Genomic DNA, 115343 nt, shown 5'->3' with positions numbered 1-115343 from the left:
AAAAGTCTTCTGTTCTTACAAATTGGGGGCCTGCCTGACCAAGAATTTTTCCGGGTCCATCTATTGGTGCTAATGCCACTTCAATTACTAAATCATCAATGCTATCTATATCAGGGAAACCGGTAAAAGCCGAAGGAATTGGTCCAGATACATCTGGTACGTCTTTAATAATAATCCGTTCCCATCTTGCAGCTGCTGCTTCAAACACTTCAGCTTGCCTTTCTGTTGGTGGTATTATATATTTCAATGTAATATTATAACGTCCCTTTTCAGCATTGCCAGATTTTGCTGTCTGCAAATCTGTAACTCCTAAATCATCAATGGTTATTAGATTATTGGTGGGGGCTTTTAAGGCAACTTCCAGAGTTTTTGCATCTTGATTTAATTCTAAATCAGATTCTATTTTGTCTTCCGTACAGGAAGTAAAAAGCATTCCTCCCATAGCGCATCCTATCGCTAAAAATTTACCTGTTTTGTTTAAAGTGTTTCTCATAAAAAAAATAATGTTTAGTTAATAATTATAATTGTTAAAGTTGTTTTTTGACGATAATATACGATTTATGTTAAATTTAACACTTAAAGTATATGGCTGCAAAACATTCAAATAAAAAAAATTTGCATTTTAATTTGTATCCCAATTTTGCCAACGTTTCATGCCATCTACATACCACCTATCTCCTTGCAAAAACAAAAGGTCGTTATTGCGCTCTACTTTAAACTCTATAGGTTGATTATATAGTTTACCATCTTTCCATGCATTAAAACATGCAATAAGAGTATCTATTTCTTCATCAGTTGTTAAATCCATATCTAATTGATATAATTGTTGAACTAAGGGCACAATAGCTTTTGAAGTGTTATCATCATAGTGAATAAGTGGCGATAACCGTATAATTTGGTCGTTAAGTTTTTTGCTAGTAGCTACTTTTAAGAACATCATAGCAATATAATTTGCAGTGTCTGGCGGTTGATAAAGAATAGTTTTAGCTTGGTGTAAAACGGTTTCTTTAAAGAAGTTTAATTGGGGTTTCCATTTAGAAAAACTCAATTTCTTTCTTCGAAATTTTAAGGCGATTTGTTTCCAATTCCAAAAGTTTTCTTTGGCATCAGATGACATCAATGAGTTACTTGTTCCTAATGAGATGACTTGAATTGTTTTTAGGTCAATTCCAAGCTTATAAGCTTCAATGATTCCCGCTAAAATTGGATTGTTGAATCCGCCTAATGCGCCATCCCATAGCTCATAATAAATATCACTTTGCTTAGCCTTAAACCGCGCTGGAAAATCAAAATACTGGACCGGAGCATTAGAAGAGCCGTTTATTGCCTGTGTTAATCTTACCGAATCATAACTTTCAGGATTTGACGAGAAAGATTTAAAAAATTTAGCACGATTATTTAAGGCATCATACGTGGCAACAACTATTTTTAGAGACTCATTACCAATGAATTTAGGTAGTTCGTTCATTTGAACTTTATCTATCTCTGGAAATAAACTTTCAAAAGCCTCTTTCTTCTTTTTTTGACTATACTTTGGTCCAAAGCCAGCATTAAATAATCCTAAGTAATCAACTGGAAAATAACGGTCTTTAAAAGTGTTTTTATGAAATATCTTCTCCCTATTTTTCTTTTCCTTAAAAAGGGAAATTGCTTCGTCTAGGGTATAGTTTTCTGCTAGAGCGGCTAATACAATACTACCGCCAGAATTAGCTATTACCAAGTTGAATTTTTGTAATATTTGATTGCCTCTTATATTACCAAATCTGTCTTTTAAGGTGAGTAATTGAATAATAGCCCAGCTTCCGCCGCCATCAAGGGATAGAATTTTATACATTTTCAAAAATATATGTTTACCTAAAAAGAGAGATTAAATTAGATAATCAAAAGGACGTGGGAACTACCTTTATAGGAATACTTAAATATAGAAAATTAAAAAATATGATGTTTGTAGGATGTTCTTAGAAAATATGAGGTTATTATATTTTTTTTGACTTTGAATAAAACTCCAGTAATTATGGGTTGTTGTAATTGTCAATAATCAATTAGGACAACCCCTATAATCTTTCTTTAAATTAAAGTTCTGTTAATAAAAAAGAATGAACGTTCATTTTTTATATCTTTGTCTCAGATATTACAATTATGGCAGCACTTCAAAAAAGTATAGATAAGCGTAACGCATTAATAAATGCTACTATCGACTTGGTAAACAATGATGGTTTTCATGCAACACCAATGAGCAAAATAGCGAAAATGGCATGTGTATCACCTGCAACTATATATCTCTATTTTGAGAATAAGCAAGATTTGGTAAACAAAACATATATAGAAGTAAAATCTAACTATACTGCGTATGCTTTTGCTACATATGACGAAAGCATGTCTGTTGAAAAAGGATTTGAAGTTATATGGAAACGTATTGCAGATTTTAAGCTAAAAGAAAGTGCACATGCCATGTTTTTGGCACAGTGTGATAATACTCCTATGATCGATGAAGAAAGCAGGCAGGAAGGTATAAAGCACCTTCAGCCGTTATTAGATCTTTGGGCACGAGGTAAAAAAGAGGGAATTATAAAACCGCTGTCAGATTATATGCTGTATGCCTACTCTATAAATCCGCTTTCGTTTTTAATGATCACTCAAAATAGAGGATCCGTAAAATTAGATGCCAAAGAATTGGATCAAGCATTTGAAGCAGCTTGGAGTAGTATAAAAGCTTGTAAATAATATGAAAAAGACAGCTATAATTTTAGGGGCAACAGGGTTGACCGGTGGTTTACTAATAAAAAAATTGATGGTTGACAATAGGTATGAAACTATAAAATTATTTTCTAGAACGCGAATTGAAGGTTTACCAAATACCGTACAGCAATTCATAGGAAACTTATTGGAGTTAGATCAATTTAAAACCGATTTTACCGCAGATGAAGTCTACTGTTGTATAGGTACTACAGCAAAGAAAACGCCAGATAAAAAAATGTATAGAAACATTGATTATGGTATACCGGTTTCTGCAGCTAAACTTGCCAAAGAAAATAATATAACTACTTTTTTAGTGGTCTCAGCAATGGGGGCAAATAAGAAAAGTAAGGTGTTCTATAATAGAACTAAAGGTGAAATGGAGCAAGATGTATTACATCAAGGAATACAACATACTTCTATACTTAGGCCTTCTTTAATAGGTGGTGAACGGGAAGAGAGAAGGATATTAGAGAAAATAGGATTAAAAGTTTTCAGACTTATGCAGCCACTTTTTATTGGTCCATTAAAAAAATATAGAATTATTAATGCAGAAAGCATTGCACAAGCAATGGTGAATTTAGCAAATACAACAAGTAATACCGACGTAATTATAACGTCATTAGATATTGAACAATTAGCAAAAAGCAACATAAAGAAAGATTGATTACTATGGAGTTATTAGATAAATTAAATTGGAGATATGCCGCTAAGGCAATGAATGGTGAAAAAGTAGCCGAGGATAAAGTAGAACGCATATTAGAAGCGGCACGTCTTGCCCCTACCTCAAGTGGTTTACAACCTTTTGAAATTTTTGTAATTAAAAACCAAGAAGTAAAAGAACAAATTAGACCTGTAGCGTGGAATCAGTCTGTGATTACAGATTGTTCTCACCTATTAGTTTTCGCTGCATGGGATACGTATACGGCAGATAGAATTAATTATATGTTCGATTTAACCAATGAAATTCGTGGTTTCAAGAACGAAGGATGGGAGAATTATCGTCAAATGTTATTGGATTCGTATCCGCAGAAAGATGCTGAAGAAAATTTTAACCACGCAGCAAAACAAGCCTATATCGCTTTTTCACAAGCAATAGCTGCTGCCGCTTTTGAAGAGGTAGATTCTACTCCTATAGAAGGTTTTGATCCAGAAGCAGTAGATGAAATTTTAGGCTTACGCGAAAAAGGGTTGCGTAGTGCTGTTCTATTGCCATTAGGCTATAGAAAAGAAAGTGAAGATTGGTTAGTGAATTTGGTAAAAGTAAGAAAGCCAATGAAAGATTTGGTAACAGTTATTGATTAATCTTTAAAAAAGAATTGCAGAATAAAAATTAAAAGAAGAGAGAAAATGAACAATTTTGAATTTAAGAATCCTACTAAAATCATATTTGGTAAGGATACAATTGAAAAATTAGAAAGTGAAATTCCGTCAGATGCAAAAGTATTATTGCTTTATGGTGGTGGAAGTATCAAAAAGAACGGTATTTACGAGCAAGTGACTAAAGCACTGTCAAAAGTAGATGTTACTGAGTTTGGTGGTATTCCTGCAAATCCTGAGTATGCTGTTTTAATGGAAGCATTACAGGTAATTAAGGATAAAGGTATTAATTATTTATTAGCAGTTGGCGGCGGTTCTGTAATAGATGGTACTAAGTTTTTGTCTGCAGCGGCGGTTTATGATGGTGATACCCCATGGGACATTTTAACTAAAAATGTAAAAACACAAAAAGGAATGCCTTTTGGTACGGTGTTAACCTTACCGGCTACAGGTTCAGAAATGAATTCTGGTGCTGTAATTACAAGAGCGGAGACAAAAGAGAAGTTGGCAATGGGCGGTCCAGGCTTGTTTCCAGAGTTTTCAATTTTAGACCCACAAGTAATAAGTTCAATTCCTGAGCGACAATTAGTAAATGGAATTACAGATGCATTCACCCATGTATTGGAACAATATATGACTTATCCTATAGGAGCTTCATTACAAGATAGATTTGCAGAAAGCATTCTTCAGACTTTAATTGAAGTGGCACCTAAAGTAATTAAAGACCCTACGGACTATAAACCAGCTGCAGATTTTATGTGGAGCTGTACAATGGCACTTAATGGTCTAATTCAAAAAGGTGTTCCTGGTGATTGGGCCGTACACATGATGGGTCATGAGTTAACAGCATTATTTGGAATAGACCATGCACGTACTTTAGCGGTAATTGCACCAAGTCATTACAAGTACAATATTGAGGCTAAGAAAGAGAAATTGGCACAGTATGGAGAGCGTGTTTGGAATATTACCGAGGGTAGTATAGATGATAAGGCATATGCAGCTATAGAGAAAACTGAAGCATTTTTTCAAGGTTTGGGAATAGATACTAAGTTGTCTGATTATACTGAAGATTATGAAGGTACGGCTGAAGAAATTTCTAAACGATTTACAGCCCGTGGATGGAAAGGATTGGGTGAGAACCAAGATCTATCACCGGACAAGGTTGAGAAAATTGTAAAAATGGCTTACTAAGCTATAATATCAAGCAATATATTTTTAAAGAGCCGTCTTATTTTAAGGCGGCTCTTTTTATATGTCATCATTTTATTAAGATTGATGTATTTCATCGTAAAACTCTAGAGAGTAATATTATAACATTACCAGTATCGTATTTCTTCAATAACAGGAACCAATAGTTTTAAATATTGTCAATTATTTAAAATTTAAGTAACTGCTTAAATGATATTTAAAACATAACGATGAAAGGTATTTCTGTTACTTATTCGTTTTTCTTTTAATAATCGTTACATCATATGGCAAAGATGATTTAAACAAAATCATGTCAAATGAAACATATGTTGCTGATCAGGAAAATTTAGATTCAGCAGGTTTACCTATTAGAGAATTTAGTGCACAGGTTGAGAGTATTGATTTTAAGGATTATTGATGCAAATGATTAATCTTAAAATTTCTACCGTTAATCATAAGAATTACGAAGTTATTATTGTGTAAAAACCAATATCTTCGCGCGCATTATGTGGATGTACCTTGGACTTTTAGCGGCTCTTTTCTTAGGTTTACACAACTTATGTAAGAAACATGCAGTACAGGGCAATGAAGTTTTTCCTGTTTTGTTAGGTACTATCTCCTCTGGATTTTTATTACTCCTACCCTTTTATTTCGGTTCTGTGTTTTTCAAAGAATTCATGATTGATATCGAATTCTACATTACGGATATTCCTCTGAAAACTCACGGTTTTATAGCTATAAAGTCAGCAATAATGGCAGCTTCATGGGTATTGGCATATCAGGCATTAAAACATTTGCCGATTACTATAGTAACACCTATACGATCTGCAGGTCCGTTTTTTACATTTATAGGTGCTATAACCATATATCAAGAAAAGCCGAATTCTTGGCAGTGGGTCGGATTTTTTCTTATCATATTTTCGGTGATTTTATATTCAAGGATTGGTAAAAAAGAAGGAATACATTTTAAACGAAATAAATGGATATTCGCTATAATAGGTGCTACTTTTTTAGGAGCATCAAGTGGTTTGTACGATAAGTTTTTAGTACAAAGTTTAATACTGAACCCACAAACATTACAATTTTGGTTTTGTTTTTATACAGTACTATTACTGCTCATCATTCTAACCATTACTTGGTTTCCCTATAAAGAAAAACGACAAGCTTTTAAGTGGCGATGGACGATACCTTTAGTTGGTATACTTTTACAAATTGCAGATTATTTTTATTTTAAAGCTTTACAAGATCCAGAAGCACTGATTATGTTGCTTTCAGCAATAAAGCGGAGTCAGATATTAATTGCCGTTGTAGTAGGTGGTTATATTTTTAAGGAACAAAATAAGCGTAAAAAACTTGTGCCCTTAGCAGGTATTATGATTGGCGTGTTTTTAATTTTGTATTCTTAAGAAACTACTTTGTTTTTATATCGTTGGAAAATACATTTCTAGAATGGGTTAGCCCAATTGTTGGCTGTATCTTTGTTTAAATACGTATTCTCAATAAGCGAAAAATTTTATGTCTTTTAAAAAATTAAACCCTTACATACTTGAAACATTAGAAGGTTTTTCAATAGAAGAGCCTACTACATTTCAAAAGAAAAGCATTCCGGTAATAAAGAGTGGAGCAAATGTGTATTGTATAGCACCAAAGGAAAGCGGTAAAACCACCACTTTGATACTAACTACTTTACAGAAACTAAAATGTAAAGCAGAGGGTAATGCACCTAGAGCCGTTGTCGTTGTTGAGAATAAAGAAAAAGTATTAGAGCTTTATGACGAATTTTTAAAATACACCAATTACTCCTCACTAAGAGTATATGCAAGTTATAAGGAATTACATATAGACATTCAGAAATCAGAGATATTTGAGGGTATAGATATACTTATCACTACCCCAACTACACTTCATAAATTATTTTTAACCAATGGCGTAAGTACTTCTCAGTTAAAAATTTGCAGTATTGATGATGGCGATTTTTTAATTCAAAAATCAGATTATACGGCAATGATTACGGTTGCTCAAAGTATCATGAAATGTCAGTACGTTATATATTCAGAAAAAATGCATCCTAAATTAGAACGTTTTGAAGATTTCTTTATGGAGCGCGCACATCATGTTAAGGTGTAGTGAATTACTAATTATTTAGAGCCTTGGTTATTTTATCTCTTTCTGCTAAAACTTGGACTGTACTATTATAACCTATTTCAAAAATGGCATCAATATACCTCATGTCAAAGGTGGCAAATTCACAAAGCGCTTCTGGGGAGATAACAAAATCGCAATCTTGAAATTTGGCAAGCGAATCTGAGGCTGATTTAATTTTATAGGCTCTATCCAAGACATTATACGAATGCTTTAAATCTTTTATTTTAATATCCTTTAGTGCGTTTACATAACTGCCGATTATTTTGTCGCATGATGGTATTAAAGGTTCAATAGGGAAATTATTCAATACACCTCCATCAACATAGAAAGATCCATCAATATCTATTGGAGAAAAAACACCAGGAAAAGTTGCAGATGCAAGCACCGGTTTTATCAATTCACCTTCATCAAAAATCTTTAATTCCCCTTTAATAATATCTGTTGCTGTAATGAATAGTTTTTTAGGAAGGGACTCAAATGAATCATGAGGGAAGAATTTTTTGAACTCATCGTAAAACTTCTCGGTGTCTAAAAATCCGGGTTTTCTACGAGCAAATTTATTGGTATGAAATATTGGAATTACTTTAAAAAAATCTAAAATTTCTTTCCATTTAACACCGCCTGCATATAACGCTCCAACAATAGCACCAGCGCTTGTGCCAGATATATGTGTAGGGTAAATACCATTTTCTTCTAGTGCTTTAATAACACCAATATGTGCCACTCCCCTAATGCCGCCACCTGATAATACTAGTCCTACGCTCATGGAATTGATTTTACTTTTTAACTAATCATTTTTGAGCAATAATCTCAAATTTCACTAATCCGCCGTTTATTTCACCTTTTTGCAAGAAACCATTTTTATAATAATATATATTTTCATGATTCTTAGCATTTATCTTTTTGTATGTGTGATTTCCTAATGGCACAATGGTATTAAAACTTCCATCTTGCTCAGAATAACAACGCTCAATATCAAAAGGTTCATTAAAATATAATAAAATAGTCGCGTAATTAATTTCATCTTCAACTACCTTTTCCTTTTTATCATTTTTGGTGATTTGATAATGTTTTACTTCCCAATTGGTTAAAATATCTGCATATGGTTTATTATTTACATCTATATAAACATTGGCTTTTTTTAATTTATTCCGTTCATAGGTAACATCGTATTTGTAGTTTACTTTGATTTCTTTTAGAATCTTGGTAGAAATAGTTGTTACACTTTGATAATGAGTTTTTGTGTCGGTAGAAGTCTTTGTAGCCTTTAAGTTTCCAATAACTTCATTTTTATTAATGATATCAAAAGTCAAGGTGTTTTTAGAAGCATTTATGGTGTTAAATTGATTGTAATCGGAATTAAAAAAAAGAAGAGAACAAACAATGATGTATTGGTAAAATGAAGACATGTTTAAATAATTGAGTACAACCTATTGGTTGTTTGGGTAAAATTAAAAAAATAGCTAGTTACCAAACCTGAGCAATGTCATGTTTTTAAGAATATGAAATACAAAAAAAAGCACTTACGTATTATTGCGTAAGCGCTTTCTGAATTTAAACCTAAAAAATACTATTCCATATCAATGATACCTACAACTTCATAAGCTCTAGAACCATCTACTTGAACTTTCTCGTAAAGTATGTTAGCATACTCATAGTATGTTAAACCATCAATAGTCACTTTCTCATACCCATCTGGTAATTCATAAACCAAAGTTCCAATTTCTGGCTCAACAACCTCATATTGAGCATTAGTTTGTTGATAAAATGTTCCTGCCACATTAAAATACACATGATTATTATAATTTATTCTAACAGAATTAGATGGTAAGGTTCTTATTCTAAAACCAACTTTTGGAGCTATAGCGATATACCTACCTCTAGAAGCGGTATAGTATCTATTGTTAGAATAATAGTAATCTTGACCATTATGCCTAACCACCGTTCTATTAGGAACTGTTCTTACCGATATAACTTTTTTTGTAGGTGTTCGGTAAACTACTTTTTTACTTGAAACTCTACCTGGTGTTTTTGTTACCGTTCTCGAAACTGTAGTTTTTGTAGTTGTTCTTTTACGTGTTTGTGCTGTACTTGGCAGTGCAAATGCAACTATAAATAAACCTAGTACTACGTATGTTTTAGTATTTGTTTTCATCGTTTTAAATTTAAAAGGTTAAACTTTTATTTTACGTTCAATACTAAGACATATAATTATAGTTGTGGTTTAATTTGAAACCTCGCAAATGCAGAAGAAATAGACCAGAAGGTGGATTCTATCTACGAATCTTTCAATTTTATAGAAGTAAAAAAGTTCACCTTTTTAAGTAAATGATAAACTGTGAGTTGTATTTATGAATGATTGTCTTTTTGTTGGTCCTCTAGTACTTTTCGTATAGACTCGCTATCCCAATGGTTATGATATTCTACGATGCCTCTTTTAAAATCTTCGTTAAGCAATCTTTCTTGCTCTTCTAATTCTTTTCTGGCTTTAAAAATATAATTATCATCTTGCACAGGTTCTGCAGCCAATCTTCTTAAACTACTCTCATCATATTTTATGAAATTTTGAACCTGTTGATTTAACGTGTATTTTCTAAAACCTAACTTACTAAGTACATCTTTAGCTAAAGATAGCGATGTATCTAAAGATTCACGGTAAATGTTTTCCATACCCATGTTCAACAATTCATAAGCATCATACCTATTTTGTGCCCGTATCATGAGTTCTACATGTGGATATTTCTCTTTAACCAATTTTGTAATTTCTTTGGTAACACTGGGGTTGTCTATAGCGCAGATTAATATTTTAGCTTGAGCAATACCTGCGGATTCCAATAAGTCTATTCGAGTGGCATCACCATAATATACCTCAAATCCCATTTTACGAAGAAAGTCTACCCTGTTAGAATCTTGATCCAAGATTGTAGCCTCTATACCGTGAGACCTTAGAAAACGCCCAACGGTGCTTCCAAAATGTCCGAACCCTACTAAAATAACATTTTGCGATTTTGCAATATGGTCCATAGGTCTTTTTATAGATTCTTTGGTACCTATTTTCGGTAGAATTAGTCGTTCGTTGATAATGCTAATAATTGGTGTTATTGACATTGAAAGCGCCGTTATTACCAATAAGATATCCATTTGTTCCTGTTCAAGAATATTCAACTGAAATGCAAAGGATAATAATACAAAGGCGAACTCCCCTATTTGTGCCAAGCTAAAGGTTAATAATAGTTTCTGGTCAAGCTTCATTTTAAATACACGACCAGTAATAAATAGAACCAATGCTTTTATTAAAATTACGGCTACCAAAATTCCACCAATGGTCAATGGCATTTTTGCGATTACAACGAAATTTATGGAAGCGCCTACGGCAATAAAAAACAAACCTAGTAATAGATTTTTAAAAGGTTCTAAGGTGCTTTCAAGCTCATGTTTATATTCGCTGCTCGATAATACTACACCGCCTAAAAAAGCACCTAATGCAGGAGAAAGACCTACATATTCCATTAAAAAGGAAATGCTAAAAACAATTAATAATGCCGAGGCTATTAAAAGTTCACGAACACCTGTTTGCGCAACCTTGCGAAGTATTGGAACAATTAAATATTGCCCAGCACCAATAATCAATACTACCGATAAAATAATTGCCAGGGTTTGGTACCCCATGGGTAGTGTATCTAATAAATTACCAGCGTTTTCATGAGTAGTGGTGGTTGATACTGCATCTGTATTGGCTAGCAAAGGAATTGCACCCAACATAAATATAACTATGATATCTTGAAATAGTAAAATTGAAAAAGCTGAATTACCAAACGTGGTTTCCATTAATCCTTTTTCTTTTATAGTCTGCATGGCAATCGCCGTTGAAGATAATGCTACCGCCATAGAAGTAACCAACGCCACTTTCCATTCTAAATCTAAAAGGGAGAAAAATATAAAAGAAAGAAGCATGGTACCGGCAACTTGCAGGCCTCCCATACCGGCAATTGTTTTTCGCATGTTCCAGAAATTTTTTGGTTCAATTTCAAGTCCAATTAAAAACAGCATAACGACAACTCCAAATTCAGCAAAATGGAGAATGTCTTCACCTTCTTCGCCAATAAAGCCTAGTACATAAGGACCAATAAGAACACCTGCCATTAAATAGCCTATAACAGAGCTTAGTCCAAATCGTTTTGCTATAGAAACGCATATTATTGCTCCCAGTAAGAAAACAATTGCGTCGAAAAGTATACTGCCGGTCATTTTGGTTGGTTTAGTGTAAGCCTAATTAATGCAAAATCTTCAATAAGATTAAATAAGAAAATTTAATGTTGCAAGCTATCAATGAGAGAACTGTATTGAGTTCCATAAACTTCAAGTTCTTCATCGGTTAATTTATAGGTTCCCATAACTAAAAATGGCTTTTTGTAAGTCATGAGACATAAATTTGCAGTTTGCTCAAAAGGTCTTAAAAATTCTGTAATTGTATAGCTATTGATACCTTGGGTACAATATAATTCTTTACTTCCGCCAGTGGTTATAGCGTTTAAGCATATTTTAGAGCTTAGCGCTTTGCCATTAGGTCCGTAAGCCCAATTAAATTCCAAAACCATATCTATCCATTGTTTTAGCAATGGCGGACAGCTATACCAGTACATAGGATGATGCCAAATGATAACATCGTGCTGTTCTAATAATTTCTTTTCAAAAGGAACATCGATAAGAAAATCTGGATATTCTTCGTACAAATCGCGAAAAGTTACTCCTTCTTTATTTTTAATATGATTTACTAAAACCATATTTGCCCTTGACTTTTCAAACTTTGGATGAGCAAATAAGACAAGAACTTTTTTCATATTTCAGTAAGTTAAAGAAAGATTGCTAAAGCTGCTTATTGTTTGGTAACCAAATTAAAAGAGATTTTTATTCCTTCTATGATCATACCTGTACCAATAATGGCAATGATTAAACCCATTATTTTACCAATCACAGAAATAACATTGTAGCCTACAAGCCTAACAATTAAGTTACTTAATCTAAAAGTAAAATATGTTAGTAAACTCATGAAAGCAAAAATCGCGATTACTATGGTTATATGAACAGGTTGAGCACTTGATACAAAGTTCATTGCTGTAACAATCGTACCTGGACCAGCTAAAATTGGAATTGCCAATGGAGAAACCGCAATATTTTCATCAATATTTACATGCTTAATGTTCTTAACATTAGACTGTTTTGATTGCAGCATGTCAAAACCAATATAAAATATTAATATTCCACCTGTAATTTTAAATGCAGGAATGCTAATATTAAAAAGCTCGAATATATATTTTCCTAAAAGGACAAATACCAGAACGATTATAAAGGCAATGATATTCGCTCTTTTGTTAATGTCGGCTTTTGTTTTTTCATCGGCACCCTGGGTAAGCGATAAGAAAACCGTCATGTTTGAAATAGGGTTTGTAATCGCAAAAAAGCCGGTAAAAACAGCAATAGAAAATGTAATTAAATCATCCATAATGTTGCAAAGTAATCTGACGGGGACAGGCTTTGAAAATAACCATTTCCTTCATTTAAAAAAAATGCAAAACTAAATGAATTTTGCGACGTGCAATACATAAGTATACTAAAGCATTGCCAAAATTATAACTAGTTCAATATAGTCATAGTTTTTTTAATAACCCTTCAATATTTAAAGCATCATAAGTATTCTGAATACCTTCGCCAATAGTTTCCGATTCCATTTCATCAAAATTGAAATGCTGCACTTTTGAAGTAGCCACGGAATCAATCGTATTTACCTGTGCATTTGCCGTAGTACCAGCAAAAATTGTTGCTATAAGAAATATTTTAAGTGTAGTTTTCATTTTCTATTTAAATTATTTGACCCATTGGGTCTAAAATCCTTCTAAAACAATTTTACCTTTTGCTTTTCCTGTCTCTAAGAAAGCATGGGCTTTACGCATATTTTCTGCGTTAATAGTTCCAAAGTTTTCTCCTAAAGTGGTTTTAATTGTTCCGTTGTCTATCAACTTAGAAACCTCGTTTAATATGTTGTGCTGTTCAATCATATCTTCCGTCTGGAACATAGAACGAGTGAACATCAACTCAATATGAGTAGACACAGCTTTACCTTTAAATGGCATGACATTAAATGATTTTGGGTCATCAATGAAACCGAATTTACCTTGTGGTTTAATGACTTTTACAATCTCGTCTGCATGTTGCTCGGTAGCATTTAAACTCACGATATAATCAGGAGTAGGTAGTTTATATTTTTCAAATTCCTCACTTAGTTTATTTCGGTGATTAATAACCGAGTCTGCCCCCAATTCTTTTAACCAATCTGTAGTTTCTTCACGGGAAGCCGTTCCTATAATGTTCAGTTTTGTAAGCTTCTTGGCTAATTGTACCAAAATAGAACCAACACCACCTGCAGCACCAATGACTAGAATAGATTTACTGGCATCATCGGTTGCAACTTCTAATCTATCAAACAACATTTCCCAAGCCGTAAGAGAAGTTAATGGTAATGCGGCTGCTTCTGCATAAGATAAGCTAGATGGTTTCTTGCCCACAATACGCTCATCTACCACTTGATACTGCGCATAACTTCCTTGTCTCGTGAAATCGCCCGCATACCAAACTTCGTCACCAACATTAAATAACGTAACATTATCTCCAACTTCTTTTACAATTCCGGTAGCATCCCAACCAATTATTTTCCAATCATCGCCTTCAACAGGCATTCCTGCTCTTACTTTATAATCTGCTGGGTTTACAGAAATTGCTTTTATCTCAACTAGAATGTCTTTTCCAATTGCTTTTGGAGTATCTATTTCGATGTCTTGTAGAGATTTTACATCCTGTATTGGAAGATTCTCTTTGTACCCTATTGCTTTCATTTTATGTTGTTTTTTAGAATGATAAGATTACTTCCAAGTAACGATATCATCAAAGTTTCTTCTAGATTTACCAAATTCTGGATCTGCTTTTCTGTAACCGAAAGCAGTCATAAACGATAGACCATATTTATCGGTATCTACACCAAATTTCTCCTTCAATAAAGCTTCTGCGTTTTCTTGATGAAAACCTTCAATTGGGCAAGAATCGATTCCTGTTAAAGCGGCAGCGGTCATCATATTTCCTAAAGCGATATACGTTTGCTTTGATGACCAGTCAAACAATTTTTTGTCCGTGTCCAAATCAAAATCACGTTCTTGAAATTCTCTATAAAATTTAGAATACATTTCAATTACATCAGCAGGTAGTTGCTTTACATCCTTCATCATATGCATGATATATTCCGAATCGTGCTTTACCATTGGCGCTTTCATACTCAAACCTAATACAAAATGGCTAGCAGTATCTAATTTTAGAGGTGCCCCCCATGCTACAGGTTTTAATAACTCTCGTAATTCTTTATCCTGAACTACTATAAAATGCCATGGTTCAAAACCAAATGAACTTGGTGATAAATGTGCTGCTTCTAAGATGAATTTCATGTCATCATCAGAGATAGTTTTAGTAGCATCAAATTCCTTTGTTGCATGTCTAAAGTTAAAAGCGTTGATGATCTCTTCTTTTGCGATGTTTGGTGTGCTCATTATTATATTTTAAAATGTTGTTTTTTTAATTTGATACAAATGTATTGGTATTACTCATATCTAATCATGTACATAAAAAGGTGATGTTTGTATAAATCAAGGTTTATTTGACTAGCTGAATGAAATATTCACGTAAATACTATAGTTTTACACTATAATTAGATAAATATGGAAGTTTTAGAAGCTTATAAACCTTTTGAAATACAAGAAATTGAATTATCTGAGTGGAAGCAACGCCCGGTTAAGAACAATTTTTTTGAGTTGGTCTTGGTAAAATCTGGCTCAGGAACCCAGTGTATAAACTATAATGAATCACCTTATAAAGAGGGAAGCGTTTTTTTGTTACCCCCTTTAAAATGTCATTCTTTCACCATTAACGATACTAGTAAATTTGTATTCTTAAAATTTACAGATTCATTTTTTAGAGGTGTAAATAAAATACAGATTGATAGAAATGAGTGGTTTAAAGAAGCTTCGTACATATTATCTAACTACAATCAATTACCAGGCGATATTTTAAAATCTGAAACCGATAGATTACATATTGGTAATTTATTTGAGATGATTTTATTGGAAACAAGAAATTATGGAGAAGAGTCCGTTACGCTTATTACCAGCTTAATGACCAGTATTTTAGAAATACTAATTAGGAATATTAGAAAGAGTAATTATTTTGATACTGATGCAAAAGTATCTGAAGAAAGAATCACAAAAATGCTAACCTATATTAATGAGAATATAGATAAAACCGACTTGTTAAAAGTTGAAAATTTAGCAGATGTTTTTATGATGTCTCCTACGTATGTGAGTGAGTATTTTAAAAAACAAGTACAAATGCCGTTGCGGGAATATATAATAAAAGCAAAATTGAAATTAGTTGAAATTAGACTGCTTAATTCTGATTTTACCTTAACCCAAATAGCAGACGATTTAGGGTTTACAGACGTCAGTCATTTATCAAAGACCTTTAAGCGTTATGTTGGCATATCTATTAAAGAATTTAAAACTAATGGAAACTACATGTTATTAACCAGAAATGCATGTACAGGATAAATTTATCAATAACATGCAATCATTTCCATTTGTGTAGACTCTTTAATAAATGTTCTATTCAATATTGTGGTGGCATCTATAATTCAGCGGTTTAGTACGTGCCGTATTACAAGAATTACCAATAACTCTAGAACTACTTGCAATTATAAATGCAATAATTTCAGCTATCGCAATCTCGCCATCAGTATTTATTTCACCAAACAAACACTTAGTTCTATATATATTTTTATGAGGAACCGAAAGCACGTTCACTAGTAAATGTTCCCAGTCAATCGTAGCCTTAGTAAAATCATATACTTTTTAATAAAGTCAATTCCAGCTCAACTAACTACTCCACCAACAATACGAATCATCTTATTTGTCATCACAGCTTTTACCTGATTTTAAAAATATGGGTCAAATGAAAATCATATAAATGCATATATTTTTTAACATATTAATAATTTCTGTAACCAGAATAATTATGTCGTAAAACCTTTTAACTATTAACTCACAACCCGTAAAAATTAATTCAATACCAATGACGTCAATTCTTATTTTAATCTAGTTAAAAGGCTGTTTTCATTACCTGTACCTTGTATTCAAATCAAAAATAAACACACTATGAAATTAGAAGATAAGGTTATTATAATAACGGGAGCATCAAGCGGAATTGGTAAAGCAACAGCAATAAAATTGGCAGAAAACGGAGCCAAAGTTGTATTAATGGCAAGAAGTGAAGATGAACTGAACGATATAAAATCACAGATCAAAAAAAATGGTGGAGAAGCTTTAGTTGCAACTGGAGATGTCACTAAAAAGGAAGATTTTCAAAAAGTAGTATCAAGAACAAAATTAGAATACGGTAAAATAACAGGCTTGGTTAACAATGCCGGTTTAATGCCACTTTCATTTGTAGAGAAATTAAAGACAGATGAATGGGAAAAAATGGTAGATGTCAACATTAAAGGAGTGTTGAATGGTGTTGCAGCGGTTTTACCTGAACTAAAAGCCAACAAAGGTGGTAATATCATTAATATCTCATCAATGGCTGCAAATAGATATTTTCCAGGTGGTGCAGTGTACTGTGCAACCAAATCTGCAGTGAAAATGTTTTCAGAAGGACTGCGTCAAGAATTGGCACCGAAATACGGAATTAATATTACCTCTATAGAACCTGGGGCAGTAGCTACTAATTTGACAAGCACCATTAGTGATGAGGATATTAAGGAAATGATGAAAGAAATGCAAAAGATGGAAACATTAGAAGCAGAAGATATTGCAAACAGCATCTACTATGTTTTAACACAACCAAATAGAGTAAACATCAATGATGTGTATTTGGTACCAAGTGAACAACAATAAATAAAATTTAAAAACAAGTTATGTCTACGACAACAAAACAAGATACATTCAAAACAATTAACCCCACTACAGGAAAAACACTGTCAACATATACGTATATGACAGATAATCAAGTAGAGGAAAGTATACAGCAATCTCACGAAGCTTTTTTAAAATGGAAAAATAAAACAGTAGAAGAACGTGGCGAGGTTATTAAGGTTATAGGTAAAGAATTACAGAATTATAAAACTGAGCTTGCCGAATTGATGACCGATGAAATGGGAAAACTATTGAAGCAAAGTGAACAAGAGGTTGACTTATGTACATCAATTTGCGACTATTCAGCAGAGCATGCACCGGAGTTTTTAAAGAGTGAAGAACGACAATTAACTAATGGGGGAAAAGGAATTATCAACTACTCTCCTATGGGAATTATTTACGGAATTCAACCTTGGAACTATCCAAGCTATCAAGTATTACGATATACTATCGTAAATCTTATGGCAGGTAATAGTATTCTTTTAAAACATGCTTCGAACGTAACAGGAACAGCGAAATTATTAAAAACCATTTTTGATACCGCTGGTTTGCCAGCAGGTCTTTTTAATGTACTGGTAATTGAGCATGAACAATCTAATGCTATTGTTGAGCATAAATTAGTAAGAGGTGTAACCTTGACTGGTAGCCCTGTAGCTGGTGAAAAAATAGGAGAAAAAGCAGGTGCAGCACTTAAAAAGACTGTTCTAGAATTGGGTAGTAATGATGCTTATTTAGTTTTGGATGATGCAGATATTGACCTCGCTGTTGAAAAAAGTGTAATGGGTCGTATTTATAATAATGGAGAAACCTGTATAGCGGCAAAACGATTTATAGCTACCGAAAAGGTTTATGATGAGTTCAAAGAAAAATTTGTGAACGCTATGAACGCTTTAAAAGTTGGTGACCCAAAATTGGAAGAGACCGAATTAGGACCAATGGCGCGTGAAGATTTAAGAAAGAAAATTCACGAACAAGTGGAAGAAAGTATTGAAAAAGGAGCTGAAATTTTATGTGGTGGAAAAATTCCAGAAGGTGAAGGTTACTTCTACCCTGCTACCATATTAGGAAATGTTTCACCAGGACAACCTGCGTATGATGATGAGCTGTTCGGTCCTGTGGCATCGTTAATTAAGGCAAAAGATAATGAAGATGCAATGCGGATAGCCAATGATAGTAGATTTGGACTTGGTGGTGGTATTTTCTCTAAGGATGTTAAAAAAGCTACTGAACTAGCGGCAAAACATTTTGATACAGGGATGGTATTCATAAATTCTTTCGGATTAGCAGAGCCTTCTATGCCCTTTGGCGGTGTTAAAGATTCAGGATACGGAAGGGAGCATGGCGGATTTGGAATGAAAGAATTCGTTAATGTAAAGTCTATTATTATAATGGATGAGAAGTAAAAAAGCAACAAAACAAAAGGCAGTCATTTGACTGTCTTTTGTCTATTATATGATTTCTATTTTTATAAACTTTAGTTAAAAAATGAATGTTCATTCTTTTTTGTAATACCTTTGAATTGTATAAAAATAGCATACTGAATTTTCTGATGTATCCCGTGTATTAACTCATAGATAACTTCAGACATATTTAAAAATTAAATAAATAACTTATGAATAAGTCAATTAATTTAAAACAACGTCCGGTAGGTACTCCTACCCTAGCAGATTTCGATTTTATAGAATTAGAGAATAACTTAAATGTATGTGAAGATGAAATACTTTTAGAATCAAAATATATATCTGTTGACCCTTATTTGCGTGGTCGAATGAGCGATGCAAAATCTTATGTACCTCCGTTCAATGTTGGTGAGCCAATTAGCTCAGGTATTGTAGCTGAAGTTATTGAAACCAAGAACGACAAATTCAAAAAAGGTGATTTCGTATCAGGTTTACTGCAATGGAAAGAGAAGCAAATTTCTACTGGCGAAGGCTTACAAAAAATAGATAAAAGTAAAGCACCATTAAGTGCCTACTTAGGTATTGTTGGTATGACTGGCTTAACTGCCTTTTTAGGACTTCACGAAATAGGTAAACCTAAAAAAGGAGAAACTTTAGTGGTATCTGGTGCTGCTGGTGCAGTTGGTAGTGTTGTGGGGCAGATCGGTAAAATACTTGGACTTAATGTTATTGGTATTGCTGGTACAGATGAAAAGATTGATATGTTGAAATCTGAATTTGGGTTTGATCATGGTATCAATTATAAAACTACTAAGGATATGAAAGCTGACATTAAAGAAGCGGCACCAAACGGAGTCGATATCTATTTTGATAATGTTGGGGGACCAATTTCTGATGCTGTTTTATTTAACATAAATCAGTTCGCACGAATTATCATCTGTGGCGCTATTTCGGTCTATAACAAAACCGAACTACCTATGGCTGTTGCCGTACAACCTTTCTTGGTTAAGAATAGTGCTTTAATGCAAGGGTTCATTGTTTCTAATTACGCAGAAAAATTCCCTGTAGCTATGAAGCAATTATCTACATGGTTGGGTGAAGGTAAATTGACATATAAAGAAACGATTGTAGAAGGATTTGATAACACTCCGCAAGCATTTTTAGATATGATGAATGGTAAGAATAAAGGAAAAATGATAGTTAAAGTCTAAACATAAGACTTGCTATAAATCAATAACTTAAAAACAAAAAACAATGAAAATATTATTTGTATTAACGTCTCACGATCAATTAGGGGACACAGGAAAGAAAACAGGATTTTGGATTGAAGAGTTTGCAGCTCCGTATTACGCATTATTAGATAAAGGGGTAGAAATTACAGTAGCTACTCCAAAAGGCGGGCAAGCACCAATTGACCCAAGTAGTGATACCGAAGATGCTCAGACAAAAGATACGAAGCGTTTTAAAGATGATAAAGTTGCTCAAGACGCTATTAACCATACAAAGGTTTTAGCCGAAGTAGACGCGTCTGATTTTGATGCAGTTTTCTACCCAGGTGGTCACGGACCGCTATGGGATTTAGCAAACGATGCTACCTCAATCAAATTGATTGAAACGTTCAATGAACAAGAAAAACCAATTGCTTTTGTATGTCACGCTCCTGCAGCTTTAAAAGGTGTAAAGGGAAAAGATGGTAAAGCTTTAGTAAATGGGAAAAAAGTAACCGGGTTCACAAATAGTGAGGAAGCGGCTGTTCAGTTAACTGAGGTTGTTCCTTTCTTAGTAGAAGACATGCTACAAGAAAATGGCGGAATCTATTCTAAGAAAGAAGATTGGGCTTCTTACGCTGTACAAGATGGAAATCTTATAACAGGTCAGAACCCAGCTTCATCAGAAGTAGTAGCAGAGAAATTATTAGCTGCTTTGAAGTAAAAGTTAAGTTTGGTTTTTAATTAAAAGGCCAGAGAATCAATTGATTTTCTGGCCTTATTTATTTTTAGAATTATCCTTTAATAATATTTCACTTTATAAGTGTTAAATATCAATCCGCCATCATGAGATTCGGTTTCTGTGAGTTCTAGTTGGTGTCCTTGTTTAGAATCACTAAATAGCCGTACACCTTCCCCCAATACTAACGGATTTATTTTCACTTTAATAATATCTATTAATTGATTGTCAAAAAGCCATCCGGCAAAAACGCCACCTCCGCATAAGTAGATATCTGTAGTTGAGTTTTTTTTGAGTTCTTGAATTTTATCTAAATCGTAATCAGCGATAATATGAACCTGATCACTAATAGTATCAAACTGTAAAGTCTTAGAGAAAATATAGTGTTGCATGTGTTCATACGCTGGCTGACCAGGTTTTAATCCGTAGGCATATCCAAATTCATAGGTGTCTTTACCCATGATAGTGGTTTCGAATTTTTTTAGGTCAGATAAGTATTTTGTAACACCGCTACCCTCACCTACAAAGCCGCTAATATCTCCGTTAAGTCCGCAGATAAATCCGTCAATAGAAATTGCAACGTAATAGACTATCTTATTCATTATCATTCTTTTAAATAGCTATAAGTTACGCTTTTAGAATGATTTAACGAATAGTTGAACTATTACTTAAGTAGATAATACTTATAAAATGTAGTTTGCTAAATTTCTTTTAATAATGCTTCAGCATCAGTAATCAATTGTGCTATTGACGCTCTATTTAATCCGTTATAAATTCCTCTTATATGTTTGTTTTTATCAATCAACAGAAAATTTTCTGTGTGTAAAAAATCATTGATATCCTTAGGAATACCTAAATCATTTTCCACAAAATATTCGTTTCTACCTAAGTTGTAAATTTCAGTTTTATCACCTGTAACCAAGTGCCATTTAGAATCTATAACTCCGTTATTTTCAGCATATGTTTTAAGAACTGAAACCGAATCTATGGATGGAGTAACGGAATGTGAAAGAATAGCTACTTCAGGATTATTTAAAAATGCTTCTTGTACCTTGGTCATATTATTGGTCATCTTCAAGCAAATACCTGGGCAACTCGTAAAAAAGAAGTCCGTAATGTAAATTTGATTTTCAAATGATTTTTGAGTCAATGTATCTCCTAATTGATCCACCAATTTAAAATCAGGAATTTTGTGAAATTGTTTCTCGTCTTCGCTATTTGGAGTTATCCAATGTGGCGTAAATGACTCATCGTTATAAAATGGCAAGTGCTCTACCCTACTGGTTTCAGTTACCTGAATATTCTCTTTTTTTACCGTTTGTTTACAAGCAGCAAAAAGTAATATAGCAACTATAGATAGTAATGTCTTGTTCATAATAATTCGTTTTCTGATTTAATTACAACTTCATCTTCTAATTGATAGCAAGAATTTGCTCTACGTAATCCAAAAATACGTCCGTTTTTAGCTTCATAGTTTACATACAAAGTTCCATTTTGTAACCATGCTTTTTGTAAACCCTCTTCCTTACCATTTAACAATTGTCTTTCTTTTGCCAATTGCCCGTCTGGATACCATTTCTTTTCAACCCCGTTCATATTACCATTAACGTAATTAGCATCTTGAGCTAATTGACCATTTTCCCACCAGCTTTTATAAGAACCTTCAAGTCGATTATTTTTATAGTGATATGCTACTCGTAAAACTCCGGCTTCAGACCATTTTTGGGCTTCACCTTCTCTTTTACCTTTTATAAAACCCACCTTTTCTGCCAAAGTACCATTTTCATGTAAGGCTATTGAATAACCATCATAAGGTGAGTTTTTATAATACCAAGTTCCTTCCAATTGATTTAATGTCAACTCTTCTTTAAATTTAGTTTCTTGCTTAATTTCTATTGGTTTCTCCACCAAAGTTTTGGGCTCTGTTGTATTATTACAACCAACTTGAAAAATCAGTATAAAACATATGATATGGAAGTGAACTATTCTCATTTTTAATAGCCTTGGTAAGGACCTGCAAATGCTAAGTATGATCCTGTTGTTGAATAAACTTCATTTATAATATGGTAATGATATTCTTCTTCACCATCAGTGTATTGAGTAGTAGTGGTATGTCCGCCAGAAGCATCTAGATCTGAAGGATAATCTCCCGTTGAATTACATTTACGACCATAAAGAAAAACACCGTCTAACAAAACACCTACTAAATTTTCATCATCATCCGAGAACGCTTTTGGTTCTAAGTGATAGTGATATACACCTGGACCAATATGAGCCCCTGTCCAATCTAAACTAGCCGCAGCTTGGTCTAAAGCGCCACCACCTTCTTGGTCGTTGAATATTGAAGAACCACTAACAGCAATGCCTATTGTATTCAATTCTGTTTCAACAGTACTACCAGTTAAATTTGGAGTAGCATCTACACGAATGGTAGTCGCATTATTATTACTAGACATAATGCTAGGTGTCGTAGCGACGTCAGATTCTTCTCTGTATAAGGCGTTACCTTCTCCCCAATAAACGGTTTCATGATTTGGTAAACCTGTTGTTTCAATTACAACTTCAGAACCATCTAAATATACAGTTACCGCATCTGAATTAAAGGCAGCATATGCAGCATGTAATTCTGTTACAACTTCTTCAGATTCATCTTCAGAGTCATCAGTACTTGCAATCTCTTCTGTAATGTCATCATCAATACTATCGCTACTACATGCAATTAATGTGATGAATGATAATGCCAAAACAAATGACACTTGGGGAATTCTTTTTAGACTATTTTTTTTCATAATATTTAATTTGAGCTTGATTTCAGCGATTTAACACTACAATACTAATAACTAAGTATATACCAGATTTCAAAAATCAGTGAACTCAGTGTTCTATTAAGTGAATCTGGTTTTAGATTAAGATTATATATTTTCGCTCACCGATTTTTCTCGCAACAGCATTATATTTTTTATCAATAGACCTAAACAAATACTTGCTATTAAACCTAAGATGATTAAAGATGGAGATACGCCTGCATTTTGTTCTGTTTTTTCAATGAACTTATTATCCTTCACCACCAAAGTAATAGTATGGTCATTGGTTTTATCTAGGGTGAAATGATCTTTAGCAAAGCCTTCTTTAAATATCATTAGGGTACTTTGATTTCTATTGATATCGCTAAAGACTTTGTTAGAAATATTTACGGAAGTTATCTCTGTCGGTATATTTAAAACCTCAAATACGACTTTAGTTTCGTGTCCTAATTTAACCACTCCTTTACCTAAAATAATTTGTTCACCATTGTTAAAAGTAAACCGTAGTTTATTTTTAATATGTGCGATTACCATTTCTTGAAACTCCTCTGGGGTTTTATAAGGGGTTTCAGCAAAGTGAGTTCTAACCTCTTGCTGAAAAGCAGTCAACGATGCGTTGATCTGTAAAACCCAAACGTTGTTCTTTTGCTCTGCTAAAACAATTGTTGACGCATCTGGACTATGGGCAAAACTGCCCATAGTTGTCCATAAAAAAACCAATAATAAAATATACTTTTTCATAACTATTTAGTTTACGTATGCACCTTTTAAGCCATCAATAAAGTTGTTATTACCAGCTGCATCTACATGGTAATGGTAACCTCTAGTATCATCAGAATGTCCTCTTAATTCATCTAAGTCTGTAGCCTCTACACCACTACTATCTGCTAACTCATATATTCCATATCCATCTAAAGCATAACCAATTAAGGCTGCATGTCCGTCATCTTGTGCTACTTTAGTACTAAATCCTGTTGCTGCGTGGTAATGATACCCTTGGTGAACATTAATATGTCCGCCAGCATCATCAAATGGAGCTAAAGTATAGGCACCCAGAATGTTGTCTACGGGAGCAGGCGCAGAAAATTCAATACCGTTTAATGCTACGCCACGTGTTGAAGGAGCTGTAGTTATTCCTGGTCCTCCAGGTCCACCACCTGCGGTAGTAAATAGCACAGGAGAATCTTGAGCAACCGGAGTAATAGGAATTGTCCAAGTTTGTGTTAAATCTGTAATGTAGGAAGGAAGACATTCAACACAGAAATTTTCGTATTCTTCGCCAACATCAGGGTTGGCGGCATTTTCACAAGCCTCTTGGGTATCGGTAATATAAATATCTCCGTTTGCATCGTACATCATCCAATTTGGATCATTATAGAATGTTGCCATATTTTCAACGAAAGCACCATCTACATCATATACTTCTCCATCTTCAAGCCAAATACCACCTGCTGTAGCATCATCTTCAATATTACCAGGGCACCATGGTCCCATTTCGTGATCTCCAGGTAGACTGGTCGTAACTATCTGATAACAATCTGTAGATGTGCCATCTGATAAAGTACATGGCACCTTTGTGATAGTAACCGAACCATCAGTCGTATAAAAATAAGAAGCTTCAACACTTACTGTATTTGTATCTTCATCGGTAGCGTCATCGTCAGTTTCTGTGTCATCCTCTTCAATTACAGCCTCATCTGAAGTTGAAGAATCATCGTTACTACAGCTAATAAAACCAATAGTTGTAAAAGCCAATAGGAAGCAGGTTAAAACAAAGTATTTATTTTTTTCTATCATGATATTGAGTTTTAGATTATTATTTAATTTGATTAAGGTCTATGTAATTCTTGATCTAATTTTGTTGCAATAGTCTCAGTTTTGAACCTTAAATTTTTGGCAATCGATAATTGATCTTTGGTTCTTAAAAGTCTATCTATAACACCGTTTTGATATTCTCTACTAACCAATAATTCTGGATAATTAGATTGATTACCATAGTTTTTAACTCGCTGGTAGTTGTAACTATTTTCAGGTAAAATTTCTAATAACGAAATATATTTTTCTATTACCGGTTTTAACCGATTGGTAATAATATTTTCAATTTTAATTTGTTGATTATTAAAGCTATCTAACTCGTTAGGGTAAGCAGCAATCAAATATTTAAGAGAGTCACTTTCAATAAATTCAAATTTGTTAGTAGCGTTTATTGAATTAATAGCCTCGTTTCTTACAATGGTCTTCTCATAGTTGAGATTAACAATTAACTTTTTGGCGTCTTGCGTTAATTCTTTTGGCTGTACACCTAGATAGTTAATAGTGTTTTGAAGCATTTGTATGCTCTTTGTATAATCTACAATAGCACTATCCAATACAATTAAATTTGTATCCAGCTCTTGACTTAAGCTTTTATAAATTTTAAGTTCTACTACCCTATTTTTTTTTATTTCATTTATGTTGTTGATTTTCCAGGCAATCAATAGACCTACTACTATTAATGCTATTTCGCCAAGCGCGTAAATAAAGTATGTTTTAAACTTTTCTAGCCGCAATAATTTATTTCTAACCTTTCTGAACAATACCATTGAAAGCTATTTTATTATCCGTCGTATGACTTCATTTGTTAAAATAAAGCTCCATGATTTCTCACGAAGCTTTGAGCTAACATTAACAACAATTATTATCTATTTAGGTAACTATTTACTGCCGCAGTTCTACTTGTGGCATGGGCATTTAGTTCATTCACCGCATTCCGAAAATCTGCACTAGAGTTTAAAAAGGTATACCCTTCAGTTTCAGAAGTTGCATAAGGTTCAATTAGCGCAGAATAGCTTGCATATAATGCTTGTACCGTTGCCTCGTTAAAAGGACCTTCAATAACTTCTTGAACGTAGGCATCATACTTAGCTTGGTAAACATCATCAGTATACAAGTATGATATTAATGGCCATTGCGATGCTGTAATATTTGAGAAATCTAACGCTGCAGAGCCTTGTTGTTTACCTGTTTGCAAAGCTTCATTATTATCCCATGGTATCCACGTTAACTTACTGTTATCGGGATTATTATATAGATAGTAGTTGTGAGACATTCTACCATAAGTATCCCAATTTTGTATAACGGTATTGGTAGCTAAGTATTTTAAGAACACATCTGTATCAAGTGTTGCATCTAAATTTGTTCTCCATGCTGCAGCATCTGTTGTTCTTGACGCATCATGTAGAATATTTAAAAGACTTTCTACATCAGAAAAATCGGCATCATCTTCATTTGTCTTTTTAACATATTCATCTTTATCATAAGTACCTGCGGCAAAAGTTGCGGCATCACCATCTGGCTTATACAAATTTCCATCATCGTCAGAAAACTGCTCATCTATTACGGTATCATCAACTTCTTCTACAAGTGTATATAGTCCAAAATAAATAGGACCATCTCCATGATCAACATAAACCGTATAAAATGCAGTGTTAGAAACTGCTAAACCGGCATTACGAAATACATCTGCAGCTACTTTTTCACGTAGCATTGATTTATCGTCAAAGTTGTTTTTAAGGCTTAATTTTTTAAATCCATAAAAACGTTGATTATCAATTTGGGGGTAATCATCTTCAAACTCATCAAAATCTAGTTTAAAGGAAAGTTTTAAGTTTCCTGCTTGCCAAGTAGATTGTAAGCTAGAATTACCTTTAAACCTTACTCCAACTCTATACCATTCAATACCTTCATAGAATACCTCTGCAGGTACAAATATTGGGTCTTCATCGGTTGACGTGGAACTAACTGGTCCGCCTCCGCCACCTTGGCTAGAACCGCCAAAGGAACCATAAAGAGATGTCATATTATCTAACATACTTTCCCAACGATCCTCGGTTATAACGATATCAAGGCGTTTTACAGCATTATCTTCAAATACCTCTTCAAAATCTGGGTCGGCATCTTTACTGTGTGTTGCCGTGGTCCAATCTGTAGCTTCAAAATCAGTATCGTCAACAGTAGTACTAACTTCTTCCTCTTCAACTATTTCTTCATCATCCTCGTCAGTACTTATTATTGTGTCATCATCATTACAGGCAATAAAAACAGAAATGAATATGAAAAAAAAGATCTTTTCAATCGGAAAAACAGACTTGATATCTTTATAACTCATGTGTAAAATTTTAAGGGTCAATTTGAATTAATTTCTAGGTCTTCCTTTTGGTTTAGGAGCATTCTCTATTTCCTCTTTAGAAAGAAAACCATCTTCATCCGCATCAATTTTATCGAAATCATCTTTTAAAGGTCCTTTTACTTCTTCTTTAGAAAGTTGACCATCTTCGTCCTTATCCATTTGCTTTAAAAGCTCGGTAGCCGTTGGTGGTTCTTTTCTTTCTCCTTTAGATTGCGCATTTGCGGTAACGGTTCCAAAAGCAACCAACATGGCAAATAATAATCCTGTTTTTAGTGTAATACGTTTCATATGTTTTAATTTTAATAATTAATATTCGAGAACAAAGATGTGAGAAACTTCAATGTAATATGAGCGCATTAAGTGTTTGCCGTTTACTTTTAAGTGAAAGCCATATTTTAGACAGCGAACACTTTAGTATCATCGGTTTATAGCCTTGTTTACGGGGTTTGTTTGAATTATTATTCCTTTTATTTGCAACATGAACAGACATAAGAATTTTATATTTCACGTAGCGCTATGGTTACTGATTTGGTCAACTGCTTGGATTTTTAGTGGCAGTGATATTCAATTTGCAGTGGAAAACGGAATGGCACTCGTATTTCAAATTTTAGTTATTGCCATATTAATCTACTATACGGTTCCTCAATTATTATTAAAGAAAAAGTATATAGCATTTACTATTGTCTCTTTAATCACGGTTTTTGTAGTCACCTTAGTGTTGACCAACGTTGTACCAAACCAGATACTTGGGTTAGAAAACGTTGACCAGGTGCCAGGACCTAGATTTGGACCGGGACCAGGAGCTGGCGGACCAGCGGCCGGACCTAGATTTGAAGACGGACCGCCATTAGATGTTAATCGTAGGCCACCATCACGTTTTTTCATTAATCTGTTATTAATAGCAATTGCTTATGTGATTGCCACGCTTGTTGAAATATTTCTATTTGCTCAACGAAAAGAAGAGGAAATAGTCATCAATAAAAATGAAGCTTTACAAACAGAATTGAAGCTGTTGAAATCACAGATCAATCCACATTTTTTATTCAATGCATTAAATAACATATATGCATTGTCTGCAATAGATTCTGGAAGAACACAACAGAGTATTAGTTATTTGTCTGATATGCTTAGGTATGTATTATATGAGTGTGAGCAAGAGATTGTACCGCTTTATAAAGAGATAGACTATATTGAAAATTATATAAAATTATTTTGTCTTAAGAGCAGTAAAACATATCCTATAACGACTTCTTTTTCTATAGAAAACCAGAATATTCAAATTGTACCCATGTTATTGATTCCTTTTTTGGAAAATGCCTTAAAGCATAGTAATATTGAAAAAGTGACCGGCACATTTATTAATCTAAAAATTAATGCAACCGAAAATAGTATTGATTTTGAACTAGAGAATAGCAAGCCAGAATTTAAGATTGTAAAAGATGATGTTGGTGGTATTGGAATTGAAAATGTAAAGAAACGTTTGGCAATTCTATATCCAGATCGACATGAATTAGTAATAAACGAGACCTCGCAAGCTTTTAAAGTGAATTTAAAACTACAATTGAATGAATAGAATAAATTGTATAGTCGTAGATGACGAAGAATTGGCACGTGCCCTACTCATAACTTATATAGAAAAGTTAGATTATTTAAATTTGGTAGGCGAGGCTGAGAATCCGTTAGAGGCTTTACAATTAATGAAAGAACATGAGGTAGACGTGTTGTTCCTGGATATACAAATGCCCGAAATTAAAGGAACAGATTTCGCCAAAATGGTTGATTCTAACACTAAAATAATTTTTACCACAGCATACTCACAATACGCCTTAGAAGGCTATGAATTAAATGCAGTTGATTACCTATTAAAACCAATAACATTTGAGCGTTTTGTTACTGCCGTAAATAAAGTGAAACCGAGTAAAATCATTGAAAAGACCGATACCATTACTATAAAATCTGGCTATGACCTACATAAAGTAAAATATGAAGATATTCTTTATGTAGTTAGTGATAGTGAGTATGTTACCTTCCATTTAGGTGATAAGAAAATAATTAGCAATCAGCGATTAAAAGCTTTAGAACAAGAGCTGCCGAGTTCTATGTTCATGAGAGTTCATAGGTCTTATATTATTAATAAGAATAGCGTAACGGGATTAAAAGGCAGAGATTTGCTACTGTCAGATGTTATTATACCTGTAAGCGATTCGTATTATGACCAGGTAAAAGAAGAATTGTTTTAATCGAGATTCCTTTCCATTCTTACACTTTGCAATAGTTCAAAATTTATGAATTGTTCAACATGTCTCTAAGTGTCTAATCTTTAGCGGACTATCATCACGACCGTTAAATTGTGAATATCTATTACATTTTTAGACCTTGCAAACTATGGCTAACGAGTATATTTAGCACCCCAAAAAAAATAGAAAATATGAGCGCAACTTGGTACGAGTGTAAAATAAAATATAGAAAGCTTGATGAAGCTTCAGGTATGTTGAAAGTGAAAACAGAACCTTTTCTGGTTGATGCTATTTCGTATACCGAAGCAGAAAGCAGAATTACAGAAGAAATGTCAGCTTACTTAAGCGATACTGAAGAAATTAAAATCACCAATATTAAAGTTGCTAATTTTGCTGAAATTCATCCGTTCGAGAATTCAGACAGATGGTTTAAATCAAAAGTATCGTTAATTGCTTTTGATGAAGAAAGTGGCAAAGAACGCAAAACCAATATGTATTTATTGATACAGGCAAACGACGTAAAAGAAGCTTATGATAATACCATAAGTGTTATGAAAGATACAATGGGTGAATACTCTGTACCTTCTATAGCGGAATCTCCAATTATGGATGTTTTTCCTTATTTCTCTGGTGAAGAGGATGATATGGAGCGTGTAGAAAAATTCAATATTATAAAAGATTCTGTACCTGCAGTAGCAGAAGTTATTGAGGAAGATCCTATTGAAGCTGAAACTGAGGCGGAAGTAGAAGCTTAAGACCTAAATTCTCTAGGACTTTTACCTTTTATTTTTTTAAAGGTTCGGTTAAAATGAGATAGGTTTTCAAAGCCACAATCAAAAGCAATAGTCTGTATGTATTTGTCCGTAGTAGACAAATACATACAGGCTTGTTCTATTCTTGCCAAATTTAAAAAGGTAACAAATGAATGACCAACAGCACTTTTAAACCAGCGACAAAAGGATTGTTCTACCATATTTGTGCGCTGAGCCATTTGTGGTACCGTTAGTTTTTTATCTAAATTTTCAAGAATATAGCTGGTAGTAGATTTTATCTTACTCTGCCCTTTTAAGTTTATAATAGAATTATGATAGGTCTTTGAAGAGAGATGTTTTCTATTGGTATCTTTAAATAGGAGATGTAATATTTGAAGTAAAACGGCTAACTGATCTACCTTGTGCAAAGCTTCAAAACCATGTAATAACCGTAGTGTTTCTTCATCAGGAGTAATAAACTGAATACCTCTTTCCGCTTCTTTATATAAAGGAAATAACATTTCACATTCTTTTAAAGAACTAAATATAGCAGCAGGAAACTGTAGTACTATAGCCTCATACTTTTGTTTTGTATTTTGAATTAGCGAAGTATAATTATGTGGTAGGTTAGCGCCCAAAAGCACTAAATCATTTTCAAAAAAAGGCATGATACTATTGCCTATAAATCGGGTACCTTGACCCTTTATTATAAATGTAAGTTCTAACTCAGGATGATAATGCCAAAAAGGTTTAAAAGCGTCTACTTCTAGTTTAAAAAAGTGAAATGAACTCTTGGTTTCTTGTAATCCAATTTTTTCTATAACAAGTTTCATATATCTTATATAAACATATAATAAGAATGAATTTAGTTAATAATGTTTAAATATGCATAGTATTGGTTAAAATAGAAAAACTAAAAGGCAAATGACATTTCTAAATTTACAGAACTAAAATTAGGACTATGCAAGAACACGATTTGCTTGACAGACATTATAAGCTTTCAAAAGAACAGATAGATTTTTATCAAAAAAATAGATATATTAAATTGAAAGATGTTTTTGATTCAGAAACCTTATCCTATTTTAACAATGTAATTTCAAAGAAGGTTATAGAGTTAAATAGAGCTCCTAGGCCCTTAGAAAAAAGGGATACTTATGGTAAAGCTTTTGTGCAGTTATTCAACTTATGGCAAGAGGATGATGAAATTAAATCATTTGTATTTTCTAAACGCATGGCAAAGATTGCATCAGATCTATTACAAGTTGATGGTGTACGATTATATCATGATCAAGCATTGTTTAAAGAAGCTGGCGGTGGTATTACACCTTGGCATGCAGATCAATACTATTGGCCATTAGAAACAGATAAAACCATAACCGCTTGGATTCCACTTCAGGAAACTCCGTTGTCTATGGGACCATTAGAGTTTAGTGCTGGCAGTCATGAAATAATGGATGGTAGAGACTTATCTATAAGCGATGAAAGTGAAAAAGCAATTCAGAACCGATTAAAGGTAACTGATTTTGAACATGTTATAGAGCCTTTTGATATTGGAGAAATTAGTTTTCACTCCGGTTGGATTTTTCATCGTGCAGGAGCTAATACAACCAATAATATACGAAAGGTTATGACCGTAATATATATGGATAAGGATATGAAGCTAAAAGCACCTAGTAATGAGGGTCAACAGAACGATTGGGATACTTGGTGTCCCGGAGTTAAAATTGGTGAAATAATAAATTCACCATTGAACCCTATTTTATATTAAATGAATACCATCAACTATTTATATCCTCATTGGGGAAGTGAACATTTAACAGCAGCGGGATTTATTAAATTGATAACTGATCATGGTTTTCAAGGTATAGAAATGAATCTGCCAAATGATAACGTCTTTGAAATTGAACTATTAGATGAATTACAAAAAGCAAGAAACCTATATCCAAATTTCACAGTTGTTTTGCAGCAAGTTTTACCAGTAGAAGCAGAAACAGTTGATGAATATATTTCAAATGTTTTAAAACAATTAAAACGAACATTGCCATATCAGCCAGATTTTATAAATTCTCATACAGGAAAAGACCATTATTCTTTTGATGAAAATTGTAAAATCATAGAAGCAGTAGAATCATTTTCAGATATAAATAATATTCCAATTTATCATGAAATACATAGGGGTAGATTTACTTTTCATTCCACTACTACCCTTGCCTATTTAGAAAAATATCCTGATTTGAAATTAGTGGGAGATTTGTCTCATTGGTGTGTCACCTCTGAAAGCATGTTGCAAGATCAAGAACACATTCTCCAAAAGATTTTTCCACGTATTAAGCACATTCATGCTCGAGTAGGTTTCGAGCAGAGTCCACAAGTAAACAATCCGTTTGCGCTTGAATGGGAAGATAATTTAAATCAATTTACGGTTTGGTGGCAACAAATAATAAATGAGCATCAAAATATGGAAGAATTTACCATTACTCCAGAATTTGGACCTTATCCATATATGCCACAAACTCCGTTTAACCAAATGCCACTGGCAAATCAGCAAGAATTAAATATTGAAATGCGAGACTACTTAAAACGAAAAATAACCATTTATTAAAATGAGTTTGAACATAAAAAAAGAGGACCAATTAGGTCCTCTTTTTGTTTAAAATAATAAATCTCTTACTTCATTATAAGTACGTCGTTTATAACGTGTACTACACCATTAGAAGCTTTTACATTTCCAAGAACAACTTCAGTCTTGTTCCCTTTTTCATCTTTTAAAACAATTTTTTCTCCTTTAAGACTTGCCGTTAAATCTTTTCCGCCAACCGTTGTAAATGTATATTTCCCATTTGCTCCCTTTATAGCTTCTACCAGTTTATCGCTAGTAATTACTCCAGAAACTACATGATACTGAAGTACCTGGGTCAATAATTCTTTGTTTTCTGGTTTTCCTAATTCTGCAATAGACATTTTTTTAGGTAGCTTCTCAAAAGCATTATTAGAAGGAGCAAAAACAGTATAACTTCCAGGTTCCGATAACATTTTATCTAAATCTGCAGCTTTCAAAGCAGAAACCAATGTAGATAGTTCTTCGTTATTGCTAGCTACTGCTGCAATACTGGTTGCCATCATTTCTTTTTTCTTCGTCTCTTCTTTTACTTTAGCCTCTTCAGCTTTCATATTACTTTCTTCCATGGAAATTTTCTCTTCCAAAGCTTTTTTATCAGCGTCTATTTTTGCTTGGTCTTTACATGAGCTCAAAGCAAAAACTGCTACAGCAATACAAACTAAATTTTTAATATTTCGTGTTTTCATAATTAACTGTGTTTATTTATTTACGTACTATTTTAACTTAGATTTCCATTATTGTCTTGCATTGGAATATTCTGTTAAAGTATGTTATGTTCAACGGATTTTAAAATGTGAGGAATATTGAATTTATACCGGAACGTTATTGGTATGTTGTCTTCTTTCCCAATTTCTATGTTTAGCGATACTGCCTACAAAATTAGATGCAGTGTCATTAACATGAATAGCTTTGTCCTCTTTAAAATTAACTACGAAGGAAGCATTTAATAGCTCCTCACCTTCATCATTAACAGCGATAGCTTTGCAATACTTGAAAGTCTCATTTATAAACTTTAAATATTTTCCATTATTAAGCAATGTATTTATGGATTTCTCACCACCAGGAATGTAAATAGCATCAAATAGTACACTTTCGGTAGTTGCAATTGCAGCATCAACTTTATGTGACATACCTTCGTCACACTTTATGGAACCACCGTGTGGAGCTACAATTTTAACTACAGCACCTTCTTCTTCTAATGTTTGTTTAAAAGGTTTGAAATTCTTCATGCTAAATCCATCGGCTGCTAATACAGCTATTTGTCTAGTTGCAATACTGTCAAATTTGGTGTTGGCCATGCTCAGTGCTTCAGACTTCTCTAAATAAATTTTCTTCTTACCAGGTTGGTGTTTTTCTATATCCGCATCTGCTCCTATGGCTTGATTAATAGGTTTATCTATAGTAGATGGTATTTCCATACCAAGTCCTTCCGCTACTTCTTTAGAGAGGTCGGTATCAATTTGTGAAATCAGCCAAAGCATACGTTGTTTAATATGATCATGGTTGCATTTTCCTAATTCAAAAGTATATGCGGCAACTACATGCTCCTTTTCCCAATCTGCTAAACTTCTGTAAAACAATGCAGGCTGTGAGAAGTGATCATTAAAACTTTCACTCCTTGTTCTTATTTTCTTAGCATCAATACGCTCTTCGTAAGAATGAAAAGCTCCTTCAGCCATTTTTGAAAGATGTGGACACCCACCACTTAAACTATTTGGAAAATATGCTGTTTGTCCTTTAGGTATATCCATCTGCATATGGGCATCACGCTGATTATTATGCGTTTCCACAATAGGACGATTAATAGGAATTTGATGAAAATTAGGACTGCCCAATCTAGATAACTGAGTATCGCGATAAGAAAATAAACGCCCTTGTAATAAAGGATCATTTGTAAAATCTATACCAGGAACTATATGCCCAGGTAAAAATGCAACCTGTTCCGTCTCTGCAAAAAAGTTTTCTGGATTTCTGTTCAAAGTCATTTTACCTATTATTTTAACAGGCACCATTTCTTCAGGTATTAATTTTGTTGGATCCAATAAATCAAAATCATATTTATGCTCATCTTCTTCAGGTACAATTTGTACACCTAATTCCCATTCTGGGTAGTGTCCTGATTCAATAGCATCCCATAAATCTCTACGATGAAAATCTGGATCTGCACCATTTATTTTTACAGCTTCTTCCCAAGTAACGGAATGTACACCCAATTTTGGTTTCCAATGAAATTTAACGAAATGAGCTTCCCCTTTATCATTGATCAATCTGAACGTATGAATTCCAAAACCTTCCATCATTCGTAAACTTCTTGGAATTGCACGGTCACTCATCACCCAAATATGATTATGAAGAGTTTCTGTAGTTAAAGAAACGAAATCATAAAAAGTATCATGCGCTGAAGCAGCTTGTGGAATTTCTTTATTAGGTTCTGGTTTAACCGAATGAATTAAATCAGGAAATTTCATGGCATCTTGAATAAAAAATATGGGCATGTTGTTCCCAACCAAATCCCATGTGCCTTCTTGTGTATAGAATTTTACAGCAAAACCTCTTACATCTCTTGCCAAATCTGGAGAGCCTTTAGAGCCTGCAACCGTTGAAAAACGAGCAAAAACAGGAGTCTTTCTTGCAGTGTCTGTGAAAATACCAGCTTTACTATATTCTTCTAAACTATCATAAAGTTCAAAATATCCATGAGCCGCGCTACCACGAGCATGCACAATGCGTTCTGGTATTCTTTCATGGTCAAAATTGGTAATTTTTTCACGTAGTAAAAAGTCTTCTAATAACGTTGATCCACGCTCGCCAGATTTTAAGCTGTTATTCGTGTCATTGACTTTTAAACCTTGGTTGGTTGTCAATGCTTTACCGGACATATCCTTTTTGGACTTCTCTAAATCCTTAATTTTTTTAGTGTCAGTTTTATCGTTCTTCATAGTGTTAGGATGTTTTATTCTGAACAATAAAATTATAAGTAACCAGTAGTTATGATTAGCTGTGAAAAAAATAAAAAGAGCTCAAATAAGAATAAATGATGTAGTTATATCTTTGTAGGATTGAATCTTAAGAGTTTATAGTTCAAAAAAATAATAGGTGAATTGAATTCAATTGGAATAAGATATATTAGTGATTTTAAACAACCGTTCTACCTTACCTAAATTTAAAATTGCAGTATCACCTACTTTTTTAGAAATCAATATTCTGGCAATAGGAGAAAGAAACGATATTTTATTTTCAGCAATATTTGCTTCATCAACCCCTACAATTTGAAACTCTTGATCAGTTTTAGCAGAATCAATCAATAAAGAGATTGTTGCTCCAAACCTAACTTCATTTTTGGGTTGTTCTTCTAGGTTTACCATTTTTGCACTAGAAATGCGTTCATTCAATAATTGTAATTTGGCGTTTATTAAATTACTGGTTATACGACGTTCCTTTTCATTGTCATTTGGTAAAGATTCCTTTTCATTTTGTAATTTTTGTCGTTCTTCTAACAGCTTATTAAATCCGTTTTTAGTCACGTAATTAACTGCTCCTACAGGTAAATCTGCCCTTGGCGGTACCATTGGTATTTCTTCTTGATCTTCTTCTTTTACGAACCCTCTACTCATTACTCTGTAATTTAGAATAAAGTTAGCCACTGGGCATGGGTAGCATTAATGAGATTCAATATTTAATTACCTCAATTGGTAATTTTTAATGAATGGAAGGTAGCATATCCTATTCCTAACAATAAATTCAAATTCAATGTGATTATTACACTTCCAGTTTCATTATATTTAGGTACTTAATTAACAACAACAAAATATGAGCTCAAGAAGAAATTTTATAGAAAAATTATCTGTTACCGCAATAGGTTTACCACTTTTATATAGTCCGGCGCAACTATTTGCCAATGATACGGAACCGTATGATGGACCAATTTTAAAGGTTGCTATTATGGGATTAGGTAGTTATGGTACACGAGTAGCAGAAGCTATGACATCTTGTAAAAGAGCTAAGTTGGTTGGTGTTATTAGCGGAACTCCTTCTAAGGTCAAGCAATGGCAATCTAAATATAGTATTCCGGCAAAGAACTGCTATAATTATGAAAATTTCGATGCCATAAAAGATAATCCAGATATTGATGCAGTCTACATTATAACTCCAAATGGATTGCATAAAGATCAGACGTTACGAGTAGCTAAAGCAGGTAAGCATGTAATTTCTGAAAAGCCAATGGGTATTAATGCTGAGGAAGGTCAGCAAATGGTTGATGCTTGTAAAGCGGCTAATGTAAAATTACTTATTGGATATAGAATGCATTTTGAACCTAAAACAGTAGCAGTTATTCAAATGCGAATAGACGGTGTTTTTGGTGATACTAAATTTTTTCAAGGTCAATCTGGTTTTACTATTGGTAATCCTACGCAATGGCGTTTAAATAAGGAATTGTCTGGTGGTGGTGCCATGATGGATATTGGTATTTACTCTATAAATGGAGCTAGATATATGCTAGGCGAAGAACCTATTTGGGTTACCGCACAGGAAACAAAAACAGATCCGGTAAAATTCAAAGAAGGTATTGATGAGACCATTCAGTTTCAAATGGGTTTCCCTAGTGGTGCAGTGGCAAATTGCCTTTCAACTTATAACATGAGCAATTTAGACAGGTTTTATATGACTGGATCTAAAGGTTTTGTTGAGATGCAACCTTCCACAGGATATGGACCTATAGAGGGGCGCACCCATGAAGGAAAATTGACCCAACCACACATTACGCACCAAACATTACAAATGGACGGTATGGCAGCATTAATTTTTGATGGTGTACAACCCATTGTACCAGTTGACGGAGAAGAAGGCGTTAAGGATATGAAAATTATAGATGCAATTTTCTTAGCGGCAAAAACAGGAGAGAAAGTTACCTTGTAATTAATACTCCATAAGTTCAATAGAACGAAAATCAATAGGGTGGCTGTTTGACTGTAAGGAGATAAAGCCACCTTTCACTTTTTTGTCCCCATTGGTCATCAACAATTTTGCTGTAGCGTTTTCACTATTATAAATTGGGTTGGAGTATCTTAAAATTTCTTCACCATTGACATAGTGGATAATTAAACCATCTTTAATATCAATTTCAGCAGTAACCCACTGATCGCCGTGAAATGTTTTTGAAACATCAGCAGGTATGCAAGTTGTTTTATTCTGTACTCCATTATGCTCTATGAACATTCCGTTAGTGCATGCAGCACCTAAAGGGCGTTCGTCTGTTCCATTTCCTCCATGAAAATTATATTCTAAACAAACAGGAAAGGCTTGATCTAACTTTTGAGTTGCTGGCGGTTGGCCATGAAATTGAATTCCACTATCACGATAGCCCCAAGTTGGAGCACCTGATGCCGTTTCTCCCACAAATCTATACACAACCTTTAATCTATAATTGGTAAGATATTTATCATAATATACTGTACCGAACCTATCGCCAAATTCCGGTCCGTATTCATCATACCTAACTTTTAAAATACCATCTTCTACCCTTAAGGTATTGCCGAAATTTTCACCTAATTCATGTCCAGGAATTTTAATGGTCCATCCACTTAAGTCATTTCCATTAAAAATAGAAACCCATCTTGTTTCAGTTTTGGCAGCATCTAGCTTAATTGCAGAATTTGTGGTATTAGTTACCTTTTTGTTTCCACAAGAAATTGACAGCACTAATGAAATGACAAAAAATACTTTGGTAAATGTAGAATGGATATTCATTTTCAGACAGAATTAAAAATCAATTTTAAATGTACTGAAAAATAAGTATGATTATTTAAATCTACTTGTTGTAATCTACTTCTAATATGAAATACTAAGAATTCAATGAATTATCGTTTATATAATCTAAAAACCGGGGCTTGTATTGTTCAGAAACGGTGATGCGTTGTTTGTTGATAATGATTTGACTACGCTCAATTACTTCAACATACTTTAGAGATACAATAAAAGAGCGGTGTACACGCATAAAATTAGAGTTGGGTAATTCTTCTTCTAAACTCTTTAAACTCATTAAAGTTAGAATTGGCTTAGGGTTATCTTTTATCCATATTTTTATGTAGTCCTTCAGACCTTCAAAATATTGGACGTCAGCCAATTTAATGCGCAATTGTTTGTATCCTGATTTTACAAAAAGGAATTCCTTTTCATCAGATACTATAGAAGGTTGTGTATTGCCTTTTACCAAAGAGAACCATTCTAAGGCTTTGTTGGCAGCGGTTAAGAACTCGGCATAATCAAACGGTTTTAGCAAATAATCTAAAGCCTCTACTTTAAAACCCTCTAAAGCATATTGGTCAAAAGCAGTTGTAAAAATTACTCTAGAATGTTTTGGAAGCATTTTAGAAAATTCTATTCCAGTTAAATCCGGCATTTGAATGTCCAGAAATAATAGGTCTACTTTTTCAGTATTTAAAAACTGCATGGCTTCGATGGCGCTATTGCATTTCTTTTTCAACGTTAAATACGGAGTTTTCTCTACATAACTTTCTACTAGGTTAACAGCCATAGGCTCATCGTCAACAATCATGCAAGTAATTTGTATGCTTTCCATATCAGGTTTCTAATTTTAATAGTCTAAAAGTTTTTTTCTGTATTTATTTTACGGTATATCTAACTAATACTTCGTTATCTAAAATTACATTTGTAGACCATATAAATTGAGCATCTTCTTCATTATTATCAAACACATCAATAAAGTTTGTATACGCAGGTTTATTATCCACACCTATGGTGTTATTTGAAAACTCGGTTGCATTTGGCCAATCGCTATCATCAAAATCTGCCGATTCCCAATTTGATGGTGTTTTCCAATGCAAAGCATAATAAGCAGTACCATCATTAGAATCTTCAGTACTGCAAGCATCACTTAATCTTAAAGATCCTTCTTCAGAAGCACAAGACAAATCCTTCAAAGGTGCTGTGTAAAATGTTTGGGCTTTCCATGCAGAGTTTGTAGTAGCAATTATATCATCTTTAGAATTTTTAAAAACAGCGACCATACCACCATCTCCTGGGTGAAACGCTTGCCCCCTATTGGCTTCTGATCCCAAACCACTATTTTCTTCCCAATCTACCAATTTCATGGCTATTGTAAAAGGCGTTTTCACCTTAAAACGAACGATATTAGAATTGAATTGCGTAAAAGGAACATTGTCTTTGCCTACTTCAACACCATTGATGTACATTTCAAAATAGTTATCGGCAAATATGTATGCTGTAATTATTTCACCATCAGTATCAACTTCTATAATATCTGTTCCGTCTAAAGCGGCTAAAGCTTCATCTGCAGATGTATATTCTACCTTTGTACACGGATTAAATAAATCTGATGCAAAAGGAAAACTATCATCAGTAAAATTTACTTTTGCTGGAACAGTCCATTCACGACCATCTGTTGCTGTAGACGTACCAATTGGTGCTTCTCTACCCCTGTCACACTCAAAAATGTTTTCAGTAAGAACGGTTGCTGGCCCTTGAGATACAGATGCTGTTCCTGTATAAGTTTCTGAATTATCAGGTGTTGTATTTTTACTGTTTTGACCGTTTTTACAAGCTGTCATCGTTAAAGAAGCGAAAACAAAGAGTAGTAAAGTGTTCTTTAAGTATATCATCTTATTTTTATTTTTAATTTGAGTCTATAAAGGTTAATGTTGTTCTATCAATAATTTTCACCGTAGCCAATGCATTCTTAAATACATTGTAATCTACGTTTAAACTATGTTTTTTTGGTAAACTACTTGGCGTTTCTGAAAGGGCGTAAAGAGCTATAGTATACTCATGCTTGCCTTTTCCACGAGAGCAGGGAGATGTATATGATATTGCAGTACCATCTTTATTGGCTCCCATAAACCAATTTCCATTAGAAGCCATTTTATATGGTATTCCTTTGATTTCAGGATCAATATCCCATAATAGCAGATAAGAATTAATCTCTGTTTTATCATCTTTCTTTGGATAATGATACATGACAATTGCTAACGATTTAGTGCCTTCTGGAACATTTTCCCATGAAAGTGGAATGGAATTTTCAACATCATTGACCTTTTCTTCACATTTATAATCATCCAATAAAACACCATTCTTTATGGCGATACTAGTTAGTTTAAAATCTGAATGAATTGTTTTAAAGTCATCATGATTTAGTTCTGTTATTTCTCTGTTACTATTTTTACAAGACAATAAGCAAATAAAAAGAAAGGGAACTATAAACTTTGAATATTTCATTTTTCTCTTGGTTTATAGTTTTCAACAGTTGAAGTACCATCAGGATTTATAAATTGATAGCTATAATTATCTTCGCTATCCCAATTATAATTGATAATATATTCTTTGGAATCTAAACTGTAGGTTAAGGAATATGAGTTCTCTCCTAAGGATTTAAAATCAATAATCTCCGCACCTCGTAACGGTCTTAACGCAGGTCTTAATTCTTGTGTTCTAGGTTGCGGATACACTTGGTTTTCAGGTGCTTTTGTTTTTGGGTCTAATTGTACTTCGCCCCGCATACCTGCAATAAAATAGGGATATTCTTTAATTGTGTGATATTGATACGAACCATCTGGATTTGTTTTTCCTAAATATTCATCTAATGTATCTGTGGTTTCTCCATAAACCGGAAAACCATCTACTGCATAAGCAACTGGATTCCCCGCACCAACTTGGTCCTGCAAATGTAGAGGTGGTAAATGGTAGTGATAATCATCTGCACGACCACAATGTCCGCCCCAATTATCTAATTCTCCAATAGCGTTGGCATCTTCGCCTCTGTTATTTAAAGGGTTGAAAATGGGTATTCCATTCACCGCAACAGCAATTGCTCCTTTTAACAAATTGGTTTTTGTAGATAACGGATGTTCAGCCATTTTTGGATGAGTAGGTATTGCCCAACTATTGTCACCGGTATAATTTTGCTTAATAGGCACTTGTTGTTGCCAGTTTGTAATACCAACCATCATATCATGATCTGGTAAGCCATTGGATGAAACATAAAGATAGTTTTCGTCCGAATGTGTACTGACATCTTCAAATCTCTCAAAAAAAGCTCGCATCTCTGCAACGTTGTTTTCTGGTACTTCTAAATTATTGGTTTTAGTAGAATTCACATTTTTACAGGATACAATCAAAATAACCCCTAAACCAAGTACTCCATGTGTTAGGTACACTACTGTTTTTTGTTTTATCAGCTTAAAAACAGAAAAAGACAAAAGAAGAATACCGAAACTAATAAGCACCCAATCAAAAATTGATAATGATTGTGAACCAAGTTGAATAGCTGTTCTGCTATTTAATGAATTAATGAACTCATTTTTTGTTTTAATAAACTTTTGATCAGCTTCTGCAAAGTCTGTAATTTGAAAAGTTTGAATACTATGGTTGCCGTCCATAAGCCAAACTTCACCATTTTCATATGAAATAAAATCAGCCTTGAATAGTTCATTTGTAGTTAACTCCCATTGTTTGGATGGAATTCCATGTCCGCCCTCATGAGCAATAATAGAATTACTTATTAGAAGAAAAATGCAAATTAGAAATGTATATTTTTTGTGATTCATTGATTGGGGTTCTATATTCTTTTTCAGTGTTTTAAATTTCAATTTTTAAATACACAGAATAAATTCCGTTCTTGATTTCTTGCTGAAAAAGATGTTTGCCAGGGTATAATAACTCTAATCTTTTCTTAAGGTTGGGTAGACCAATACCAGAACCACTTTTATCATTTATTTGTTTAGGGAAATTATAATTTTCGATTTTAAAAATCACTACATTTTCATTAGTAATCATATCTATTGAAATTACACTCTCTTTACTGGCAGAAACCCCATGTTTAAAAGCATTTTCAATTAGAGAGATGAACAGTAATGGAGCAATTTTAGTCTGTGGCTCACTAATTGGAAAACTAGATTCTACGGTTGTTTTATCTGTTAAACGAAGATTCATTAAGTCGATATACTTTCTCATGAATTCAATTTCCTTTGAAAGAGGAACTAATTCAGTACTTGTTTCATATAGCAAATAGCGCATTAGCTTGCCTAAACTATGAATAGTAGATTTTGCTTTATCTGGAGATATATCTACAAGTGAATAAATATTATTCAAAGAATTGAAAAAGAAATGGGGTTGTAGCTGATATCTAAGATGTTGCAGTTCCGTTTGTAATTTAAAGTTATCCGCTTCCTTTTTCTCTGCTTCAGTTCTAACCCATCTTTTAGTGGTCTTAATGGCTATTGAAAAAAGTAAAGGAGCAGCATAGGATAACATTTGTACATATAAGAACAGTTTAAATGGAGGTCCTTCCCTATTATCCTCTGGCGGACGTTTCTTTATGAGTTCGGCAAAATAATTATCCTCAATAAATTCTTTCATCAAAATAAAAAAACCGATAATCACTAAATTGAGAAGAATAAATACTACCGTTTTATTCGAAAAAAGGAATTTGTCTATTAGTATGAAATAATTCAGATAAAATATGATTGCATAGAACAACATCGGTATTAAGAAATGGGCAATTAATCTGTTATTGTCCAATTCTTGACCGTATGATAAAACAAAAGGTATGCTGAACAGCACCAGCCATATTAGTAGATGCTGAACTATGATTATTTTTTTATTCTTGTACATAATTATTTATTCATAACGTAATGCTGTGATAGGATCTAGTGACGATGCTTTTCTTGCAGGATACCATCCAAAGAAAATACCTGTTACTGCACAAACGGCAAACGATATTATTATTGAATACAGTGCCACACTTGTAGGCCAATGTAAGAACTTTTCTATAAAAAAAGTAGCACCTAAACCTAAGATTACACCAAGTAGTCCACCAGTAATACTTATTAAAATTGCTTCAATAAGAAATTGCATCAAAATATCAGAACCTTTACCGCCAACAGCCATACGAAGTCCTATTTCTTTTGTTCGCTCTTTTACCGATACATACATTATATTCATAATACCTATACCACCAATTAATAATGAAATACTGGCAACTGCAACTAAAAGAATAGTAAGCATTTCACTGGTAGAGCTAAATGTTGAAATTAGCTCCTCCATGGAACGAACCGTAAAATCATCATCTTCGGTATCCATTAATTTATGTTCTGCGCGTAAAATGTCGGTTACCTCTATTACAGCATCGGGTGCATCATCTTCACTAATGGCAGAAGCCATTATCTGATTCAAATAATCAATAGCCAGAATTCGTTTTTGTACCGTGGTGTAAGGAGCGATAACCACATCATCTTGATCTTGCCCAAATGTATTCTCCCCTTTTTCTTCTAAAACTCCAATAACTTTAAACGGAATATTATCAAAACGAATCATTTGACCTACAGGGTCTTGACCATCAGGAAATACATTGTCTACAACGGTTTGTCCAAGAACAACAACTTTAGAGGCAGATTTTACTTCGGCATCGGTGAACATACTCCCGCTTTGAAGCCCCACAACTTTAATCTCCAAATATTCTGGGTTAACACCATAGATGGTACTTGGCCAGTTATTGGCACCGTTTATTACTTGTCCGCCGCCATTAACAATAGGTGTTATATAACTTAGAAGTGTAGATTGATTTTTTATCGTTTCATAATTAGCAAGCGTTAGAGTTTGTACATCACCACCACTACCCCTTGCAGGACCTCTATCATCTGCCCCAGGACGTATAGTTATCATATTAGATCCCATACTTGAAATGGTACTTCTAATACTCTCTTTAGAACCTTCACCTATAGCTAACATGGCAATTACCGAAGCTACGCCAATGATAATCCCTAACATGGTCAACAAAGTTCTTGTTTTGTTTAGAATTATAGCTTTGAAAGCGATTTTGAATAGATTTAATAGTCTCATAATTAATCGTCTTGTTTAGGCAATTTTGCCAATTCTGCTGCTGCGGATTGTATTTTATGATTTTGATAATCTTGCATGATATCTCCGTCTTTTAATACAATTGTTCTACTACTAAACGTAGCTATATCAGGCTCGTGAGTAACAAAGGTGATGGTGATACCTTTCTTGTTCAATTCTTGAAATAAAGACATAATTTCATAAGAAGTACGTGTATCTAAATTACCCGTTGCCTCATCTGCTAAAATCATTACTGGGTTGTTTACTAGTGATCTAGCAATGGCAACACGTTGTTGTTGACCACCAGAAAGTTGAGAAGGTGTATGATGTAATCTATCTCCCAAACCAACCATTTCTAAAGCTATAATAGCCCGTTCTCTTCGCTCCTCTGTAGATACCTTGCTGTTATATAACAATGGTAGCTCTACATTTTCTATTGCGGATGTTCTAGCTAAAAGGTTATAAGATTGAAAAATGAATCCTATTTTCTCATTTCTAATTGTAGCCAGTTCATTTCTACTTAAATCTTTCATACTTTCGCCATCGATCTCGTAAGTACCAGATGTGGGTTGATCTAAGCAGCCCAATATGTTAAGCATAGTACTTTTGCCAGAACCACTAGAGCCCATAATAGTTACAAACTCCCCTTCCTTTATAGAGAATGATATTCCACGTAGCGCATGAACAGTTTCTGTGCCCATGACGAACTCACGTTTTAAGTCTTCTATTTTTATGATTTCTTTACTCATGCTTATTTCTTTTTACCTCCTGGGCGTTGTGGCATAAATGGACTCTCTTCTGTGCCACCTGCTGGGGCACCAGATTGAGTAGTTTCAGATTTTAAACTATATACCAATTTGTCACCTTCATTAATTCCGCTTAAAATTTGAACGTTTACTCCATCACTCGCACCTAATTTTACTTCTTTCGGAGTTATAGCTCCATTAGATTCTAAAACCCAAACTTTGGTAACATCTTCTTCATCGGTTGTTCTTGGTCCATTATTGGGGCGCTCTACCGTTAACTTCTCCTGCTCGTTGTATGCCATCATTTCTGGTGGTGTAGGCTTAAAATTGATCGCTTTTGCTTCTACCGATAACACATCTTTTAATTCGAGGGTGTAAATAGAAATAGTTGCTGTTAAACCCGGTTTAAGTTTCAAATCAGGATTATCAGCTTTGATAACCACTGTGTAGGTAACTACATTTGAAGTAATGGTTGGATCTAATCTTACCTGCGTTACTTCACCTTGAAATTCTTGACCTTGATAAGCATCAACTGTGAAACTTACTCGTTGTCCTTCTTTTACAACCCCTATATCTGCCTCATCAACATCGGCCTCTACCTGCATTTCCTGTAAATCTTGTGCAATGGTAAAAAGTGTAGGTGTACTGTAGCTTGCGGCTACTGTTTGCCCCTCATCAATATCTCTTGAAAGTACCACACCATCTATAGGAGAATAGATATTTGCATAGCCTAAGTTTGTTTTTGCCTGTTGCAAGTCAGACAAACGTTGTGTAACGGTACCCTTTGCAGTTTCGTAATTGTAAACAGCTTCGTCAAAATCAGATTTACTAATTACTTGATTGTCGTATAACGATTTCTGTCTTTCATAAATGGTTTGCAAATAGTTTCTTTGACTAATAGCATTGTCATAAGAAGCTTGTGCTTGTGTAGTGGAAGCTTTAAGATTTGTTTTATCTAATTCCGCAATTAATTGCCCCTCTTTAACTTCACTATTGTAATCAACATATACTTTCTCCACAACTCCTGAGACTTGCGTACCAACATCAACTTGGTTTATAGGCTCAATAGTTCCTGTTGCAGTTACCATAGTGGTAACGTCCCCTTTTTTAGCTGCTATGGTTTTCGCTTCAATAGAAACACTGTCATCACCTTTTATAAAGCTATATGCTACAAAAGCTAAGACTAACAGCGCTAATCCTCCTATTATGATTTTTGTTTTATTTTTCATTTTGATTAAAGTTTAATATCTTTTCCTTGATAGAATTGTAATAATTGATGGTATAAAATATTTAGGTATTTGGATTGTAAATAGTTCTGTTGTGCATTGGTAAAAGTGTTTTGACTAATTACCAGATCTGTAGTACTTAAGTCGCCCAGCTCATATTTTTTCTGTGCTAGATTATAAGACTGTTCTGCTGCATCTTGGGAGACTTCTGCCGCCACTAATTGTTCTTGTGATGAAAGCGCATTTTGGTAGGCAGTTTCCACCTTTTTAATTACTTCCTTTTCAATAGTTTGTTTCTGAATCTCAGCTTTTTCTATATTAAAAGCAGCTGTTTGTACAGCAGTTTTTGTCTGGTTTCTATTGAAAATAGGTATGTTTAAACTTAGCCCTAACCTTTGATTAAAATTGACATCTAATTGATCGATGAAAGTATTGTCACTTATACTAGTGTAACCAGAACCAAGACTTCCTGTTAAAGCAAGGGTTGGTAAATATCCACCTTTCGCTATTTCTAATTCTTTTTCGTTAACTAGAATATTTGTTTTGCTAGCCTCTACCTCTGGTAAATACGATAAGGCATTGGTGTAAATAGCTTCTTTGTTTAGTTCTAGATTTATTAAGTCTTGATTCTCATCAACCGTTTCAATAGTTAAATCCTCTAAGGGCGATAATTCTAGTAATTGTTTTAAGTTGATAATGTTTAGTTCGTAATCGTTTTTTGCTGCAATTACGTTGTATTTATTAGTTGCTGCCTGGCTTTGAGCTTCTGTATAATCACTTAATGCAATAGTCCCTGCATCTAATCTTGATTTGGCACGTAGTACTTCCTTTTCTGAAGCAATTAGATTGTTTTCTGCAATGCTAATCCCTTCTTTACTATAAAGAGTTTGCAGGTAAGATTCTAGAATGCTTATTACAATATTGTTTTTAGCTTCTTGTGCCAATAAACTATTCTGTTCTATTAATAGTTGATTTTGCTTTACCTGATTACTTAATTGATTTCCTTGAAATAGGGTTACGGAGCTATTAATACCAAGATTGGTACTATGTATTTGATCAGAAACATAATCGCTCGTAATTGGGTCTATAGATGTACCACTAGAGAAGTTTTGGGAAGCACTACCAAATAAGTTTGGAAGCTTAGCAGATTTTGCTTTGTTATAATTTACTTCAGAAATACTGGTATTTAAATCAGCATCTTTTACGGTGATATTATTTTCTATTGCGTAAGAAATACAATCTTCTAAAGACCAAATTTTAGAAGCGGTATTGGTTTCTACATCCTGTGCAAAAGCAAAGTGAGCAAATAAAATGCTTGCTATGATTATATATTGTTTCATTTAAAGCGTGTTTTTAATTAACACTTCAAAAATGAAACTTTACACTTCTTTGGTAGAATGTAATAGAAGTCTAGCTTCTTTGTTTATACGGAAACCTTTATTCTATCGACGAGATTTTTGGGCAATTGTTGTTATTCGTAACAATTGCCCAGTAAATATTTAGTTAAGTTTTACTTTATTTTTCACAGAATTAAACTGTTGTTGTAACTCTTTAAGACGTTCTACTTCTTCATTGCCAGGCACTTTATCTGCACCACCAACGATATAGGATAAATAGGATATTTGGGCAACCAGCATTTGTTGAGGATATGCACCTTCATCATTTTTTATTTCTTTTAAAACAGTCTCTAAGGAAGCTTTTTCATCTCCTTTAGTTTTCTTGATTTGTGCTTCTAATTCTGACTGAAACTTTCTGGCTTCCGTTAATAAATCAAGCACTTTATTTTCAAAAGTTAAGTGATTAAGAATGATAGTATTATCTATACCTTCTTCTGCTAAACGTGGATCTACCAAAATTTCAAAAGGCTGCTCCAACGTCTTCTCTCCTACTGTTAATTTAGCAATATAGTTACCTGGTGGTGCTACAGGTCCATTTTTATATCGTCTAGATTCTTTATCGCTCCATGCACCTTTTTGACGCATATCCCATTGAAATCTGTTAATACCTTTTTTGGTTTCAAGCTTTGCATCAAAGTAACTAAAAGTCATACTAAGCCCCATATTTTCAACTTCTTCCTTGCTAGATTTAATCTTTGTAGAATCACTTAAAATAGAAGCGACAGACTGTTTGTTAGCGTTTAAAATTTCTAATTTCACCTCACTTTTAAGTTCCTTTGGTAAGTAATAATCAATTATAACTCCGGTTGTTGGGTAGTCAGGAAAACCTTTTGCTCTTCTTGGTGTACGATATCTAATCGTGTTATCTGGTTTGAACAAAACAGGGGAATCCGCTAGTGTCGTAATATCTACATTTCTTAAGGAGGTAATATTATCTAATACCCAAAAACCACGACCCATGGTACTCAAAACCAAATCTCCTCTTTTAATAATGATATCGGTAATAGGTGTAACTGGTAAGTTTTGTTGAAACGATTTCCATTGTTTACCGTCATCCAGAGAAACAAACATTCCGTATTCTGTACCTGCATATAAAAGTCCCTCAGTTTCTGGGTCTTCACGTAATACTTTAGCTGTATAGTCAGCTGGAATTCCATTTGTAGTGGTACTTATCAATTCCCAAGTTTTACCATAATCCGCTGTTTTATAGAAATACGGAGTGGCATCACCTAGCAAATGTCTGTCTACCGAAATATATGCTTTTGCAGGGTCAAATTGAGAAGGTTCAATTGATTCAACTCTTCCGCCTTTTGGCATTTTCTTAGGTGTAACATTTGACCATGTTTGTCCGCCATCTTGAGTTATTGAAACAACCCCGTCATTAGATCCTGTCCAAATAAGATCTTTCTTTATTTTAGATTCTCTTATCGAATAAATTGTACTGTAATATTCTTCACCGGTAATGTCTCTAGTTATTGGACTTCCTGAAATCACTTGCTTATCTGCTTCAAAGGCAGTTAAATCTGGAGAAATGGTTTCCCAAATAACTCCGTCATTTCTTGTTTTATGCACAAATTGAGAACCCATGTAAACGACATCAGGATCATGTGGAGATACGTGAACAGGAGCTACACGTTGAAACCTGTATTTTAAATCTTTAGGGTTGTGACCGTAAATATTGGAAGCACCTATAGAGTATTCTCTACCTGTACCTGTTATTTTATTATAAACACTAAAGCGTCCTTTACAATTGTTGTAAACAATATTGTGATTGCCCGGTTTAGGAATTGACGGACCTGTTTCACAGCCACCAACTTCAATCATTACCTGTGTACCTTGAACAGAAGTTCCACTAGGTGCAGAACTCGGAATTGCAATGGTAGTATTATCTTGTTGTGCACCATAGATCCAATAAGGATATTGATCATCTACCGCTACCTGATAAATTTCAGCTGTTGGTTGGTTAAATTGTGAGGACCATGTTTTGCCTCCGTTATGCGATACATTGGCGCCACCATCATTACACTGAATTAATAAATCAGGATTATTGGGGTTTATCCAGATATCATGGTTATCGCCATGTGGTACAGCCATCATTGTCCAATTCTTACCACCATCCGTAGACTTTAATAACGGATTGGCATTAGAATACACAATATCAGGATTGGTTGGGTCTAACTCTATGTTTGTATAATAAAATGGTCTGTTGACCAAACCTTTATTACTTGACGTTTGAACAAATGTTTTTCCTTGATCAACAGATTTGTAAACTCCGCCTTCATCACCTGGTGCTTCAATCACAGCATAAAGAATACTTGAATCTACGGCCGATACTGCTAAATCTATTTTACCTATCAATCCTTTTGGCAATCCTGTTTCCAGCTTTATCCAATCTTCACCTCCATTAACTGATTTATAAATACCGCCTTCTTTGTTCTCTCCACCAGATATAATTGTCCAAGGAGTACGTTGTGCTTTCCAAGCAGCTGCATAAACAACATTAGGGTTGCCGGGTAAAAGTTCTAAATCTGCAAAACCTGTAGTATTTGAAATGTGCAGCATTTTTTCCCAAGTAGCACCACCATCAATTGTTTTGTAAATGCCTCGCTCTTCATTAGCTTTAAAAGCATCACCAATTGCAGCGACCCAAACGATGTTACTATTGGTAGGGTCAATTTCCACGGCGCCAATTTGTCCGGCTTTTGCCAAACCGATATGGTCCCAAGTTTTACCTGCATCTATAGATTTATATACTCCTTTTCCGCTGATGATGTTACTACGCAGTCCGTCAGAACCAGTTCCCACATAAACGATATTAGGGTCATTAAGAGCAACTTCAATAGCACCAATAGAAGGAGTATCAAAAAATCCGTCAGAAATATTATTCCAAGATGTGCCATAATCATCTGTTTTCCAAACACCGGCACCAGATGCACCTAGGTAAAAAGTACCTGGCAAAACAGGAGTACCAGTAACCGTAGTAACACGACCACCTCTAGAGGGACCAATAGTACGGTATTCAAATGCGGAAAAATCTTGGGCAAGAACTAAGGTTGTACTTAGTAAAAATGTAGAAATGGAAAGGAAACGAACAAAGGTTTTCATTTAGCTTAAATAATAGGTTGGTTAAAACCTAAAGTTACTTAAACTGATACGTATAACATATACTGAAAATCATTTTTACGATTTTCTTAATTTGACAATTACATATTGTGATTTGACGTAATCTCGTTGCTGAAAATTATATAATATGCTGCTATTATAGCGTATATCTACTTGTCAGTGTCTTTAAGCTTGTCATTTTCCCAAATACCACTTATAACAGAACCTTCTTTCTTATGAAAAATGCCTTTGCCATTTCGCATGTCATTTTTCCACTGTCCTTTGTATTTTTCACCGTTAGGCCAAAAATAAGTGCCTTCGCCATTTCGCATATCATCTTTGTAACTACCAATATAATATTCACCGTCAGGCCAGTAAAATGTGCCATTACCTTCGCGTAGATTGTCTTTCCATTCGCCTTCATACCTGCTACCCGTTTCAAGTACGGCAATGCCGATACCATTGGCCTTGTTGTTTTTTACTTGACCAACATAATGCAATCCAGTTCCTTTCTTACTAGTAAAACTAAGGTATTCTCCAAATGATTTATTGTTCAATTGCTTGCGCATATTACTTAGTTGAACGCGAGCTTTTTCTAATGCAAAACTTAAAGAATCTATACTTCTAATTTCACTTTGCGCAACTGGGGCAATAGCAATTGAATCGATGGATGTTTTTTTGGTTTCCTCATCAGAAGCATTTACAATATTATTTTGCATTAACTTTTTAGCAAGAGCAATACGTAATGGAATAACGCTGTTCAGCTCTTCATGATTTTGAAGTGTAGTATTATAAGATTCAATAGCTTTATTATAATCGCCTTTCATTAAAACAGAATCGATTGCGATTAGTTCTTTATTACCAGTTACAAGAACATCTAACTCCTTTTTTGCCTTGCTACTCTCCCCTATTTCATTCTGCAGCGTGCTTGATTTGATGCCAAAATAAATTGCCAATACAGATGTGATGGCTAACAGACCGTACAATGTTACATCTCTTTTTTTCATAGTGTTTGTTTGCTCTATGGTATTAATCTGTTAAGTGAATTTCTGGAAGCTTGTTTTTAACCTTTCTAAAATCTGGTGAATAGTATACGTGAAAACGCATCGCCCAACTTTGCTTGTAATACCCGCCGTTCTTTAGATCTTGACCCTGAGAATACATGGCACCTGCCGCAACAGTTAATCTTGGTGTAAGAATATAGCCCAAAGTAGTCGTTAATCGTAAATCTTCCATAGGACTAGCAACAACTGCTTTTCCACTTTGCATGATTAATTCAGCCTCAGGAGCTACATAAAAAGTCTTAGGTTTTAGCTTATGATTGTTCAAAGGGATTTTCATTCTGAACATATACCTCCATCGGTTTCTAAATATGTATTCACTATTCTCCACAAAACTTTGTGTCCAACGATGTTCAATACGAATACGGTGATAAATCATCATACTTGCCAATGACTGCGCAAATTGATACTGATGCCAAATACGCCATTCAGGTACTAAATTACGATCCGTAGAGGCTTCATCTGTATTGAAGTTTAATCGTAACACTCCGCCTAAACGAACATTGAAATATTTAGAGTGTATATACCCAATAGCGTGTCTATTATAAACCTGAGCTACTTGCCCAAAAAATGGTGTAGCTTCCGTTTCTTCTAATCTTAAATGCGTTTGTGCATCCCAAAATAAGCGTTTGCTTATTCTAATATTCCCATAAGTATTGATCCAGGTTTTGGTACCTAAATCTTTATACTTCGAATATTCTGGCAATTCTACGGCTTCTTTTTCTTGTGCTAATCCTTTAAAAACAAAGGCAAAAAGCATTAAAAAAGAAAGCTTTACGATATGTGTACGAAACGTTTTCATAGGCTATTGCTTTGTAGTGTTTTGTACATTCAACATCTCTAATACAGTAACAGGGTCTTTTTCTTTTTTGAGCTTTCTTTCCAGCTTTTTGGTGTCTTGATCTTTTAGTTCTAGAACCTTTTTGTACGTAGCCGTAATCGTATTGTTTAAATTTTTAATAGTCTCACAAGATATATGCTGTTCTATTTCAGTTAAGAAGTAAGGTTCTAAAATTTTGGAATAAGCTGATGTAATTTTCTTTTTAATATCCTCATCCATCAATGTTGCCATAAACGGATTCCAAATACGATCGGTATAACTTTCTTTAATAGCCGTATGGTATACTGGCATTTGCGAAACTGTTCTTGATAAATCGTTTAAATTGTCAAGACATTCAACCGTATTTCTAGCAGCATATAATCTGTTTTGAGCAGATTTTACTTTAGAGTAATCGTTCAATGTTGTACTAGCAAAAGATTTAATTTGATGTAAAGATTTGGCATATTTTAGTGGAATACTATCGTTTATCGCTTCAATAAAAGTTACTAATGAATCGTTCTGTAATATGATTTCCTCTTCTAAACTAGCCAACTCATTTTGTCTTTTTTCTTGCGCTAATGTTTCTTTAACCTCGTTGGCGATAGACAGAATACCGTCATATCCCATTTTAGCAACAGCTTCAATATTCGCTATGCTAGAATTATCGGTATTGGTTACAGCATTTGAAGTAATTGTATACGGCTTAGAAGATATTACACTATCTATTTGCATCTCAATATCCACTTTAGATTTTGGCATTCCTGCCGGAAATACATGGTTTATTAACTGTTGGCGCGATGTATATTCTAAAATACCCAAAGAATCATAACTTACAATTTCTTGAATAGGGGTAAGAAAATTTTCTTTTAGGTGAAGTACGGTGTTGTACTGATACGCTGTATTGGTATCAGATAATTTTAGAATATTTAATTGTGAATTGTGTAGTATAGATTCACTTAATTCATTTGCTTTTTTGTAATAGGATACGATGCTATCAACTTTAGAGACTTCTAAAGAATCTAACGCATAATAAGGAACCTTAACTTTAAATTCAGGAAGAAATTCTGACTTACCTAATTCAGATAATATATCATCAACCTCTTGGTAACGTGCTGCATTTTGCTTTAAAAGTTCAGGTAAACTATTATGATGTAGAATGTCAACATCTACTTGCGAAAGTTGAATTTCTAAGGCATTAATATAACCAGCATTTAGATTAATGATTTTAGTTTGCCCGTTATAGCCTTTGTATCCCTTTATGGTTTTATGATCACTTTCGTCATCCACCCTAATCGATTGCAATAAGCCATCTTTAAAATACCAGCTTTCAGATTGGTCCATTCCGTTTGAAGGAAATAAAGACCACTCATCATGAGCCAAACCATCTCGTAGAAATCTACCTACTAATGTATAGTTTTCATTATTTATGCTAAAATTCTTCTGCGGAACGCCATTTTCAAAAAAAATAACGCTTTTAAATATGGTATTTGATATTTCAGAATTTTCAATTTGTTCTTCTAAAATGGTCCATTTACCATTGGGTTTACCCATTTGAATTTTTCCGCTAGCGGATTTTTGAATTCCACTTACCAAAACGCGGTATTGGTAATCTATGATTTCAGATTGACTCTGGGAGTTGAATTTCCCGAATTGAAACTTCCATGGTCCGTTTGCGGTGCCATCAACGAAAGCTCCCTTAAATTGAAATGAATAATCTTGTTTCTGTAATAGCTCTTGAAGGTTGGAACGTAGTACCGTAAAATCGCCATCGAGAACAGTATCGTTCTCGACAAGTTTATAAGAATACGTTGCTTTACCGTTATACTTACCTATTTGTAAAGGTCCGTTATACGTTTGGGTTTCTTGACCGCTCATCGGAATAGAAATTCCGACAACTAAAAATACAAGAAATTGTAGTAATGGTTTGATAATTAGCCTAATCATGCCGCAAAAAAACGAAAATAGATTCAGACTAATAAATTAGAAGAGTAAGAATTTTAACTTTTTATTAAATGTTATTAAACAATTTAGAATACAGTAATAATATTAACTTATTCTAAGAATAATATAACTACCAATCTATTGGAAAATAGTCTTTTAGAAATTTTCCACACCAATGTTTTCCTGTATTTATACCATCGAATAATGGGTCCATTACTCTAGCGGCACCATCGACGATATCTAAAGGCGGTTGAAAATCGTGTACTTCTTGTTTCTTTTTAGCTAATTCTGCAGGGTCTTCATCGGTTACCCAACCGGTATCAACAGCATTCATAAAAATTCCGTCTTTTGCTAGTTCACCAGCAGCAGTATGTGTTAACATATTCAATGCAGCCTTCGCCATGTTGGTATGTGGATGACGCGATTCTTTGAAGAAACGGTGGAATTTACCCTCCATGGCCGTGACATTAATTATATGTTTCTGACCCGTATTTTCTTTTTTCATCAATTCTGCCAAACGGTTGCATAACACAAATGGTGCTACTGAATTAACCAACTGTACCTCAATCATTTCGGTGGTTTCAATTTCACCTAACTTTAACCTCCAGCTATTGGTTTTACGTAAATCTACCTGTTGCAAATCTGCATCCAATTCTCCTGTTGGGAAAACCTCTTGGGCAACCAAGGCATTATCAAAACTATATGGAATCTGAGACAGCTTTGCAGAGGCTCGTAAACCAATGCCAGGTTCTGGTCCGTGCCAAGTAACCGGCATGTTTTGATTAGGAGAAGCTTTAGAACTGAATGATTTTAATTCGTCTAAACAACTTTCATGGTCACTCAATACCATTTGGGCAAACTTTGGCAATGAAGAAAATTCACGTTCTTCATTTTCCATTAAGTGATGGTAAAATCCTGCTGGTCTACGTACCGTTTGTGCTGCGTTGTTTATTAATATATCAAGCTTGTCATATTGCTGCTCAATAAAATTGCAGAATATCTCAACACTAGGTATATGACGTAAATCTAAACCGTGAATTTTTAGTCGATGCCCCCAGTCCATAAAATCTTCCTCTTTAGAAAAACGAAGGGCAGAGTCTACAGGGAAACGTGTGGTAGCTATAACGGTAGCTCCACCACGTAAAAGCATTAAGGTAATATGGTAGCCAATTTTTAAGCGAGATCCGGTAATAACCGCAACCTGACCTTTTACATTGGCATTCTGAAATCTCTTTGCATAATTGAAATCACCACAATCTGTACACATAGTATCATAAAAATGGTGAAGTTTCGTGAACTCTGTCTTACATACGTAGCAGTTACGAGGAGTGGTAAGTTCAGGTAAATCTTTGCTAGCTAATTCTGCAGCAGGTAATAATTTAGGAGCTACAAAAACATGTGCTTCACGAGCGCTACGAATACCTGTTTCTTTACGTGCATGTTTATCACGAACTGCTTGCTTTCTTTTTTCGTTACGTTTGGCATCTTTAACCCGTTTAGCAAACTCTTGCTTATTAGGACGAGATAATTGACCGGCAACTTTAATTAAGGCAATTCTTCTATCTTCAGGAATCTCAAAAATTTGATTGGTATCTGTTACCAAACGATTTAAAATCTCAATACAACTTTCAATCTCGGTTAAATCGATTTCAGTTTCGTTCTCGTGTTGTTTATCCTTCATGATACTACCTTAAAAAGGGCAAAAATACTAACTATGATTAAAGTACGGTAATACGTACTTTCTTCTTTTTTAATCTAGAATTATTTAAACTGTCTACAAGTTCTTTTGACTTGTTCTTGGGAACGGCTACAAAAGCACAATCTTGTTTTAATTCAATATCTCCTAATTGTTCTCGCTTCAAACCACCTTGTTTAAAAAAAAGTCCGGCTATATCTCCTTTTGATATTTTATCTTTTCGTCCACCAGATATAAATAAGGTTTCCCAAAATGGGTCCCCTAACCTATTGGTTTTACCGATGTTTATTGGTTTTGAATTTGAAACAAACCCAGGTAATTTTTCTTTATCCCATTTTACAACATATGCGGTACCTGCTTCATTTACACGAGCGGTTCTACCATTACGATGGGTAAATTCTTCAACACGTTGTGGTAATTCGTAATGAATGATAAATTTTAATTCAGGAATATCAATACCTCTACCAGCTAGATCAGTTGCAACTAAAATACGACTACTACCATTTCTAAATTTAATTAAAGCACGTTCGCGGTCTTTCTGTTCCATACCACCAGAAAAGCACTCATGTAGTATATGTTTCTGACTTAGAAAAGAACTAACAGTATCAATACTATCCTTTAAATTACAAAAAATGATACCTGGTTCTTCTCCAATATATTTTAAAAGTTGAACTAATGTTTTCAACTTATCTTCTTCTTCAGAGATAACTGTACTTATAGTAAGTTTTGATGGTGTATTTTTCTTAAGATAATTGATTCTTCTTGGGTTTTCCATTCCCACAAACTTGGGAATTTTAACAGCTTCCGTTGCCGAAGTAAGAATACGTTTTTTAAGATTTGGTAATTCCGCAAGAATTTCAGTCATCTCCTCTTCAAATCCGACTTCTAAAGACTTATCGAATTCATCAAGAATTAAAGTATTAATATGCTCTTTTGTAAAACGATCAGCCATAAAATGGTCAAGAATTCTACCAGGCGTTCCAACTAAAATTGCAGGAGTATGTTTTAGCTCTATCTTATCTTTAGACATAGCTCTACCACCATAAATGGCATTCACTTTAAAACCAGTACCCATATTACGAATAACTTGTTCTATCTGAATAGCCAATTCGCGAGAAGGAACTAGAATCAATACCTGAACTTCTGGGTTGTTATGGTCCAATAAATCTAAAACCGGTAAAAGAAAAGCCAACGTTTTTCCTGTACCGGTCGGAGAAAGTAATATGGTATTATTCGATGATGAGATAGCATCTAATGCGCTCTCTTGCATCGGATTCAACGCATCAATATTCAATTTTGATAAAATCTCTTGTTGATTTTTCATGCGTTTTTGATAACCATTAATTATATACGATTATGCCTCTTGAAGGTCACGTTTCGATTTTCTGTACAAATAATTTGGGAAAATACTTCTTTTCGCAAATCTGTTCAATTTGTTAGAATTGATCATTTTCTGGAAAATAGGCTTCGTTACACCGAAGTACTCATACGTAGAACCATCAACGAAAGTAACTTCTAAAACTAACCCATTATGCTGAAAATCAGCAACACCCGAGTTTATAGACTCGTTGTATACTTCTTTATTAGCTTCTTTGGTTTCAGGAGCGATACTCACTAAAAAGTGGTATCCGTCAATAATACGACGACTCTGAACTTCAGCTTCTTCTCTTTTTTCGTCACCTTCTTGAAACTTGTCTGGGTGCCATTCTTTAACTAAACCTCTATACGTGGACTTAAGTGCTTTAAGTTCAATCTCTTTTTCAACCCCGAAGAGTTTCTTGTATTCATTAATGCGCTTCATAATACAGCTTTTTTGCGGGTGCAAAACTACATCTTTATTTTGACGTGAAAGCTTGAATTTCAGGAATAAAAGAAAAAATAACCACCTTATTAAATGTTAGTCATTATTAAGCCCATTTTCTAAAACGGACTTAATGCCTGCTAAGTTTTCAGAAAATTCCATCATTTGTGAAAGTACTTGCGCCATCTCGTTGGCGTTGCCAAAACTTTTAATTTTATTATTCTTTACAAACTGTTCTTTTATAGAGGACCATCTTGCATCTTCTTCAATAGAAAGATTACCAATAAGTTCGTTGTACTTTAATAAATTGGCTTCGGCAGAACCAGTTAAGGTTTGTGCTTCATTTTCATAATGTGAACGTAATAGCGTGTTCAACTCATTGTCGTTCATAATAGGAACAATTTGAGAGACCAGTTTATTCATGTCTCTATATGAGCCTTGAAGTTTAAAAGTTGGCTCTACCCGATATTCATCTTGCATAGCCGCACTCTTAATATATGTAGCATTTACCTTAAGTAACACATCTCTAACCCTTAAAACCTTTTCTAAAACCTTCTTATATTCTTCAATTTCTTGGCTAGAATGATTTCCAATAAGTTGACCTTCATCAGATTTAGATTCAATTTGATCAACTAAAGTATAAACATCATCAAACTCTTTGCTTGCTAATTGCTGTAAAACAGGATTTGCCGTTAGAGAATTTTCAACAAGACTTAATCTGAATAAATGTTCAGTTTCGCCAATGATATCACCCAAATTATAAATATCTGCCCTATTAGCTAACATATCTGGGATCTTAAATTTTTCTCCACTCTCTGTATATGGGTTACCAGCCATAATTACGCAGAATTTCTTACCACGTAAATCATAAGTTTTAGGTTGGTTTTCATATACACCTTCTATTTTACGTGTACCATCTGATAGGGAAATAAACTTTTGTAAGAATTCTGGATTACAGTGTTGAATATCATCAATATAAAGCATGACGTTGTTCCCCATTTCAAAAGCCAAATTCAATTTTTTAAGCTCTTCCCTAGCGGCACTGTTTTTTGCTGAAGCAGGATCAACGTTTGTTACTTCATGACCAATTGCAGGACCATTAATCTTAACGAATATTAAGCCTAATCTATTAGCTATATATTCCATTAAAGTGGTCTTACCATAACCAGGTGGAGAAATTAAGAGTAGCATACCCATTCTGTCCGTACGTTTATTTGCGCCAACGGTACCTAATTGTTTTGCTAAATTGTTTCCAAAAATTGGAAGATATACTTCGTCAATTAACTTATTACGAACAAAAGAAGTAAGTACTCTAGGTTTAAACTCTTCTAGCTTCAAATCATTCTTTAATTGTTCTGTAATCTCAAGTTTAGTCTTTTTAAACTTTTGAAAAGCAGGAACTTCATCCAATACAAACAAATTCAATCGCGATACAAAATCATGATAATTGAAAGAATAAACACCTTCAACAATAGTAGCATGAGAACCTCTAAGGTCCTTTATTACTTCGTTTGGAGAAACAGCCTTAATTTTTGAAGCAGACTCATCTCTAAAAAGAAGTGCACTCACTATTTCATTCTCGTATCTATATGTTGCGTTATCAACTTCCTTTTTAGATTTTAAAAATGCCCCAACCCATTGCTTAACCAATCTAACTTTGGTTTCTAGATTTGTGGACTCTTCTACACTTTTTTTGAATTTTAAATCCGCCTGTTGAGACTTTAGAAACTTCAAAAATTCCTCTTTAAGCTGTATGGCAAGACTACTAAACATAAATTCAGAGTCAGACTTAAGCTCTTCAAACAAATATTCGGCAATATCTGTACTTAACAATGAATCAAATAGCTTAGTTCTTTCTGCAAATAACTCTATATTCTTTTTAAGTTTATCTATAATAGATGAGTACTCGTTAGAGTTAGGGAAATACTGTAATACCTCGCCTGCAGCCTTTAAACTCTTGTCAAGTTCGCTTCTTATGTCATCAGATAAATCATTCCAAAAGAACTGTGCATATCCACGTATTTCTGGTCTGTAAGTGAGTAAGTCTAATTCATGATGTTTATGTACCAGTAGTTTCAGTATTTTTGAAGCATCTACATCATGTACTCCCTTTATATATCCCTCAGAATAATCATTTCTGCTTTGCTCTTGAACTACTTTTAATAATTGTTCTTCACTTAAAGGAATATATTCATCTTCAGAGGCATTTTTAAATAGCTTATAGGCTAAGTATGCCGAGCGATAAATACCATCAGTTTCAGAAACATATTCTTGGTTCCATAAATGACGATTTTTTACAAACTCATCATTATTCAACTTCTTATAAAAATCGGTACCTGTAAGGTGGTAGTTAAGCTCGTTATCATGAAAAACAATGGTTAGGTCTAGTTGTTGTTTGTTTACACCAAATTTGTGCTTGCCCAACCTAATAATACTATCACCATCTTCATAAAGGTCTAATTTATCTTTCAGCTTTCTAAGCGCATCTTCTCTTGCTGTTTTTAGCTGAGTTTCAATTTCTTCTGCTTTACCGCTATCATCAAGCTCTTGCAATTGAGAAATGATATCACGAAGCTTATTGATCATTAAGTCCGAAGCAAAGTATCCATTGATTTCTACTGCAGAATTAAAACTTTGTGCCTTTTTTTGAACACCCTTTAAAATTCTATTGGATGCACTGGTTAACGCACTAGACTTTTTATTTCGTTTCTCGATTAAGGTGTTCTTTCTTGCATCAAAAGCAGCATATACCTCTTCTCTCTTTTCAATGATAGTCTCAATAAACTCTTCAAAATCTGTGAACTTACCCTCCAATTCTTCTAATTGAATAGATGTTCTGGTTTGATATTCATCACACTTTTCTGGAGTTGATGCCATATCCAAATAATTGATGATACTCTGATCTATCAATTTCAATTGGGCTGCAAATTCTGCTTTAGCCTCAGATATACCTAAAGAGTTTCTTTTGTTCTTTAAAGCTGCTTTAAGTTCATTTATGGTAGAAAAAATCAATGATATATCATCAATTATTTTTGTTGAATGCGCGGTATCCTCAATGTCTAAATTAGAAACGATGTCAATTAACATTTCTAGATCAGTACTGATCTCGTTAATTTCCTCTTCCTTTTTTTTAGCCTCAATTACTTTTTCAACAGTACCAATGAATTCTTTCTTTTCTTTTAAAGCATCATGATATGGCTGTAATGCATTAGGGTTTAAAAGAAATTGAACACAACGTTCAGAAATTTTCTTTGTTTGTTCTTCAATTTGTTCCTCAAGAGTTTCTAGATACTCTAAGTCAATATACCTAACTTCCTTTAAAGAGATAGCTTCACCTCTAGTAGATCTTAATCTAGTAAGTAGCGCTACAAACTCATCAATACTTTTAAAAGAGGTACTCTTTATTTTACTAAATAACTCCTCTGCATTCTGTTGTATTAATTTTGATTGGTTGTGTGCATTTTTACGAAGCTGAACTACTTTCTCAAACTCATCAATTGCGGCATTAGATGCCTTGTTGATTTCTTGAAGGGGTTCGTTTAATTGATGGGTTTCAGGTTCAGGCAACCAGTAATATGCATCTAATATATCTTTAGAGAATTTTGCAATATCACTGTATAGACCAGCATAATTATCATTCTTATTAAGAAGTGTAATTAAACCATTAACTTCTGCCATTGCCCTTACAATATCCTTGTTCCCAATTTTATAAAGTAAAGTGTCTTCATGTTGCGATGGCACATAATCACCTTTTAAATATGGTGTTTGCCAAATTTGCACAACATGGTGTTTTGTTTGCTCTTGTTCTGTTTTAAAATAACATAACTCTCCGTTTTCTAGAATGGTAAATCCATTACAGATAATAGGAGTTTTTATCACCTGACTAATGATATTATAAGACATTAGATTATATAGACCTTCTGCAGCAGAATAGAACACATACAAGAAATCTTCACCATTAGGAGAAATAATACGTTCTTGAAACTTTACATTATCAATGGCGTTATCAAAAATATGGTACTCCCCTGTTTGTAAATAGTAACCAGTTGGGAAAATGATACCTTGGTCATCTGGCAATACAATACAAGCATTTTTAACTGTATCTATTTTTTGAACCTCTTTCATTTTGTCATTGTAAACAAAATAACGAGGAGACTCTTGGAACGGTTTAATCTCTAATACTAGTAGGTTTCCTAAATCACCAAAACGATATTGACCATCATCTAAAGTTTGGTCAACATATTCAACAGGTTCATCTAAGATACCTTTTCCTTCAGCAGTATTGTCTTCTATCTTAATGGTAAGATCACCACCGATAGTTTCTACAAACACACGGTCTTTAATAGATACGTGAGAGTGTTCACCATAACGGTGCATATCTCTAGTAGCCTCTTGCCATTTGAATTCTTGCTGTAAAGGAAACTTATATTCATGTTCACTACGGTTATCAACATATTTTAAGGTATCGTTTACCAATAACCACTTAAATGTTTTAATATCAGTAGGACTATCACTTAACTGAAAAACCATATGTAGATAATTTCCAATTATGGCAAAATTGGAAAATATCGTATTTCGGTAATACTTATATAAATTAGTGAAGTCGGTTTTAAAAGTGTCATCATCTAAAAGGTCTAAACTAGAAGTTTTAAAACTGTTATCTATAAACTGGTAACAGCTAAAAACATCTTTAATCGTTATTTCGGTTCTAAGACCAAAATGAACATTATACCCGAACAGACAGGTGTTACCAAAAGAAACAATATCTCTTGCAATACAGTTGTTTTCTGTATTGATCCTATCATTGGCAATAAGCTTTGTTTCTAATGATCCAAAAACGGTTTTTCTATCATCGTTTAGATTTGTAAGCTTACTCTGTAGTAATTCCTTCTGCTTTTGCAGTCGGTTTTTAATTACATCATAAGTACCACCATCTAAAATATGCTCTTCCGTATTTCCTGTTCGGGATTCCTCTGCCATAAAAATAACTAAGCTTTTAAATTACATTAATAATTTACTATCTGATACTTAGGTGTTGTGTGATTATTTTAATTTTTTATCACTCATACCTAAACCTTTTGCCAGGTTGAACAAGTTGCTAAATAGCGTTTGTTCATCGTTATCATTAGACTTCGCTTTTAAGTCCATCAGTAAATTTGCAATAGTTAAGTTTTTAAGGTCTTCAGATGAAACACCGTATTTATCAGCAAATTCCTTTACTTTACCTAGTAGGTTTCCCTTAACATCGTCACTACCTAAAATAGCATCTTTTACATCTTGTATATTGGTAGAATTGGCTACTAATCTATCATAACCTTTAGCTCTTGTAATTTGCCCAATAATTTGGTCAAAGAACATTGTTTCACCACCTACGATATCAATCTTAGCTGCTTTAAGTGCATCACCAATAACCATTGCTTGTGCATCGGCAATATCTTTTTGGATATTAATGTGAGCAAGATCTACTTGTAATTCTTTGTCTAAACGCAATTTGAATTCCTCATGCTCTTTACCAACACCATCTAACTTTTTCATTGCATTAGCTTTCTCTTCAATACCAGCGGCATCTGCCAAAGCTTTTTCTTTGATTACGTCTGCTTCAGCTAAACCATCTTTACGCTTGGCTTCTGCCTTAGCTTCAATACCTACTGCTTCCGCTTTAGCTTTTTTCTCAATAATGATAGCCTGTACAATACCTTCACGCTCGTAAGCGTCAGCTTTAGCATGCATAACCTGTGCTTCAGACATACCTACGGTAGCCTCTTCTTTCGCTTGAGCTTCTGCTAAAATTTTTCGTGCTTCCGCTTCTTTTTCACTAGCCTCTTTATGTGCTAAAGCTTCAATATTGATTTCTTCAGCTTTTTGCTTAGCAGCTTCTTTTTGAGCCTCTGCAGCCTTAATTGTTTTAATTAAGTCTTCTTGAGCATTTGCTTCGGCAATAGTGATTTTTACTTGCTTATCTCTATCAGCTGTTTTAAAAGCTTGAATATCTTTCATATTTTCTTGCTCCTCGACTACTCCTTTTTCTAGCGTAACACGATCACGAATAACATCTTGTATATTCTTCTTTTCTACTTCAACAACTTTCTCTTTTTCAATTTGGGCAAGAGTAACCACTCTTTCTCTTTCCGTAGCCTCTAATAATCTATCTTTTTCTACTCTTTCTGTTTCTACGGCATCTGTACGTTGTTTGTTCTTTAACGCAACAATTATTTGACGCTCCATATTCTCTTCTGCAATCTTAACTTTTTCACGTGTTGCAATACGAGCAGTTTCTGATTTCAAAAGTTCTTCTTCAGAAACCTTTAAGATTTCGGCTTCTTCGCGAGACTTAATGTTTGCAATCTCTCTTTTTTGTTGTTCTTCTTTTTCAGCTAGCTGTTTGTCAAGTTCTAAAATAGCTTCCCTTGCTTCAACATCTTGTTTACGGATGGTTTTCTCTTCATCTCGCTTAATAAGATTCGATTTTACATTTTGAGCAGCAGTAAGATCATTTATCTTCTTAATACCTTCTGCATCAAGAATGTTATCTGCCTTTAAATGCACTACGGCAGTTTGTTCTAAATAGTCAATAGCACAATCTTCTAAAGTGTAGCCGTTAAGGTCTGTACCAATGATATCTACGATTTCATCCCTAAACTCTCTACGCGCCTCATATAATTGAATGAAGTCGAATTTTTTACCTACGGTTTTCAATGCTTCAGAAAACTTCGCCTCAAATAATTCTTCAAGTGTTTCTTGACGAGATGCTCTTTGAACACCAATGGTCTGGGCTACTTTCTTAATAAAATCTACTTCGTTATTTACCCTAACAAAGAATGCAACTTTAATATCTGCACGCATATTATCCTTACAGATAAGTCCTTCAGTAGCCAGTCTTTCTATTTGAATTTTCTTTACAGAAATATCCATGACTTCTACACGGTGAAAAACAGGTACTACATATAGACCTTTGTCTGTTGCAACTTTAGTTCCTCCAAATCCAGTTCTTACCAGGGCTTGACCTTGATGAACTTTTTTGTAAAACATTGCAATGATTGCAAAATAAACGATGATAAGGAAGAGGATAACACCAAGACCTATACCGATAATTGAAAAGATGGATTCCATAAATTAATTTAAGATTTATTGGTTATAAGATTGTACTAGAAAATAAGTATGGTCAGCAGATCTTTTAATGATAAGAACCGTACTACCATAGCTTATTGGTTTTTTGTCTAAAGATTTCACATAAATAGAATGGCTGTTGCCTTCCGCTTTTACTTCTGCATTACCCATTTTATCCTCAGTTATGTTAGATAGCAAAATTGCTTCTCTACCTAGAAAATCAACTGGGGCATCACCATCCTTATTCAGACGCTTAAAAAAGCTCTTGAAAGGAGTGGTAAATAGCTTATTTACAAACAGTGCCGGAAAAAAGGCAGCAATCATTATTATGAAGCCTATAAAGTTGTCATAGGTAAACGTCAAAGTTGTGAGAATAGTTGTAATTAACCACCAAATAAATATCCAACAGGTAAAAGTGAACATAAATGGTAGACCCACAAAATTGAAATAGATAAGGAAAATTTGCCACCATTTTAATGGTCTACGTCTTTTTCCAATAACATCATCTTGGTTTACTTCGGTATTTGAAATATCTTCAAAATCTAAGTTGCCACCTTCAATGCTTGGGTCAAAGTCCATATCAACATCGGCATCAATATCTACGTCAATATCTACGTCAATATCTAAATCGAAGTCTATACCACCGATCATTGTAATGATCCAATACACAAGAAGAAGTATCAACAATAACGTTAGCGTAATATTTACCTCAGAAAATAATATGTCTATTAGTTGATTCAAATTTTTATTTTTTGGTTTTATTAAACCCTAATTGTTCTTTTAATTTTTGAAGTTCATCATCAGCCGCTGCTTCAGTTGTATCTGCCGCTTTATCTAATTCTTCATCAATGGATTTGTTTGAATTTGCTATGTCGCCATAAGCTTCCGCTAATGCTTCTTCTTGGGCAATTTTCTCTTTCATTCTTTCAAGCATAGAAACCGTACCGGTACTATCCAGTTCGGCCATTTGCTTATTTAAGTTTTTGGTGGCATTACTAACTTTAACACGGGCTTTTAGTGTTTTAAGTTCATTTTCCCAATTACCTATATTAGATTTCAATGCTTCTACATTACCCTGCATTTGACTAACATTAGCCTCAAATTTCTCAGTTTCGGTTTTGGTTACTTCCAACTGCTTTTCATTAACTTCTTTTTGCACTAAAGCTTCTTTGGCAAGCCTATCTGCCTCGGCAGCATCTAATTCTTTGCTGTTAGCCTTCTTTAGTATTATGATAGCTTTGTCTTGGTATTCTTTTGCTTTGTTTTTATAAACGTCTTGATCATTCTTAGAACGAATGGCAAGAGCCTTTACTTGTGCAAGAGCCTCTAAACTTTTTTCCAAGTCTAGTTTCATATCCCTAATGCCCTGTTCGGTCATTTTTATAGGATCTTCCATTTTATCAATTGCCGAATTAGTTTCAGCCTCTCCTATTTTAAACAGTCTTTTGAATATATTCATGATTTTTATTTTTTAGTATTTAGAAAATTCAATTATTTGATCCGAGTATTCACTCATTAATAAGCTTAGAGAATTAAGACTGGCTTCAAATTCGTTTAAATCCATATTCTCAATTTGTAAGGTGTCTCTGAATATGACACGGTTAGCTGTTTCATCAAGAACAAAAGCTCCATGTATAATATCTCTATTCTTTTGAAGTAAGTTTCTGAAAATTTTTTCAGATTGATTATGTACAGAGAAAATAAACTGTTCCATAATTAAGATTGGAGGAGACACCCCTAGAATTAGATTTTTTATTCCAAAATCTTCCTTCTCAACAACCATAATACCATCAGCTCTATTTTCTTTAACAATATTAAAGTTCAATTCAAGTAGATAATCTCTGGTTATATTAAAATGGTTTTTCATTTGTGTTGGTTTTTGTAGGTGGTTTCTTAGGTTCAATAATACAAAATAATATCGGTGCGCTTTCTTAATTTATAATAGTAACGCCAAAATGTAAACAACTAGGATGAACATAATATTGTGTTTTAGAATTCAGTTAATTAAAAAAAACTCGCTCAAAATACTAGCAATTCAAATAATATTTGCTAATATTGTTAGACAAATATAATAATATTTTTATTATTTGCAAATAAAATTAGCAATAAATGTCATATTTTGGAAAGAACATAAGAAAAATAAGAAGTTTAAAAAGTCTTAGTCAACAGGCGTTTGCAGAGTTATTTAACCTTAAAAGAGGTACTTTAGGAGCATATGAAGAAGGAAGAAGTGAGCCGAAAATAGAGACATTAATAAAAATTGCTAATTATTTTAGCATACCTATTGATGAACTCTTAACTACAGAATTAACAGTTAATAATTTACTGAAGTTTAAAGGTAATTTAACCGTTGAACAAGATTTAGGTGAGCAAGAATTTTTCGTAAAAGTACCTTGTATTACTACCAAAAATCAAAACGACTATATTAAATATTTTGATAAGGAATCTTACATACAAGATTTGCCATTTTTAACACTACCTATAAATCCTGATAAAAAATTTAGGGCGTATACGGTACAGAATTTAGAAATGAGCAAAAATGAACTAGGAATGTTTCCTAAAGATATTGCTGTTGGGGAATGGATACCGCCATCAGTATATGCAAAACTGAATAATGGTACTTTAGTTTTTGCTGTAACAGAAAAAGATATCATCTTAAGAAGGCTATTTATAACGAACGATATATTTGTTTTACGTGCCGAACATAAGAATGTAGATGATGTAGAACTTCAATTAAAAGATGTTAAAGAAATGTGGCGTGTTAGATATGTATTTTATCACAGACTACCAGAAACTAATTATACCCTAGAAGATAAGTTGTTTCAATTAGAAAAAGATTTTGATAGACTTAAAAATGAACGGTAATAAAAAAGCCTTTCACTATGTGAAAGGCTTTTTCTTAAACTTGAAAGTATATATGTTTAGATAACTTTTACGTTCACTGCGTTTAATCCTTTGTTTCCTTCTTTTAATTCGAATTCAACTTCATCGCCTTCACGAATTTCATCGATCAAACCTGAAATGTGTACAAAGTGGTCTTTTTCAACTCCTTCTTCAGTGATAAAACCGAATCCTTTTGTGTCGTTGAAAAATTTTACTGTTCCTTTACTCATTGTAATGTAATTTAATTTATAATACTTATTAAGTAGCAAAGATGACGCCAATAGTTGACAAACAATGTTTTAAGTTTGTTTAATTACATAAATTGGCAAACATTTAAGAGTTTATCGGCAATTTATAGCCTTTTACCGGTTTTTTCTAAGTTCCTAATGTTGTAAACCGTACCCTAAAAGTTGAGATTTATCAATTTCCCAAGTCAAATCAGCCATTTTTATTACCAACATTGTTATTAAATAGCCGCGAAATTCAGGAATATGAGATTATGTTTTATTTAAAAATTTCCTTGAACTGCTACTAATGTACTAACTTCAAAACAAAAACTATGTTCGGACTATTTAAAAAGAAATCTCAAAAGGAAAAATTACAAGAGCAGTATGAGAAATTACTAAAGGAGTCTTATGACTTATCTACTCAAAATCGTTCTAAAAGTGACAGTAAAGCTGCTGAGGCAGATGCCATATTAAAACAGATTGAAGCTTTGGATAATTGAATTTATCATCATAAACCTCTTATGTATGTTATGGTTTAATTATCTATTTTAGAAGGCTAAACAAAGGAGTTCTACTTTAAAAATAAGAAGACTCTAGCAGCATTATTAACAACAAATTATTAATCAACTTATTTTACTCAACAAAATGAAAAACAGATTACAATTAAAAAGCGTCTTTAGCTGTATGTTACTCACTTTGCTTTTTAGCATTAGTTTAAAATCTCAAGAACCTAATTTCAATATTGAAACAGATTTACTTTTGGTGCAATTAGATTCTAAAACTGATATTGATGATTTACACACTGCCGCTGGTTTGGCAACTTTGTTACATCACCCGGATTATAAAGATTTAAACTATGTAGCTATTGCAGGTACTTATGGCATACAAGAAGGTTTATATGTGCCACCAAATGAATTAATGAAACTGGCATTTAATAAAAATTGGGTAGATGCTGATAAAGAATGGAAGGCATCTGTGAAAATGATTGCCAAAAAATCTCAAAAAGTGATCGATAATGGTGGGTCTGTTTGGGTTGCAGAGGCTGGTCAGTCAGACTTTACTGCTGACTGGGTTATGAAACTGGTAGAAAAGAATCCTTCTTTAAATGTAAAAGAGAAAATTCATGTGGTTCAGCATAGCGATTGGAATGAATCTGTTACCGAACCTACCAAATTAAAATATGCCCAAACTATAACCGATTATCACAAAATTGCTGATGGTAACGCCGTAGGAAATGGTACACCAGGTTTTAAGTCCGACGGAAAAGTTGATTGGGAATCTAAATTAAATGATAAACATTTAACCCATGTTTGGAATACAGCTATTCGTTTAGGAAACCAATACAATGGAATAGATGGTAGATACCTTAATGAAAGTGTAGCTGAAGGTGGATTGGACTTTTCCGATTTATCTGAAGTATGTTATATTTTAAATTTAATGGATATTAAGAACTCAGACGAATTCTTTACTTATTTCAGTGTAGAATAAATAAATCACTTAAGATTTAATAAGGCCTCTTGCAATTTTCTTGTAATGGGGCCTTTTTTATTTCCTGTATATAATATATGCTCGTCAATTTGCTGAATTGATGCGATTTGTGTGCTGGTGCCAGTTAAGAATGCTTCATCTATAGTAGTTAAGTCATCAATAGAAATAGGTGATTCATTTATTTCAATATTTAGCGATTTGCATAAATCTAAAACAATAATTCTGGTAATTCCGTTTAGAATGTACTCATCCGCAGGATGCGTGTAAACAACATTATCTTTCACAAAAAAGACATTACTATGAGATGCTTCTGTATATAAGCCATTACGATGCATAATAGTTTCGTAGCAATCATACTGCATGGCTTCTTCATTCAACATTACGTTACCTAAAAGCGATGTCATTTTAATATCGCAACGAGACCATCTAAAATCATCTCGAGTAATGACTTTAGCATCTATTTCATTAATATCAGGTAATACTTTAGGTATGGCGTACATCATTACCGTTGGTAGTATATCTGCTGGATAGGAATGCTGTCGTGGGGCTACACCTCTGGTAATCTGAATATAAAGCATGCAATCTTTATTGGTAAGTTCAGATGCCTCAAGTAATTTTGATATCTCCTTTGGAAGGATATCAACATCAAATTTAATATTGACTTTTAGAAGTCCATCTTTTAAACGATTTAAGTGCGCTTCTTTATAAAAGAATGAACCATTAATTTGAACCATTACCTCATAAAGACCATCGCCAAAAATAAATCCGCGATCAAACACTGAAATTTTAGCATCTTGATGGGGTACTATGCTTCCGTTCAAATAAACTTTTTCTGGGTATTTCATGAATTAAAGAAATCTTTGCAAATGTTTTTTAAAATAAACAGCACTATCTGTAATGCTTTGCATGGAGTTATCGGCAAAATTACCGCCTTGTTCAATATAGTAGTATTGTAAATCCTCCATATCTACAGAAGATAATAGGGTTTTATAATCAATAGAGCCATTGCCCATTTCTGAATAGTCGCGGGTAACTTTATCCATATCCTTAATATGCCACATAACATAACGCCCAGGATTTTCTGTAATTAACTCATGAATATTTTTATTGGAAGAATGTTCTACCCAATACATATCCATTTGTAGTTTAACCAAACTGGGTTCAGTGTTTTTAAGAATAATATCATAGCCCTGTTCGCCATTATGGTCGGTAAATTCAAAATCATGATTGTGATAGGCAAACTGTAATCCTGCTTTATTAACCTGCTCCCCTATTGTATTTAATTTATCTGCTAAAATTTTAAAATTTTCAATAGTTCTAAATTCTCGAGCTAACCAAGGCCATGTTATATATTTACTATCTAGGGTTTTAGAACCTTTAATACATTGGTCTACATAGCGCTTAAGATGATCCATAGGCTCATTAAAAAGACTTGAAAAATCATAATGACCACTAGATATGGTGAAATCTAAATCGACCAGTTGCTTTTTAAACTCTTGAGATTTTATTCCGTAGTATGTATCGTTTTTGCCATCATAACCATATATCTCCCCGTCTTCATACCCTAGCTCTTTGGCATATTTTAAACTCCCAATTGGGTCTTTAGCCATGGCATCACGAATAGTAAACAATTGCAGTCCCATTTTATATTTATAATCCATTGGAAGTACGGATAATGGGAGCATTGAACTTACTGATAATATACCCGTTTGTTTTAGAAATGTTCTACGTGAGTTATAATCGTTCATGATGATATAATGTTGATGACAAAATAAGGAGTATAAATATAAGAATTGGAAACGGGAATAAGATGAATAAGAAATGAAAAAGCAGCCAAATTTGGCTGCTTTGCTTCTATAAATGTATATCTAAATTTAGTTATTGGCAAGTGCTGTTTCACTATAAGAAACACGATAAATGGCATCGCCATAATCATCTGAAATCAACATAGAACCATCTTTTAATAATAATATGTCTACAGGTCTTCCGGTAGCTTTCTGCTCAACTTCATTTAACCAACCATCAATAAATGGTTCTGTACTTACAGCTTCACCATCCTCTATGTTTACCATCATAATTCTGTAACCTACTTTTTTACTTCTATTCCAAGAACCGTGTTCAGCAATAAATGCCTTTCCTTTATATTCTGATGGAAACATGTTTCCTGTGTAAAATTTAATGCCTAATGGAGCAACGTGTGCATCTAATTGTAATGCAGGAGATACAAAATCTGAACAAGGGTGTAAATCACCAAACTCAGGATCTTTAACAATACCGCCATGACAGAAAGGGTAACCAAAATGTTGTCCAACTTCTGTAACCTTATTTAATTCGCAAGGCGGAATATCATCTCCTAACATATCGCGGCCATTATCTGTAAACCACATTTCTTTAGTATCTGGGTGCCAAGTGAACCCTACAGAGTTTCTAACTCCTCGCGCATATATTTCACGATTGCTACCATCTGGGTCCATTCTTGAAATAGTTGCATATCGCTCATCCTCATCTGTACGATTACAAATATTACAAGGTGCCCCAACAGGCACATATAGTTTGTCATCAGGACCGAAAGCAATGTATTTCCATCCGTGATGAAATTCTGTCGGAAAGTCATCGTAAATCAGTTCCTTTTCTAAATCGCCTCCTAATTGTTTTTCAATATTTGGATATTTCCAAAGACTACCAACTTGCGCTACGTACAGATCACCATTTAGCATAGCAATACCATTTGGTACTTCCATGGTATCTAAAACCATGATATTGTCAGCCTTAAAATCACCATCGGTATCTTGTATGGCATATACATTATTTTCTGTTCTAGTACCCACGAACAATGTTCCGTTATCACCCATTGCCATAGAACGTGCACCATCTACTCCCCTTGCATAAACTTCGATTTGAAATCCTTCTGGTAGATTTAAATCCAACAGAGCTAAATCAGTACTGTCCAGTTCAACTTTCTCAGCTGTATTTTTTAAATCTTCTTTTTTGTTCTCTTTGCAAGAATGTAACGCAATAACCAAGGCTAGCGCTAAAGTCATTTTTAGAAAAGGTATTTTCATTTTTTAGGTTGTTTAGTTCCCCACGAAGATACACAACATGGTTTTGTAATTAAATTATTAAAATTAGTTATTGAAAATTTATGAATAAAAAAGCCAATTGTAATAGTATTAGAATTGGCTCAGTTAAATTATAGAATTCGATTGAATTTAGGCATTTGATTCCATTGCTTTTCCAATAAGAGTATCACCTTGTATAATTTCAAACGTACTATTAATGGCATCATTATCATGTAAAGAACGCACTAAGGTTTGCGCTACATCGTCTCTTGTAATAGAACCTTGTTTGTTCAATTTTGTCTGCAATTCAATTTTACCTGTACCTGCATCATTTGTTAATGACCCAGGTCTAACAATTGCATGTACTAAATTTGTTGATTTTAAATACTCATCAGCATTATGTTTTGCCTTTAAATATTCTTTTAAATCATCTGCTTCTTCAGGATTGTCTGCTCCCATAGAACTAAGCATAACGAACTTTTTAATATTTGCTTTTTTTGAAACGTCAATTAAGTTTTTTGCACCTTCTTGATCTACTTCCACAACTTTTTTACCACCAGAACCTGCGGCAAAAATTACCTTATCAATATTATCAACCGTATGCGATAGGTCTTTTTCTAAATCTCCTAATACTGTTCTTATATTTTCCTTTTCAAATTGCTCTTTTTGTTCTTCTTTACGAACCATGGCTACTGGTTGAAAGTATTGAGAGTTTTTTAAAAGGTTTATTATTTTTTTTCCTGTGGTACCGTTAGCACCAGCTACTAATACATTTTCCATCTTCTAATAGTTTTTTAGCAAGTTCCGTAATAACTATAGTAAGCATTAATGCGTTAACTAATTATATTAACACGAATACACACTGTAGAGTTAATACACTGTAAAAAGAATTGTTGACTTGATATGAGCTTAAATATCTATGGAAAGCGACAATGTAAACATCATAGAAATGGTAATTTGAGAATCTAATTATATAAAATTACAGCTATGAAAAAAGACAAAACAAACGATAAATATAATTCTGATATAACAGAAGCAGATTTGCAAGCTTTAGGAGAAAGAACTAAAAATATAAGAACAGATAATGGAGACGATGGCCAACTCAACAGTCGTGAAAAAGAGGTTGATTTTGCAGGAAAAGAATTGGATGTTCCAGGACGTGATTTACCCCAAAACAAAACGCATAAGATTTTAAAGGACGAAGAGAACCAACTGTATAGTCAAGGAGCTGATGGAAATGAAGATTTAGAAAGAAATACTGACCATATTAAATAGTCAGTACATGATTGTATAAAAAAAGCAGCCAGATGGCTGCTTTTTTTTTGAACAATAACTACTATTTTAAGTTATGCGAGTTCTTTTTCTTCATTGTATTTGGGATAATCTAAATAGCCTTCTTTGCCTGGTGTGTAAAAAGTTTTTTCATTCCAATCTGCTAAATCATATCCATTAGCAAATCGCTCGACCAAGTCTGGATTTGAAATAAATGGTTTACCATAAGCTACTAAATCTGCGTTTCCTTCTTCAATGACCTTATTTCCGGACTCTTGATCAAATCCTGCATTAATCATTAAAGTACCATTATATAAAGGTCTAAAGTGTTTAGAAATGTTTTTTACTGCGTATGAAATATCAGAAACATCTGTAAAAGGTTCAGACAAATGAATATAAGCTAAATCATAATCATTCAGTTTTTTAATAATATATTCAAATGTTGGTATGGTATCCTCATCCATTGTAATACCAAACATTCCGTTTAACGAAGGGTTAAATCTTGCTCCTATTTTTTGTTGTGGAATTACTTTGATCATGGCATCTAAAACTTCAAAAAAGAAACGAGCTCTATTCTCAATTGTTCCCCCATATTCATCTGTTCTAGTATTTGAAGTTCCATTAAAAAATTGGTGAAATAAATATCCGTTAGATGAATGTATTTCTACTCCGTCAAAACCAGCTTCAACAGCATTTTTAGCTGCATTTTTAAAATCTTCTACGGTTTGTTTAATTTCTTCAATAGACATGGCTTTTGGTGTTACGGTATCTTTAAAACCCTCTGGCGTATAAGATTTCGCATTAGGGTTTATTGCAGACGGAGCTAATGGTAATTCCCCATTATGAAAATCTGGGTGAGACATACGCCCAACGTGCCATAATTGAATAAAGATTTTTCCACCTTTGTCATGAACTTCTTTTGTAACTTTTTTCCATCCTTCCACTTGTTCTTTGGAATAAATTCCTGCAGTGTTTACATAACCTACTGCTTGTTTAGAGACTTGTGAACCTTCTGTAATAATTAAACCTGCAGATGCTCTTTGAACATAATATGGTACGTGTAAATCTTCTGTTGGTACATTGCCATCGTTTGCAGCTCTGCTTCTTGTCATAGGTGCCATGACAACCCTATTCTTTAAATCTAAATTTTTATGATAAGGTGTTAATAATATCTGTGTACTCATTGTTTTATTTTTTAAAATTCTGTTATAAATGCAAAGTTCTGAATAACTACGAATGTCTATTGACTCTTATAGTTTAATCATTGTCATTAAGCGTAAATAATTTCCCTATCTCTTTAATATTTTTATTTTGGCGTTTTTTTTAAAACCATAAAACCATCCGTGGTTTTTGTCGTAAGTACTATTGAAAACAAACTTTATTTAAATATAATTTTATGAATTATAGCAGTAATTGGGCACTTAGGCTGTTAACAATATTTCTCATTATTGGGGCATTCAATATTACCAACGCGCAAAATCTTAAAGGTGTTGTTACTGATACTAGTGGTGCCTTATTGGAAAATGTTGGTATTTTTAACCAAACCTCTGGTCAACATAGTCATACCAACCTATCTGGGTTATTTTCGCTTCCTTCAAGTCAAATCAACGATTCTATTTACTTCTCTAATTTAGGTTATAAAACTTTTGTTTTGGTAGTGAATCAAAATCATTTGAGCGAAGGTGTTGAAGTGATATTAGAGGAATCTAGCATTAACTTAGACCAAGTGGTCGTGGTATCTAAAGTAGATGCAATGAGCAGAATTGTAAATGTAGATATACAGAACGACCCAGTTAAATCATCACAAGAAATTTTACGAAAAGTACCCGGACTTCTAATAGGGCAACATGCCGGTGGTGGTAAAGCAGAACAAATATTTTTAAGAGGATTTGATATTGACCACGGTACCGATGTTGCTATTAGTGTAGATGGCATGCCGGTAAATATGGTGTCGCACGCCCATGGTCAAGGGTATGCAGATTTGCATTTTGTTATTCCAGAAACTATAGATAATATCAATTTTGGAAAAGGTCCGTATTATGCGGATAAAGGAGATTTTAATACCGCAGGTTTTGTTGATTTAAACCTTAAAAAAAGTATAGATAAGAGCATGTTGTCTTATGAAGCAGGGCAATTCAATACCAATAGATTTGTAGGCCTTTTTAACATTTTAGAAAGTAGTAAAAGTGATGCGTATATAGCCTCTGAGCTTTACCTCACCGATGGTCCTTTTCATTCGCCACAAAATTTTAATCGTATAAATATTCTAGGTCGTTATCATTATAAAGATATAGGTAAAGAAGAATTAACGTTAACTGCTTCACATTTTCAAAGTAAATGGGATGCATCTGGTCAAATTCCACAACGCGCTATCGATCAAGAAATAATAGGTAGGTTTGGAGCCATAGATGATACTGAGGGAGGCCAAACAAGTAGAACTAATTTAATGTTGAATCATACCAAATTCTTAGGCGAAGATCAATTTCTTAAGACAAGGGCTTTTGTGAGCAAATATGATTTTGAGCTGTTCTCTAATTTTACCTTCTTTTTGGAAGACCCTGTAAATGGTGATCAAATTCGCCAGTATGAAGATAGAACCATTATGGGTGCTGAAACTATTTTTGAACAAATTGATATTCCAGTAGGTATAGATGATCGATTTAAATACTCTGCAGGTTTAGGGTTTAGGCATGATAATGTTGATGATGTTTCTTTGGCACATACTTTAAACAGAAAAACTATTCTAGAGCAATACGCTTTTGGTGATATTGATGAAACAAATATCTACAGCTTTATTAATGGCGAGTATACAACTGGAAACTGGACATTTAATCCGTCGATACGATTAGACTATTTCAAATTTGATTATGAAAATAAATTGAGCGAGACTTATGACAATAAAAGCGAAAGTAAAGCAATAGTGAGCCCCAAGTTAAATACGATTTATACTTTCAACCGTAACTGGCAAATGTTTTTGAAAACCGGATTAGGATTTCATTCTAACGATGCCCGTGTTGTAACGGCAAATGAAGGTCAGGAAATATTACCAAAAGCATATGGGTTAGATTTAGGTACCATAATTAAACCAACGGATAAGTTGGTTTTAAATGCAACATTATGGGGTTTGCTTTTGGATCAAGAATTCGTTTACGTGGGTGATGCAGGTATTGTAGAGCCAAGTGGAAAGACACGTAGGTTAGGTGTTGAAGTTGGTGGTAGATATCAAATTCTAGACTGGCTGTACCTTTATAGCGATGTAAATTATACCTATGCGAGAAGTACTGAAGAAGCAGACGGTGAAGATTATATTCCCCTTGCACCAGATTTTACGGCAGTAGGCGGACTATCAATTACCGATTTAGGCAATTTTTCCGGTAATTTAAACTATAGATATTTGGGTGATAGAGCGGCAAATGAAGATAATAGTATTGTTGCCGAAGGATATTTTGTAACCGATCTAAACCTGAATTATGATATTAAAAACTGGACAATCGGTTTAATCGTAGAAAACCTATGTGATACCGAGTGGAACGAGACCCAATTTGCTACAGAAAGTAGATTGTTCAACGAAACCGCATCCGTCGAGGAAATTCACTTTACTCCCGGAACTCCTTTTTACTTAAGAGGTAAGGTTGCTGTGTCGTTTTAAACAAGTTTTAAATGTATGCTATAAGAGCTCTGATTTCATTATCAGAGCTCTTTTTTTTAATTCGAAAACTATTCAGGTGAATTAACAGTTACTTCAGAAACTGAAAAACTACCCGTACTATCTTTAGAAATAATTTTAATATAATATTCGGTACCAGAAATATATTCAATTCCAGATATGCTAGTGTCTTCTAAATCAGTCTCTTCAAATAGTACTGATTCATTTTCGGTTATAATTACGTCGTAGGTTAAAAGGTCATTGTCTTCATCAGTTCCAACCCATTTAATTGCTAACAACTGCGCTGAAGTATTAAACTCTGTAGTAATTTCTGCGGCATAAGGAGCATAATTACCTTCGGCTAAACCAGGGGTAGTAAAAGAATACGTATCACTTTCCGTATCGCCAAATTCATTTTTAGAGGTCACTGTCCAAGTATAAGTTTTGCCTCTATCTAAGCTAACCGTAGTTTCCAGTCCACCAACAGTGGAGCTTGCCGCTTGCTGGTTGTTTAATAAAACTTCTAATGTATAATTAACGGTATTTTGCGCAGCATTCCACTTAAATAAAATAGAGACTTTAGTATCATTATTTGGTATAGGTTCAAATTCTGAACAAGGCTCGCCATTAGCAGGTAAAGTACCTGTTGCTTTAGTAGGAACCGGTTTGTCTATCTGTTTTTCCGTCTCTTCAGGAGTGCTTTTATCGCAAGAATTTAAGCAAACAAAAATCAATGCAAGACCTGTAAAATATTTTAATGTTTTATATATCATTTCTTTATAATCTTAAAGGTTTTTGAATGTTGTTTTGATTTGATTACCGTAGGGTAAATTCCGGTTTCCATTGTTTGTAAGTCGATTGAATTTAAGCCTTGCCCTGAAAAAGTTTTACTTATTACTAGCTTACCCGATAAATCATAAACCAACACGGTACTTGATTCTTCGTACCCTTGGATAAACACTTCTCCCGAAGTAATTGTTGGAAACATTATAACACTATCTGAAAAGGCAAATGAATCGGTAACCATCCCTTGGCAGTCACTTTCTCCTGTAATAGAAATAGCATTGAATTCAGATAAATCCGATAATTGAATTTCATTTTTTCCGTTAGATGTAAAGCTGAAGTTTTTTAGTTCTCCGTTTATATCAACATTATAAGTATAGCTGCCCTCCACATTGTAAGTTGCCGTTTTAGCAGAGGTATTTAAACTTTCTCGCTTTCCTGAGATTGAGCCGACTTCGTTAATTTGAATGCCGTAGGTTTGAGAATACGAAATATCTGGAATAGAAATAGTGACCATATACAAACCAGTGGTAAGATTAGCTACTTCTATATTCTCATTTAACGATACCTCATTATAGTCTGTTGAAACTGGACCTTCAACAGCTATATTAAAAATATAATCAGTTAGCTCACTCGAAATAGAAATACTTCCATTTGCTTCTCCCGGGCATGTTGGTGTAACACCATAAACTAAAATGGCATCTGATGCTATTATTTCGCAACCATTGTCGTTTACAGTTGCGTTAGGTTTTGTCTCTAAACAATTATCAAATTGGTCTAATACACCATCTAAATCATTGTCTTCATTACAGAAAGGTACTTTGCCGTCGTAGTTAAATGTCCAACCATAAGTATCTATAATGATTTGACGTGCTTCTTGTGATTCACAATATTGTAATCCATATGCGCTAAATTCCATATTAGGTTGTAGGTTTGATAATTTTGACCAGCCTATTAATGTTGTATCATAATTTTCTACTGATAACCCAGTAGCATCTAACATTCCATACATTTCCGGTACTTGAGAAATATTCCATTTACCTAAACTTTGGTCGAACGCAGTTGCAGATAAAAACATATAGTTCATAAGTTCAGCATTACTAACGTCCCAATTGCTCAAATTTTGATTAAACGATATTGCTGAATTAAACATTGCTTCCATACCCTTAACGTTAGAAACATCCCAATTACCAATATCTTGATTAAAACTAGCAGTCTGGGCGAACATATCATTCATGATATATACATTCCCAACGTTCCATTCTCCGATATTGGAATTGAAACTTAGGGCACGACTAAACATACCTCCCATATCTTTTACATTTTGTACGTCCCATTTACTTAGGTCTTGATTAAATAGGTCTGTATTTGAGAACATACCAGACATATTAACAACCTTCTGTACATTCCAATTTGAAAAACTTGAATTACCAATTAAATTCTTACATCCATTAAACATCGCGGATATTTCACTAACTGAACTAAAATCAGGGGTGTCAAATGCACTTACATCCACATTAACACAACCAGCAAAAGCAGATCTCATAGAGCTCCACCTAATATCTCCCCATTGTTCAATAAGCAATAATTTATTCGAATCAGTTTCAGTCGCTGTATGTTGATTATTAAAATAAATTCTAGGAAACTCACCTGAAATTGAAACTTGGTAAGTTCCAGCAACTGAATAAGTATGTGTTGCATCACCAGTTATATTAGTGTGTGTGTTACCATCTCCCCAATCAACCGTATAGTCATATGTTTCACCGGGAAACGTAGGTATAATTATTTGATTATCTTCAGAAACTCCAGGGTTATCAGTTTTCCAGGTAGTTATGAAATATGTGCCAGAGCAATCATTACCAGAATCTATGATTTGCCAACCATAGGTGTTTATAAGTTCATTTCTGGCTTCTATACTATTGCAGAAATTGGTATCTGCTGCCCCAAATTTTACATTGTTGATTAAGGAAGGTAAAGTGCTCCATGCATTCAGTATTTTATCATAGTTGGCAATAGATATACCTGAACCATTGAACATCGCATCCATATTTTCAACTTTACTTATGTTCCAATTTTCTAAGTTTTGATTAAAGGATGTTGCATTTTTAAACATATCGTTCAAATATCTAATATTGCTTACGTCCCAATTTTCGATAGATTGGTTAAATAATGAAGCTCCTGAAAACATTCCGTTTGCAGACATGATGGTATTACTTAAATCCCATAATTCCATGCTTTCATTTCCAATAAGTGATGAACAATTATAAAACATATACGAAAATTGTATACCCTTTGAAAAATCAGGTATATCTGATGCTAAAACATCTAAATTAGTACAGCCGGCAAAAGCGAAACTCATACTATTCCAACGAACTGTACCCCATTGGTCAATTGAAATAATTTTTTTAGGATCGGCAGTTTTTCTAGGAACTTGATAAGGATAATCTTCGTCACTGTTATTAAAGAAAATATGAGGAAACCTACCTGTAATAGATACTTGATATATGCCTGGCACTTCATAAGAATGAGTTATATCTTCTGTTACACCCACATTCGTTGTTCCATCTCCCCAATCAACATTATAATTATATACTTCATAAGGATTTGTTGGAATAGTAATTTGATTATTATTAGAAGCTCCTGGATTATCTGTTTTCCAGCTAGTTATAAATGGACGTTCTATTTCACAATTTTCACCTTGGTCTAAAATGTTCCAGTTAAAATTTTCTATTAAATGTTTTCTAGCATCTTTGCTAGAACAATACTGAACATCTTTTGCCCCTAAAATGGTGCCAGTTTGTAAAGTTGATAACTGACTCCAACCAATTAAAATATTATCATAATTATCTCTTGAAAGGTCATTATCGTCAAAAATATTTGACATGTCAAAAACATTGCTTACATCCCAAGAAGATACATCCTGATTAAAGCTGGATTGACTTAGCATGTGTCGCATAGTTATGACATTACTAACGTTCCAAGAAGAAATGTCTTGATCAAAATATGTGCTGTTGAATAAAAAATCCATGTTTGTAACATTGCTAACATTCCAACTGGTTACATCTTGATTAAAATTACTGGAACCAAACATTCCCGACATATTAGTTACATTACTTACATCCCATGTGCTAATATCGAAATTGAAAGGAGCACTATAGAACGTATGAGACATATTGACTACACCACTAACATCCCATTGTGAAATATCTTGATTAAATGCAGACTTATCGAACATGTAGGAGATATCAATAATATTACTAACATTCCAATCATTAAAATTTTTAATACCATTAAAGTTAGAGAACATACGAGTTCTTGAATTATCAAACCCATAGCTACAATAATAAAACATTCGACTTAAACTAGTCACATTGGTTAGATTTGGAACATCATTGGCTGCCACCGATAAGTTTGAGCAATTTGCAAAAGCCGATTCCATAGATGACCATTGATTGGGACCCCACTGATTAATGGTCAAAATTTTATCACTATCACCATTTTCATTAAAATAAATTCTAGGAAAGATACCGCTAATGGAAACATAGTATATACCCGGAGTATCGTAGGTATGTGTTATATTACTAGTAATATAAGTATCAATGTTTCCATCGCCCCAATCTACGCTATAATTGTAAATTTCACCAGCGTATGTTGGAATAGTGATTTGATTATCTGCTGAAGTACCAAGATTATCGGTTTTCCATTTTGTAACAAATTGGTTTGGTAAGAAACAAATTTCACCACCATCTGTAATAGTCCAGTTATAATCATTTAATAACTCTTCTTTGCCAGTTGAGCCAGAACAATATTCACTATTTCCAGCATTAAAAATTACATTACTTTGTAATTGTGGTAATGCTGACCAAGCATTTAAAATATTGTCATATATAATTTTTGACATACCAATATCCAAAAACATATCAGCCATACTGGTAACATTTCTAATGTTCCATGAAGAAATATCTTGTTTAAAAGAATTAGCTCCATGAAACATGTTATCCATTGCGGTTACATTACTAACATTCCAATTACTCAAATTTTGATTAAAAGAATATGCATAATTGAACATTTTAGTCATATCCGTTACACTAGACACATCCCAGTTATTAATGGGTAAATTAAAGGTTGTCGCTCCATTAAACATACCAGACATATCAGTTACAGCACTAACATCCCAAGAAGAAATATCTTGTCTAAAATTATAGGCATAATAGAACATTTTTGATGAATTTATGACATTCGTCATCTCCCAAGTATTCAAGGGTTGGTTAAATATTTCTGCATTTGCAAATATGGATTCCATGTTGGAGACTGAGCTTACATCCCAGTCTCCAACGGGTTGATTAAAGGACTTTGCATTTTTAAACATATAACGCATGTTCGTAACATTGCTAACATCCCAATTAGAAATATTTTGATTAAAAGCCAATGCATTATCGAACATTAGGTCCATGCTTATGACTTTAGATACATCCCAACTACTTAAAGGTTGATTAAAAGCTCTCGCATTTGTAAACATCCAGCCCATGCTTGTAACATTTGAAACATTCCAATTGTTGATGTTTTGATTAAAAGAATGGCATCCAGAAAACATCGCCCACATTATTTTCACGTTACTTACATCCCAATTTCCAATATCTTCATTAAAAGAAGTAGCGTTTACAAACATTGCTGGCATATTTTCAACATTACTCACATCCCAGTTTCCAATTGGAGAATTAAAAATAGAACATGAACTAAACATGCTGTCCATATTTGTAATCGTTGAAACATCCCAATTGTTAAATGCTGGAGTACCAACCAATGAATAGCAGCCGCTAAACATTTGGTTTGTTGAAATGACTTTGGAAAGGTTTGGACTATCATTTGCTATAACATCTAAATTTTCACAACCACTAAATGCCTCTTGAGCCGCTATCCATTCAATATCTCCCCATTGATCAACAGAGATTATTTTCTGTTTATCTCCCCAATCCTTGAAATAAAAGCCTGGAAAATTACCAGTAATTTCTACACTATATGTGCCAGGATTTGCATAAGTATGAATTAAATTATAACTATTAGAATAAGTATCAATAGTGCCATCACCCCACGCTATAGTGATTTCTCCATAATTTCCATAATATGATGGTATCGTAATCTGATTCTCATCAGAAACACCTGGGTTATCTGTTTTCCACGTAGTTATTAATTCGTTTTGTGAGTAGGCAATTGTAATGCATAAAAAAAGAATGCAACTGAGTAAAGTTCGCATGTATTTGGTTGTTATAGTTGATTGGTTAAATCTAATACTATAAAATAGTTTTGAAAGAATTATTCGACTAATTGTAATATTATTCCCTCATGAGGATTTTATAAGAACGGTCTTCATTTTTGAATTTCTACAAGCAGATTAATATAAAGGATTGTAATGAATCATCCTTTTTTTAGACGAAAACATCATGCAGGAATTTTTCAAAGATTTTAGTACTGATGGTTTGCTTAAAATAGGTAATGAATTACTATTAGTTACTTATAGAAAACCAGAACAAGCAGGTCTCTATACATTTATTAGAACTACGAGTAGTAAAGCCACTATTGAGGTAGATGGCATACCATATATCATTTCAGAACATAGTCTGCTTGCGTTGACACCAATTCAATTTATACATTTTACTGAGGGTAAAAACTTAATTGTATATCAGTTTAATAGAGAATTTTATTGCATAAAGGATCATGACCAAGAAGTAAGTTGTGCGGGACTATTATTTTTTGGAAACGCCCATGTTCCTCTAATTGATTTAGGGGAAAAAGAACAACAAAAGTTTGATACGTTACACGAGGTATTTGTAGACGAATTGGATACGCAAGATACAATTCAGGCAGAAATGCTACGGATGCTAATGGCGCGTTTTATGATAATGAGTACAAGGCTTCTGAAAGCTAAAGAAGGCTTTAGTAATGCTGCTAATGATGTAAAGGTTGACCTTTTAAGAGGTTTTAATTTATTAGTAGAAGCACATTACAAATCAGAGCACTCGGTTTCCTTTTATGCAGAAAAATTATTTAAGTCTCCTAAAACTCTTTCTAATACCTTTTCTAAATTTAATACCACTCCCCTGCAAATAATTCATGAGCGTATTGTGTTAGAGGCAAAACGATTACTTATTTATACAGATAAGACTGCAAAAGAAATTGCATATGAAATTGGTTTTGAAGACGCATCTCATCTAAGTCGTTTATTTAAGAAGCAAACCCAGTATTCCCCATCTGAATTTAAGAAGCAACTTAAAAAAGCAAATTAGGGAAGTATTGACAATTACTTGGGTAATATCGCCCGTTTTAAGGTTCATAATATCTAGATCTTTGTACTGTAGAATTTAAACAGTAAAGACATGAACTTAAAACACAAATCAATTTTCAATTTAATAGAGATATTCACTTCTAGAAAGGTAGTTATTGCTAATACAATCAATGTAGAAAAACATTGTAAACATAACCATTTATCAGATTACTACTGTGATTCTGATAACTCTTCAAAATTTAATAGCGCATTCGGTTATTTTTTATAAAGGAAGAATTGACAAACTAAAAGGAAGTCTTCACATGATTTGAACATACTTCCAATTATACTTTTGTAGAAGAAATACAACAAGTAAATTTTTCGAAATATTAAAAAAATAAAAACATGAGCACATTTAACGTATTAACACGAGACGAAGTAAGTGAAAACAATCAAGCAATTTTCGATAACCTTAAAAAAGCATTGGGCTTTGTACCAAACTTATATGCAACCTATGCAAATAGTGATACAGCTTTAGAAAATTATTTAACTTTTGCCAATGCTAAAACATCATTATCAGCTAAAGAAAAAGAGGTTGTAAACCTTGCAGTTAGTCAAGTAAACGACTGTATTTATTGTTTATCTGCACACACGGCAATAGGTAAAATGAACGGATTCAATGACGAGCAAATTCTTGAACTAAGAGCAGGTAAGGCATCATTTGATGTTAAATTAAATGCATTAGCTCAATTAGCTAAAAATGTTACTAAAAACAGAGGTCGTACAGACGAAAAAGTTTTAGAAAACTATTTTGCAGCAGGTTATACAAAAGCAAATTTAATTGACACCATTTCATTAGTAGGTGACAAAACAATATCGAACTATATTCATAGCACTACGCAGGTACCAGTTGATTTTCCTGTAGCACCATCATTATAAACAATTAACAAACAATAATTATTAATCTATCCATTAGAGCAAGAGCTCTTTAAATTTAAAACACATGAAAAAAGTATTATCAATTTTAGTTATCGTACTAGCATTCTCATTTAGCGCAAACGCTCAAGATAAAATGATGAAGCAACCAGTTAAGAAGATTGCCTTAGAGCAAACAACTGGTGAGTTTACGCAGAAATCAATTACTGTTAGCGAAGGAACTTATGTTTTCGATGTTGCAAACAACAATGTAGGTAAAGATGTTGGTTTAGTATTGGTGAAAAAAGGCAAAGATGCATCTAACCCAGAAAACCATATTCAGACTGCATATGTAACTACTGCTGTAAAGAACAACACTGTAGGTCATTCTAAAGAAACTAAATTAGATAAAGGAGAATATGTATATTTCTGCCCTTTAAATCCGACTCCACAATACAGTCTTATTGTTGAATAACAAGTAATTAGTTATACATAAAAAGGGCTGTTCATTTATGAACAGCCCTTTTTATGTTTTGTAATATTAAATCTTTGCTTAATCTTCTGGCGGATGACCATGAATTTCTTCAAAAACAGTATCGAAATTTTCACGTAAGTAAGCGTTCAATTTCTTTTGATAATCATCTTTCAACCAGCTTAAAAAATTATAAGTACTCTTACTTATGCATTTACCGTATACATGGATACGATTATCAATATCTTCTTTCAATAGCTTAGCCAATGCCAATGCATCATATACATCTTCGCTATTTTCAATACACATATATGCATGGTGAGCAATAGAGCGTTCTAAAACTACTTTGGAAGATTCGCCTGCAAACGTTGCAGTTTCGTAGGTTTCTTTAATATCAAAATAAGTTTCCTTAGAGTTTTTAAATTCTTCTTTAACTTCATCAGAAAGTTCAAGTTTAAAATCACTCTCAATATCCTCATCGTCCTTAATACGATCCATGTAGAAGTTAGGAGACTTGAAAATAGCACCCCAATCTAAATCTGCACCCCATGGTCCAAAACGATAAAGGTTGTTCCCTAAATCTATAACCGTAAATTTCGATTTATTATTCAAAACCCTAGAACCCCTACCTATCATTTGGTAATAAAGTGTAAGCGATTTTGTAGCTCTGTTTAGAATAATAGTATCAATAGTAGGTTCATCAAAACCCGTAGTTAATATACTTACAGATGTTAAAATGGCATCAGGTGTTTCTTTAAACCATTTTAATATTTGTTTACGCTGTTTTTTAGTAGCGGTATTATCAAGGTGTTTAATATTTAAACCTGCTGCATGAAAAGTATGGTATACTTGAATAGATGTTTCTATACCATTATTGAAAATTAAAGTCTTTTTGTTTTTAGAATGTTTCATGTAAGCTTCTAAAAGCTTACTTAACATTGCCGGACTCGTATATAAATCAGCAGATGATTTAACGGTGTAATCTCCGTTAGAACCAATTTCTAGGGATGTAAGTCCCATGTCATATTGAAATACCTCTGCCCTTGCCAAGAAATCGTTGGCAATTAAATTCTCTATGGTTTCGCCTGGTATAAGCTCATCATAGTTTTTGTTCATTGGTAAATCTTTGTTTGAGCTTAACGGGGTTGCCGTTACACCAAGAACAAATGAATTTTCAAAGAACTTAAAAAGTTTAGTAAAAGAATTATAGTGGGCTTCATCAATAATAACAAGACCTACATCAGAAATATCTAATTGGTCATCGTTTAACCTATTGTTTAAGGTTTCAACCATGGCTACATAACAGCTGTAACGTTCATGATCATCAAGGTTTGCCTTACTATTTACTACTTTGTTAACAACACCAAAACTAGTAAGCATGGCAGATGTTTGGTTACAAAGTTCAATACGGTGTGTCATTACCAAAACCTTCTTGTTGTGGTTTTTTAGATACTGACGTACCATTTCGGAAAAAATAACTGTTTTACCACCACCGGTTGGTAATTGGTATAAAAGGTGATAATCATCTCGTTCTGAATCGAACTTATCAAAAATTTGTTGAATTGCACCTTGTTGATAGCTGTAAAGTTCCTTATCGGTCTTTCTATCCTGTAATTCAAAAACTGTCTCTTGCATAAAATCTTCTCTGGAGTGTACAAAGGTAACATTATCAACATTACATTACTAATTCATGGGTTAAAAAGGGTATCTTTTGCGACCATATGTAACCAAAATAAACAGTATAGGATAAAATTTATGGAGCATTTACATTTTCAAGTCTATAAACCTTATGGAATGTTAAGCCAGATGACTTCTGGAGAAGAACGTCAACTTCGTAAAAAACGTTTTCTAAGTGAACTTTTTGATTTTCCTGATGGAATAATGCCTATTGGTCGGTTAGATGAGAAATCTGAAGGCTTACTCTTAATGACCACTGATGGTAAACTGAGCGATACTATAAACCGTTCTGGAATAGAAAAAGAATATTTAGCACAAGTAGATGGTTTAATCACTGCAGAAGCCATAAAAGAAATTTCTGAAGGAATATCTATAGGTGTTTTCGGTAAAAAATATGTTACAATGCCTTGTTTAGCCACTCTTTTAAATGAGGCTCCTACCCTGCCCGATGCTAATTCTGCTATCCGTATTGGTAGGCACAGACCAACTTCTTGGCTTCGTATTATAATTAAAGAAGGTAAATTTAGGCAAGTACGCAAAATGACTGCTGCTGTAGGCTTCCCAACTTTGCGTTTGGTACGTATTCGTATTGGTGAAATTGAATTACAAAATATGAACCCTACAGATGTACTTCCTCTTAAGATTAATCTGCCGCCTTCTTAGGAATACGTTTTCCCGAGAATCTAGAAAAAATGGTCAAACTCTTTTTAGTATTAATAAAATACACACCGGTTAAAAGTACAACAGAAGCCAATGCTGATTGCATACTAATATCTTCCTTTAAAAAATACCAACCTAGAATCATTGCAATAATGGGATTTACATAAGTTGAAGTAGCTACTTTTTCTGGAGATACAATTCGTAATAAATAATTAAACGCTGTAAATGTCACAATACTACCAAATACTATTAGCAATAGCATAGACCAAATAACAGGAGTGCTCCAGGTTGTTGGTGATGTCCACTGTTCTCCGAAAATGGTACTAATTATAAGTAGTGATAATCCGCTAGTTAGCATTTGGTAACCCGTATTCACAAAGAAATTCTTAGGTAAATCTGACTTACCAACAAATAGACTACCATAAGACCAGCTTAACATACAAATGAATATTAAAACCATCCCTAGAATAGCCCCATCTTGTGCTATAATTTCTTTTTGTCCAACAAGTAAAAAAATTCCGCTTATACCAAGAATTACACCTATAATGGACATAGGCTGAATTTTTTTTCCATGCAATATGCGCATCATTATTAGCACTACTAATGGTTGTGCAGAAACTTCTAATGCAGCAAAGCTGCTATCAACATATTTTAAAGCCCAAACTACTACCCCATTTCCAAAAGTTAGAAATAGAAAGCCAGCAATTATTGTATTCTTAAATTGTTTTTTGGTAATTTTTAAAGAAAAGCCTAATGCTTTTGAAATAATAAATATTAGGCAACCTGCAGTTACAAAACGAATACCTGCCAACATAAAGGCAGGTAATTCCGTTACTGCAATTTTATTCCATAAATAGGTAGATCCCCATATGAAGTAAATGGCGAAAAATGACAATACTACCAGAACGGTGTTACGTTGCATTTTCACCATTAAAAAATTTTAAAACTAAATCTTCTTAACACGAACGGCGTTCATGCCCTTCATGCCTTTTTCTAGCTCGTAAGAAACTTTGTCGTTCTCCATGATCTCATCTATAAGACCACTTACGTGAACAAAGTATTTTTCGTTGTTTTCAGCATCAATGATGAAACCAAAACCTTTAGTAGTGTCAAAGAAAGAAACCTTTCCGTTTCTTACCGGATCAAATTCCTCAACATCTCCTTCTTCTTTCTTTGGAATACCTAAAACGATATCTTCTGCTTCAATTTCCACTTTCATTGCCGGATCTGGCGGAGTGTCCACTAAGTTTCCGTTGAAATCTACATAAGCAAGTGGAATACCAGAAGTACCACTTTCTTTTGCAGCTGCTTTACGAGCAAGCATTTTTTTCTTCTTTTCTTCACGCTTTTTTAAACGCTTTTTTTCTTTTTCAGTTTTATTAAATGTTTGTTGCGATTTTGCCATTCGTAATTTTAATGATAATAATAGATTTTACTGTAAAGGAATTGAAATACGTGGTGACGTGTATAACAAATGGTAAGCTTTTTGAGTATACTATTTTTTCCACTTGTTGTAAGGTCATTGCAAGAATCATCTGCATCCCTCTAAAGTTCTGCAAAGATATGATTTGTATTTCAATTATTTAGCATTACTAGTACTCAAACTAGCAAACTTTTAAAAGACCTAATATTAATTTAAAAATCAATACCTATTATAGTATTCTTTTTAGAAATATTTATTGAAATCCCCTACTCTTTAATCTATCTAATTTTTTAAAAATAAAGAATTTTTGTTAAAAGATTAAAAATAATATAAATCATAAACAGCTGTAATTTAATCACTTATGAGTATTTATTTTTATGTATATGTTAAAAATAGTACCTTTTTATGCATAGTACTGTAACAAAACTTATTTATCGTCGTCTACTTAGTATAACAAAATTATTAATCATCAATATAAAAACGAACATCATGAGAACTTTTATCAGAAACACACCGACAGAAACAAGAAGGAACACATTCTTTTCAAATTTTAAGAACAGCAAAAGAGTACAATGGGCATCATCTAGGCAACATACCCATTAAACATTTATCAGTCTACATCAATCATTAATCATACGGCTAATCACCGATTTAAAAACGAACATCATGAGAACTTTTATCAGAAACACACCGACAGAAACAAGAAGGAATACATTCTTTTCAAGTTTTAAGAACAGCAAAAGAGTACAATGGGCATTATCTAGGCAACATACCCATTAAACATTTATCAGTCTACATCAATCATTAATCATACGGCTAATCACCGATTTAAAAACGAACATCATGAGAACTTTTATCAGAAACACACCGACAGAAACAAGAAGGAACACATTCTTTTCAAGTTTTAAGAACAGCAAAAGAGTACAATGGGCATCATTTAGGCAACATACCCATTAAACATTCATCAGTCTACATCAATCATTAATCATACGGCTAATCACCGCTTTAAAAACGAACATCATGAGAACTTTTATCAGAAACACACCGACAAAAACAAGAAGGAATACATTTTTTTCAAGTTTTAAGAATAGTAAAAGAGTACAATGGGCATCATCTAGGCAACATACCCATTAAACATTCATCAGTCTACATCAATCATAAATCATACGGCTAATCACCGATTTAAAAAACGGATATCATGAGAAAATTTAAAAATTCATTACCAATAACATCAGCAAAATTAAATTTATGGACAGCCATAAGAGATAAACAAAAAATGTTGCGCAGACCAAAATTGCAGCTTGCATTCTAAGTATACAAATGATATGAACTCATCACTCATATCATTTTGTCATACTAAAAAATCAATAATATTTAAAAAGGCACTAAACAAGTTGATTTTCTGTTATATCGTATACGATATATTATATTTGATACATGTTAGTGAAAATAAATCTTAGAGATCAAGTACGGGATTACTTACTGTCAGAGATGATTACCGGTAATCTTAAAATTGGTAAAACTATTAATTTAGCCGCACTTGCTAGGCATTTAAAAGTAAGTGTAACGCCAATTAGGGAGGCACTAACGCAGCTACAACAGGCACATATTATTAAAGCCGTGCCAAACAGAGGTTTTATTATTGCCGAACTAGACGTAGAAGAAGCCGAAGATCTTTATGAGTTAGTTGCAAACTTAGAGGTAATGGCAATTGAAAATTCAGAGTTTAATGAAGAGGATATTATCAATCTAAAAAATCAACAAGAAGTTTTTGAAAATGCACCGGATGCTATTTCAAGAATTCAAGCGGATTTGGAGTTTCATAGGCTTTTGACGAAAGGATATAAAAACGATTTAGCCCTAAAAATTCTAAACGATTTAAAGACGCGTATATTTTTCTATGAACGCGCATTTACAAATGACGATTTTTTCTATAATAAGTCAGACAATCAACATGAATCCATTATAGCTGCAATTGCAGATGATAACGTACCAACAGCTTCCCTCCTATTAAAAATGAATTGGATGCTAATACTAAATTACGTTCAGAAGAAACTTACAGAGTAGTTATTTATTCTAAATCTTTAATTAAATCTTGAGCAGATTGGGTAATCTTTAGGTATCCTTTATAAGCCCATTTACAGAAAAATGCTAGTGCCACTAAGGTTATTGCAAATATTACATATTGCTCTACTTTAAGGTTGGTTAAGAATACATTTTTATTAGAAATAATTTTTGATGTAACAGGTACAATGAATAGGAGCCCTGCAAAGCCAATTGCCATACCCACCTGTTGTAATTTTAGAAGTCTGTTCTTAGTTCGTAAATAAACCTTTAAATTCTCTTTATACGAGCCTTTGGTGATGTCAATATTCTTAATTTTTTTAAGTGTACTTAAAACCAGTACAGGTAAAACGATAAGAAAAGATAGGGTTAATATGCCACAAATTTTTAAATACCAAGTGTCTAGCTTACCAAAATTTAATAATACAAAGAAGGCAACAATGAAACATACAAATGCGCCTACGGTTTCGTACTTAGTAAGTATGTTGAATTTGTTTTGATATTTCTGTTTTGTCATATCTAAAATAATTTCATTTGTTAATTTTTTTTGATGGTCTAATTCTTGGCTCATTTGCACCCAAGCAGATTGTAGTTCTTCTATTTCCATGATTTAATGATTTGTCATGTTTGTTTTTAATTTTTTCTTTACACGAGATATTTTAGTACCTACATTACTGGCACTTATCCCTGTAATCTCCGCTATTTCTTTATAGCTTTTTCCTTCAAGTAATAAAAAAATAAGTCCTTTTTCTAAAGTGTTTAATGATTGAAGATGCCGATAAAGAAGTCGTAGTCTTTCTTCAATAACATCATCTTTAACCTCTGCCTGTTTTATGATAACATCTGCAATAGGAACCGAATCTGGTCTTTTCTTTTTTCTTTTGATATAAGTAATAGCAGTATTCATGGCTACACGATACATCCAAGTCGTAATCTTAGCATCGTTCCGGAAAGAGTCAAAATATTTCCAAAGTTGGTATACTACTTCTTGAAATAAATCTTCTTGGTCTTCTTTATTATCAATGTAGATGGAAGTCACTTTATATAAAAGTGCCTGATGTTCTCTTATTAAATTAGTGAAGACTGTTTCTTTCTGCATTTATAACTCGCTATTTACTTATTAGTGTGAATTTTATCTAATTTGTCACACGCTAACGTAAATTCTTTTTTAAATAATAGTAAAAAACACCTAACTCGTACAACATGAGCCATATAAGTACGTTTTATTAAAAAATATTCTGATATGCAGTTTTTAAATCCAGAGATTGAGGCTTTAACAAAAAGAAAAAATACCCCAGCACTAGCTAAAAAGCAAGTATCATGCGGTATTTTTCAAGATGTAAAAGATATTCCTGTTGTTGAAAAAACGGTTGTACTTAAAAAAGTATAAACTATTAATCAAATAAAGATGCGTCTAATCCTGGGATTAGGTTCAAAGCATTTTTATAATACAATTTTTTCAACACATCGTCAGGGAGGTTTAATCCATACATTGCCCAAAAAGCGTGATATTTCTTGTAATAAGGGAAATACTCATCATTACTTTCCAATACTCTGAAGTACGTAGGGAATTCTTCAGGTTTCCAACTGTCTTTACCAAATAACACCCTGTCCTGGTATTTTATAAAAAAAGCTCTAGCATTTTGTGGCTGTCTACCTAGCTCGGCGATAACAGCAGATATACCAACATTCATATTTGGCATTTCATCTAGCAGTTTACCTAATTTTTCTAAGTTATTGGCATGCCAACCCATATGGGCATTTATAAATTTAGTCTTCGGATGCTTTTTGAAAACATTATGTTGCTCTTGTATAATTTGCTCAAACGGTGCGGGATCTGTAGCAGTACGTTTTCTTCTTGGATGTGTTTTTAATTCTAGCCAACGTTCGTTATCTGAATCCATATCATCCCAGAAGGACTTTGGGTCAGCAGCATGAATTAAAACCGGAACTCCCATTTCTGCACATTTAGCCCAAATAGGATCTAAGCGAGAATCGTCTATTGCCAAACGATTACCGTCAGCATCCTTATTCCGCAATCCTAAGCTTTTAAAAATCTTTAATCCTTTAGCACCATTCTTTATATCTTGCTCTAATTGGGCTGCAGCCTGTTTTCCCCATTCCATGTCTTTTGCTCCCTCAAAATCTACATTGGCAAAAACTACAAACCTATTAGGGTAACTTTTATTAATATTATCAATTTTTTCTTTTAAACTTTCGCCAGATCTGCCACTTAAATTCACCATAATTGCCTCGTTCAATGCATCCATATGACCAATTAAACCGTCTAAGGCTTCAACGGACATATCTCTCTGATGACTATGTACATCAATGAACGGAAACTTTGCCTTGGTGATTTCTGAACCGGGCACTACTAAGGTAGATGTTGGGTTGTATTCTTCAAAGCCCATTTCTTGAGCTATAATTGGGGTAGAAATTATAGAACAAATGGTAATTACTATTGCTAAATTAAATTTACTAATGCGTGTGCTCATTTTTAGTTTGATTCAATAATTGATTGTATTCTTCTTTGGTGTCGATATCTCTAATTTGATTTCCTGCTTCTAATTGAATAATAGCATGCTGTTGATTATTTAAAATGTCTTTGGCTCCATAATCACCCTCTAATTCACATAATTTTTGAAACAGCAATTTAGGAAACAAAGCGGGTACTCCTGCCTTATTACCATAGTTTGTTGCTATTATTTTTGTGGGATGCATTTTAAATACATCTACAATAGATTGAAGATATTTCGGAGTAAGTAGTGGTTGATCGACAAGACAGATTAAGATGCCGTCTAAAGTATTTTTCTCCTTAAGTATTACTTTAACTCCGTATGCTATACTGTTCCCCAATCCCTTATCCCAGTTAGGATTAGTAATAATATTGATATCTTGAAAAACACATTGGGCAGCAATAATTTCGGCATTTGCTCCTAACACCACGTGAATGGAACTCAAATTAATTTTTTGAACCGTTTTAATGGTTTCCAATAAGAAGTTAGAATCTTTCCATGGCATTAATTGCTTAATATCATCCATTCTTTTAGATGCACCAGCTGCCATAATTAAAACAGCGATATGAGGTTCTTTTTTCAATGGTGAATTTCTTTCAGTTTATCTTTTAGCATCATAGGATCTGTTTTTCTAATGACCGTTAAAATTTCAGCCAGTATAGAAATAGCAATTTCCTGTGGTGTTATTGCCCCAATGTCTAGCCCTGCCGGTCCATGAATATTTTCAATGAATTCCATTTCAATATCCATATCATGTTCCAGTAGTTCAGACAATAATTTTTCTCTACGTTTAGCAGGACCCAGTACGCCTAAATAAGCTGGATTACTATTTTTTAAAACCATTAAATACTTTAAATCTTTTACATAACTATGTGTCATTAAAAGAACAGCGGTATTGGCGTCTATAATCTCTACGGGAAAATCTTCGGGTTCATAGTTTAACAATGCATTTATACCTGGGAAATCTGCCTTTGTTTTATCCTCTTTTGGCGTAACGGCAACTGTAATTTCCCAGCCCATATTTAACCCGAATTGAGCTAATTTTACCGTATCATGCTCACCACCAATTAATAATAGGCGTTGATACGGAGACATATTTTGTTTAAAAATCAAGGCTTCTAGTTGCTCACGGGTATTTTCATTAAACGTATAACTCTTATCATTTAAATGTATAAATGTTCCAAAACCTTTAAGGTCTCCGTATTCTTTTTTATAAGATGTAGTAAGTTCAAAAAACGAACGATTTTCTATTACCGTATTAAAATCTGCAATGAGAGATTTGCTTGGTAAAAACGGCTCTAACAAAAGATATAATATACCTTCGCAACCCAAACGATACCGTCCATCATAGGTCATTAGTTTAGGGATTTGTTTTTTAAATACAGACTGTGCTTGAAACAGCACTTCCTTTTCAACACACCCACCGCTTACAGCGCCAATCATAATATTGTCTTCACGTATAAGCATTCGCACACCTGGCCTACGATAAGATGAACCATCTAAATCTACCACCGTTGCTAAAACACATTTTAAATTTGCATTTTTGGCAATTAGATACTCTTTAATAATATTCTTGAACTCGTGGGTCATTTATTGTCGCTTATTACACTTTTAAATATGTGAAACCAAGGTTAAATATACCATGCCTCAATGTACTTAAACCTATGGAAATATAGGGCTTTTGATAATTTTATGTCCTTTGCTATTATTGCTTTAACAATCTTTAACATTTATTTTTTTAATCCCTATAATTTAAACAAACTTTGACCGTTCTGCTAGTTGAACCCATAATAATTGAATATGAAAAATTTTTTAAAAACATATTGTATATTTTTTCTACTGACGCTATTAGTTTCTTGTGGTAATGCCGATGATGATGTTAGTTTAGATTTGAACACTGGTGAAGGATTAGGAAAAGGTACGGAGGTAGATGATTGTTTAGGACTTGAGGAAGGTGAATTAGTTTTATCTATACAAGAACAATATACAACCTTGCCAGGTAAGGTGTCTGTTTTTTTTAGAGTATCAGATACTAGTGGAAACCCAGTTCCTGGACTTACCGCTAATCAATTTACAATATACGAGCAAGGTAGAAATGATGATTGTTTCAATACTATCTCAACATCAGAATCGTCAGCACGTATTTCACCTAATTCACAGATATTTTCAAACAACACCTTATTGGTGTTAGATTTAAGTAATAGTGTATTAAGCAGTAGTTTAGAAGAATTGAAGTTAGCTTCTACAAGTTTTATTGATGCTGTTATGCCTAGCACAACTCAAGAATCTGTAAAAATGGCCATTTATTGGTTTGATGGTGAAGATGAGCTTCATTTATTAAATGCATTAACTTCTTCAAGAACTGAACTTAAAGATGCTGTTGAAGGTATAACAGATGATATTAGTAATGACCCTTCTACCGATTTATATGGAGCCGTTATAAAATCTACGGATATTGCATCAGATTTAGTGAAAGTATCCACTGCAGATGGTAAAATTGGTGCTGCATCAGTTGTAATTTTTACAGATGGTACTGATCAAGCTTCTCGTTTTACTGAAGATGCCGCTTTAAAGAAGGTAAATGAAGCCAATGCCAACATTTCTTTCTTTAGTATTGGTTTAGGTGGTGAGATTGATACGGAAGTATTGACGGCAATAGGAAAAACAGCTAGTGTATTCGCTCAGAACAAAGATGAGCTAGAAAGAACGTTTAGAGATATATCTGAGAAAGTTTCAGAAAGAGCTAATAGCTTTTACTTATTTGAATACTGTAGTCCAAAAAGAGATGGAAGTGGTGAGAACAATTTAGCCATTGAAATTAATACAGGTTCTAGACAAGGAGCAGTACAAACCAAGTTTAGTGCAAACGGATTTACAGGTGGTTGTGAATAGGTGAAACACCTTTAAAATACAGAAAGAAGCATGAAAATGCTTCTTTTTTTTTGCCCTAAATTGAAATCATCAACCTGTTGATTATCATTTTGTTGACCTTGATAATTGCAATACTTTCATCTTGCAACTTATGATTTAAACGTCCGTTTGTCGATTTGTGCCGTATATAAAACCGATTAGACTAATATTAATTAAACAGAGAACAAAATGAAAAGATTATCCTTAGTTACTATTTTATCGGTAGCGCTTTTAACTTCATGTGTTTCTAAAAAGAAATATGTTGCTTTAGAAGATAACCTATCTCAAACTCAGAGTACTTTACAAAAGACTCAAGTAGAGAAAGAGGAATTGCAAGCTCAAATGACAAAAATTGAAGCTCGTGTTGAAGAGTACAATTCTAAAATCAACTCATTAAAAGAAATGAACGATAGTCAGTTCACAAGCGTTGATGATGTTGCTGTTATGAGTAACAATACCAAAGCTAAAATGAGAAATACATTGAAAAATGTTGATCCAGCAAAATTAGCAGGTGCTAAGACATTACAAGATTCAATGAACTTGGCTGTTTCTTACAAGTTGAAGCAATCAATTTCTGATGATGGTGAAGATATCGATGTTAGTATTGATAAAACTGTAGTTATGATTAATATCTCAGATGAGTTATTATTCAACACAGCAAGCTATAACGTAAGCAGCAAGGCTGATAAAATATTGAAAAAATTGGCAGATGTAATTAAGTCAGAGCCAAGTATGGAAGTAATGGTTGAAGGTCATACAGATTCTAGAACTATTAATACTCCAATGGTTACAGATAACTGGGATTTAAGTGTAAAACGTGCAACTTCAATTGTTCGTAAATTACAAAAAGAGTATGATGTTGATCCTTCTCAATTAATCGCTTCTGGTAGAAGTAGCTACTTACCTTTAGTAGAAAATGATACCAAAGAGAACATGGCGATGAACAGAAGAACTAAAATCATCATTTTACCTAACTTAGATAAATTCTTTGCACTTTTAGATGCAGAAGAAGGGTTATAAGAATTAGGCATTTATAAAATTAAAAAGGGGAGCAAATGCTTCCCTTTTTTTATGCTTTATATTTAGTTCTTTCTAATCGCTGATTTATCTAAATATCATACCATTGGGCACATTGATAATAGATTCTTTTAAGTTCACTAAAAATCCATTTATAATCGCGTATTCAATTTTACCATCTTTTTCTAAAAAGAAAGTTGGGTTAATACCTGGCATTAAATTCAATTCCGGGACAGTATATTTCTTTCCAATTAAATGAACCGGAAATGGCGAATTAACTTGCTTTAAAGGTATGGTAGACATAGGTACATATCCGTAACCTTGCTTTAAAATATCTTTAAAATTTAAAGCTTTGACTTCTTCAAATGTGTTTAAAGTTGTTGGATACGCTTTTGCTTGCTTTATAGTATAACCAGAAGCATCTACAGTTTCATATCCATAATAAGTAGATAGGTCTCCCTGATCTAAAACACGACTGCTATACCAAAAAGAATTATGGTCTGGATAATCTACTTCCACCTGATTAATCCCTAAATCGATAGTATACGTATTACCCATTAGATTATATGTTGCACCAGTTATTTTTAAATCGAATAACTTTCTATCATTCTCCGGTATCTTTTCATATTCATCAATACTAATAGCCTCGTAAGATTTCTTGGCAATAGTATATATAGCAGATAAAATAGAAGTGTAATTAAGCTTTCTAATTTCTTGTTTTTCAATATCTCCTGCATAACCGCCAGATTCTATTAAAATAGTACTTGTACCCCACTTTTGAATATTATCACCAAAAGCTCTAGGCTCAAAATCATCATTATAACGCCCTACTTGACCTGGAGCATATTTCTGAAGTATGTCGTTCATAAACACGATAATCTTCATAGCATTACCACGTGTTTCATTAATGTCCTTTTCATAGTTGTATGCTGGAGCTAAATATGAAATAGTAGCAGGTTTTTCTGTACGTTCTGCATTATAATAAGTGCTTTGATCGTGTAGATTAAATCCAAAATCAGCATCTAAACTATCACGTACACGTTTTAAAGTTTGCGATTCTGGTGATTGTAAACGTAAAGCATCTCTATTAATATCTATACCCAATAAATTTCTTCGTTGAAAAAGCTCAGCTCCATCTGGGTTTAGCATTGGTAGAAAATGAACCGTTAAGTTGGCAAGAATGGCATCCTTTTCTGTTTTAAAATCAGAGCTGTCAAAGAAATTCAAAATATCAAAAATAGCTTGTGTTGCAGTAGGCTCATCTCCATGCATTTGAGACCAAAGGAAAACATTTGTTTCGCCCGTACCAATGCTTATAAGACTCAAATCTTTACCACCAATAGACTTACCTACTTTATTAACTTTAAACTTTTTGTTGTTGGAATATTTATCAATTAACGGTTGAATATCCGCTCGTTTAATACGTCGTTTTCCAATAGAATTCTCTTTGTAGTTATCGTAAGAATCAAATAACTGAGTAGTTATATTCTCTGATTGACCCATTAAAGAAAAGGAGAATAAACCTATTAATACCAGTACTATATATTTCATTTAGATTGATTTATTTAATTCTATTTTTAGTTTTTAGGTAGCTCCTTAAAATTTAAATTCTTCACAGCTTTTCTAACATTGTTCATAAAATCTGGACCAGGGTCTGTTTTTACCGTACGGTATCCTTCATCTTTTTCTAACCACAAAGGGTGGTTTTCAAACAATGTGTATTCGTAATGTCCTATTAAATATTCAATATCATATTTATCTTTCAAATACTTCACTAACCAAATATTAGATTTTAATTGTGCTTTTGTCAAAGGTAATTCTTCGGTTCCGCCAATATTTTCCACCCCAATAGCACAATGATTAAGCCCTATGACATGCCTTGCCATAGTTGTTTCAGGTAAAAGCTGATAAATGGTTCCATCTCTATCTACCATAAATTGAGAGGATACATTTAAACCACTTACATTTTTAATATCTGGTCGCCAATTTGGCAATGTAACAGGATCAAAGGCTTCAAATGATTTTTGAAATGTCGGGATGACCGTCCAATGTAAAACAATCATTTTAGGATCAATTTTAGGTGATTCCTGCTCTAATCCATATCTATTTTGAAGATATTCTAGAGTCAATATTTTTCGCTCTTCATTAAAAGTAATTGGATGGTCCACAATACTTTTTGTGGAAGTACATGACACGATTAGTAGACCAAAAATAAAATATACTGCACTATGTTTCATCATTCTATAATTAATAAACTATCTTTTTTAACGGCATATTTAATGGTAAGTTTCCGCCTTCCCCATTCCTTAGCCTTTTTAACATCTTCACCCATGTAAATATCAATTCTATTCCGCCAACGAGCGTGCATTTTATCTTTAACAATGTATATACCATCAAAAGTATCTATTTTGACCAAAGTGTTATATGAAAGTCCTTTCTTAAGTAAATCTCTAGAAACAGCAATCCATTTTACACCAGGTTTTATAGAATCTCCCCATGCAGTTATTGCAGGGTGCTCGTATGATGTTTGATAAGGAAGTGAATTGTATGCTGTCGCAGTTACTTGTAAAGGAATCCAATTATACTTATCATCCACGGGCTTATCTGAACAGCTAAAGGCTATTACAAAGATAAACGCAATGGATAATCTTTTGATCATACCTACTAATGTAGTTTATTTTCTAAAATAAGAAGGTCAGTATAACTTTCGCTCCATGCTTCTTCTAAGTATTCTGGCACAGGTGTAAACGAATATGTCAATGCACTTAATACAATATCCTCATCTCCGTCACCATCGATATCTGCAGCATCCATTAAAAACCATCTTGCCATTTTGGTGTCTTCAAAATGATTTTGATTATAGGTATACGTACTACTCTCTATGTTTTCCAAATACACGAAATTAAATTCAGGATGTTCGTTATAATCAGGAAAAGTCGCTAAAAGGGCAAAATCTATATCGCCATCTTGATCAAAATCATTGGCAATTACTCTGGTTGCTCCATTTAAAGGGTGAAAATAAGTCTCTTTAAAATTATTTTTACCATCGTTGATATGAATTCGCATACCATGATATGGTTTGTTTACGAAAGATTTATCCGCATTATCCCCATTTACGGTTATAATATCATCGAAGCCATCACCATTATAATCTATCAATTCAAACCAGCTAGATCCGTATACGGGACTAAAGCGTAGTACTTTTTCAATCTCAAATTCTAAATTATCTTTTTGGTATAAAATATAAACTGATTCATCACCTTGAGCAGTCATTACTACTAGGTCATCTTTTCCGTCTTTATCCATATCTCTCGGAATTACTCTTAAAGTGCCAGGTAAATTTAGTAGTACCTTCTTTCTATAAAATCCAAAGGAATCTTTTTTTAATAGCGATAATTTGCCTCTTAAATCACCAAATTCACTAATTACGATTTCTTCAGAACCATTTTTATTTAAATCGGTATAAAGCGTATGCACCGGTCTATGTAAAGAGTCTTGTAGAATGGCTGTAGAACTACCATATCGCAATACGGTATTACCTCTAGGTATTTCATTTGGGTCCATCACTCCCATATTGGTAACATAGGTACTGTCACCAACTAATTTTGCATCAATAATAGCCCAGCCAAAATAATCTAAAACAGTGTTTTGTTTTTTAATTAAATCATAACTAGCTAATTCCCCTTTTCTAGAACCAGTAATAATCGAGTGGTTTAATGTATCTATTTTTAAAAAAGTATATAAACTTCCTTTTACACTATCTAGAGTTATTGGTTTGGTTTCAAATTGGGTTAACGGAGAACTCTTAATCGTATTTATATTGTTGAGACTATCTGGCGCAAGTTCTATTATATAATCTTTAAGTAGTTCCCAATCTGCAAGGTCTATAGTAGGTCTTGATGGATATACGCCTGTTTTGATGACTGCCATTTGCTCCCTAAATGTTAATTTATGGTACGGATGATTTTCAGCGTTAATAATACCCATACGCGCTCCCATGGCCGGTAGTACATTGTCTTTCCAAATATTTTTGGGCAAATCAGTTACGGCAGGTGCTATATGGCAGCTAGCACAATTAGTATTGAAAAGAATTTCACCTTTAGATGGCTTTTCAGCTGTATTACATGATATTAAAAAGCAAAATAAAATACAGTAAAAGCAAGATTTGAAATCCATTTATAAGAGAATGATTAATTGTGTACAGAATTAAAGAATGGAAGATACCTATACCCTTAAAATCTCGCAAGTGATAAATGAAGGCTTTTATTTAAATTTGTATTGCTATGAAAAAAGACAAAAAACCAGATAATGTAGTTTTCAATGAGGAAACTCAAGAATATCACGGAAAACTATCCCCTTTTGCAACCGGAGTATCAGCACCCAAAATTACTCCGCCAGATGTAACTTCTTGGAAGAATACGCATATTGTAAGTGCTAATAATCAGTTTAAGGCTGAGTATGAAGCATTACAAAGTTCGTATAAGAAATTAATGGACAATTTTGAATATAACAATTTAGTGTACAGTGCTAAGTTCAGTTTTGAGCCAATTGTTGGCAAAGAATATCATTTATATAAAGCAAAGGACGAGAGCACATTTTTGTCTTTGATACCACCTCAGGAATGTAACTTTAATCATATAGGCAGCTTTAGACTTACTTCAGATAAAACATGGGAAAAATTATAATCGACCACGTATAATTCAGTACCAAACTTTCAGAAAACAAATTGTAACACATCTAATTACCTATAAATTAAAATAAGAATGAGGAAACTAAAATTGCTTTTGGGTATTGCATTAATTGGAATTATTGCAGCCGTATATTTTAACTATCCAAAGCTAAACCTTATATCTGGCTATGCTTCTAAAAACATGGCTTCTAGTGTATATATAGCACATAGGGACCCCACGGATGTTACAGTGGATCATGATGAAATGCCATTGATAAATTTGTCTGATTGTGAAGTATCTGAGGCTGATAAATCATCTACAGCATCAGTTTTTGGTCTTATGCCTAGAACTTCTGTTTATAAAGAAGGTTTAGGTGCCGTGTTAACCAACAAGGAGTTTCCAAAACACAATTTTGATATTGTACCCAATAGATTTATTGAAAAAGACACCCTGCCCTTTCCATATGGAAATCAAGGAATTATTGATAAAATACTGGAGAATGTAGATTATGATAAGTTAGAAGTAGCATTTGTCAATGCGTTCAATGACCCTGAGCAAAAAACAAAGTCGCTATTAGTGGTTCATAAAAATCAAATTATTGGAGAGCGTTACATACGCGGATTTTCTAAAGACACAAAAATTCTTGGCTGGTCTATGACTAAAAGTATTTTGGCTACGCTATATGGAATTTTGGAATTTGAAGGAAAGATTAAAATGAATGACACCCCTTTTTCTGAAGAGATTAGAATGAAGAATCCAAAAGGGAATATAACCATTAACCACCTATTAAGAATGCAGAGTGGCTTGGCTTGGGATGAAAATTATTTTAAAATTTCAGATGTTACAAAAATGCTTTTCCTAGATTCTGATATGACCTTGGCGCAGCGCAATAAAAATGTGATTGCAGCACCTACTGAAGTATGGAACTATTCTTCTGGTACCACCAATTTACTTTCTGGTATTCTAAGAGAGCAGTTCGCTACACATCAAGAATATTTAGACTTTCCATATAAAGCGTTGATTGATAAAATAGGAATGAACTCAATGCTTTTAGAGACCGATTTATCTGGCAATTATATTTTGTCATCATACGGATGGGCAACAACCAGAGATTGGGCAAAATTCGGAATTCTTTATCTTAATAAAGGTGATTGGAACGGTAAGCGCATTTTTTCAGAGTCGTGGTCAGATTATGTAGCTAAACCAACTATAAATTCTAACGGAACTTATGGGGCACATTTCTGGTTGAATGCAGAAGGTAAATATGAAGACATTCCCACTGACCTATATTCGGTTAACGGATTTCAAGGTCAACGCATATTCATAATCCCTTCAAAAGATTTGGTTGTGGTACGTACAGGAACAAAAGAACAAACCGACGAGCAGTTCAATACCCTACTTAAAGAAATAATTCAATCTATTCGATGAAAGGGTTAAAATTTTAACTTTCTTAAAACAATACCACATTTACATAGACTTTCACAACAGAATCTCCTGAGATGGCAACAATAGTTTCAAGAAACTCAAGTTGATCTATACATTTACAGTGTTATTAAAAACGAATTAAAATTTTTTCATTTTCATATAGTGTTCTCGTAAAAGAGTCTGATCTTCACTGATTAGACTCTTTTTAATTTTGGGTAATTTAGATAGCAGTTGCGCCTTTAGCCTTTAGCCTTTAGCCTTTAGCCTTTAGCCTTTAGCCTTTAGCCTTTAGCCTTTAGCCTTTAGCCTTTAGCCTTTAGCCTTTAGCCTTTAGCCTAAAAAAGTTCATTTTTAATAAAATGAACTTTTTTAAAGTCACCATCAACGAACAACCATCAACGGACAACCATCAACTGACAACCACTTACGGTAGCCAATTATCTTTACCGAAATTTGGTTTACGTTTTTCTAAGAATGCATTTCTACCCTCTTTAGCTTCTTCGGTCATATATGCCAATCGTGTTGCTTCACCAGCAAATACTTGTTGCCCAACCATACCATCATCGGTTAGGTTCATTGAGAACTTCAACATTTTAATGGAGATTGGAGATTTCTCTAAAACCTCTTGTGCCCATTGAAAGGCGGTATCTTCCAACTCATCATGTGGTATTACGGCATTTACCATCCCCATTTCAAAAGCGTCTTGTGCAGAATAGTTTCTGCCTAAGAAAAAGATTTCACGAGCTTTTTTCTGACCCACCATTTTTGCTAAATATGCAGAACCATATCCACCATCAAAACTGGTAACATCTGCATCTGTTTGTTTAAAAATCGCATGTTCTTTACTAGCTAAAGACATATCGCACACTACGTGCAAACTATGTCCGCCACCTACTGCCCATCCTGGTACCACACAAATAACCACTTTAGGCATAAAACGAATCATTCGTTGAACCTCTAGTATATTTAATCGGTGTTGCCCATCTTGTCCAACATACCCTTTTTCTCCCCTAGCCTTTTGATCACCACCACTACAAAAAGACCAAATTCCGTCTTTGGTAGAAGGACCTTCCGCAGAAAGTAAAACTACACCTATGGAAGTATCTTCCTGTGCATCATAAAAAGCTTTAATTAACTCACTTGTAGTATGAGGTCTAAAAGCATTTCTAACATTAGGTCGGTTAAATGCAATACGGGCGACTCCGTCACATTTTTTATAGGTAATATCATCAAATTCTATGGCAGTTTTCCAATTGGGTGATTTCATAATTTCTAACAATTCTATTATGGTATAAAGATAAGGTTTCAGTGCCTACCTTACCAAATATGATTACTAGCTGGCTGGTGCTTAATCCGTCAAATTAACTCAATCGAGCTATTTATCAATTTATATGAAACACTAGTTACAGTCAATATCTACTATGTTTACAACTAATTTAGGATGCTTGGCATGAAACAAACTTTATTTAATTTAATTAAAACGCTACGAGAATTTCTAGCGAATAAACTTAACCAATACAATACAACGCTGCCTTATGTAATTACAGTAATAGTCGCGTTAATAGTAGTTGTTGGTGGAATTAATTTATTTATAGAATTAACCGAAACATTAAAAACAGACCTATTGGCAACTTATGATACGACAATAACAGATTATGTTATTTCGTATCGCTCCCCTAACCTTACTAGTTACTTTAAATTTATGACCAACGTTGGTGATGTATATGGGTATTTAATAGTATTGGTCATATTTTTGTTGCTATCGTTATTGGTTTTTAAACGATGGAAATATGTAGTACAAGCTACTTTGGTTCTAGCGTTGGCGACGGTATCTAATATGATGTTAAAGCGATTTATTGACCGAGCAAGACCTGGTATAGAACATTTAGTTTCCGTTGAAACATTAAGTTACCCAAGCGGTCATGCCATGAGTGCTATGGCGTTTTATGGATTCTTAATTTTTCTGGTTACCAAATTCAAGATTCATAAGGTCATAAAATATGCTTTAATAGCCATACTAATACTACTAATATTAAGTATTGGTATAAGTAGAATTTACCTGGGAGTCCATTTTCCTTCAGATATCGCTGGCGGATTTATTGCCGGATTCATTTGGGTAGTTTTCTGCGTACTTGTTTTCGATGTCATAGAATTATTTAGAAAAGATCCAAAAACATAATTATGGACTCTCAATTTTAATATAAGAATAACGTAATCTAAATACGCTTAGTTATCATTTTTAATACTTTAGTAAAAGCGAATGATTACACTATAATGATTTAAAGTTTCATAGAATTATGTCTACAAATAAAATTGCTTTGGTTACTGGCGGTAGCCGCGGATTAGGAAAAAACATGGCATTGAAAATCGCCGAAAAAGGACTAGATGTTATTTTAACATATCACGCTAATAAAGATGCCGCAATTGAAGTGGTATCTGAAATTGAAAAAATTGGAAATAAAGGAGTTGCTTTTCAACTAGATACTACAAACACTGCTAGCTTTAAAGCTTTCTTTGAAAAGATAGCTGCCTATTTAAAAGAAAATTATGACTCTGGTACGTTAGACTATCTAGTAAATAATGCGGGAACAGGAATTTACAAACCATTCTTAGAAACTACTGAAAGTGATTTTGATGAAATGATGAATATTCATATAAAGGGAGTGTATTTTCTAAGTCAGCAAGCTGCACCATTATTATCCGATGGTGGCGGAATCATTAATATCTCATCTGGACTAGTAAGATTTTCTTTGCCTGGCTCATCGGCATATGCAAGTATGAAAGGTGCTGTAGATGTATTCACTAGATATTTGGCAAAAGAATTAAGCAATAGAAAAATCAGGGCAAATGTAGTTGCACCTGGTGCTGTAGCCACAGACTTTGGTGGTGGTGAGAATAAAGAAAATGATAAAAAGCGAGCATTAATAAGTCAAAATACAGCTTTAGGTCGCGTTGGCGAGCCAGAAGATATTGGCGGCATCGTAGCCTTCCTTTGTACCGAGGATGCACGTTGGATCAACGGTCAACGCATAGAGGCTTCTGGGGGAATAATGCTTTAGAATAAATTAATATATTTTTTTGCAAATGGTATTAAGTATGCTATGAAAATTACAAATCTAGACTGCTTAGTACCTTTTCTTTGTACATTCTACCTATTGGAATCTGTTGACCTTGTATAATTATTCTATTTCCTTCAATAACTTCAATATGTGATTTTGATACGATAAATGATTTATGAACCTGTATGAACATATCTGGCGAAAGTAGATTTAAAACATTGGATAATTTTTCTCTTACAATCAACTGACTCTTAATTAAAACCACCTTAGTATAATTTCCAGCAGCCTCTACATACTTAATATCTGATACCTGAACTTGGTAATGCTTCTTATCACTATATAAAAAAATTCGTTCATCCTCAGTTAAATCTATTTTCGGATTTAATTCTTCATTTACTGGTAACGCAGCCTTATTTACAGCTTTTAAAAAACGTTCAAACGAAAAAGGTTTTAATAGATAATCTATAATATTTAATTCATAACCTTCAAGGGCATGTTCTTGATAAGCAGTGGTTACAATAACTTTTGGTGGCACCGATAGTGTTTTTAGAAACTCAAAACCTTTTAACTTAGGCATGTTCAAATCCAAAAATGTTAAATGAACTGTATGCTCTCGCAAATATTCTAAAGCTTCTAATGCATCATAACAATGCTTCATTAATTTCATATTAGGAAGCATGTCACAATAACCTTTAACAATATCATGAGCTATTGGTTCATCATCAATTATCAAATACGTTATCATAATTGTATAAGTAGTTGTGCTTTGTATTTTCCGGAATGTGAAGCAATTGTTAATTCATGCATTTTAGGATACACTAAGTCTAAACGTCTTTTTAGATTTGATAAACCTATTCCCTCTTTTCGGGGAAGTTCACTTTCATCAAAATTATTTTCTATTTCAAAAATCATTTTATGCTCATCAACCTTTAATGTTATATGAACATACGCATTCTCTCTTAAATTTTCAACACCATGCTTAAACGCATTTTCCACTAGCATAATGAGCATTAACGGAGTTATTGATATATTCTTTTCAATATGAGTTATGAATTTGACATCTATAACCTTATGATATCTTATTTTTTGCAGTTCAATAAAATTATGGATGTAGTTAACTTCTTCTTCTATAGTTACTGTCATTTTATCTCCTTCATAAATGCTATATCGCATTACTTCAGATAGTTTTAAAATCAGTTTTTTGGTTTTGTCGGTATCTTGATCAACAAGTCCATAAACCGTGTTTAGCATATTAAAGAAAAAATGAGGATTCACCTGACTCTGTAAGTGTAAAATTTCAATCTTACGCATTTCATTTTTAAGAGTCAAGAGTGCCAGTAATTTTGATATTAACCATACTATGATGGACACAATAACTATAGAATAATAAACAATTATTATAATACTAATTGCTAACGGATAATTAGCCAAAAACACTACAGATTCATTTCCTAAAACAATAAATTCATAGGTTAAAATGCCTAAGGGTATTAAAATACTAATGGCAATGATAAATTTAATTACAAACCAATTATTGTTCTTTAAGAATGGTATCATTTCACAAAAGTAGTAGAATCTTGATACCAACTAATTAATAGTGACAAACGGCTATAATTTAGGTTCATAAAGTATTTAACTTTTAAGCGTTCGTCAAAAATGATTTAAGATTTTATACATCACGCCTCAGCTGCCATTCATCACATATATTATTTAAAAGCATGCATACTGTCGATTTTTGAACTCATCAAAAAACGAACAGTTAAATTAATAATCATGAAACTAAGAATCATTCGCTATTTAAAACACATTTTTATAACCCTAATTACTCTTTTGTTAATAGGTATAATTATAGTGGTTTCATTGCATGGCAGTATAGGCTATGGAACAAATGAATTAAGTACTAATTTACAAAATGAAGGTCCGTACGTTTTCTATCAAAATGATAGTATTGTAAACGTTAATTACATTAAAGGGAATAAAACAGATGGTTTTTACTTAAATAAAAAAGAATATAAAACAGACGACGATATTAAGGCAAGTAGTTTTTTTCCATTAGACTCTACCAGTTTTCAATTTACCATATCACCAAATATTGAAATACCTAAAAGTGTATATGATGATGGTGAACCAATACTAGCAATTTCAGATATTGAAAGTGGGTATAAAACGTTTAGAGATTTTTTAATTGAGAATAAAGTTATCAATGAAAATTTAAATTGGTCTTTTGGCAAAGGACATCTGGTTCTTGTGGGCGATTTTGTAGATAGAGGATATTCGACTACCAACGTTCTTTGGTTTATTTATAAGCTAGAACAAGATGCAAAGAATTACGGAGGTCATGTCCATTTTATTTTAGGAAATCATGAACTGTATAATATGCAAGGAAAATATCAGTCGGCATCCTATAAATATTACAGTGTTGCATCAATATTAGGTAAACAACATCATAACCTTTTTGACCAACAATCTTTCATTGGCCGTTGGATGGCAAGTAAGAATACCATAGAACGTATAAATGGCAATCTATTTGTGCATGGCGGTATACATCCAGAGATTGCTGATTACGATGTTTCAATAGAGCAGGTAAACCAATTAAATAGAAAAAATTATTACCATTCTTATTTTCCTAAACCAGAGAAAAACCTTGAACAATTAATAATTTCAACCAAAAAAGGTATTAGTTGGTATCGCGGTTATTTCAAAGATGATTTAACCCAAGAAGATGTTGAAGTCGGTTTACATAAGTTTAAAGCAAAAGCAGTTATAGTTGGTCATACCATTCAGTGGAAACCTAAAAAATATTTTAATGGAAAAGTAATTGCCATTGATGTGAAACACCCAAAAGATTATAATAAAAATTGGCCAAGCAAAAACTCTGAAGGTTTATATATCAATGACCATATATATTATAGAGCTAAAGCAGATGGCACTAGAATACAACTTTAACCTGATATTAAATTGTAGATATGTGGTCGCTATTCATAATACTATTAAGCTTTATAATTCAGCTGTTAATTTTATAGTTAGAGTTCAAACAATACAAAAACTCTAACAAGCCCAATGATTAATAAATAGTTAAGTAACAATATACTATAGTATAATGTTTGTGAGATATTTCTTCATTAACTACCTTAGGAATAGTATTTATTATACCAGCTCCTGACCAAATTAAAGTCAACTATGAAGTTTTTATTGTTAGTTTTATTTACCGTAACTATTCTAAATGCACAAAATATTGAAGGTGAAATTTTAGATGCTGAAACAAGTGAACCTATTGAGTTTGTAAACGTATTTGTTAAGGAACAAAAAATAGGAGGCGTTTCAGATTCAAGAGGTAAATTCAAAATAGTTACTAATCAAAAAATAGCACCTTCCCAAGTAGTGTTTTTTACCATTTTAGGCTATCATCCTGTATCTTATTCCATAGCAGATTTAAAGAAACGCAATTTCACTATCTATTTAAACAAAAGTACAGAAGTGCTTAATGAAGTTACCATGTCAGGAAATAGAAAGCGAAAACTGAATATAGCTTACACAAAACTGGCTCCATTGATTAAAGGTGTTTATAATTTTGGTTCAGAAATTATTAATGGTAAAATTTATGTAATTGGAGGAGATAAAACTTTTTTTGAAAATGAATTCAGAACGGCTACCATGAATTCCACAAATGAAGCAGAATTTAGTCGAAAATTAAAACCTAACCATAATTGGAAAAATCATAGTGATGCCTTGCAAATTTACGATATACCTAACGGTACTTGGGAGGAGTCAGATTTAAAGTTCAGAAAAAGAGCATACCACAGAGTAACTTCTATAAATAACCAACTTTATATTTTGGGAGGTAAAAGATTAGCGCTCAATAGAAAATATGAGTATTTAGATGATAAAATAGAGGTATTTGATATCGCAGCAAATAACATAGTTATTGATGACGTTAATCCACATCAAGCATTAAATTTTGCCACATTTTCTCATCAAGATAATATCATACTAATGGGTGGGTCCATAAAAAGAGAATTGGAAGGACCAAAAACGTTTACCAACAAATCTCATGTTTTTAATACAAAGACAGGCTATTGGTATGAACTACCCAAAATGACCAAAGCAAAAGAGACAAATGGGGTAATAATTAAAGATAAAATATATTTGATAGGAGGCTTTAATAGAAAAGCTCTTAATGAAATTGAGTCTTTTGATTTAATATCTGGAGCATGGGAAATTGAGGGTAAACTGCCTTATGGAATAGAAAATCCTTCTGTTACATTTAATAACAATATTATATATATCTACAATATTGGTAAAATTTTCACATTTAATATTAGAACAAAGAGTCTGTCTGAATTTAATATAGAGTTAAACTTTAGTGATGCTTCCATTCATTATTATCAAGACAAATTGTATCTACTTGGGGGTATGGTAAAAGAAGATTTTCAAATCACTTCATCTAAAAATTTATATTCCATTGACTTAAGTGAATTTAATACTACAGAGTTCACTAATGCACCAAGTAAATAAATAGTATTATTGTAAGTCATATGAGGTATTATTGGTGGCAATTCATCATTAAATAATAACACCTTATGAAGACAATTAAATTACTATTTGAAAGAAATTCCTAACATATCGTTTCAAGGTCATGATAACACAAAAGATTTTGAGTGTTTGGTTCTAACGGAGTTATTCGCAAGAATATCTGAGATGGCAGACCATGACCCTACCCTATCTCATAGAATTCATTTTTTCGCCTTATTGATTGTTACAAAAGGAACAGGAAAACACACTATAGATTTAAAAGAATATCCTTTAAAAAAAGGTACGGTACTTAAAATTGCAAAAGGGCAAATACATGCATTTCAGAAAGATGCAGACTATGAAGGTTTCCTATTAATTTTTACTGAAGATTTCGTCTTAAATCATTTTTCAAAATCTTCCATAGCTATTATTTCTCATCTGTATAATTACCATATTACCTCTCCTATCTCTAATAATGAATCTCTTAACGAAGACTTTTTAAAGGAGCTGAGTTTAGAGCTTAGAAACACTAATACCTTTGCTCAAATAAATATTGTCGCAGCTTTAATAGATTTATATTTATTACGATTAGAGCGTAATTCTCGCACCCATACAGAACAGAACAACTCAAAACACTATCCCGTATTCATTACGTTTAAAAATTTAGTAGAAGAACATTATATAAAAACTAGAAATGTAAAAGATTACGCAGAAATGCTATCTATTACCACAAAACACCTTAATGAGGTAGTAAAAGAATTCACGTTGAATACTGCCAAAACCTTCATTGATAATTATGTAGTATTAGAAATTAAGAGAGCTATAGTTAGTACAAATAGAAGCTTTAAAGAAATTGCTTTTGATACCGGTTTTGACGAACTCACTAATTTTACCAAGTTCTTTAAAAAGAACATGAATCTATCTCCTAAAGAGTTCAGAAACAAGCAACTCTAAAAATCTCACATTTACCATTCTTAGCATCATATTGATAATCAATACAGATTAATGTACCATTAGTTTTGTAGTGTTAAATAACACTAATTAAGAACAAATGAACATTATGAAATCTAAATTAATAGCATTAAGTCTTTTTACAATGGCAATAGCTAGTTGTAATACAGAAGATAAAAAAATAGAAACTGTTTTAGAAGTAACTAGTTTTAATCTAAAAACCACGGCAAGTGAATTAGAATTCAATACACTAGATGCTGAAATAGAAGAGACTTTTACAAGTAAACAACCTGGTTATATTAGACGTCAAAGTGGTGTGGACGAACAAGGTAAGTATGTTGTATTGGTATATTGGAAATCACTAGCAGATGCCAAAGCGTCTATGGATAAGTTTATGAATGACAAATCTGTGGCTGGTTATGCTAGTATGATTGAAGGGTCTACCATGAAAATGTCTCGTTTCACCATCACAGATAAATTTAAGGTAACCAATAGCACGTTTACAGAGGTAATGACTTTCAACACAAAAGAGGGTATTGATTTAAAAGCTTTCAATAAGATAAATAAAAGTGTTGGTCCAAAGTTTACCGAAAAACAAAAAGGCTTTTTACAACGCATTACGGGGTCCAATGACTCTGGAGAACAAGTAGCAGTCGTTTATTGGGATACAAAAGCAAATTCAGATGCTGTAATCAATGATTTCATGAATGCTCCTGTATCCAAAGAGTTTATGGGAATGATGGATCAGTCTACTATAGATATGATGAGATTCCAATCTTTAGCCTCTTTGAAAAACGTAACGTTATCAAATAAGGATAAAGTAGTTGCTTTGTTAAACAGTTTTAATACAGGTGATCAAACTCCAATTTCTTACATAAATCCAAACAAATACATTCAACATAACTTAGGTGTTGCAGATGGTTTACAAGGTTTTGGAGAATTAATGCAACATGCTCCAGAAGGAGGATTTAAAGCAAACGTTGTTCGTGCATTTCAAGATGGTGATTATGTTTTTGCACAAACAGAATATGATTTCTTCGGACCAAAAGCTGCATTTGACATATTTCGTTTTGAAGACGGATTAATTGTTGAGCACTGGGATAATCTATTAGAGGTTCAAAAACCAAACCCAAGTGGTCATACTCAGTTTGATGGTGCAACTGCACTTACAGATTTAGACAAGACTGAAGCTAATAAAGCAGTAGTTAGAGGATTTATTGAAGATGTATTGTTAGATCATCAAATGGATAAAGTGGCTAGTTACATCAATCCTAAAGAATATATACAACATAACCCTGCAGTTGCAGACGGTTTAGAAGGTTTTGGAGCTGCAATGAAGTATTTCGCAGAAAACGGATTG

Annotated in this window: 107 protein-coding genes (2 of these 107 only partly in view); 38 read left to right on the top strand and 69 right to left on the bottom strand. The window is 33.4% G+C overall.

Going from position 1 to position 115343, the window contains the following annotated elements:
* Together P178_RS22225 and P178_RS0115645 are read right to left on the bottom strand one after the other, a co-directional pair.
* Positions 1–493 carry the 5' end (the start) of a leishmanolysin-related zinc metalloendopeptidase gene (locus P178_RS22225; RefSeq protein WP_051638332.1) on the bottom strand. The gene continues 548 nt to the left of window position 1, outside the view, so 493 of the gene's 1041 nt are visible here — the first part of the coding sequence; its start codon is at positions 491–493; the stop codon falls past the left edge of the window.
* A 129-nt stretch (positions 494–622) separates the two neighbouring features.
* Positions 623–1834 (bottom strand): patatin-like phospholipase family protein, encoded by a 1212-nt coding sequence (locus P178_RS0115645; protein WP_027067098.1) that lies wholly within the window; start codon positions 1832–1834, stop codon positions 623–625.
* Between the two features lie 305 nt (positions 1835–2139).
* Here P178_RS0115645 and P178_RS0115640 point away from each other — a divergent pair, with 305 nt between their 5' ends.
* The 6 genes from P178_RS0115640 to P178_RS0115610 all read left to right on the top strand — a co-directional run bounded on the left by P178_RS0115640 (position 2140) and on the right by P178_RS0115610 (position 7371).
* Complete coding sequence (locus P178_RS0115640; protein WP_027067097.1) at positions 2140–2724, top strand: TetR/AcrR family transcriptional regulator; 585 nt, start codon at positions 2140–2142, stop codon at positions 2722–2724.
* 1 nt (position 2725) lies between these two features.
* Complete coding sequence (locus tag P178_RS0115635) at positions 2726–3403, top strand: NAD(P)H-binding protein (protein WP_027067096.1); 678 nt, start codon at positions 2726–2728, stop codon at positions 3401–3403.
* Between the two features lie 5 nt (positions 3404–3408).
* The gene (locus tag P178_RS0115630) at positions 3409–4041 is read left to right on the top strand and encodes a nitroreductase family protein (protein WP_027067095.1); all 633 of its coding nucleotides are present in this window, start codon (positions 3409–3411) and stop codon (positions 4039–4041) included.
* Between the two features lie 45 nt (positions 4042–4086).
* On the top strand, positions 4087–5247 hold the full coding sequence (locus P178_RS0115625; protein ID WP_027067094.1) for an iron-containing alcohol dehydrogenase: 1161 nt from the start codon (positions 4087–4089) through the stop codon (positions 5245–5247).
* Between the two features lie 503 nt (positions 5248–5750).
* Positions 5751–6650, top strand: a complete 900-nt coding sequence (locus P178_RS0115615) for an EamA family transporter (RefSeq protein ID WP_027067093.1) — start codon at positions 5751–5753, stop codon at positions 6648–6650.
* Positions 6651–6759: 109 nt separating this feature from the next.
* A complete protein-coding gene (locus P178_RS0115610; RefSeq protein ID WP_027067092.1) occupies positions 6760–7371 on the top strand; it encodes a DEAD/DEAH box helicase in 612 nt (203 codons plus the stop codon).
* 7 nt (positions 7372–7378) lie between these two features.
* Here the strand turns inward: P178_RS0115610 and P178_RS0115605 are convergent, their stop codons facing one another.
* The 9 genes from P178_RS0115605 to P178_RS0115565 form a co-directional block, all read right to left on the bottom strand.
* The gene (locus P178_RS0115605; RefSeq protein ID WP_036146978.1) at positions 7379–8155 is read right to left on the bottom strand and encodes a patatin-like phospholipase family protein; all 777 of its coding nucleotides are present in this window, start codon (positions 8153–8155) and stop codon (positions 7379–7381) included.
* Positions 8156–8180: 25 nt separating this feature from the next.
* On the bottom strand, positions 8181–8798 hold the full coding sequence (locus P178_RS0115600; RefSeq protein ID WP_027067090.1) for a DUF6134 family protein: 618 nt from the start codon (positions 8796–8798) through the stop codon (positions 8181–8183).
* Between the two features lie 161 nt (positions 8799–8959).
* Entirely contained in the window at positions 8960–9544 is a 585-nt protein-coding gene (locus tag P178_RS0115595; protein WP_027067089.1) for a DUF6515 family protein, read from the bottom strand.
* Positions 9545–9738: 194 nt separating this feature from the next.
* On the bottom strand, positions 9739–11637 hold the full coding sequence (locus P178_RS0115590) for a monovalent cation:proton antiporter-2 (CPA2) family protein (RefSeq protein WP_027067088.1): 1899 nt from the start codon (positions 11635–11637) through the stop codon (positions 9739–9741).
* Positions 11638–11699: 62 nt separating this feature from the next.
* On the bottom strand, positions 11700–12230 hold the full coding sequence (locus P178_RS22220; RefSeq protein WP_081819458.1) for an NAD(P)H-dependent oxidoreductase: 531 nt from the start codon (positions 12228–12230) through the stop codon (positions 11700–11702).
* 35 nt (positions 12231–12265) lie between these two features.
* A complete protein-coding gene (locus tag P178_RS0115580) occupies positions 12266–12892 on the bottom strand; it encodes a MarC family protein (protein WP_027067087.1) in 627 nt (208 codons plus the stop codon).
* Positions 12893–13037: 145 nt separating this feature from the next.
* A complete protein-coding gene (locus P178_RS22215) occupies positions 13038–13241 on the bottom strand; it encodes a hypothetical protein (RefSeq protein WP_027067086.1) in 204 nt (67 codons plus the stop codon).
* A gap of 30 nt (positions 13242–13271) precedes the next feature.
* Positions 13272–14279, bottom strand: coding sequence for a zinc-binding alcohol dehydrogenase family protein (locus P178_RS0115570; protein ID WP_027067085.1), 1008 nt, complete (start codon positions 14277–14279; stop codon positions 13272–13274).
* 27 nt (positions 14280–14306) lie between these two features.
* Positions 14307–14981: an NAD(P)H-dependent oxidoreductase gene (locus P178_RS0115565; protein ID WP_027067084.1), complete on the bottom strand. Its 675-nt coding sequence runs from the start codon at positions 14979–14981 to the stop codon at positions 14307–14309.
* 168 nt (positions 14982–15149) lie between these two features.
* On the opposite strand from P178_RS0115565, the gene P178_RS0115560 reads away from it, so the two are divergent.
* The 5 genes from P178_RS0115560 to P178_RS0115540 all read left to right on the top strand — a co-directional run bounded on the left by P178_RS0115560 (position 15150) and on the right by P178_RS0115540 (position 20728).
* Complete coding sequence (locus tag P178_RS0115560) at positions 15150–16034, top strand: AraC family transcriptional regulator (protein ID WP_027067083.1); 885 nt, start codon at positions 15150–15152, stop codon at positions 16032–16034.
* A 603-nt stretch (positions 16035–16637) separates the two neighbouring features.
* A complete protein-coding gene (locus P178_RS0115555) occupies positions 16638–17378 on the top strand; it encodes an SDR family oxidoreductase (protein WP_027067082.1) in 741 nt (246 codons plus the stop codon).
* A 20-nt stretch (positions 17379–17398) separates the two neighbouring features.
* Positions 17399–18799: an NAD-dependent succinate-semialdehyde dehydrogenase gene (locus P178_RS0115550; protein ID WP_027067081.1), complete on the top strand. Its 1401-nt coding sequence runs from the start codon at positions 17399–17401 to the stop codon at positions 18797–18799.
* 209 nt (positions 18800–19008) lie between these two features.
* Positions 19009–20007: an NADP-dependent oxidoreductase gene (locus P178_RS0115545; RefSeq protein WP_027067080.1), complete on the top strand. Its 999-nt coding sequence runs from the start codon at positions 19009–19011 to the stop codon at positions 20005–20007.
* A gap of 43 nt (positions 20008–20050) precedes the next feature.
* Positions 20051–20728: a type 1 glutamine amidotransferase domain-containing protein gene (locus tag P178_RS0115540; protein WP_027067079.1), complete on the top strand. Its 678-nt coding sequence runs from the start codon at positions 20051–20053 to the stop codon at positions 20726–20728.
* A 77-nt stretch (positions 20729–20805) separates the two neighbouring features.
* Here the strand turns inward: P178_RS0115540 and P178_RS0115535 are convergent, their stop codons facing one another.
* From P178_RS0115535 to P178_RS0115495, 9 genes are all read right to left on the bottom strand, one after another.
* Entirely contained in the window at positions 20806–21345 is a 540-nt protein-coding gene (locus P178_RS0115535) for a dihydrofolate reductase family protein (protein WP_027067078.1), read from the bottom strand.
* A gap of 98 nt (positions 21346–21443) precedes the next feature.
* A complete protein-coding gene (locus P178_RS0115530) occupies positions 21444–22118 on the bottom strand; it encodes an SCO family protein (RefSeq protein ID WP_081819457.1) in 675 nt (224 codons plus the stop codon).
* Positions 22115–22735, bottom strand: coding sequence for a toxin-antitoxin system YwqK family antitoxin (locus P178_RS0115525; RefSeq protein WP_027067076.1), 621 nt, complete (start codon positions 22733–22735; stop codon positions 22115–22117). The genes P178_RS0115530 and P178_RS0115525 overlap by 4 nt, the downstream gene beginning before the upstream one ends.
* Before the next feature lie 2 nt (positions 22736–22737).
* Complete coding sequence (locus P178_RS0115520) at positions 22738–23532, bottom strand: YHYH protein (protein ID WP_027067075.1); 795 nt, start codon at positions 23530–23532, stop codon at positions 22738–22740.
* 123 nt (positions 23533–23655) lie between these two features.
* A complete protein-coding gene (locus P178_RS0115515; RefSeq protein WP_027067074.1) occupies positions 23656–24288 on the bottom strand; it encodes a hypothetical protein in 633 nt (210 codons plus the stop codon).
* 6 nt (positions 24289–24294) lie between these two features.
* Positions 24295–25344, bottom strand: a complete 1050-nt coding sequence (locus P178_RS0115510; RefSeq protein ID WP_027067073.1) for a YHYH protein — start codon at positions 25342–25344, stop codon at positions 24295–24297.
* A 32-nt stretch (positions 25345–25376) separates the two neighbouring features.
* Complete coding sequence (locus tag P178_RS0115505; RefSeq protein WP_027067072.1) at positions 25377–26129, bottom strand: hypothetical protein; 753 nt, start codon at positions 26127–26129, stop codon at positions 25377–25379.
* 95 nt (positions 26130–26224) lie between these two features.
* Positions 26225–27694 carry a CotH kinase family protein gene (locus tag P178_RS0115500; RefSeq protein WP_027067071.1) on the bottom strand — a complete coding sequence of 490 codons (1470 nt, stop codon included), beginning with the start codon at positions 27692–27694 and terminating at the stop codon, positions 26225–26227.
* A gap of 27 nt (positions 27695–27721) precedes the next feature.
* The gene (locus P178_RS0115495; protein ID WP_027067070.1) at positions 27722–28003 is read right to left on the bottom strand and encodes a hypothetical protein; all 282 of its coding nucleotides are present in this window, start codon (positions 28001–28003) and stop codon (positions 27722–27724) included.
* A gap of 190 nt (positions 28004–28193) precedes the next feature.
* On the opposite strand from P178_RS0115495, the gene P178_RS0115490 reads away from it, so the two are divergent.
* From P178_RS0115490 to P178_RS0115480, 3 genes are all read left to right on the top strand, one after another.
* Positions 28194–29288, top strand: a complete 1095-nt coding sequence (locus P178_RS0115490) for a sensor histidine kinase (protein ID WP_027067069.1) — start codon at positions 28194–28196, stop codon at positions 29286–29288.
* On the top strand, positions 29281–29955 hold the full coding sequence (locus P178_RS0115485) for a LytR/AlgR family response regulator transcription factor (RefSeq protein ID WP_027067068.1): 675 nt from the start codon (positions 29281–29283) through the stop codon (positions 29953–29955). Before P178_RS0115490 ends, P178_RS0115485 begins: the two co-directional genes overlap by 8 nt.
* Before the next feature lie 188 nt (positions 29956–30143).
* A complete protein-coding gene (locus tag P178_RS0115480) occupies positions 30144–30707 on the top strand; it encodes a DUF4494 domain-containing protein (protein WP_027067067.1) in 564 nt (187 codons plus the stop codon).
* Here P178_RS0115480 and P178_RS0115475 read toward each other — a convergent pair.
* The gene (locus P178_RS0115475; protein WP_027067066.1) at positions 30704–31537 is read right to left on the bottom strand and encodes an AraC family transcriptional regulator; all 834 of its coding nucleotides are present in this window, start codon (positions 31535–31537) and stop codon (positions 30704–30706) included. The genes P178_RS0115480 and P178_RS0115475 overlap by 4 nt on opposite strands.
* A gap of 128 nt (positions 31538–31665) precedes the next feature.
* Between P178_RS0115475 and P178_RS0115470 the strand changes: the two genes are divergently transcribed.
* On the top strand, positions 31666–32472 hold the full coding sequence (locus P178_RS0115470) for a phytanoyl-CoA dioxygenase family protein (RefSeq protein ID WP_027067065.1): 807 nt from the start codon (positions 31666–31668) through the stop codon (positions 32470–32472).
* Entirely contained in the window at positions 32473–33306 is an 834-nt protein-coding gene (locus P178_RS0115465; RefSeq protein ID WP_027067064.1) for a sugar phosphate isomerase/epimerase, read from the top strand.
* Positions 33307–33371: 65 nt separating this feature from the next.
* On the opposite strand, the gene P178_RS0115460 is transcribed toward P178_RS0115465, so the two are convergent.
* The 3 genes from P178_RS0115460 to P178_RS0115450 form a co-directional block, all read right to left on the bottom strand.
* A complete protein-coding gene (locus P178_RS0115460) occupies positions 33372–34010 on the bottom strand; it encodes a fasciclin domain-containing protein (protein ID WP_036146975.1) in 639 nt (212 codons plus the stop codon).
* A gap of 123 nt (positions 34011–34133) precedes the next feature.
* A complete protein-coding gene (locus tag P178_RS0115455) occupies positions 34134–36263 on the bottom strand; it encodes a catalase (protein ID WP_027067062.1) in 2130 nt (709 codons plus the stop codon).
* A 168-nt stretch (positions 36264–36431) separates the two neighbouring features.
* Positions 36432–36938, bottom strand: coding sequence for a GreA/GreB family elongation factor (locus P178_RS0115450; protein WP_027067061.1), 507 nt, complete (start codon positions 36936–36938; stop codon positions 36432–36434).
* 196 nt (positions 36939–37134) lie between these two features.
* On the opposite strand from P178_RS0115450, the gene P178_RS0115445 reads away from it, so the two are divergent.
* Complete coding sequence (locus tag P178_RS0115445) at positions 37135–38241, top strand: Gfo/Idh/MocA family protein (RefSeq protein WP_027067060.1); 1107 nt, start codon at positions 37135–37137, stop codon at positions 38239–38241.
* On the opposite strand, the gene P178_RS0115440 is transcribed toward P178_RS0115445, so the two are convergent.
* The 22 genes from P178_RS0115440 to P178_RS0115335 form a co-directional block, all read right to left on the bottom strand.
* On the bottom strand, positions 38242–39072 hold the full coding sequence (locus P178_RS0115440) for a DUF1080 domain-containing protein (RefSeq protein WP_081819456.1): 831 nt from the start codon (positions 39070–39072) through the stop codon (positions 38242–38244).
* A gap of 94 nt (positions 39073–39166) precedes the next feature.
* Positions 39167–39904: a LytR/AlgR family response regulator transcription factor gene (locus tag P178_RS0115435; RefSeq protein ID WP_197026813.1), complete on the bottom strand. Its 738-nt coding sequence runs from the start codon at positions 39902–39904 to the stop codon at positions 39167–39169.
* Between the two features lie 43 nt (positions 39905–39947).
* Positions 39948–40964, bottom strand: coding sequence for a hypothetical protein (locus P178_RS0115430; protein WP_027067057.1), 1017 nt, complete (start codon positions 40962–40964; stop codon positions 39948–39950).
* 13 nt (positions 40965–40977) lie between these two features.
* Positions 40978–41577, bottom strand: a complete 600-nt coding sequence (locus tag P178_RS0115425) for a YbhB/YbcL family Raf kinase inhibitor-like protein (RefSeq protein WP_027067056.1) — start codon at positions 41575–41577, stop codon at positions 40978–40980.
* Complete coding sequence (locus P178_RS0115420; RefSeq protein ID WP_036147435.1) at positions 41574–42905, bottom strand: YHYH protein; 1332 nt, start codon at positions 42903–42905, stop codon at positions 41574–41576. The genes P178_RS0115425 and P178_RS0115420 overlap by 4 nt, the downstream gene beginning before the upstream one ends.
* A 31-nt stretch (positions 42906–42936) precedes the next feature.
* Positions 42937–43716: a sensor histidine kinase gene (locus tag P178_RS0115415; protein ID WP_231500555.1), complete on the bottom strand. Its 780-nt coding sequence runs from the start codon at positions 43714–43716 to the stop codon at positions 42937–42939.
* A gap of 261 nt (positions 43717–43977) precedes the next feature.
* On the bottom strand, positions 43978–45198 hold the full coding sequence (locus P178_RS0115410) for an ABC transporter permease (RefSeq protein WP_027067053.1): 1221 nt from the start codon (positions 45196–45198) through the stop codon (positions 43978–43980).
* A gap of 2 nt (positions 45199–45200) precedes the next feature.
* Positions 45201–45944 carry an ABC transporter ATP-binding protein gene (locus P178_RS0115405; protein ID WP_027067052.1) on the bottom strand — a complete coding sequence of 248 codons (744 nt, stop codon included), beginning with the start codon at positions 45942–45944 and terminating at the stop codon, positions 45201–45203.
* 2 nt (positions 45945–45946) lie between these two features.
* Complete coding sequence (locus tag P178_RS0115400; protein WP_027067051.1) at positions 45947–47170, bottom strand: efflux RND transporter periplasmic adaptor subunit; 1224 nt, start codon at positions 47168–47170, stop codon at positions 45947–45949.
* Between the two features lie 5 nt (positions 47171–47175).
* Complete coding sequence (locus P178_RS0115395) at positions 47176–48507, bottom strand: TolC family protein (protein ID WP_027067050.1); 1332 nt, start codon at positions 48505–48507, stop codon at positions 47176–47178.
* A 159-nt stretch (positions 48508–48666) separates the two neighbouring features.
* The gene (locus P178_RS0115390; RefSeq protein ID WP_027067049.1) at positions 48667–51669 is read right to left on the bottom strand and encodes a WD40/YVTN/BNR-like repeat-containing protein; all 3003 of its coding nucleotides are present in this window, start codon (positions 51667–51669) and stop codon (positions 48667–48669) included.
* A 167-nt stretch (positions 51670–51836) separates the two neighbouring features.
* Complete coding sequence (locus P178_RS22735; RefSeq protein WP_051638331.1) at positions 51837–52673, bottom strand: MORN repeat-containing protein; 837 nt, start codon at positions 52671–52673, stop codon at positions 51837–51839.
* A 22-nt stretch (positions 52674–52695) separates the two neighbouring features.
* Positions 52696–53529 carry a DUF2490 domain-containing protein gene (locus tag P178_RS0115380; RefSeq protein WP_027067048.1) on the bottom strand — a complete coding sequence of 278 codons (834 nt, stop codon included), beginning with the start codon at positions 53527–53529 and terminating at the stop codon, positions 52696–52698.
* Between the two features lie 3 nt (positions 53530–53532).
* Positions 53533–55422, bottom strand: a complete 1890-nt coding sequence (locus P178_RS0115375; protein WP_155941659.1) for a hypothetical protein — start codon at positions 55420–55422, stop codon at positions 53533–53535.
* Between the two features lie 196 nt (positions 55423–55618).
* A complete protein-coding gene (locus P178_RS0115370; protein ID WP_027067046.1) occupies positions 55619–57169 on the bottom strand; it encodes an SDR family NAD(P)-dependent oxidoreductase in 1551 nt (516 codons plus the stop codon).
* Positions 57170–57206: 37 nt separating this feature from the next.
* A complete protein-coding gene (locus P178_RS0115365) occupies positions 57207–58508 on the bottom strand; it encodes a DEAD/DEAH box helicase (protein ID WP_036146969.1) in 1302 nt (433 codons plus the stop codon).
* Between the two features lie 30 nt (positions 58509–58538).
* Complete coding sequence (locus P178_RS0115360) at positions 58539–58985, bottom strand: KTSC domain-containing protein (RefSeq protein ID WP_027067044.1); 447 nt, start codon at positions 58983–58985, stop codon at positions 58539–58541.
* 96 nt (positions 58986–59081) lie between these two features.
* Positions 59082–63965: a DNA repair ATPase gene (locus P178_RS0115355; RefSeq protein ID WP_027067043.1), complete on the bottom strand. Its 4884-nt coding sequence runs from the start codon at positions 63963–63965 to the stop codon at positions 59082–59084.
* A 63-nt stretch (positions 63966–64028) separates the two neighbouring features.
* Entirely contained in the window at positions 64029–66095 is a 2067-nt protein-coding gene (locus P178_RS0115350; RefSeq protein WP_027067042.1) for an SPFH domain-containing protein, read from the bottom strand.
* Positions 66096–66110: 15 nt separating this feature from the next.
* Positions 66111–66833 carry an OB-fold-containig protein gene (locus P178_RS0115345; RefSeq protein WP_027067041.1) on the bottom strand — a complete coding sequence of 241 codons (723 nt, stop codon included), beginning with the start codon at positions 66831–66833 and terminating at the stop codon, positions 66111–66113.
* 4 nt (positions 66834–66837) lie between these two features.
* Positions 66838–67551: a PspA/IM30 family protein gene (locus P178_RS0115340; RefSeq protein WP_027067040.1), complete on the bottom strand. Its 714-nt coding sequence runs from the start codon at positions 67549–67551 to the stop codon at positions 66838–66840.
* Positions 67552–67563: 12 nt separating this feature from the next.
* Positions 67564–67959 carry a molecular chaperone Tir gene (locus P178_RS0115335; protein ID WP_027067039.1) on the bottom strand — a complete coding sequence of 132 codons (396 nt, stop codon included), beginning with the start codon at positions 67957–67959 and terminating at the stop codon, positions 67564–67566.
* Between the two features lie 242 nt (positions 67960–68201).
* Between P178_RS0115335 and P178_RS0115330 the strand changes: the two genes are divergently transcribed.
* Positions 68202–68957 (top strand): helix-turn-helix domain-containing protein, encoded by a 756-nt coding sequence (locus tag P178_RS0115330; protein WP_027067038.1) that lies wholly within the window; start codon positions 68202–68204, stop codon positions 68955–68957.
* 56 nt (positions 68958–69013) lie between these two features.
* On the opposite strand, the gene P178_RS0115325 is transcribed toward P178_RS0115330, so the two are convergent.
* On the bottom strand, positions 69014–69205 hold the full coding sequence (locus P178_RS0115325; RefSeq protein WP_027067037.1) for a cold-shock protein: 192 nt from the start codon (positions 69203–69205) through the stop codon (positions 69014–69016).
* Between the two features lie 329 nt (positions 69206–69534).
* On the opposite strand from P178_RS0115325, the gene P178_RS23295 reads away from it, so the two are divergent.
* On the top strand, positions 69535–69702 hold the full coding sequence (locus tag P178_RS23295; protein WP_036146964.1) for a Lacal_2735 family protein: 168 nt from the start codon (positions 69535–69537) through the stop codon (positions 69700–69702).
* Positions 69703–69847: 145 nt separating this feature from the next.
* On the top strand, positions 69848–70690 hold the full coding sequence (locus tag P178_RS0115315; RefSeq protein WP_027067036.1) for a hypothetical protein: 843 nt from the start codon (positions 69848–69850) through the stop codon (positions 70688–70690).
* A 5-nt stretch (positions 70691–70695) separates the two neighbouring features.
* Here P178_RS0115315 and P178_RS0115310 read toward each other — a convergent pair whose 3' ends face one another.
* The 4 genes from P178_RS0115310 to P178_RS0115295 form a co-directional block, all read right to left on the bottom strand.
* Positions 70696–71535 carry an aminotransferase class IV gene (locus tag P178_RS0115310; protein ID WP_027067035.1) on the bottom strand — a complete coding sequence of 280 codons (840 nt, stop codon included), beginning with the start codon at positions 71533–71535 and terminating at the stop codon, positions 70696–70698.
* Between the two features lie 3 nt (positions 71536–71538).
* Positions 71539–72438 (bottom strand): sugar phosphate isomerase/epimerase family protein, encoded by a 900-nt coding sequence (locus P178_RS0115305; protein WP_197026812.1) that lies wholly within the window; start codon positions 72436–72438, stop codon positions 71539–71541.
* A gap of 126 nt (positions 72439–72564) precedes the next feature.
* The gene (locus P178_RS0115300; RefSeq protein WP_027067033.1) at positions 72565–73752 is read right to left on the bottom strand and encodes a PQQ-dependent sugar dehydrogenase; all 1188 of its coding nucleotides are present in this window, start codon (positions 73750–73752) and stop codon (positions 72565–72567) included.
* Positions 73753–73899: 147 nt separating this feature from the next.
* The gene (locus tag P178_RS0115295; protein ID WP_027067032.1) at positions 73900–74529 is read right to left on the bottom strand and encodes an SDR family oxidoreductase; all 630 of its coding nucleotides are present in this window, start codon (positions 74527–74529) and stop codon (positions 73900–73902) included.
* A gap of 207 nt (positions 74530–74736) precedes the next feature.
* Between P178_RS0115295 and P178_RS0115290 the strand changes: the two genes are divergently transcribed.
* Positions 74737–75024 carry a hypothetical protein gene (locus tag P178_RS0115290; RefSeq protein ID WP_027067031.1) on the top strand — a complete coding sequence of 96 codons (288 nt, stop codon included), beginning with the start codon at positions 74737–74739 and terminating at the stop codon, positions 75022–75024.
* 71 nt (positions 75025–75095) lie between these two features.
* On the opposite strand, the gene P178_RS0115285 is transcribed toward P178_RS0115290, so the two are convergent.
* Positions 75096–76205, bottom strand: coding sequence for an alkene reductase (locus P178_RS0115285; protein ID WP_027067030.1), 1110 nt, complete (start codon positions 76203–76205; stop codon positions 75096–75098).
* A 212-nt stretch (positions 76206–76417) separates the two neighbouring features.
* Between P178_RS0115285 and P178_RS0115280 the strand changes: the two genes are divergently transcribed.
* Positions 76418–78670: a TonB-dependent receptor gene (locus tag P178_RS0115280; protein WP_036146960.1), complete on the top strand. Its 2253-nt coding sequence runs from the start codon at positions 76418–76420 to the stop codon at positions 78668–78670.
* A gap of 68 nt (positions 78671–78738) precedes the next feature.
* Here the strand turns inward: P178_RS0115280 and P178_RS0115275 are convergent, their stop codons facing one another.
* Entirely contained in the window at positions 78739–79440 is a 702-nt protein-coding gene (locus P178_RS0115275) for a hypothetical protein (protein WP_027067028.1), read from the bottom strand.
* Entirely contained in the window at positions 79437–84704 is a 5268-nt protein-coding gene (locus P178_RS22730; RefSeq protein WP_051638330.1) for a BspA family leucine-rich repeat surface protein, read from the bottom strand. Before P178_RS22730 ends, P178_RS0115275 begins: the two co-directional genes overlap by 4 nt.
* Positions 84705–84891: 187 nt before the next feature.
* On the opposite strand from P178_RS22730, the gene P178_RS0115265 reads away from it, so the two are divergent.
* The 3 genes from P178_RS0115265 to P178_RS0115250 all read left to right on the top strand — a co-directional run bounded on the left by P178_RS0115265 (position 84892) and on the right by P178_RS0115250 (position 87102).
* Entirely contained in the window at positions 84892–85734 is an 843-nt protein-coding gene (locus P178_RS0115265; RefSeq protein ID WP_036146958.1) for a helix-turn-helix domain-containing protein, read from the top strand.
* A gap of 383 nt (positions 85735–86117) precedes the next feature.
* Positions 86118–86651, top strand: a complete 534-nt coding sequence (locus P178_RS0115255) for a carboxymuconolactone decarboxylase family protein (protein ID WP_027067026.1) — start codon at positions 86118–86120, stop codon at positions 86649–86651.
* Positions 86652–86715: 64 nt separating this feature from the next.
* Positions 86716–87102, top strand: a complete 387-nt coding sequence (locus P178_RS0115250) for a hypothetical protein (protein WP_027067025.1) — start codon at positions 86716–86718, stop codon at positions 87100–87102.
* A 78-nt stretch (positions 87103–87180) separates the two neighbouring features.
* Here P178_RS0115250 and P178_RS0115245 read toward each other — a convergent pair whose 3' ends face one another.
* Entirely contained in the window at positions 87181–88734 is a 1554-nt protein-coding gene (locus P178_RS0115245) for a DEAD/DEAH box helicase (RefSeq protein WP_027067024.1), read from the bottom strand.
* A 120-nt stretch (positions 88735–88854) separates the two neighbouring features.
* Between P178_RS0115245 and P178_RS0115240 the strand changes: the two genes are divergently transcribed.
* Complete coding sequence (locus tag P178_RS0115240) at positions 88855–89439, top strand: pseudouridine synthase (RefSeq protein ID WP_027067023.1); 585 nt, start codon at positions 88855–88857, stop codon at positions 89437–89439.
* Here P178_RS0115240 and P178_RS0115235 read toward each other — a convergent pair.
* Complete coding sequence (locus tag P178_RS0115235) at positions 89420–90358, bottom strand: EamA family transporter (protein WP_410477208.1); 939 nt, start codon at positions 90356–90358, stop codon at positions 89420–89422. The two genes, P178_RS0115240 and P178_RS0115235, sit on opposite strands and share 20 nt — an antisense overlap.
* A 24-nt stretch (positions 90359–90382) precedes the next feature.
* Positions 90383–90841, bottom strand: coding sequence for a cold-shock protein (locus tag P178_RS0115230; protein ID WP_027067021.1), 459 nt, complete (start codon positions 90839–90841; stop codon positions 90383–90385).
* Between the two features lie 1455 nt (positions 90842–92296).
* Between P178_RS0115230 and P178_RS0115225 the strand changes: the two genes are divergently transcribed.
* Positions 92297–92926, top strand: coding sequence for a GntR family transcriptional regulator (locus tag P178_RS0115225; RefSeq protein WP_027067020.1), 630 nt, complete (start codon positions 92297–92299; stop codon positions 92924–92926).
* A 4-nt stretch (positions 92927–92930) separates the two neighbouring features.
* Here the strand turns inward: P178_RS0115225 and P178_RS0115220 are convergent, their stop codons facing one another.
* Positions 92931–93530 (bottom strand): hypothetical protein, encoded by a 600-nt coding sequence (locus P178_RS0115220; RefSeq protein WP_027067019.1) that lies wholly within the window; start codon positions 93528–93530, stop codon positions 92931–92933.
* 3 nt (positions 93531–93533) lie between these two features.
* A complete protein-coding gene (locus P178_RS0115215) occupies positions 93534–94022 on the bottom strand; it encodes an RNA polymerase sigma factor (protein WP_027067018.1) in 489 nt (162 codons plus the stop codon).
* Positions 94023–94166: 144 nt separating this feature from the next.
* Between P178_RS0115215 and P178_RS23470 the strand changes: the two genes are divergently transcribed.
* A complete protein-coding gene (locus P178_RS23470) occupies positions 94167–94313 on the top strand; it encodes a hypothetical protein (protein ID WP_197026811.1) in 147 nt (48 codons plus the stop codon).
* Positions 94314–94317: 4 nt separating this feature from the next.
* Here the strand turns inward: P178_RS23470 and P178_RS0115205 are convergent, their stop codons facing one another.
* Genes P178_RS0115205 through P178_RS0115195 form a run of 3 tightly spaced genes read right to left on the bottom strand, consistent with a single transcriptional unit; the run spans position 94318 to position 97029 of the window.
* Positions 94318–95418 carry an amidohydrolase family protein gene (locus P178_RS0115205; protein WP_027067017.1) on the bottom strand — a complete coding sequence of 367 codons (1101 nt, stop codon included), beginning with the start codon at positions 95416–95418 and terminating at the stop codon, positions 94318–94320.
* The gene (locus tag P178_RS22195; protein ID WP_155941658.1) at positions 95402–96022 is read right to left on the bottom strand and encodes an NTP transferase domain-containing protein; all 621 of its coding nucleotides are present in this window, start codon (positions 96020–96022) and stop codon (positions 95402–95404) included. Before P178_RS22195 ends, P178_RS0115205 begins: the two co-directional genes overlap by 17 nt.
* On the bottom strand, positions 96019–97029 hold the full coding sequence (locus P178_RS0115195) for an XdhC family protein (RefSeq protein ID WP_027067016.1): 1011 nt from the start codon (positions 97027–97029) through the stop codon (positions 96019–96021). Before P178_RS0115195 ends, P178_RS22195 begins: the two co-directional genes overlap by 4 nt.
* Before the next feature lie 210 nt (positions 97030–97239).
* On the opposite strand from P178_RS0115195, the gene P178_RS0115190 reads away from it, so the two are divergent.
* Positions 97240–98331: a vWA domain-containing protein gene (locus P178_RS0115190; protein ID WP_027067015.1), complete on the top strand. Its 1092-nt coding sequence runs from the start codon at positions 97240–97242 to the stop codon at positions 98329–98331.
* 207 nt (positions 98332–98538) lie between these two features.
* Positions 98539–99369 (top strand): flagellar motor protein MotB, encoded by an 831-nt coding sequence (locus P178_RS0115185; protein ID WP_027067014.1) that lies wholly within the window; start codon positions 98539–98541, stop codon positions 99367–99369.
* Between the two features lie 84 nt (positions 99370–99453).
* On the opposite strand, the gene P178_RS0115180 is transcribed toward P178_RS0115185, so the two are convergent.
* Genes P178_RS0115180 through P178_RS0115165 form a run of 4 tightly spaced genes read right to left on the bottom strand, consistent with a single transcriptional unit; the run spans position 99454 to position 103542 of the window.
* A complete protein-coding gene (locus P178_RS0115180; protein WP_027067013.1) occupies positions 99454–100917 on the bottom strand; it encodes a M14 metallopeptidase family protein in 1464 nt (487 codons plus the stop codon).
* Positions 100918–100943: 26 nt separating this feature from the next.
* Positions 100944–101603, bottom strand: coding sequence for an N-acetylmuramoyl-L-alanine amidase (locus P178_RS0115175; protein WP_036147423.1), 660 nt, complete (start codon positions 101601–101603; stop codon positions 100944–100946).
* Positions 101603–102025, bottom strand: a complete 423-nt coding sequence (locus tag P178_RS0115170; RefSeq protein WP_036146954.1) for a 3D domain-containing protein — start codon at positions 102023–102025, stop codon at positions 101603–101605. The genes P178_RS0115175 and P178_RS0115170 overlap by 1 nt, the downstream gene beginning before the upstream one ends.
* 5 nt (positions 102026–102030) lie before the next feature.
* A complete protein-coding gene (locus P178_RS0115165) occupies positions 102031–103542 on the bottom strand; it encodes an FG-GAP repeat domain-containing protein (RefSeq protein ID WP_081819455.1) in 1512 nt (503 codons plus the stop codon).
* 107 nt (positions 103543–103649) lie between these two features.
* On the opposite strand from P178_RS0115165, the gene P178_RS0115155 reads away from it, so the two are divergent.
* Positions 103650–104051, top strand: coding sequence for a DUF2452 domain-containing protein (locus P178_RS0115155; RefSeq protein ID WP_027067009.1), 402 nt, complete (start codon positions 103650–103652; stop codon positions 104049–104051).
* 78 nt (positions 104052–104129) lie between these two features.
* Complete coding sequence (locus P178_RS0115150) at positions 104130–105464, top strand: serine hydrolase domain-containing protein (protein WP_027067008.1); 1335 nt, start codon at positions 104130–104132, stop codon at positions 105462–105464.
* Between the two features lie 421 nt (positions 105465–105885).
* On the opposite strand, the gene P178_RS0115145 is transcribed toward P178_RS0115150, so the two are convergent.
* A complete protein-coding gene (locus P178_RS0115145; protein ID WP_027067007.1) occupies positions 105886–106728 on the bottom strand; it encodes a 1,4-dihydroxy-2-naphthoyl-CoA synthase in 843 nt (280 codons plus the stop codon).
* A gap of 183 nt (positions 106729–106911) precedes the next feature.
* On the opposite strand from P178_RS0115145, the gene P178_RS0115140 reads away from it, so the two are divergent.
* Both P178_RS0115140 and P178_RS0115135 read left to right on the top strand, forming a co-directional pair.
* A complete protein-coding gene (locus P178_RS0115140) occupies positions 106912–107640 on the top strand; it encodes a phosphatase PAP2 family protein (protein WP_027067006.1) in 729 nt (242 codons plus the stop codon).
* Positions 107641–107758: 118 nt separating this feature from the next.
* Entirely contained in the window at positions 107759–108520 is a 762-nt protein-coding gene (locus tag P178_RS0115135) for an SDR family NAD(P)-dependent oxidoreductase (protein ID WP_027067005.1), read from the top strand.
* Positions 108521–108569: 49 nt separating this feature from the next.
* On the opposite strand, the gene P178_RS0115130 is transcribed toward P178_RS0115135, so the two are convergent.
* Together P178_RS0115130 and P178_RS0115125 are read right to left on the bottom strand one after the other, a co-directional pair.
* Positions 108570–109265, bottom strand: a complete 696-nt coding sequence (locus P178_RS0115130; RefSeq protein ID WP_027067004.1) for a LytR/AlgR family response regulator transcription factor — start codon at positions 109263–109265, stop codon at positions 108570–108572.
* The gene (locus P178_RS0115125; protein WP_027067003.1) at positions 109262–110077 is read right to left on the bottom strand and encodes a sensor histidine kinase; all 816 of its coding nucleotides are present in this window, start codon (positions 110075–110077) and stop codon (positions 109262–109264) included. The genes P178_RS0115130 and P178_RS0115125 overlap by 4 nt, the downstream gene beginning before the upstream one ends.
* Before the next feature lie 216 nt (positions 110078–110293).
* Here P178_RS0115125 and P178_RS0115120 point away from each other — a divergent pair, with 216 nt between their 5' ends.
* The 4 genes from P178_RS0115120 to P178_RS23590 all read left to right on the top strand — a co-directional run.
* On the top strand, positions 110294–111466 hold the full coding sequence (locus P178_RS0115120) for a metallophosphoesterase (protein WP_027067002.1): 1173 nt from the start codon (positions 110294–110296) through the stop codon (positions 111464–111466).
* 234 nt (positions 111467–111700) lie between these two features.
* Positions 111701–113035, top strand: a complete 1335-nt coding sequence (locus tag P178_RS0115115; RefSeq protein WP_036146950.1) for a carboxypeptidase-like regulatory domain-containing protein — start codon at positions 111701–111703, stop codon at positions 113033–113035.
* A gap of 87 nt (positions 113036–113122) precedes the next feature.
* The gene (locus P178_RS0115110) at positions 113123–113986 is read left to right on the top strand and encodes an AraC family transcriptional regulator (protein WP_027067000.1); all 864 of its coding nucleotides are present in this window, start codon (positions 113123–113125) and stop codon (positions 113984–113986) included.
* Between the two features lie 106 nt (positions 113987–114092).
* A protein-coding gene (locus P178_RS23590; protein WP_231500554.1) for a nuclear transport factor 2 family protein crosses the window boundary here: on the top strand, positions 114093–115343 show its 5' portion. 204 nt of this gene lie beyond the right edge of the window; 1251 of the gene's 1455 nt are visible here — the first part of the coding sequence; it begins with the start codon at positions 114093–114095; its stop codon lies beyond the right edge, outside the window.

Source organism: Maribacter sp. Hel_I_7 (assembly GCF_000688315.1).
GTDB lineage: Bacteria > Bacteroidota > Bacteroidia > Flavobacteriales > Flavobacteriaceae > Maribacter > Maribacter stanieri.
Note: the sequence above shows the minus strand (reverse complement) of the source record. Positions and strands in the feature narration are given on the sequence as shown.

Coding starts and splice junctions, on each gene's coding strand:
- P178_RS0115645 (WP_027067098.1), bottom strand. CDS start 1,834: ATGTATAAAATTCTATCCCTTGATGGCGGCGGAAGCTGGGCTATTATT.
- P178_RS0115640 (WP_027067097.1), top strand. CDS start 2,140: ATGGCAGCACTTCAAAAAAGTATAGATAAGCGTAACGCATTAATAAAT.
- P178_RS0115635 (WP_027067096.1), top strand. CDS start 2,726: ATGAAAAAGACAGCTATAATTTTAGGGGCAACAGGGTTGACCGGTGGT.
- P178_RS0115630 (WP_027067095.1), top strand. CDS start 3,409: ATGGAGTTATTAGATAAATTAAATTGGAGATATGCCGCTAAGGCAATG.
- P178_RS0115625 (WP_027067094.1), top strand. CDS start 4,087: ATGAACAATTTTGAATTTAAGAATCCTACTAAAATCATATTTGGTAAG.
- P178_RS0115615 (WP_027067093.1), top strand. CDS start 5,751: ATGTGGATGTACCTTGGACTTTTAGCGGCTCTTTTCTTAGGTTTACAC.
- P178_RS0115610 (WP_027067092.1), top strand. CDS start 6,760: ATGTCTTTTAAAAAATTAAACCCTTACATACTTGAAACATTAGAAGGT.
- P178_RS0115605 (WP_036146978.1), bottom strand. CDS start 8,155: ATGAGCGTAGGACTAGTATTATCAGGTGGCGGCATTAGGGGAGTGGCA.
- P178_RS0115600 (WP_027067090.1), bottom strand. CDS start 8,798: ATGTCTTCATTTTACCAATACATCATTGTTTGTTCTCTTCTTTTTTTT.
- P178_RS0115595 (WP_027067089.1), bottom strand. CDS start 9,544: ATGAAAACAAATACTAAAACATACGTAGTACTAGGTTTATTTATAGTT.
- P178_RS0115590 (WP_027067088.1), bottom strand. CDS start 11,637: ATGACCGGCAGTATACTTTTCGACGCAATTGTTTTCTTACTGGGAGCA.
- P178_RS22220 (WP_081819458.1), bottom strand. CDS start 12,230: ATGAAAAAAGTTCTTGTCTTATTTGCTCATCCAAAGTTTGAAAAGTCA.
- P178_RS0115580 (WP_027067087.1), bottom strand. CDS start 12,892: ATGGATGATTTAATTACATTTTCTATTGCTGTTTTTACCGGCTTTTTT.
- P178_RS22215 (WP_027067086.1), bottom strand. CDS start 13,241: ATGAAAACTACACTTAAAATATTTCTTATAGCAACAATTTTTGCTGGT.
- P178_RS0115570 (WP_027067085.1), bottom strand. CDS start 14,279: ATGAAAGCAATAGGGTACAAAGAGAATCTTCCAATACAGGATGTAAAA.
- P178_RS0115565 (WP_027067084.1), bottom strand. CDS start 14,981: ATGAGCACACCAAACATCGCAAAAGAAGAGATCATCAACGCTTTTAAC.
- P178_RS0115560 (WP_027067083.1), top strand. CDS start 15,150: ATGGAAGTTTTAGAAGCTTATAAACCTTTTGAAATACAAGAAATTGAA.
- P178_RS0115555 (WP_027067082.1), top strand. CDS start 16,638: ATGAAATTAGAAGATAAGGTTATTATAATAACGGGAGCATCAAGCGGA.
- P178_RS0115550 (WP_027067081.1), top strand. CDS start 17,399: ATGTCTACGACAACAAAACAAGATACATTCAAAACAATTAACCCCACT.
- P178_RS0115545 (WP_027067080.1), top strand. CDS start 19,009: ATGAATAAGTCAATTAATTTAAAACAACGTCCGGTAGGTACTCCTACC.
- P178_RS0115540 (WP_027067079.1), top strand. CDS start 20,051: ATGAAAATATTATTTGTATTAACGTCTCACGATCAATTAGGGGACACA.
- P178_RS0115535 (WP_027067078.1), bottom strand. CDS start 21,345: ATGAATAAGATAGTCTATTACGTTGCAATTTCTATTGACGGATTTATC.
- P178_RS0115530 (WP_081819457.1), bottom strand. CDS start 22,118: ATGAACAAGACATTACTATCTATAGTTGCTATATTACTTTTTGCTGCT.
- P178_RS0115525 (WP_027067076.1), bottom strand. CDS start 22,735: ATGAGAATAGTTCACTTCCATATCATATGTTTTATACTGATTTTTCAA.
- P178_RS0115520 (WP_027067075.1), bottom strand. CDS start 23,532: ATGAAAAAAAATAGTCTAAAAAGAATTCCCCAAGTGTCATTTGTTTTG.
- P178_RS0115515 (WP_027067074.1), bottom strand. CDS start 24,288: ATGAAAAAGTATATTTTATTATTGGTTTTTTTATGGACAACTATGGGC.
- P178_RS0115510 (WP_027067073.1), bottom strand. CDS start 25,344: ATGATAGAAAAAAATAAATACTTTGTTTTAACCTGCTTCCTATTGGCT.
- P178_RS0115505 (WP_027067072.1), bottom strand. CDS start 26,129: ATGGTATTGTTCAGAAAGGTTAGAAATAAATTATTGCGGCTAGAAAAG.
- P178_RS0115500 (WP_027067071.1), bottom strand. CDS start 27,694: ATGAGTTATAAAGATATCAAGTCTGTTTTTCCGATTGAAAAGATCTTT.
- P178_RS0115495 (WP_027067070.1), bottom strand. CDS start 28,003: ATGAAACGTATTACACTAAAAACAGGATTATTATTTGCCATGTTGGTT.
- P178_RS0115490 (WP_027067069.1), top strand. CDS start 28,194: ATGAACAGACATAAGAATTTTATATTTCACGTAGCGCTATGGTTACTG.
- P178_RS0115485 (WP_027067068.1), top strand. CDS start 29,281: ATGAATAGAATAAATTGTATAGTCGTAGATGACGAAGAATTGGCACGT.
- P178_RS0115480 (WP_027067067.1), top strand. CDS start 30,144: ATGAGCGCAACTTGGTACGAGTGTAAAATAAAATATAGAAAGCTTGAT.
- P178_RS0115475 (WP_027067066.1), bottom strand. CDS start 31,537: ATGAAACTTGTTATAGAAAAAATTGGATTACAAGAAACCAAGAGTTCA.
- P178_RS0115470 (WP_027067065.1), top strand. CDS start 31,666: ATGCAAGAACACGATTTGCTTGACAGACATTATAAGCTTTCAAAAGAA.
- P178_RS0115465 (WP_027067064.1), top strand. CDS start 32,473: ATGAATACCATCAACTATTTATATCCTCATTGGGGAAGTGAACATTTA.
- P178_RS0115460 (WP_036146975.1), bottom strand. CDS start 34,010: ATGAAAACACGAAATATTAAAAATTTAGTTTGTATTGCTGTAGCAGTT.
- P178_RS0115455 (WP_027067062.1), bottom strand. CDS start 36,263: ATGAAGAACGATAAAACTGACACTAAAAAAATTAAGGATTTAGAGAAG.
- P178_RS0115450 (WP_027067061.1), bottom strand. CDS start 36,938: ATGAGTAGAGGGTTCGTAAAAGAAGAAGATCAAGAAGAAATACCAATG.
- P178_RS0115445 (WP_027067060.1), top strand. CDS start 37,135: ATGAGCTCAAGAAGAAATTTTATAGAAAAATTATCTGTTACCGCAATA.
- P178_RS0115440 (WP_081819456.1), bottom strand. CDS start 39,072: ATGAATATCCATTCTACATTTACCAAAGTATTTTTTGTCATTTCATTA.
- P178_RS0115435 (WP_197026813.1), bottom strand. CDS start 39,904: ATGGAAAGCATACAAATTACTTGCATGATTGTTGACGATGAGCCTATG.
- P178_RS0115430 (WP_027067057.1), bottom strand. CDS start 40,964: ATGATATACTTAAAGAACACTTTACTACTCTTTGTTTTCGCTTCTTTA.
- P178_RS0115425 (WP_027067056.1), bottom strand. CDS start 41,577: ATGAAATATTCAAAGTTTATAGTTCCCTTTCTTTTTATTTGCTTATTG.
- P178_RS0115420 (WP_036147435.1), bottom strand. CDS start 42,905: ATGAATCACAAAAAATATACATTTCTAATTTGCATTTTTCTTCTAATA.
- P178_RS0115415 (WP_231500555.1), bottom strand. CDS start 43,716: ATGAAAGAATTTATTGAGGATAATTATTTTGCCGAACTCATAAAGAAA.
- P178_RS0115410 (WP_027067053.1), bottom strand. CDS start 45,198: ATGAGACTATTAAATCTATTCAAAATCGCTTTCAAAGCTATAATTCTA.
- P178_RS0115405 (WP_027067052.1), bottom strand. CDS start 45,944: ATGAGTAAAGAAATCATAAAAATAGAAGACTTAAAACGTGAGTTCGTC.
- P178_RS0115400 (WP_027067051.1), bottom strand. CDS start 47,170: ATGAAAAATAAAACAAAAATCATAATAGGAGGATTAGCGCTGTTAGTC.
- P178_RS0115395 (WP_027067050.1), bottom strand. CDS start 48,507: ATGAAACAATATATAATCATAGCAAGCATTTTATTTGCTCACTTTGCT.
- P178_RS0115390 (WP_027067049.1), bottom strand. CDS start 51,669: ATGAAAACCTTTGTTCGTTTCCTTTCCATTTCTACATTTTTACTAAGT.
- P178_RS22735 (WP_051638331.1), bottom strand. CDS start 52,673: ATGAAAAAAAGAGATGTAACATTGTACGGTCTGTTAGCCATCACATCT.
- P178_RS0115380 (WP_027067048.1), bottom strand. CDS start 53,529: ATGAAAACGTTTCGTACACATATCGTAAAGCTTTCTTTTTTAATGCTT.
- P178_RS0115375 (WP_155941659.1), bottom strand. CDS start 55,422: ATGAGCGGTCAAGAAACCCAAACGTATAACGGACCTTTACAAATAGGT.
- P178_RS0115370 (WP_027067046.1), bottom strand. CDS start 57,169: ATGAAGGATAAACAACACGAGAACGAAACTGAAATCGATTTAACCGAG.
- P178_RS0115365 (WP_036146969.1), bottom strand. CDS start 58,508: ATGAAAAATCAACAAGAGATTTTATCAAAATTGAATATTGATGCGTTG.
- P178_RS0115360 (WP_027067044.1), bottom strand. CDS start 58,985: ATGAAGCGCATTAATGAATACAAGAAACTCTTCGGGGTTGAAAAAGAG.
- P178_RS0115355 (WP_027067043.1), bottom strand. CDS start 63,965: ATGGCAGAGGAATCCCGAACAGGAAATACGGAAGAGCATATTTTAGAT.
- P178_RS0115350 (WP_027067042.1), bottom strand. CDS start 66,095: ATGGAATCCATCTTTTCAATTATCGGTATAGGTCTTGGTGTTATCCTC.
- P178_RS0115340 (WP_027067040.1), bottom strand. CDS start 67,551: ATGAATATATTCAAAAGACTGTTTAAAATAGGAGAGGCTGAAACTAAT.
- P178_RS0115335 (WP_027067039.1), bottom strand. CDS start 67,959: ATGAAAAACCATTTTAATATAACCAGAGATTATCTACTTGAATTGAAC.
- P178_RS0115330 (WP_027067038.1), top strand. CDS start 68,202: ATGTCATATTTTGGAAAGAACATAAGAAAAATAAGAAGTTTAAAAAGT.
- P178_RS0115325 (WP_027067037.1), bottom strand. CDS start 69,205: ATGAGTAAAGGAACAGTAAAATTTTTCAACGACACAAAAGGATTCGGT.
- P178_RS23295 (WP_036146964.1), top strand. CDS start 69,535: ATGTTCGGACTATTTAAAAAGAAATCTCAAAAGGAAAAATTACAAGAG.
- P178_RS0115315 (WP_027067036.1), top strand. CDS start 69,848: ATGAAAAACAGATTACAATTAAAAAGCGTCTTTAGCTGTATGTTACTC.
- P178_RS0115310 (WP_027067035.1), bottom strand. CDS start 71,535: ATGAAATACCCAGAAAAAGTTTATTTGAACGGAAGCATAGTACCCCAT.
- P178_RS0115305 (WP_197026812.1), bottom strand. CDS start 72,438: ATGAACGATTATAACTCACGTAGAACATTTCTAAAACAAACGGGTATA.
- P178_RS0115300 (WP_027067033.1), bottom strand. CDS start 73,752: ATGAAAATACCTTTTCTAAAAATGACTTTAGCGCTAGCCTTGGTTATT.
- P178_RS0115295 (WP_027067032.1), bottom strand. CDS start 74,529: ATGGAAAATGTATTAGTAGCTGGTGCTAACGGTACCACAGGAAAAAAA.
- P178_RS0115290 (WP_027067031.1), top strand. CDS start 74,737: ATGAAAAAAGACAAAACAAACGATAAATATAATTCTGATATAACAGAA.
- P178_RS0115285 (WP_027067030.1), bottom strand. CDS start 76,205: ATGAGTACACAGATATTATTAACACCTTATCATAAAAATTTAGATTTA.
- P178_RS0115280 (WP_036146960.1), top strand. CDS start 76,418: ATGAATTATAGCAGTAATTGGGCACTTAGGCTGTTAACAATATTTCTC.
- P178_RS0115275 (WP_027067028.1), bottom strand. CDS start 79,440: ATGATATATAAAACATTAAAATATTTTACAGGTCTTGCATTGATTTTT.
- P178_RS22730 (WP_051638330.1), bottom strand. CDS start 84,704: ATGCGAACTTTACTCAGTTGCATTCTTTTTTTATGCATTACAATTGCC.
- P178_RS0115265 (WP_036146958.1), top strand. CDS start 84,892: ATGCAGGAATTTTTCAAAGATTTTAGTACTGATGGTTTGCTTAAAATA.
- P178_RS0115255 (WP_027067026.1), top strand. CDS start 86,118: ATGAGCACATTTAACGTATTAACACGAGACGAAGTAAGTGAAAACAAT.
- P178_RS0115250 (WP_027067025.1), top strand. CDS start 86,716: ATGAAAAAAGTATTATCAATTTTAGTTATCGTACTAGCATTCTCATTT.
- P178_RS0115245 (WP_027067024.1), bottom strand. CDS start 88,734: ATGCAAGAGACAGTTTTTGAATTACAGGATAGAAAGACCGATAAGGAA.
- P178_RS0115240 (WP_027067023.1), top strand. CDS start 88,855: ATGGAGCATTTACATTTTCAAGTCTATAAACCTTATGGAATGTTAAGC.
- P178_RS0115235 (WP_410477208.1), bottom strand. CDS start 90,358: ATGCAACGTAACACCGTTCTGGTAGTATTGTCATTTTTCGCCATTTAC.
- P178_RS0115230 (WP_027067021.1), bottom strand. CDS start 90,841: ATGGCAAAATCGCAACAAACATTTAATAAAACTGAAAAAGAAAAAAAG.
- P178_RS0115225 (WP_027067020.1), top strand. CDS start 92,297: ATGTTAGTGAAAATAAATCTTAGAGATCAAGTACGGGATTACTTACTG.
- P178_RS0115220 (WP_027067019.1), bottom strand. CDS start 93,530: ATGGAAATAGAAGAACTACAATCTGCTTGGGTGCAAATGAGCCAAGAA.
- P178_RS0115215 (WP_027067018.1), bottom strand. CDS start 94,022: ATGCAGAAAGAAACAGTCTTCACTAATTTAATAAGAGAACATCAGGCA.
- P178_RS23470 (WP_197026811.1), top strand. CDS start 94,167: ATGCAGTTTTTAAATCCAGAGATTGAGGCTTTAACAAAAAGAAAAAAT.
- P178_RS0115205 (WP_027067017.1), bottom strand. CDS start 95,418: ATGAGCACACGCATTAGTAAATTTAATTTAGCAATAGTAATTACCATT.
- P178_RS0115195 (WP_027067016.1), bottom strand. CDS start 97,029: ATGACCCACGAGTTCAAGAATATTATTAAAGAGTATCTAATTGCCAAA.
- P178_RS0115190 (WP_027067015.1), top strand. CDS start 97,240: ATGAAAAATTTTTTAAAAACATATTGTATATTTTTTCTACTGACGCTA.
- P178_RS0115185 (WP_027067014.1), top strand. CDS start 98,539: ATGAAAAGATTATCCTTAGTTACTATTTTATCGGTAGCGCTTTTAACT.
- P178_RS0115180 (WP_027067013.1), bottom strand. CDS start 100,917: ATGAAATATATAGTACTGGTATTAATAGGTTTATTCTCCTTTTCTTTA.
- P178_RS0115175 (WP_036147423.1), bottom strand. CDS start 101,603: ATGAAACATAGTGCAGTATATTTTATTTTTGGTCTACTAATCGTGTCA.
- P178_RS0115170 (WP_036146954.1), bottom strand. CDS start 102,025: ATGATCAAAAGATTATCCATTGCGTTTATCTTTGTAATAGCCTTTAGC.
- P178_RS0115165 (WP_081819455.1), bottom strand. CDS start 103,542: ATGGATTTCAAATCTTGCTTTTACTGTATTTTATTTTGCTTTTTAATA.
- P178_RS0115155 (WP_027067009.1), top strand. CDS start 103,650: ATGAAAAAAGACAAAAAACCAGATAATGTAGTTTTCAATGAGGAAACT.
- P178_RS0115150 (WP_027067008.1), top strand. CDS start 104,130: ATGAGGAAACTAAAATTGCTTTTGGGTATTGCATTAATTGGAATTATT.
- P178_RS0115145 (WP_027067007.1), bottom strand. CDS start 106,728: ATGAAATCACCCAATTGGAAAACTGCCATAGAATTTGATGATATTACC.
- P178_RS0115140 (WP_027067006.1), top strand. CDS start 106,912: ATGAAACAAACTTTATTTAATTTAATTAAAACGCTACGAGAATTTCTA.
- P178_RS0115135 (WP_027067005.1), top strand. CDS start 107,759: ATGTCTACAAATAAAATTGCTTTGGTTACTGGCGGTAGCCGCGGATTA.
- P178_RS0115130 (WP_027067004.1), bottom strand. CDS start 109,265: ATGATAACGTATTTGATAATTGATGATGAACCAATAGCTCATGATATT.
- P178_RS0115125 (WP_027067003.1), bottom strand. CDS start 110,077: ATGATACCATTCTTAAAGAACAATAATTGGTTTGTAATTAAATTTATC.
- P178_RS0115120 (WP_027067002.1), top strand. CDS start 110,294: ATGAAACTAAGAATCATTCGCTATTTAAAACACATTTTTATAACCCTA.
- P178_RS0115115 (WP_036146950.1), top strand. CDS start 111,701: ATGAAGTTTTTATTGTTAGTTTTATTTACCGTAACTATTCTAAATGCA.